Consider the following 88583-nt stretch of genomic DNA (forward strand, 5'->3'; position numbering starts at 1 on the left):
TCCTGGGGCGGCACGTCGGTCCTGATGGCCAAGGAGGGCACGATCAACATGCGCTCCGAGACCGTCGGTCTCGGCGACGCCTACGACAAGATGGTCGACTACTCGATGCGGCTGACCTGGTCGGGCATGTACGCGCACGCGGCGCCCTGGAACGCCGCGTACTTCGGCAACACCAACCACAGCTCCGGCTGCGTCGGCATGAGCACCTCCGACGCCTCCTGGCTGTACGGCCAGGTGCAGGTCGGCGACCCGTTCGAGGTCACGGGCTCGGGCTCCAAGGGCACGCCGGACCCGGGCAACGGCTACGGCGAGTGGAACCTGTCGTGGGCGGACTGGCAGGCCAAGAGCGCGCTGAAGTCGGCCTCTTGAGGTGACGCCCGCGTCAACAATCGTTACCGGGGCGTAACTTACCGACGGGTTACCCCCGGTAAAGAACCGCGGTTACCGTTCGGTCACTTTGCACTTTCAACAAGTGAGGAGTGACCCGTGCGAGACCCCCACCAGTCCCTGCGGTCCACTGCCGCAGGGACCGTCTCCGCCGCTCTGATCGCAGGCGCCGCCTTCGGGCTCGCGCCCGCGGCCCAGGCCGCACCCGCCGAACGCCCCGCCGCGGCGGGGGCGCCGAGCGTGCGGTTCGTCGACATCCCCGGTGACGGCGGCACCGTCCTGAAGGCCAACGTCGTCGCGCCCGCGGGCGCGACGGCGGACAGCTCGTACCCCGCGATCGTGCTGCCCACCAGCTGGGCCATGCCGCAGATCGAATACATCGCGCAGGCCAAGAAGCTCGCCGCCGCCGGGTACGTCGTCGTCAGCTACAACTCCCGCGGCTTCTGGCAGTCCGGCGGCGAGATCGAGGTCGGCGGCCCCGAGGACATCGCCGACGCCTCGAAGGTCATCGACTGGACGCTGAAGAACACCCCCACCGACCCCGGCAAGGTCGGCATGGCGGGCGTCAGTTACGGCGCGGGCATCAGCCTGCTCGCCGCCGCCCACGACAAGCGCGTGAAGGCGGTCGGCGCGCTCAGCGGCTGGGGCGACCTCGTCGAGTCCATCTACAGCGGCCGCACCCAGCACGCCCAGGCGGGCGCCCTGCTCGGCGGCGCGGGCTACCTCACCGGCCGCCCCAGCGCCGAACTGAAGCGCATCCTCAAGGACTTCCTCGGCTCCAACCTCGACTCCGAGGACGAGATGATCGCGTGGGGCACCAAGCGCTCCCCCGCGACCTACCTGGACCGCCTCAACAAGAACGGCGCCGCGATCCTGCTCGCCAACGCCTGGGGCGACACCATCTTCCCGCCCAACCAGTACGCGAGCTTCTACGAGAAGCTGACGGGCCCCAAGCGCCTGGAGTTCCGCCCCGGCGACCACGCGACCGCCGAGGCCACCGGCCTGCTGGGCCTGCCCAACGACACCTGGACGACCACCCAGCGCTGGTTCGACCACTATCTCAAGGGCGAGCAGAACGGCATCGACAAGGAGCAGCCCGTCCAGCTCAAGTCGCGCTCGACGGGCGGCTACGAGGGCTACGCGAACTGGAAGTCGGTCGGCGCGACCAGCAAGAAGATCGACCTCGCGGGCTCCACCACCATCCGCGCGAACGTCGACTCAGGGGCCAACGGCGGCATCGTGATGCTCTCCAACACCCTGGACCAGTTCCTGAAGTTGCCGCCGGTGGCGTCGATGCCGCTGCTTCCGCGCCGGTACGCGGCGGTGTGGCAGTCCGAGCGGGCGGAGCGGGAACAGCGGGTGCGCGGCACCGCGAAGCTGCACACGACGGTGACCAGCACCAAGGAGAGCGGAACCCTCGTCGCGTACCTCTACGACGTGGGCCCGCTCGGCCTCGGCAAGCTGGTCAGCAACGCGCCGTACACCTTCCACGGCAAGACCCCGGGCAAGCCGTTCGCCGTCGACCTGGAGCTGTTCTCCACGGCCTACGACGTCCCGGCGGGGCACCGGCTCGCCCTGGTCGTCGACACGGTCGACCCGCTCTATGTCGAGCACAACCCGTCCGGCGCGCAGCTGACCTTCTCCTCGCCCGGAACCGACCCGTCGTACGTGTCGGTCCCCCTGCGCGAGCAGTGATCTCCGGCTGCTGCCGGGCGGGCCTGGCCCTCCAGCTGCTGCTCCCGTCAGGGGCCGGGGGCCCTGGGGGGACCCCCGCCCGGCAGCAGCGTCCCTGGTTCAGCCGGGGCGACATCCACGGCCTCTGTCTTGGGACTGCGCTGCTGACGCTTGGACACCCAGTAGGCGAACCACGAAAGCAGCATGCACATCCCGATGTAGATCGGTGAGATCACCATGACCACGGGGATGAAAGGCAAATCGTAGTCGAGATTCGACGCGATGAGCTTCCCGGCATGGAGGAACTCCTCATAGGTGATCAGATAGCCGAGTGAGGTGTCCTTCAGGGCCACGACCAGCTGGCTGATGATGGCGGGCAGCATGGCCCGCACCGCCTGCGGCACCAGGACGTACGACATGACCTGGGTCTTTCTCATGCCAAGCGCGTAAGCGGCCTCCCTCTGGCCGCGCTCGACCGAGTTGACGCCGGAGCGGAACACCTCGGCGAGCACGGAACCGTTGTAGAGCGTGAGCCCGGCGACCAGCGCCGGCAGCGGCTGGACCTTCAGCGCCACGAAGACGAAGAAGATCATCACGAGCACGGGCATGGCCCGGAAGAACTCCACCAGGAGCGTGGCCACCCAGCGCACGGGCCGGTGGTCCGAGAGCCGCCCGGTGGCGAGCAGTCCGCCGAGGGCGAGCGAGAGCACGGCGGCGATGGCGAAGGCCTTCAGCGTGTTGCCGAGCCCGCGCAGGAGCAGTTCCTGGATGCCCTTGTACTCGAACGGAGTCCACTTGGTCGCGGTGAACTGGTCGGTGTCGAACAGCAGATACAGGATCCAGCCGACGAGCGCGACGATGACGGCGGTGGAGACGACGCCGTAGACCAGGTGTCGGCGGCGGGTGCGCGGGCCCGGGATGTCGTAGAGCGCGGTGGCTTCGGGAGCGTGGGCGGTGGTGGTCATCGGGCGACTCCCCAGCGCTTCTCGAGGATGTTGAAGACGGCGCTGATGGCGAGGGTGATGATCAGGTAGCCGAGGGCGATCCAGACGAAGGTCCAGATGATGCTGTAGCCGAGTTCGTTGAGGGTCTTGTAGGTGCCGAGCAGTTCGGTGACGCTGAACGCGCCCGCGATGGCGGAGTTCTTGGCGAGGGCGATGAGCGTGGAGCCGACGGGCGAGATCACCGACCGGAAGGCCTGCGGAAGCACCACCCCGGACAGGGTCTGACTGAAGGTCATGCCGAGACTGCGGGCCGCCTCGCCCTGGCCCTTGGGCACGGTGTTGATGCCGGAGCGCAGCGCCTCGCAGACGAACGCCGAGGTGTAGCAGCCGAGCGCGAGCACCGCGAACACCTCGAAGGGCAGCACGAGTCCGAACCTCGGCAGGCCGAGAAGGACCGCGAAGAACAGCAGCGTCAGCGGCGTGTTCCGGAGCACCGCCACCCACACCGCGCCGAACACCCGGAACGAGCCGACGGGCGCCACCCGGAACGAGGCCATCACGAACCCGAGCGCGAGCGCGAGCAGCGAGGCGTACACGGTGAGTTCCACGGTGCCGAGGAAGCCGTCCCCGAACGTGGAGAAGTTGTCTGTCAGTACGTCCACGACGCCTCCTCAGCTCGCCGGGTAGCGGTCGATGGCGGGCGGCTTCGGCGCCGGGACACCGGAGAGCCCGAGGGTCGCGTCGTACGCCTTCTTCCAGTCGCCGTTCTTCTCCCGGGCGGCGAGGGCGTCGTCGATGGCGAGCCGCAGCGTGGTGTCGCCGCGCGGCACACCGATGCCGTAGGGCTCCTTCGAGAACGGCTTGCCGACCAGCTTCAGTTCGTCGGGCACCTTGGCCGCGTACCCGATGAGGATCGCGTCGTCGGTGGTGACGGCGTCGACCTGATAGGTCAGCAGATTGTCGACACACACGGAGTACGTGTCGTACGCGACGAGCGTCGCCTTCGGGTAGTCCTGCTTGATGCGCTGGTACGGCGTGGAGCCCGCGGCGGAGCACACCCGCTTGCCGTCCAGGTCCCGCGGGCCCTTGATGTCGTCCTCGTCGTGCCGCACGAGCAGGCCCTGTCCGGCCATGTAGTACGGCCCGGCGAAGCCGACGAGCTTCTTGCGGAGGTCGTTGATGGTGTAGGTGCCGACGTAGTAGTCGATCTGCCCGTTCTGCAGGGCCGTCTCGCGGTTGGCCGAGGCGATCGTCTTGAAGGAGATCTTCCCGGGGTCCAGGCCCAGGGAGGCCGAGACCATCTTGGCGATCTCGATGTCGAAGCCCGAGTACCTGCCGCTCGCCGGGTCCTTCTCGCCGAGGTAGGGCTGGTCCTCCTTGGCGCCCACGACGAAGCGGCCGCGGCTCTTGGCCTTCCGCCAGGTGCCGGACTTCGTCAGCTCGAAGCCCTCGGCCACCTGGTACTTCGGCAGCTCGCCGGCCGCGGGGCCCTTGGTCGGGGGGCTGCCCTCCTTGCCGCAGGCCGCGGTGGCGAGCGCGGTGAGGACGAGGGCGGCGAACAGACGTGTCGTACGGAGCATGCTCAGCCCCCCGTCAGTGCTTGAGGATCTTGGAGAGGAAGTCCTTGGCGCGCTCGCTCTCCGGGTGGGTGAAGAAGTCCTCGGGGGCCCGGTCCTCGACGATGCGGCCGTCGGCCATGAAGACCACACGGTTGGCCGCCGAGCGGGCGAAGCCCATCTCGTGCGTGACGACGACCATGGTCATGCCGTCCCGGGCGAGCTGCTGCATGACCTCGAGGACCTCACGGGAGCGCCGGTCGGCCTCGTCCTTCTTGCGGCCCCTGACCTTCACCTGGCCCATGGAGACGTTCTGCAGCACGGTCTTGTGCGCGAAGAGATTGAACGACTGGAAGACCATGCCCACTTCGGAGCGGAGCCGCGCGAGCTCCTTGCCCTCCTCGGGCAGCGGCTGTCCGTCCAGCCGGATCCTGCCCGACTGGATGGTCTCAAGACGGTTGATCGTCCGGCAGAGCGTTGATTTGCCCGACCCCGAAGGGCCGATGACCACGACTACCTCCCCCTTGCCGACGGTGAGGTCGATGTCCTGGAGGACATGGAGCTCTCCGTAGTACTTGTTCACGTCACGCAGCTCGATCAACGGATCGACGGCCATGCCCAGACCTGCCCACTTTTCGCCGTGTCGGTCAGCGCAAACTATCCACGCGAAAACGGGACTTATTGGACGACACGCACTTATGGGCATTAACCGTATTTGAGGCTACGTTGCCTGGCGGCTACGTCTCGGACGCCTCCGCGTATACCTGAGACAACTCGGGGGTCCCCTGAACCGCCCAGTCGAGCCCCGCGGCGACCACGTCGATCTCCCGCCCGGACACCAGGCGCACCACCGGTGTGCCGCCCGGCAGGACCTGCCAGACCGCGCCCGGCACGGTCCGCACGATCACCGTGCCCAGGTACAGGCCCGCGTCGTTTCCGAGCCAGGGCAGCGTCTCCGCGTCGTCGCGCCAGCGCGGCGGCAGCTGGTCGAGGGCGGCCAACGACGCCGGGGAGTCGTCGAGTTCCAGGCCGGCCGCGCCCGCCTGCGAACGCAGGAGTTCGCACTCGGACAGCAGTTCGCCCACGCCGACCGGATCGTCCTCGAAGGCGGCCGCGAGCCTCAGGCCCGGCTCGCTCGGGTGCCGCTTGCGCCATTTGTCCAGGAACGGAATGTTCATGACCGGCCTCTCCGTGGGGTGCCCGGGGCGGCCTCCCCGGGCGGGCCGGGGCGGCCGGACGGCGGATCCGCGCTCCAAGGAATGTATCTTGCGGCAGTTGATCTCGGAATGAGCGGAATCAGGCGAATCAACGGCGGGTGAAGGCCAGGATCGTGGCCAGGTTCATCGGGCGGCGGGTGGAGAGGTAGAGGTAGGGCGCGGTGTGGTGCGGGCCCCGCAGTTCGACGCGCAGCGCGGTGGGGACGTAGGCGCGCAGCAGGAGCAGGGCGTAGGCGTTCGCCTTGTACGTGCGCCACTCGAAGGCCTCACCCGCGTCGAGGATCTCCGTCGTTCCGAGGTCGTCGATCGGGATGACCCGGTCGCCCACGACGAGGGTGCCGGGCGTCACGACGATGCGGGCCGAGCCGTAGCGGTGGACCAGCGGCCCGAACACCCCGCCGACGAGGAGCACGCCGAACGCGGCGGCCACGGGCCCGAACGGCAGCAGCAGCCCGCCGAAGAGAAAGCCCGCGAGCACGACGAGGAACCACCACACGGCCGGGACACTCAGGCGCTCATCGTAAAGGTGCATGCCGCCATCCTGGCACTGGCTCCCGGGCCGCGGTGAGGGGGCCGCCCCTGGCCGGGCGCGCGACCTCCACCCCGGGCACGGGGTCACCCTCCGGCCGACGCACGCGGCCTTGGCCGGATCATGTGCCGGTGTCCATGCCGCGTTCATTGACGGGCCTCTGACTGCTCCTTAGTTTCATCACGCACCGTCCGTCGTCCGTTTCCTCACGCACCGCCTGCCGTCCGTTCCCTCACGCACCACCTGTCGTCCGTTCCGCACCGCCTGTCGTCCATCGCCGCATGACGCGCCGTCAGTCAGTCGTGCGGGTCGTGTCTGCCGTGCACCACGTCGTGGGAGGTCCGTCGTGCGAAGACGCATCTGGGGAGCCACCGCCGTACTCGCCCTGCTCACGGGCCTCGCTCCGGTGGCCGCCGCCGAGGCGGCGCCGGGGGCCGAGCGGGCGTCCGCCGCGCAGGGCACCCGGCCGCTCCCCTTGGAGCGGCTGTTCGACAACCGGGCCGTCAGCGACGACGCGCGCCCCGGCGACGCGGACTTCGACGGCGCCGGTGCCTCGCTGTCCGCGCGGGACCTGGCGGCGGCCGGCTGGACGCCCGGCCGGGTGCTCGGCGTCGACGGCGCCCGTGTCACCTGGCCGGACACGGCGGCGGGCGAGCCGGACAACGTACGGGCGGACGGGCAGGCGGTACGGGTGCGCGGGCGCGGTGACGCCCTCGCGTTCCTGGTCGCGGGCACGGGCGGCGCCGCGAGCGGCACGGGCAGCGTGCGCTACCGGGACGGCTCGCGCGGCAACTACCGTCTGACGGCCCCGGACTGGCGCGGCGGCCCCCTCGCCACCAAGTCCGTCGCCCTGCCCCACGTCAACACGCCCGGCGGCCAACTCACCGAGCGCGCCCGCCTCTACGTGGTCACGGTGCCGGTGGCCCGCGGGCGCGAGATCGCCTCCGTGACGCTGCCCCGGGACCCGGGCGCGGGCGCCGACCTGCATGTCTTCGCGCTGTCCGTCCGGGGCGGGACGACGGGGTGGACGGGCAGCTGGGCGGCCTCGACGGCCGGGTACGCCGCGGTGGGGCCCTGGCAGGACCGGACCGTGCGGCTCGTGGTGCACACCAGCGCCGGAGGGCCGCGGGTGCGGATCCGGCTCGACAACACCTTCGCGGGTACGCCGGTACGCATCGGGAGCGCCACGGTCGCCGTGCGCGCGGCGGGCGCCGGGGCCCGGGGGGAGCCGGTGGCGCTGCGGTTCGGGGGCCGGGCGGGCACCGAGATTCCCGCCGGGGCGCAGGCCTTCAGCGATCCGCTGCGGTTCACGGTGCCGTCGGACGCGCATCTCCTCGTCAGCTTCCATCTGCCCGGGCCCGTGGCCGCCGCGCCCCTGCACAGCCAGGCCCTGCAGACCTCGTACGTCAGCGGGCCCGGCGACCACACGGCCGACGGCTCCGGGGCCGCGTACTCCTCGACCCTGCGGACCTGGCCGCTGCTCACCGGCGTCGACGTCGCCGGTGGGCCCGGGTCCGTGGTGCTGCTCGGCGACTCCATCACGGACGGCGTCGGCTCCACGCCCGACACCGACCGGCGCTGGCCCGACGAGCTGGCGCGGCGCCTCCTCGCCCAGGGCCCCGGTTCCGGGGTGCCGCGCTACGGCGTCCTGAACCAGGGCATCTCCGCGAACCGCGTCCTCACCGACCGCTACCCCGGGGACGGCGTGTCCACCGACACCGGTGGGGTCAGCGCCCTGCACCGCCTCGACCGGGACGTCTTCGCCCAGACCTCCACGCGGACGCTCGTCGTCTTCGAGGGCGTCAACGACCTGCGGGCCGGTGCTGGGGCCTCGGACGTCGTCGCGGGGCTGCGGGAGATCGCCCTGCGGGCGCGGGAGCGGGGGGTGCGGGTGGTCGCGGCGACCGTCGTGCCCTGTGAGGGGGAGGCTCGATGCACCGCCGCGGTGGACGCGGAGCGGGTGAAGGTCAACTCCTACCTTCGGGGCGGTGGTGACTTCGATGCCGTTCTCGACTTCGACGCCGTGCTGCGTGATCCCGGGCGTCCCTCGCGGATGCTGCCCGCCTACGACAGCGGGGACCATCTCCATCCGGGGGATGCGGGGCTCGCTGCGCTGGCTCGGTCGGTGCCGTTGGGGGCGCTGGTGCCGTAGCCCTGCCGGGGGCTCCCCAACCCCGCCCCTTCCCGAAACCGGGGCTCCGCCCCGGCCCCCGCATCGGCGCTCCGCGCCTCGTCCTCAAACGCCGGACGGGCTAGAAACTTCACCGAGGCAGGCTGAAGGCTTCACCGAGGCGGGCGGGTGGGAAGAAGCCCGTCCGGCGATTGAGGACGAGCGCGCAGCGCGATACGGGGGCGACCCTCGCAAGGCTGAAGGTGCCGGGCTGTCGGGCAGGCCCGGGACAAGTTCGGGCGGGTGGGTGGGAGAGAGCCCGTCCGGCGTTTGAGGACGAGGCCGCAGGCCGACCGGCGGCGGCCCGTCCCACGGCAACGGGACACACCGCCCCTCCCGGAGGGCAAGCTCACAGGTCGAGGTCCACCACCACGGGCGCGTGGTCCGAGGCCCCCTTGCCCTTGCGTTCCTCGCGGTCGACGTAGGAGTCGGACACCGCCTTGGTGAAGGCCTCGTTGGCGTAGACGAGGTCGATGCGCATGCCGTTGTTCTTGGGGAAGGCGAGCTGGCGGTAGTCCCAGTACGTGTAGGGGCGGTCGTACTTGAGGGGGCGGGGGACGACGTCCGTGAGGCCGGTCTCGCGGAGGGCGGCGAGGGCGCCACGCTCGGCGGGGGTGACGTGGGTGGCGCCTTCGAAGAGGGCGGGGTCCCAGACGTCGTCGTCGGTCGGGGCGACATTGTAGTCACCGAGGACGGCGAAGGGCCGGGCCCCGGCCGCGTCCTCGGTGACGGCGGTCTTGAGGGCGTCGAACCAGGCGAGCTTGTAGGCGTAGTGGGCGTGGTCGATCTCGCGGCCGTTGGGCACGTACACCGACCAGACGCGGGCCGGGCCGCAGGTGGCGGCGATGGCCCGGGGCTCCTGCGCGGCGTCGTAGTCGGGGCCGCCGGGCAGGCCCGTGGTGACGTCGGCGAGGCCTACGCGGGAGATCAGTGCGACGCCGTTCCACCGGCCCGTGGCGTTCACCGCGGACTCGTACCCCAGCTCGCGCAGGGCCTCTGCGGGGAACTGCTCCGCGGTGCACTTGGTCTCCTGGACGCACAGCACGTCCGTGCCGGTCTTCTCCAGCCAGGCCAGGAGCCGGGGCAGACGGGCGGTGATCGAGTTCACGTTCCAGGTCGCGATGCGCATGGGAAACAACCTACCCGCCACCACTGACAGCCCCGGATCGCCCGCCCCCGACACCACCGACCCCGCCCGCCCCGTCACACCTCGGCCGACTCCCCCGGCGTCAGCCGCACGTGGTCCGTGCCGCCGAGCCGCCCGATGTGCCCGCCGTAGATCGGCAGCGCCAGGTCGGTGAGGAGAGCGTCGTGGATGTCGTAGGCGCGCCTCGGCTTGACCTCGCGTACGTAGTCGATGACTTCGGAGATCTTGTTCCAGGGGGCCATCACCGGGACCATCAGCGTGTCCACGGGGTGCTCGGGCACCGTGAAGGCGTCGCCGGGGTGGAAGACGGTGCCGTCGAGCAGGTAGCCGACGTTGGTGACGCGCGGCAGGTCCGGGTGGATCACGGCGTGCAGCTCGCCGTGGACCTGGATGTCGAACCCGGCGGCCGTGAACGTGTCGCCGTGGCCGACGGTGTGCACCCGCCCGGGGAAGGCCGCCGCGAGCTGCTCGGCGACGGACGCGAGGGTCCACAGCTCGGTGGCCGGGTCGGCCTCCAGGGCGGCGCGCAGGTGTCCCTCGTGGAAGTGGTCGGGGTGCTCGTGCGTGACCAGGAGGGCGTCGGCCCCGGTCGCGGCGTCGTCCTCGCTGAAGCCGCCGGGGTCGATGACGAGGAGGCGGCCGTCCTTCTCCAGGCGCACGCAGGCGTGGGACTTCTTGGTGAGCTTGATGGGTGACGTCGTCATGCCCCCATCCTGCTCCTCGGGGCCGACCGGGGCGGCCCCGAGGGATGCGCCGCGCGGCTACTCCTGCGGTGTCGTCTCCTCGCGGATCACCTTCTGCGCGACCCGGAACGCGCTGTTCGCCGCCGGGACCCCGCAGTACACGGCGGCCTGCAGCAGCACTTCCTTGATCTCGGCCGGGGTGAGGCCGTTGCGGAGCGCGGCGCGGGTGTGGAACGCCAGCTCGTCCAGGTGGCCGCCCGCGACGAGGGCGGTGAGGGTGACGCAGCTGCGGGTGCGGCGGTCCAGGCCCTGGCGGTTCCAGATCTCGCCCCAGGCGTAGCGGGTGACGAGGTCCTGGAAGTCCGCGGAGAACTCGTCGGCGGCGTCCATGGCCCGGTCGACGTGGGCGTCGCCGAGGACCTCGCGGCGGACCTTCATGCCCTGGGCGTACGCGTCGGGGCGGGCGTCCGTCGCCACCGGCTGCTCGACCGCGGCGATCTCGGCGACGGGCGCCGCCGGGGGCGGGGCGAGCACGGGCTTGACCGGGGGCGCGGTGATGGCGTGCTGGCCGGTGGCGTGGGTGTCCGGTGCGGCCTGCCAGGCACTGGAGAAGTGGCGTACGAGCAGGTCGGTGACCGCGGCGGGCTGTTCCACGGGGGCCAGGTGGGAGGCGCCGGGCACCACGGCGAGGCGGGCGTCCGGGATGCCCGCGACGAGGGTGCGGGCCTCGCCCTGTCCGGTCACCTGATCCTCGGAGCCGACCAGGACGAGGGTGGGCACTCCTATGCTGGCCAGCTCCGCGCGGATGTCGAAGGCGGCGAGCGCCTCGCAGGCGGCGATGTAGCAGCCGGGGTCGGTGGTGCGCACCATCTGCACGGCCCAGTCGGTGATGGCGGGCTGGGCGGCGGCGAAGCCGGGGGTGAACCAGCGCTCCGGGGAGCTGCGGGCGATGGGGTCGAGGCCGTTGGTGCGGACGATCACTCCGCGCTGGCGGAACTCGTCGGCGGTGCCGAACCGGGGCGAGGTGGCGATGAGCGCGAGCGAGGCGACGCGGTGCGGGTTGCGCAGCGCCAGTTCGGCGCCGATGGCGCCGCCGAGCGCACAGCCCGCGAACCCGAAGCGCTGCACGCCGAGCTCGTCGAGCGTGGCGAGCACGCGGCGGGCGAGTTCACCGACGGAGTCCACGGGGTGGGCGGGGGCACCGCCGTGTCCGGGCATGTCGAAGCGGATGACCCGCCAGTTCTTGCTCAGTTCGGGCACCTGCCGGTCCCACATGTGCCATGTGGTGCCGAGGGAGGGGCCGAGGACCAGGACAGGGGCGTCTTCTGGCCCGTCAAAGCGGTATTGCAGGGCAGCAGTCTTCGTCTCACTCACCCGTTCACGCTCGCACATCTCACAAAATCCCACCGACGGGGGTGGCGGTCTCCACCAAACCACCGCAGGTTTCCGCGGCGGGCGCGCACGCGTGCTCCCGGACCTCGCCCCCGGCCCGGCCCCCGTCGGCCGGGGGGATCAGCGCAGTCCGGCGAAGAGGTCGTTCTCGGGCAGGGCGGTGCCGGTGGCGTCCTGGACGCGTACGAAGGTCTCCATGCCCATCAGCTCGCCGAAGCGCTCCTTGCCCATCTTGAGGAAGAAGATGTTCTCGCCCTGGCTGGCGTGCGCGGCCAGGGCGTCGAACTTCTGGCCGCTGAACGCGGTGGTGTCGACCCACGTGCTGATCTCGTCGTCGGGGAGTCCGATCTCGGCAAGCGCGGCGGCCTCGGCCGGGTCCGGCTCCGGCGCGTTGTCGTCGAGCTCGCGCAGGACCTCCTCGAACCGCCGCATCGTGGAGTGGGGCATCGTCGTCCAGTAGACCTTCGGCGTCAGGTCGGTCATCTCCAGCGCCGCCATCGTGATGCGGTGGGCCTGGATGTGGTCGGGGTGGCCGTAGAAGCCGTTCTCGTCATAGGTGACGACCACATCGGGGCGGTAGTGCCGTATGAGGTCCGCGAGCCGGGCGGCGCCTTCCGCCACGGGCGTCTGCCAGAAGGAGCCGGGGGCGTCGTTGCTCGGCCAGCCCATCATCCCGGAGTCGGCGTAGTCCAGGGTCTCCAGATCGCTGACCTTCAGGACGTCGCAGCTCTCCTGGAGCTCTCGCCTGCGCATCGCGACGACGGCCGCCGGATCGTGCCCGGGATCGCCCGGCTTGGCGCCCCCCGCTCCGTCGCCGCAACCGCCGTCGGTACAGGTCACGAGAACGGTCCGGATGCCCTCCGCCGCGTACCGCGCGAGGATCCCTCCCGTTCCGGTGGCCTCGTCATCGGGGTGGGCGTGCACAGCCATCAGCGTCAAGGGCCGGTCAGTCATGGATCTTTCCTCCCGCGGAAGTACATCGGTCCGGGCGTGCGGCAGTCGTGCCGCACTTCCGGTGCAACAGCGCCGACGGGACCCGCTGTTCCTGGCGTCGTCCGGCACACGGAAAACCCGGCGACGTCGACGGTCGTCCCCGGGACACTGGTCGCCATGGATGCGATCGAAGTCGTCGTCGCCCACTCCGAGCGCGCGACCCTGCGCGTCGGCGACGTGTTCCTGAAGGTGGACGCCGATCAGGCGCGCGTCGGCATCGAGGTCGAGGCCATGGCCCTGACCCCGGTCCCGACGCCGGAGGTCCTGTGGCACAAGCCGCCCGTGCTCGCCCTCGCCGCACTCCCGGGGACGGCCATCGGCCGCCTCGGCGAGCCGTCGACCGCGTCACCGGCGGCCTGGGCCGCGGCGGGCGCCGCCATCCGCACGCTGCACGACGCGCCCCTGCCGTCCCGGTCCGGCCGGGCGGGCCGGAGCGTCGACGAGCTGACGGCGGAGCTCGACGCCGAGTGCGGGTGGCTCGTGGCGAACGACGTCCTGCCCGCCGACCTGGTCACCCGCAGCCGCCGGATCGCCGAGGCCGCGCTCCGCCCCTGGACCCCGGCGTTCACCCACGGCGACCTGCAGGTCGCCCACGTGTTCGTCGACGGCGACGAGGTCACCGGCGTCCTCGACTGGTCCGAGGCGGGCCGGGGCGACGCCCTGTACGACCTCGCCACCGTGACGCTCGGGCATCGGGAACACCTCGGCGACGTCATCGCCGGCTACGGCACCGACGTCGACCTCGACGTGATCCGCGCGTGGTGGGCGTTGCGCAGCCTGCTGGGCGTCCGCTGGCTGATCGAGCACGGCTTCGACCCGTCCACGCCGGGCTGCGAGGTCGACGTGCTCAAGTCCCTGATGTGAGGGTGCCGGGTCGGCTCGCCCCCCCTCTGCCGGGTCGGCTCGCCCCTCAGCCGGGTCGGCTCACCCCTTCAAGGTGTAGAAGTGGATGGGGGTGTTCGGCTCGAACCCGATCCGCGGGTACACGGGAGCCCCGGCCTCGGTCGCGTGCAACGTGGCGCGGGTCAGGCCGGTGGCGCGGGCGCCCTCGTGCAGCGCCTTGCGCGTGACGGCCTCGCCGTAGCCCCGGCGCTGCCAGTCCGGGTCGGTGGCGACGAAGGCGACGAAGAGCCGGCCTTCCGCCTCGACCGTCGCGGCGCACGCCACCGCGACGTCGCCCCGCATGGCCAGGTAGGCGAACATCTCGCTCTTCCAGTACGCGGATCCGGCCATCCCGACGCGGCCTTCCTCCAGGGGGAACCCATAGGCGCGCGACTGGAGGTCCGCGTAGGCCCGCAGGTGCTCGTCGGTGCGCACGCGCACGAACGTCAGGTCGGGGTGGACCGGGTCGGGGACGGGCAGCAGGTCTCCGGCCATGCCCGTGCCGGGGAAGGCGTGCTCGAAGCCGGCCCGCTCGGCCGCCGGGGCCAGCGCGGTGCGGGCCTCCTCGTCGAGCAGGTCCTCGAAGAGCCACAGGAAGCCCGGGTTCTTCTTCGCGCGCATGATGTCCGCCGCCTGGCCCAGGCGTTCCGCGAGGAGTTCGGGTCCCGCGCCCTGGTCGGTCAGCGTGACGCAGTTCCAGAACGAGAACGGGGAGTCGGCCCAGCGGACGGCGATGCCGGGCAGGTCGCGCACGTCCGCGTCCGCGTCGCGGTCGAGCACCATGGCGCGCCAGGCCACCGTGAGCTGCCGTGCCGATTCGATGGACTCCTTGAGACCAGTCACCGTACTCCCCTGGGTCGTTGCGGTCGTCGCAGTCGTGGCGGCCCCCGCACGTGGTGTCGCCGTCATCAGATGATGCCCTCGAACTGCTTGTCCTCGCTGGGGGAACTGGAGCGGGGCACGTGGTAGGAACTGCGTCCGAAGCGTCGCCACACGGCGGCGATGAGGAAGGCCACCACGACGGCGACGGGGGTGTAGTTGAAGGTCGTGGCGGTGACCGGGCTGCTCTGCGGCAGCAGGAAGAGGATCGTGACCGCGCCGGCCCACAGCACCGCCACCCAGCCGATCGGCCGGCTCCAGCGGCCCAGGTTCCAGGGCCCCGGGGTGAACCGGTCGCGGTGGATCAGCCGCAGCAGCACCGGGATGGCGTAGGCCGAGGTGAAGCCCACGGCCGAGATGGCGGTCACCGCCGAGAACGCCGTCGAGGAGTACAGGGACGGCAGCGCGAGCACGAAGGCCACGACGACCGCGAGCCAGACCGCGTTGGCGGGGATGGCGGTGCGGGGGCTGACCTTCTTCCAGTGCCCGGAGCCGGGCAGGGCGCCGTCCCGGGCGAAGGCGTAGATCATCCGGCTGGCGCTCGCGGTCACGGTGTAGCCGCACAGGAACTGGGCCACGATGATCACGAGAAGCAGTGCCTTGGCCGCCGCCTCGCCCAGCGCGTCGAGGAGGATCTGTGCCACCGGTACGCCGGTCGAGCCGCCCAGGGTCGCGGCGTAGTCCTGGATGGCGAAAAGGAGCGTGAGCAGCAGGATGCCGCCGGCGATCCAGGACACCGCCACCGAGCGGAAGATCCCGCGGGCCGCGGCGACGGAGGCGTGGTTGGTCTCCTCGCTCAGGTGGGCCGAGGTGTCGTAGCCGGCCAGGGCGAAGACCGGAAGGAGCATGCCGATCAGGATCACGTAGATCGGGACGCCCCAGCCGGTGTTGTTGGTGAACTCGGTGAAGACGAAGCCGGCGGACTGGTGGTCGGAGGGCACGAACGCCAGGGAGCCGATGATGACGACGGCCCCCGCCAGGTGCCACCACGCGCTCACGGACGTCAGGATGTTCATCAGGCGGGTGCCGAAGAGGTTCAGGACCGCGTGCAGCGCGAGGATGATCCCGTACAGGAGCAGCAGGGATTCCGGTGTCGGCTCGTAGCCGAACTGCAGGTTCATCCACGCGGCGGTGAACGTCGCGATGCCGTAGTCCTGGGCGGCGATGCCGCCGAGCAGGCCGAGGAGGTTGAGCCAGCCGGTGTACCAGCTCCAGCGCTCGCCGCCGAGCTGGCGCGCCATGTAGTACAGGCCGCCGCTGGTGGGGTAGCGGGAGGTTATCTCCGCCAGGGCGGCGGCCAGGCACAGCACCAGCGGGCCGACGGCGAGCCAGCCCCACATGATCACCGCGGGGCCTCCCGAGTTCAGGCCGAACCCGAAGAGGAGCAGGGTCCCGGACATGATCGAGATGACCGAGAGGGAGGCGGAGAAGTTGCCGAAGGCGCCCATGCGACGGTGCAGTTGCTGGGTGTAGCCAAGCGACTGGAGGATGCGTGCGTCCTCCCCGTCGTCATGGACCGGGTTCGGCTGCTGGCGCCGTGCTCTTACCGATGTCATGGGTTCTCCGCACAGGGACTGAAAGAAGGGGTGCAGGCGGGGTGACTGCCGGGCCGCCAGGGGGACGTGGCGGCGGTCACGGGTGTTCTCCCGTGGGCCGGGGATGGGATCTCAGGCAGGCGACGCGGTCCTCCTCGAACGCCTTTCGCCACTGGTCCTCGGGATAGCGGGCGTCGTACTGCCACGGGGCCGGAGTGGCGAAGTCGCCGATGGCGTCGAAGACCTCGGTCGCCCACCGGGCGAAACCGCCCCTTGCCAGGGCGTAGGCGAGGTAGTTCAGATCCAGTTGGGAGCTGGTGGCCGGATCGCACTTCCGGAACCAGCCCTCGAACGCCTGCGTGACGGCCCGGGTGATGTCCTCCCTGGTCCACAGCAGGTTCAGCATGACCTCGGCGCCTCTGTCCCGTCGCTCCCTGTGCTCCTGGACCCGGGCGTGGAGGGGCAGCAGGAGCAGGGGCGAGTCGGGCGGCGCGAAGGAGACCGTCCAGCGGGCGAAGTCCGTCGCGACGGCCTGGCGGCCCGCGGGGCCCGGGCGCGCCTGGAGGGCCTGGGACATGCGGTGCCAGGCCTCGCGGTTGTACTGGTCCCTTCGGTGCGCTTCCCCCAGCAGGCCCCAGGGCCCGCGGGGCAGCAGGTACTCGTGGGGCGGCGGTGCCACGTCGTGCTCCGGGTGGAGTCCCGCCGTGTCCGTCTCGGCCAGGGCCAGACGGCAGATCCAGGGCACCGCGTCGTCGGGGTTGCCCTCGGCCGCGCGGTGGCACGCGTCCCGGGCCCGGGCCACGAGCTTCTCCAGGTCCTGGGCCTTGCGGTAGTCGCGCGCCCAGTTCCTGCGGTGGGCCTGCAGCACCCGTTCGGTGGCGACCCTGGCGTACATCACCCGGGCGGCGAGGCTCTCCGGTTCCTCCTTGAGCCACAGCTCCACGACGTTGGCCTGAGCCGCGACGATCCCGAGGACCTGGGTACGGGACGTCCACTGCGGCCAGTTGCCCGTCCGGGCGAGCACCTGCCGCATCTCCATCCAGTAGCCCGCCTGAATGTCCTGCACCGCCGCGTAGAGGTCTCTGTCACGGCCGGCCGGGTTCGAACTCGCCATCAACGTCCCTCTCGGCCGGCCGGCCACAGGGCGGGCCGGAGGAGGCCGTGGGGCCGCTCGGGGCGTGCTTCGCGGCGGTCCGCCCGCTGGTCGCTGCCGTCAGCACTGGGCCTCGCCGAGTGACGTGAGCACGACACCAGACGGTGTGCGCTGGCGGTCATAGACAGAGGACCCCTCGGACAGTCGGGACGGAGCGGCACGGTGGCGCAGGGACAGCGGCGTGGGCTGACGGGCGGCGCGGAGACGACCGACGGCCCGTCAACTGGGCCGACGCCTTTCGCCCTTCGCAGGTAGCGCGTGCCTGACAGGTACTTAAGTGCCTGAAGAGGCGCATGACCAGAGAATCCCAAGATTCTTCTGTCGCGCAGAAGCTAGTTTCGGCCACCTCGTTTCCGTACGTCGCCATCCGTGACCGAACCCGTCGGCGACACCACTTGGACGGTGCGCGCCACCACGGCTCGAACACTCGCGACCCCGCGCGAACAGGCATGCGAAACAGGACCGCCACCCTGGGCCGAAGCACGACGACCCCTCACTGACCTGGCCGTATTCCGCGCTCGGCGCGGTTCACGACCGCCCGCACACCAGGGAAGCGCGGACCGACTCACACCGCGGACGGACAATTGAACACGAGTCAGCCGTACGGCCCGACGAGGCGGCACGACCGCTCACCGCGACCGCGCACCGCTCGTCACGGATCCGCCGGGGCCGCCCGGACAACGCTTCCTCGCCACCCGTGACGGCCACCCGCCGGGCAGCGAAATCAAGCACAGGCACGGTCACTTCGGCGCGCCGCCGTGACACGATCTTCTTCCTGGGCCCCGGTTCCGCACCGGCATACCGGGGCCACCCACCCGATGAGGGGCACTGTCAAGGCGTATACGGGACAGGCACGCCGCGGGCCGCGACGGCACGACAGGTGCCCGTTGGGGCACCGGGTCCGGGCACGCACGGGATGCAGCGTGACGATCTCCCGACGCGGAGTCATTCGGCCAGTTCGATACGGTCGTCACCGTCCGTGATCACGTGCCGTCATAGGGGTAAGTACGAGGAGATCAGGGCGAAGCAGGCGAACAGCAGGGACCGGGGCGGTTTCACCCGGCGAGGGTGGCCTCGGCCTGCTCCCGCCAGTCCTTCACCCGCCCTGCCAGGACCGCGTCGGCGTACGCCGTCTCGCCGAGGCGGGCGCGGGCCGCCGCGGTGATCCGGTCGACGTCGGGCAGCGAGCGGTCCGGTGTGCCCCGCACGCTCTCGCTCGCCGCGAGCAGCGCCACGGCCCGCTCGTGCCGCCCCTGGCGCAGCGCGAGGTCCGCGACGCCGACCAGCACGTGCGCGAGCAGCGGCAGATGGCCCAGTTTCACTGCCTCGCGGAAGGCCTCGGCCCAGTGGCCGCGGGCCTCATCGACGTCCTCGGCGAGGTAGCCGTACAGGTCCTGGGTGACGACCCGCAGGTATCCCCTGGTCCCGGAGACGCGCAGCGTCCGCGCCGCGTCCAGGTGCGCGTACGCCTCGTCCCGCCGCCCGCGCCAGCGGGCCAGCTGCGCCTTCGCGAGCACGAGCTCCGCCAGCGCGTCCGGCCAGGCGACCCGGTCCGCGCAGGCCTGCGCCTCGGCCATGGCGGCCTCGCAGGCCGCCTCGTCGCCGAGCAGCCAGTACAGCTGGGCCTGGCGCGCCCGCAGGCCGAGCGCGTCCTCGAGCGCGCCCAGCTCGGTCAGGGCCGTGATGCCCTGTTCGTAGTGCGCGCAGGCCTCGGTGAACGCGCCGCGCTGGGCGAGCCGGTCGGCCAGGGACATCAGCGCGAGGGACATCCCCCACCGGTCGCCGAGGGCGCGGAACTCGGCCAGGGCGATCTCCATGTCCCTGTCCGTGTCCGGCTCGACGCGGCCGACGGTGAGCCGCAGCCGGCTGCGGTTGAGCCGGGCCTGGGCGCGCACCCACGAGTCCTCGTCGGTGAGCATGGGCTCGAACACGGCCAGGAACTCCAGCGGCTCCGCCAGCATCCGCTCCATCAGGTCGACCATGACCATCAGCGGGTGGCGGCTCGTGCCGCGCCGGGCGAAGCGGTACGCCTCGTGGATCCAGTCCTGCGCCGCGTACTGGTCGCCCTGGCCCGAGATCAGGAACAGCGTCACGACGGCGTACGCCATGGCGCGCACGTCGTCGGGGACCGGGCCGTCCAAGGACGCGGCGGCGACGCTCAGTTCGGTGCCCTCGGCCTTGCGGCCGCTCAGGAACCAGTACCAGCCCGCGGCTCCGACGAGCCGCATCGCCTCGTGGGCCCAGCCGTCCGCGACGGCGCCGCGCAGGGCGGCGTTGATGTTGTCGTGCTCGGCCTCCAGGACGGCCAGCCACTCCAGTTGCTCGGTCCGGCGCAGGTGCGGCTCGGCCGTCGCGGTGAGCTCCGTGACGTACGCGAGGTGCGCGCGGCGGGCCGACTCGGTCTCCCCGGCCTCGGCCAGGCGGTGGGCCGCGTACTCCCTGATGGTGTCCAGCATCCGGTAGCGCGGCACGGCCGTGTCGTCGGCGAGCAGCAGGGACTTCTCGATCAGCGCGGTGAGCACGTCGAGGACCTGTTCCCCGTCCAGGGCCGCGCCCCCGCAGACCCGCTCGGCCGCGTCCAGCGTCGCCCCGCCGGAGAACACGGAGAGCCGCCCGAGCACGCTCCGCTCGGCCTCGGTGAGCAGGTCCCAGCTCCAGTCCACGACCGCGCGCAGGGTCTTGTGCCGGGGCAGCGCCGTGCGGCTGCCGCTGCTGAGCAGCCGGAAGCGGTCGTCGAGCCGCAGGGCGAGCTGCTCGACGGACATCGTGCGCAGCCGTGCCGCCGCCAGTTCGATGGCCAGCGGAATGCCGTCGAGGGCACGGCAGATCCGGGCCATGGCGGCCAGCGTCGGCTCGTCGAAGACGATGTCCTTGCGCACGGCGCCGGCCCGGTCCCGAAGCAGCAGCACCGCGGGCGACGCCCCGACCGCGTCCGGATCCGCGCCCGCCCCGGGCAGGGCCAGCGGCTCCACCTGCCAGAGCGCCTCGCCGGTGATGCCGAGCGGCTCCCGGCTCGTGGCCAGGACGCGCAGGCCCCGGCACTCCCCGAGGAGCCGGTCCGCGAACGCGGCGGCCGCCTCGATCATGTGCTCGCAGTTGTCGAGGACGAGGAGGTGCGCGCGCTCCCGGACCGCCGCGACGAGCCGGTCCATCGAGTCCCCGCCGGGACCGCCGCCCGCGTCCCCGCCCGCGCCGCCGCCGACCAGCGCCTGGTCGCGCAGGCCGATCGCGGTGAGCACGACCTGGGCCAGCTCCCCGCCCGCCCGCACCGAGGCCAGCTCGACCAGCCAGGCCCCGTCCGGCAGGTCCCCGAGCATCCGCCGCGCGGTCTCCGCGGCGAGGCGCGTCTTGCCGGAGCCGCCGGGCCCGGTGAGGGTGACGAGGCGGTGCTCGGTGATCAGGTCGGCGACCGCGGCGACGTCCTCGTCCTTGCCGACGAAGCTGGTGAGACCGGCGCGCAGGTTCGTGCGGGGCCGCTGCGGCTCCGCGTGGCCGTCGCGGGGGCCGCGTCCGGTCTGCTCGCGGCGCTCGTCCCGGTCGGCGGGGTCGGCGGGGTCGGCGTCGTCCACGGCGTGGGAGGCGGACCCGGTGCGCCAGGTGTGCGGGGTGCGCCGGGTGGGGTCGGTGGTCTCGGCAGGGGAGGCGGCCCCGACGTGCGGGGCGCGGTCCGGGCGGGAGGCGCGGTCGGCACCGGAGGTGCGGTCGGCGCGCTCGCCGTAGGGCCGACGGGCCCCGGCATCCGCCCCGTCCCCCACGTCCCCCACGTCCCCGCGCAGCAACGCGGTGTGCAGCGCGGAGAGTTCGGCCGAGGGTTCCACGCCCAGCGCCTCGACGAGCCGCTCGCGCAGCTTCTGATACGCCATCAGGGCCTCGCTGCCCCGCCCGGCCTCGGCGAGCGCCCGCATCAGCGCGGCGACGAGCCCTTCCCGCAGCGGGTGCGTCGCGACCAGCTCGGTCAGCTCGGAGACGAGACCGGCGCCGCGGCCGAGGCGGATGTCCGCGTCCACCCGGTCCGCGAGCGCGGCGAGACGGAGTTCGTCGAGGCGCGTCGCCGCGGCGACGAAGGCGTCGCTGCCGTGCGGCGCGATGTCCGCGAGGGCCGCGCCGCGCCACAGCTCCAGCGCCGAGCGCAGCAGCTCCGCCCGCCGCGCCAAGTCGTCGGCGGCACGCGCCCGGCCGAGCAGCCGCTCGAACCGGCACACGTCCACGGCGTCGGGCGCCACGGCGAGGCGGTACCCGCCGGACTCCGCCTCGACCGACCCCTCCGGCAGCACCCGGCGGAGCCGGGACACGAGCACCTGCAGGGCGTTCGCCTCGTCGGCGGGCGGCCGCTCCCCCCAGATCCAGTCCACGAGCCTCGTCCGCGTGACGACCCGGCCGGGTTCGAGGGCGAGCGCGGACAACAGGGCGCGCAATCGGGTGCCCGGGACCTCCACCGCCGCCCCGGCGGCGGTCCGGACCTCGAACGGCCCGAGCATCATGATGTGCACCGGGCCATACTGCCGCACGGTTCCGACGCGTGACCAACCACTCCCGCGCAGGTCATGGCCGCCCTTCCCGCGGTCGTACGGGCCCGGCGCGCCCCGGTGTTTCGGTGCGGCGTCCGCGGTGAGGATCACCGAATGACCCCGCACCTCGAATCCCCCGCACCACAGGAACCCCTCCCGCCCCAGCAGGCCCTCCCCCATCTCGACGCCGCCACGATCGACCGGCTCGTCCCGATGGGCGCCGCCGTCGACGCCGTCGAGGACGTGCTCGCGCGCGGCGGGCTCGACCCCGAGGCGGAACCCGCGCGGTCCGTCGTCGGTGTGACGGGCGGTCAGCTGCTGCTGATGCCGTCGTCGACGGCCTCGTACGCGGGCGTGAAGGTGGCGTCCGTGACCCCGGGCAACCCGGAGCGCGGGCTGCCGCGCATCCAGGGCCTCTACCTCCTGCTCGACGGCGCGACGCACCAGCCCCTCGCCCTGCTCGACGGCATCGCCCTCACCTCGCTGCGCACGCCCGCCGTGTCCGGCGCCGCGATCCGGCGCCTGGCCGCGCCGGAGGTCGGGCGGCTGCTCGTGTTCGGGACGGGGCCGCAGGCGTGGGGGCATGTGGCGGCGGTACGGGCGGTGCGTCCGGGGCTCGCGCACGTGGACGTCGTCGGGCGTGACCAGGGGCGGGTGGCCGCGTTCGTGGAGCGGTGCGGGGCGGCGGGGCTCACGGCGGCGGCCGCGGCGCCGAAGGACGTCGCCCACGCCGACGTGGTGTGCTGCTGCACCACGGCGCGCGAGCCGCTGTTCGACAGCTCGCTGCTCGCCCCGCACGCGACCGTCGCCGCGGTCGGCTCGCACGAACCGGACGCCCGCGAGGTCGACGAACGCCTCCTCGGCCGGGCCACGGTCGTCGCCGAGTCCCGGTCCGTGGCGATGCGGGAGTGCGGCGACATCGTGCAGGCGGTCGCCACCGCCGCGTTCGACCTGCGGCGCCTTCGCACCCTGCGCGAGCTGGCCCGCGGCGAGGTGCCCGTGGACGAGGCCCGCCCGCGCCTGTTCAAGTCGGCGGGCATGGCGTGGGAGGACCTGGCCGTGGCGGTGGCGGCGTACGAGGGGTGGCGGGGCGCCGGCGCCTGAGTGCCCGCCCCGCCCTCACGCCACCGTCACGGGATGCCGCACCACCGCGTCGAACAGGTACCCCTGGGTGTTGTGGGCCGTCGTCGTCGGCTGGCTGCGCCCGGTCGTGTCCGTGGCCCGGGCGAGAAGCGTGGCGGGCCCCGGCGTGCGCGGCCGCCAGTCGGTGGACCAGCGCACCCAGGAGCCGCGTCGGGGCACGTCGTGGAGGCGGGCGCGGCGCCAGCTCCCGCCCTGGTCGGTGCTGATGTCGACGCGGGTGACGGCTCCGTCGCCCGACCAGGAGCGGCCCGTGAGGCGGTGCCGGGCACCGGCCCGGAGCGTTGCGTTCCAGGGGAGTTCGAAGGCCGACTTCAGGGTCTGGCGGGTGAGCGGCGGTGAGCCCTCGGCCGGGTGGTGCTCGCCGAACAGACGGTAGAAGTCGGTGTTCCAGGGCGAGTAGAGCGGTGTCGTCGAGACCTCGATGTCGCCGACCCACTTGATGGACGCGATGCCGATCCAGGCGGGCACGACGACGCGCACGGGGTGGCCGTGGTCGGGCGGCAGCGGCTCGCCGTTCATCTCGTACGCGAGGAGGACGTCGTCCAGGGCCTTGGCGAGCGGCAGCGGGCGGCGCACCCGGCCGAGGTCGGTGCCGTCGGCCGTGACGTAGTCGTCGTCGAGGCCCCGGGGCATGACGTCCACGGCCCCGCGCGCGAGGCCCGCCCGGCGCAGGACCTCGGCGAGGCGCACCCCGCGCCAGCGTGCCGTGCCGATGGCGCCGAGGGTCCAGGCCGTGCCCGACACCGCCTGGCCCTGCTGGCTCCCGAACAGGCTCCTGCCGTTGCCCGCGCACTCCACGAACGCCGTGCGCGTCGTCGACGGCAGCCGCCTCAGGTCGGCGAGCGTGAACTCCCGCGCGCCGCCGGTGAGTCCGTCGCCCCACACGGTGAGGCGCCACGCGGCGGCGTCAAGGCGGGGCGTGGTGGTGTGGTTGCGGACGAAGAAGTGGGACGCCGGGGTGAGATGTCCGGTGTCCGCGAGCGCGTCGAAGCGGGTCTCGGCGTTCGTGCCGCGCACCGAGAACACGTCGTCGGGCAGCGGTTTGACGATGCCCGGCGCGGTCGCGGCCCGTGCGCGCGGGGCGGGCAGGGCGATCGGCACGGCCGCCGCGAGGCCCGCGGCGGCGGCGAGCCGCAGCACGTCGCGGCGGGCCACCCCGTCGGCGCGGGCCCCGCCCACGAGCCACTGCCGCAGCCGACGGCGGTCGTACGCGGCTTCGGTGATCGGTTCCATGGGCGTCATGAGGGCAGCCTTCCGCGGCGGGCGTGAGGGTGTTCCGAGTGCGCGAAGTCCCGTACGCCGTCAGGGAAGCGAGCGGCGCACGGGGCGAGGAGCGACGTACCAGGGAGAACGAGCGAGGATCAACAACAGTCGTGCGACGGCAGTGCGCGGACCCGGAGGGCTCCGGTGGCACAGGTGCTGCGGCTGAGGATCATGCCGACATGCTACGAGGCCGTGACGTGTCACGTCACGGCCTCGGCCCGTTCGTACGCGGTGCGGCTACGGCGTCGTCGTCGAGACGACGTACACCATGGGGTGCTTCGGGTCGGAGCGGTTCACGACGATGTCCTGGGTGGGGGTGGGGTTCTTCATCTCGTGGGTGAGGCCCCACCAGGGCCCGGGGTCGGTGAACTCCCAGCCGACGACCTTCCGGTCGCGCTTGCTGATGGTGATGTCGTTCTTCTTCAGCGCGCTGACGCCCTTGCCGGTGCCGGTGGCCCTGAGGAACTTGTCGAGGCCCTCGTTGCTGGTGAGGAACTGGACGTACAGGCGGCTGGTGCGCCAGTTGTTGGTCTCGTAGTAGGCGACCTCTTCGGAGTACGGCGGGATCGGCACGTCGTAGAGGCGGCGCTGCACCTTGGAGGGCCAGCCCGCGGTGAGGCCGGTCGCGGAGTACTTCTTCTCCTTGTCGCGGCCGCTGTCGCGGCTCTGGTTCGCGGAGATGAGCAGGTACACCGCGGGGACGCCGATGAGCAGCACGATGATCGTCGCGGTGAGCCAGCGGCGGCGGAGCATGTGGCGGCGGTCTTCCGGGGGGCGCTGCTCCGTGTCACCCGGTCCGGGCGGGCCCGGCAGGTCCGGGGACGAGGGCTGGCGGGGCACGGTCATCTACTGGGTTCCCTGGGCGGTGCGGTCGTTGGAGCGGCGGGCCTCGGCGTAGCGCTCGTACCGCTCGTAGCGCTCGACGCGGCGGCGGTTGGCGCGGCGGAAGCGGCGGGCGACCAGCCGGGCCAGGTCGGCGGCGCCCACCATGCCCGCCTCGGGGCCGAGCTGGGCGCGGGCGATGCGGGCCTCGGGGCGGTAGCCGCGGCCGGTGAGGTGGCGGCGGAAGGCGTCCCTGGCCGGGCCGATCAGGAGGTCGTCGGCCGCGCTGACGCCGCCGCCGATGACGAAGCAGGACGGGTCGAGCGCGGCGGCGAGGTTGGCGATGCCGACGCCGAGCCACTGGCCGATGTCCTGGAGCAGCTCGACGCACATGGCGTCGCCCTCGCGGGCCAGCTCGGTGATGAGGGGTCCGGTGATGTCGGGGACGTTGCCCTTGACACGCTCGATGATGCCGTACGCGACCGGGGAGTCCGCGGCCGCGAGCTCCCGGGCCTCGCGGACCAGGGCGTTGCCGGAGCTGTACTGCTCCCAGCAGCCGCGGTTGCCGCACGGGCAGCGGTGGCCGCCGGGGACGACCTGCATATGGCCGAATTCCCCGGCCACACCGAACTTGCCGCGCTTGACCTGGCCGTCCTCCAGGATCGCGCCGCCGATGCCGGTGCCGAGCGTGATCATGACCAGGTGATCCTCGCCGCGGGCCGCGCCGAAGCGCCACTCGGCCCACGCGGCGGTGTTCGCGTCGTTGTCGACGAGCACGGGCACCGCGAGGCGTCCTGAGATGCGGTCGCGCAGGGGTTCGTTGCGCCAGGACAGGTGCGGGGCGAACAGGACGCGGTTTCTGTCCGCGTCCACCCAGCCCGCGGCGCCGATGCCGACGGCGTGCACGTCGTGCCGGTCGGACAGGTCAAGGACCAGCTCGACGATGGTGTCCTCGACCACCTTCGGGCTCTTGGACTTGTCCGGCGTCTCGGTGCGCAGCGTCTCCAGGATGTTGCCGTCGGCGTCCACGACGCCCGCCATCACCTTCGTGCCGCCGATGTCGATGCCGACGGTGGGGACGCGGGGCGCCGTCAGATGGGATCGGCGCTCACGCGTGCCCACGGTCCGCAGAACGGTGGCTCGTGCGGAGCCGCGGTGCGTGAGGTCGCGGTAGGTGCTCATCGGGCCGATTCTGCCTCACGCTCGCGGGGGCGCGCACAACGGGCGTCCCCGGGGTGCGGCCACCCCGGGCCCCGGGGGAGGTGGACGTGGTGCCCCGTAAGGGGCGCGGGGAACTGCGCGACCAGCCACGCACAAGCCGCAGACGCATCTGCCGGGCACTCGGCAGACGCGTCTGCGGCTTTTCGCACGCTGAGCGCGCAGTTCCCCGCGCCCCTTACGGGGCGCCGTACCCCGTGCCAGGCTCCGGAGCCCGCTCCAGCTCGTGGCGGAGGTCGTCCAGTTCGGAGCCCCCGGCCATCTGGCGGGTCAGCTCGTCGAGGGTGATCTCGGCGCGCGTGTGGCTGCCGGACATCGCACCCCGCTTGAGGAGGACGAAACGGTTGCCGACCAGGTAGGCGTGGTGCGGGTTGTGGGTGATCAGGACCACACCGAGGCCCGCGTCCCGCGCGGCGGCGACGTACTTGAGGACGACCCCGGACTGCTTCACGCCGAGCGCGGCGGTGGGCTCGTCCAGGACCAGGACCTTCGCGCCGAAGTACACGGCGCGGGCGATCGCCACGCACTGGCGCTCACCGCCGGAGAGCGTGCCGATCGGCTGGTCCACGTCGCGCAGGTCGATGCCCATGCGAAGCAGCTCCGCGTGCGTGGTGCGGCGCATCAGGTCGACGTCTAGGCGCTTGAACGGCCCCGTGCCCTTCGTCGGCTCGGAGCCGAGGAAGAAGTTCCGCCAGACCGGCATCAGCGGGACGACGGCCAGGTCCTGGTAGACGGTCGCGATGCCGCGGTCCAGGGCCTCGCGGGGGCTGGAGAGCTTGGCCTCCGCACCCTCGATGCGCAGGCTGCCCGCGTCGTGCTGGTGCAGCCCCGCGATGATCTTGATGAGGGTGGACTTGCCCGCGCCGTTGTCGCCGAGCACGCAGGAGATCTCCCCGGCGTGCACTTCGAGGGAGACGCCCTCCAGGGCCCGGATGTTGCCGTAGTACTTGCTGACGGCGTCGAGCTCGACCAGCGGCGTACGGTCCGCGGGGGCCGTCTCTTCCTCGGCCACGGCCTCAGTGGTCATTTCGTCGCCTCCGCGCGCTTGCGGACCCAGGCGTTCAGCAGGGTCGCGAGGAGCAGCATCGCTCCGAGGAAGAACTTGAACCAGTCCGGGTTCCACTCGGCGTACACGATGCCCTTGCTGGTCATGCCGAAGATCAGGGCGCCGACGGCGGCGCCGACCGCCGAGCCGTAGCCGCCGGTGATCAGGCAACCGCCGATGACGGCCGCGATGATGTAGATCAGTTCGTTGCCGACGCCCTCGCCGGACTGCACGACGTCGTAGTTGAAGAGCAGGTGCTGGCCGGAGACCCAGGCGCCGAAGGCGACGCCCATGTACAGGCCGATCTTGGTCCGGCCGACCGGGACGCCGACCGCGCGGGCGGCGTGCTCACCGCCGCCGACCGCGAAGATCCAGTTTCCGGCGCGGGTGCGCAGGAGGATCCAGGTGGCGGCCGCGATCATCGCGAGCCACCACACGATGGTGATCTTGAAGTCGACGCCGCCGATGGTGATCGTGGAGGCGAAGACGTCCTTCGCGGACGAGAAGCCCTCCATGTCGGAGATCGACTTGGTGGAGACGGTGTCGCTGATCAGCTTGGTGAAGCCCAGGTTCGCGCCGGTCAGCATCAGGAACGTACCGAGCGTGATGATGAAGCTCGGCGGGTCCGTGCGGATCAGCATCACGCCGTTGAAGACGCCGATGGCGAGGGTGGCGAGCAGGGACACGCCCACGCCGACCCAGACGTTCGCCGTCATCTGGTAGCTGAACATCGACGAGATCAGCGCGGACGTCGTCACCATGACGCCCGCCGACAGGTCGAACTCGCCGCCGATCATCAGGAGCGCCACCGGCACCGCCATGATGCCGATCGTGGAGGCCGCGTACAGGACGGTGGCGAGGCTCGCCGCGCGCAGGAAGCTGTCGGCGACGACCGCGAAGAACAGGAACACCGCGAGGGCGCCCACGACCGAGCCCAGCTCGGGCCGGCCGAGGAACTTCTTCAGCGGCGAGGTCTTCAGGAGCCGCTCGTCGGCCACCGGCTTGCCCGGTGCGGGCGCGGTCGTGCTCATCGGGTCCCCCGCTTCGCGTAATCCTCCAGCTCGGCGGCCTGATCCTTGGTGATGATCTGCGGCCCGGTGAGGACCGGCTTGCCACCGCCGAGCACGTCGGCGTTGTACTTGTACAGCCACAGCAGGTCCACGGCCTCGTAGCCCTGGAGGTAGGGCTGCTGGTCCACGGCGAAGCCGAGGGCGCCGGACTTCAGGCCCGCGGCGACCTTCTCGTTGAGGTCGAAGGTGTCGATCTCCGCCTTGCTGTCCGCGCCCTCCTTGGCCTTCACGGCCGTGTCCGCGAACGGCGCGCCGAGCGTGACGACGGCGTCGATGTCCTTGTCGGCCTGCAGCTTGGCCTCGATGGCGGACTGCACGTCGGGCATGTTGGTGCCCGTCACGTACAGGTTCTGCATCTTGCCCTTGAAGGTGGACTTGGCGCCGTCGCAGCGCTGCTCGTGGCCCACGTTGCCCTGCTCGTGCAGGATGCACAGGGCCTTCTTCTTGCCGCGCTTGGTCAGCTCCTCGCCGACGGCCTCGCCCGCGATGGTCTCGTCCTGGCCGATGTGGGCCAGGGCGCCGAACTCCTTGGACTCCTCCGAGCCCGAGTTCACCGTGATCACCGGGATGCCGGCCTTCTTGGCGCGGGCCACGGCGGCCTTCATCGCGTCCGGCTTGGCCAGCGTGACGATGATGCCGTCGACCTTCTTGTCGATGGCCGCGTCCACGAGCTGGGCCTGCTGCTGCGCCTCGTCGTCGTGCGAGTACAGGAAGTTGATGTTGTCCTTCACCGCGGCCTGCTTGGCGCCGTTCTGGACGATGTCCCAGAACGTGTCGCCGTCGCCCGAGTGCGTGATCATCGCGACGGTCCAGCGCGGCGTGTCCACCGCCGCCCTGCCCTGTGCCTGAGAGGCCTTGCGCGCGTCCTCGGCGCGCTTGCCCCCGGTGCTGCTGCAGCCCACGAGGGACGCCCCGAGCACCGCCGCAAGCACGGCACCCACCGCACGTACTCCAGTCCCAACCCTTGCCACGTCGCCGTGCCCTTCTTGCGTCTCTTGCCTTGCAGTGTTTGCAGTGCTTCTCGCAGTGCTCGCGGTCTCGCCGCCCAAGTATCGGTCACGCGGATCACCCGAGTGGTCATCGGGTACCGCGCGCGGTGTACTTCTCCAGCTTCGGCACATCCTTCTCGGTGACGACGGCGGGGCCGGTCAGGACCGGTTTGCCGCCGCCGAGGACGTTCGCGTTGGTCCGGTACAGCCACAGCTCGTCGATCGCGAGGTAGCCCTGGAGGTAGGGCTGCTGGTCGACGGCGAAGCCGACCTCGCCCGCCTTGAGGCGCTTGACCACCTCGGCGTTCAGGTCGAAGGTGTCGATCTCGGCCTTGCTGTCGGCGTCCTCCTTGGCCTTCACGGAGTACGCCGCGATCGGCGCGCCGAGCGTGACGACGGCGTCGATGTCCTTGGCCGCCTGGAGTTTCGCGCTGATGGACGACTGCGATCCGGGCGCGTTGGTGCCGTCGACGTTCAGGTTCTCGACCGTGCCGTCGAAGGTCTTCTTCACGCCCGCGCAGCGCTGCTCCAGCGAGACGTTGCCCTGTTCGTGGATCACGCACAGGGCCTTCTTCCTGCCCCGCTTCGTCAGCTCGTCGCCGACCGCCTCGCCCGCCACCGACTCGTCCTGTCCGATGTGGCTCAGCGCGCCGAAGGGCGTGGAGAACTCGCCGCCCGAGTTGATCGTGACGACCGGGATGCCCGCCGCCTTCGCCTTGCCGAGCACGGTCTTCATCGCCTCCGGCTTGGCGAGCGTCACCACGATCCCGTCGACCTTCTTGTCGATCGCGGTCTGGACCAGCTCCGCCTGACCCTTGCCCTCCTTGTCGTTGGAGTACAGGAACTCGACGTTGTCCTTCTTGGCGGCCTCCTTGGCGCCGTTCTGGACGATGTCCCAGAAGGTGTCGCCCTCACCGGAGTGCGTCACCATCGCGATCTTCAGGCGCGGGGTGCCGGCCGCCTTCCCGCCGCCACCTCCGTCCCCGTCTTTCGCGTCGCCCTTGCCTCCGGAACTGCTGCACCCGGCCGCGAGCGCGACGACCGCGATGAGGGCTGCTGCCGTGCGGGCTGTGCGCATGGTCCACCTCTTCCCCCGGCCGCCTCGTGCGGCTGGTGGGAGTTTTAGCCGTGCGCCCCGCCAGCGTCAATGACTTTGTCAGAACATTCTTACGGCCGTACGAGGAGCTGGAACTCGAAGGAGTACCGCGAGGCCCGGTAGATGTGCGAGCCGAACTCGACCGCCCGTCCGGTGTCGTCGAAGGTCGTCCGGCGCATCGTGAGCAGCGGCGCGCCCTCCGGCTCGGCGAGCAGGTCGGCCTCCTCGGCCCCGGCGGCGCGGGCGCCGACGGACTGGCGGGCGCTGTGCAGCGTGATGCCCGCGGCCCGCATCAGGCGGTAGAGGCCGGTGGCCTCGAGGCGCTCGGTGTCGAGCGGCAGGAGCCCGGCGGGGATGTGGTTCCGGAGGTACGCCATCGGCTCGCCGTGGGCGAGGCGCAGGCGCTCCACCAGGTGGATCTCGCCGCCCTCGGCCACCCCGAGGGCGGCGGCGGCCTCGGCGTTCGCGGGCTCGACGACGTTGCGCAGGACCCGGGTCTCGGGCCGCTGCCCGGCCGCCTCCAGGTCGTCGTAGAGGCTGCTGAGCTCCAGCGGGCGCTTGACCTGGCTGTGCACGACCTGGGTGCCGACGCCCCGGCGGCGCACCAGGAGGCCCTTGTCGACGAGGGACTGGATGGCCTGGCGGACGGTGGGCCGGGACAGGCCGAGGCGGCCCGCGAGGTCGATCTCGTTGCCGAGGAGGCTGCCGGGCGTCAGGGCGCCGCGCTCGATCGCCGCCTCCAGCTGCTGTGACAGCTGGAAGTACAGCGGGACCGGGCTGCTGCGGTCGACGCCGAGGTGCAGGGCCACCGTGGGGTCCACGGCCGGTTTGGCGGCTTTGGCCGCGGCTGGATCGGTCACGGGGTGAGCGTAGTCCGGGGAGATGATGACGGGAAGTTCGGTAGTTCTGTTGTCAGGACAAACCATTGACAGGAGCGCGGGTGCCTGGCGAAGGTGTGCCCATGCGCATCGGACTGATCGGAACGGGACGTATCGGCACTTTCCACTCGGCGGCCCTGGTCGGCCATCCGGGGGTGGACTCACTCGTCGTGGCGGACGTGGACACCGCACGGGCGGCGGACCTCGCGGCCCGGGTGGGCGCGGAGGCGGCGCCCTCGGTGGACGCGCTCTTCGCGGCGGGGACGGCGGGCTCCGGGGTGGACGCCCTGGTCGTCACGGCGGCGACCTCGGCGCACGCGGAGCTGATCGGCAGGGCGGCGCGGGCCGGTCTGCCGGTGTTCTGCGAGAAGCCGATCGCCCTGGACCTGCCCGGCACCCTCGCCGCGCTCGCGGAGGTCGAGGCGGCGGGCACGGTGCTCCAGCTCGGCTTCCAGCGGCGCTTCGACGCCGGGTACGCGGCGGCCCGCGAGGCGGTGCGGGCCGGACGGCTCGGGCGGCTGCACACGGTGCGGGCCATGACGTCGGACCCGGCACCGCCGCCCGCCGCGTACCTGCCGCTCTCCGGCGGCCTCTACCGCGACTGCCTGGTGCACGACTTCGACATCCTGCGCTGGGTGACGGGCCGTGAGGTGGTGGAGGTGTACGCCGTCGGGTCCGACGCCGGACCCGCGATGTTCCGCGAGGCGGGCGACGTCGACACCGCCGCGGTGCTGCTCACCCTCGACGACGGCACCCTGGCCACGGCCACGGCGACGCGCTGCAACGGTGCGGGCTACGACGTCCGCATGGAACTCGCGGGCGAGGACGACCAGCTGGCGGTCGGCGTCAACGACCGCACCCCGCTGACCTCCGCCGAGCCGGACGGGCCGCCCGCCCCCGAGAAGCCCTGGCCGGGTTTCCTGGAGCGCTTCGCGCCCGCGTACGAGGCGGAGCTGGCCGCGTTCGTGGAGGTCGTGCGCGGTGAGCGGACGAACCCCTGCGACGGCCACGAGGCGCTGCACGCGCTGCGGATCGCGGAGGCGTGCGAGCGGTCGCGGGCCGAGCGGCGGCCGGTGCGGCTCGCGGAGATCGACGGGGGCTGAGGCCGCGGGCCCGGCGGCGCCCGACGGCGGGCCGGGCCCTCGGGGGCGGGCGCTCAGGCCGAGGTGGCGCGGACCGTGCCCTGGGCCAGCGCGCACAGCGACTCGGTGCCGTCGTCGGCCACGGCGAACAGGTCGCAGCGGACGACGGCCTGACGGCGGGTCGCCTCCGCCACCGTCGCGCGGGCCACCAGGCGGGCGCCGGTCGCGGGGCGTACGTACTGGATGGTGAAGCCGGACGTCAGGACCGCGGCGCCGAGCACGGTCCCGGCCGCGAACGTGATGCTGTTGTCGGCCGCGTACGCGAGGACGCCGCCGTGCACGAAGCCGTTCTGCTGGCGGAGTTCGTCGCGTACGGGGATCTCCAGCGTGGCCGCGCCGTCCCCGAACGCGGTGACCTCGGCGCGCACCAGGCGGCTGAAGGGCTGGGCGTCCAGGGTCTTGCGGGCCAGGGGGAGGTCGAGGGCGCCGACGGGGTCGGGGGCTCCGGTGGAGTCGGGGGCTCCGGTGGAGTCGGGGGCTCCGGTGGAGTCGGGGGCTCCGGTGGAGTCGAAGTCTCCTGCGGCGCCGTGCTCTTGGTCGTGTTCCGTCATGAGGGGACTTCTACCATCGGACGCCCAGGTGGCGCCTGCTCCGCATGAGCATTCCCGGCTTCCACTCCCCCGGTGTGCCGTCCAGGGCGAGGTCCGGGCAGCGCTCCAGGAGCGAGCGGAGAGCGACTTTCCCCTCGATGCGGGCGAGCGGGGCGCCCAGGCAGAAGTGGATGCCGTGGCCGAAGGCCATGTGGCCCCGCGGAGCGCGGTGGATGTCGAAGTCGTCGGGGGCGGGGAAGCGGTCCGGGTCGCGGTCGGCCCCGGCGAGGGAGACGATGACGGCCGAGCCCGCCGGGATCACCGTGCCACCGATCTCGAAGGGCTCGGCGGCGAAGCGGTGCGTCGCGTTCGCCACCGGTCCCTCGTGGCGCAGGGCCTCCTCGACGGCGCCGTCCAGGAGGCCCATGTCGGCGCGCAGCTCGGCCAGCTGACCGGGGTGGGTGAGCAGCGCGTGCACGGCGCCGGCGATGAGGCTGACCGTCGTCTCGTGGCCCGCGACGAGCAGCAGGAAAGCCATCGCGCGCAGTTCACCCGCCGAGAGCCGGTCGCCGTCCTCCGCCGTCGTGCGGATCAGGGCGCCGAGCAGGTCCTCGCCCGGGGCGGCCGCGCGCTTGGCCTCGATCAACGCGTCGAGGTAGGCGGCCATGTCCGCCAGGGCGGTGTTCCACACCTCCACGGTGGGCGGGGCGACGACGTCGTTCGACATCCTGCGGAACTCGGCGCGGTCGATGTCGGGAACGCCGAGGAGTTCGCAGATGACCGTCATGGGCAGGGGGAAGGCGAAGGCCTCGACGAGGTCGGCGCGGTCGCCCGCGGCGAGCATCTCGTCCAGGAGCCCTTCGGTGATCTCCTGGATCCGGGGGCGCAGGGCCTCGACGCGGCGGGCGGTGAACTCACGGGCGATGAGCTTGCGCAGCCGTGTGTGCTGGGGCGGGTCCGCCATCAGCAGGTTGGTGCCGAGCGCTTCCTCTTCGGGGAGCAGCACGCCCACGGTGGCCGCGGACTTGGCGAGGCGGGGGTCGGCGAGGGCCGCCCTCGCCTCTTCGTACCCGACGATCAGATAGAGGTCGTCGGCGTCGTCCGGAGGCGGGAAGCGGACGTGGTGGACCGGCCCGCGGGCGCGGAGGTCGGCGTAGACGCTGTAGGGGTCGGTGGTGAATCGGGCGCCGTACGCCGCGAGGTCGACGATGTCCGCCATGCGGGTCCCCTTCGGTTGCCGTACTCCCTCAACGCGCGGGCGGACCGGCCGGGTTCCCCCCTCCCACCCGGCCCGGGAACCGGCTCACTCCTCGTTGAGCAGCCCCGCGTCATGGACGAGCAGCGCGATCTGCACCCGGTTGTTGAGGTCGAGCTTGGTCAGGACGCGGGAGACGTGGGCCTTCACCGTGGCCACGCTCAGGTACAGCTCGGCGGCGATGTCCGCGTTGGACGCCCCCTTGCCCACGGCGACGGCGACCTCACGCTCCCGGTCGCCGAGCACATCGAGCCGGTCGAGGGCGCGCCGCCGCCGGTCGAGTTCGGGCCCGCCCCCGGCCACCTGCGAGATCAGCTGCTGCGTCACGCTGGGCGAGAGCACCGGCTCGCCCGCGGCCACCGCGCGTACCGCCGCCACGATCTCGGCGGGCGCGGTGTCCTTCAGGACGAACCCGGCGGCCCCGGCCCGCAGCGCCCGCAGCACCTGCTCGTCGGCGTGGAAGGTGGTGAGCACGACGACCTCGGGGGCGTCGGGCCGCTTGCGCAGGGCCTCGGTGGCGGCGAGCCCGTCCATCGTCGGCATCCGGATGTCCATCAGGACGACGTCGGGCCTCACCTCCGCGACGAGGGCCGCGACCTCGCTGCCGTCGCCCGCCTCCCCCACGATCTCGATGTCGTCGGCGCCGCCGAGCATGAAGGAAAGACCGGCGCGGACCAGCGGGTCGTCGTCGACGAGCAGCAGCCTGATCGGTGTCATGCGCCTACCGTAACCAGCCTCGCGGGCCCCCTCGGCACGCCCCGGCCCGCTCACGTCGGGAGCCTCAGGCGCAGCGGCCCGCAGCCGATGCGGTCGGCCTCGGCGGCGATGTAGCGCGGCATGAGCCTGCGGATGTCGGCGGCCCGGCCGCCGCCGTCCGAACGGATGAGGAAGGTGACGTCGCCGGTCTGGCAGGAGGCCTGGTACAGCGCCATGTCCTCGCGCAGGAAGCCGCGCCCCCGCACCTGGTCCTTGGTGTCTCCCTCGGCCGTGATCCGGCGGCCGCCCTCGAAGGAGAGCCCCTCGTAGAGCGCGGCGAGCCGGGAGTTCTCGACCGTCATCAGGCGCAGTTTCGGATGCCCGAACAGGACGTCCCGGTCGCAGGTCCGCACGGGTCCGCCGCCGCTGCTCACCATGGGGCGCTCGTAGCTGCTGCTCTCGCGCGAGCCGGGCAGCCTGAGCCCCTTGACGCCGCAGAACGCGTCCGGCTTCTCGTCGAGGAACCGCGCGGGGGCGGCGAGGCGGTCGGTGGGGTCGGGGAGGTCGCTGTCGCAGCCCTGGTCGGCCATGTAGTGGTTGACGAGCTTGACGACGGCGCGGGCGAGCCGGGCGCGTTCGTCGGGGTCGACGGCGTCGCGGTACGTCGTCCAGCCCGCCTCCATGTCGACGACGAGCGGGCCGTCCCGGTCGGGGGTGCGGCCCACGCAGCCCTCCGGTACGGCGAGCCACGCGCGCGTGTCCGACACCATGCCGAGCAGCCCGCCGCCCAGGGGCGTCATCCGCGCGGACAGGTACTCGTCGGCCCACACGTCGCGATCGCCGCCGAACCGGGTGTCGAGCCGGTGCAGCTGGGCGCGGACGCGGTGGCCGCGCGGCGACCGCAGCTCGCACCGCCCCGAAGGACCGTCCGACGCGATGCGGTCGTACCCGATGTCCATCTGGGAGTACTCGATGTCCCGCTTGCCGTGGAACAGGTCCGCCACGTCGTCCTCGTCGAGCGCGCCCCAGCAGGCCTGCTCCCGCTCGAACGGCCCCGCCTCGACCTGCCAGGCCACGAGCGTCCCGCCGAGCAGCGCCCCCGCGACCGCGGCGGCGACGGCCCGCCGACGGTGCCCTCGGCTGAGACGGCGCAGACTGCGCCAGTGCCACCAGGGCGGCGGGGCAGCGGCGATGGCGGCGGCGAGCACGCCGAGGGGCTTGTCCGCGGGGGCGGCGGGGGCGCCGTCGGTGGGCGCGCCGTCGGTGGGCGCGCCCACAGCGCCGTCGCCCTTCGCGGCGTTCACCGTGAGCGCGGCTCCCTCGGCGTCCGTGCCCTCGGCGTCCGTGTCCTCCGCGCCCTTGACGCCCTTGTTCATGGCCCTGTCCATGTCACTCATCGACGGCCCCCCTCCGCGTCGGTGGTCGGCGCGACCGGTGCGCAGCCGAGGCGCCGCGCCACCGCGTTGGTGAACGTGGCGAAGTAGTCGGACGTGGCCCCCGTGGGCGTGCCCAGCAGCAGGAACGCCGTGGGGCGCCCGGCGCACTCGGCGCGCACGAAGCGCCGGTCGGCGGCGAAGTCACCGGTGCCCCGCCAGCCCTTCGCGGGCGCCTCGGTCGTGGCCACGCCGTCCAGGAGGCGCGTGAGCCGGGGCTCACGCACCATCACGGCGTCGAACAGCGGCTGGTCGCTGCGCTCCCCCAGGCGCACGGAGCGGGCGATCCGCGCCGAGCAGGACTGGAGGTCCTCATTGACCGCGCCGACCTGGTACACCAGGCGCATCGCGGTCTCCTTGGTGAGGTCGGCGCGGACGTCGAGGCCGGGGATGCGGCAGACGGGGCCGCGGGAGAAGGTGTCCGCGCGCTCGGGCAGCTCGGGCAGCACCGAGGTGACGCGCAGCGGCTCGGCTCCGGCGCAACCGGCGGCCTTCATCCCCTTGTTGGCGGCGGCGACGAGGAGCTCGGCGACGTCCTGGGAGCCCCCGAGGTCGGGGACGTCGGGCACCCTGTCGTCGTCGGCCGCCTCCTCGTGGGCGTCGAGGGTGACGGCGGTCGGCCGCCCGTCGCGGGCGTCGCAGCGCTCGGGCAGGACGAGGATGCCGTGGTTGCCGTCCGCGGCGCCGGGCAGACCGCCCGGCAGGGGCATCGCGCGGTCGGCGAGATAGCCGCCGAGCCAGCTGACGCGTTGGCCCGCGGACTTGGGCGGCGGGCCGTACCGCACGCGGACGGTGGTGCGCTGCCGGTCCTTGTCGCCGTCGCTGAACGTGTGGCTGGACGCGACCGTGAGCCGGCACTCGCCGCGCGGCGAGCCGGGCGTCGGCGCGGTCCCCGTGGACGTACGGCTGCGGCCGTCGTCGCCTTCGAAGCCCTCGTCGCCGAGGACACCGGGCCCGCTGTCCTGCTCCCAGGCGCCCCAGCAGTACTGGTCCCGGCCGTCGAAGGGCCAGGTGTCCGTGGCCCAGGTGCCGAGGCCGCCCGCGAGCAGCGCGACGGCGAGGCCGGTGGCGACGGCGCCGCGCCGCGTCCGGACGAACCGCCGTACTCGCGCGAGCCGTTGGGCGTCCGCGCCGTGCGTCCGGTCCGCCCCGCTGTCCCCCGGTATGTCCCCCGGCGCACCGCCGGACGACCCCACTGGACTCTCCCCCGTCACGTTCTTCGCCCTCCGAACTCTCCGTGGTGTGGCGGCTGATCGTACAGAAGGTGTGCGGAAGCGAAGTCACCAGGTCGCCAGGTCCACGACAGCCTCGCCATCAGGCGGGCGACAGGGCCGCCGCCCCGGCGAAGGACCGGCCGTCAGGCCCAGGGCAGCCAGGCCTCCACCACGAAGCTCCCGCCGGGACCGCCGCCGTGGGTGAGCCGGCCGCCCGCGAGCGCGGCGCGTTCGGTGAGGCCGATGAGGCCCTGGCCGGAGCCGGGCACCTGCGGCACCTCGCCGGGGGGCGGCGGATTGCGCACGGACAGGGTGAGGCCCTCGCCGGGCGCGCCCGCGACGGCGACGGTGACCTCGGCGCCGGGCGCGTGCTTGCGGGCGTTGGTCAGGCCTTCCTGGGCGATGCGGTACGCGGTGCGGCCGACGGCGGCGGGCACGGTCTCCGGGTCGGGGACGCGCAGGTCGAGGACGACCTTCATGCCGGCTTCCCGGGACTCGGCGACGAGCGTGTCGAGGGCGGCGAGGGTGGGCTGCGGCCGCCCCGAAGCGTCCGCGTCGCCGCCGCGCAGGACGCCGATGACCTGCCGCAGGTCCTGCAGGGCCTCGTGCGCGCTCTCCCGGATGACCCCGGCCGCCCGCGCGACCTCCTCACGGGGCGCGTCGGGCCGGAACTCCAGGGCGCCCGCGTGCACGCTGAGCAGGGTGAGGCGGTGGGCGAGGACGTCGTGCATCTCGCGGGCGATGGCCTCGCGGGCGAGCTGCTGGGCCTTCTCGGCGCGCAGCGCGGCCTCGTTCTCGGCGCGCCGGGCACGGTCGCGCAGGGCGAGCAGGAGCTGGCGCCGGGAGCGGACGAACATGCCCCAGGCGACGGTGGTCGCGGCGAACAGCGAGGTGAGGACGATCGAGAGGACGTAGGGCAGGTCCGGGTCGGGCCGCCACCAGTAGAAGGGCACCATCAGCGCCACGGCGGCGCCGACGAGCCAGGCGGAGTACTTCCAGGGCCGGTGCACGGCGATCGTGAAGTAGGCGACGAGGGCCGCGCCGCCCGCGGTGTTGGACAGCAGGCTGACGGCGACCATCGCGACGGCGAACCCCACCGGCCAGCGCCTGCGCAGCCACACCCCGGCGCAGGCGAGCGCGCCGAGCAGATGGTCGAGCGCGGCCCAGCCGTCGGAGACGGTGGGGTTGTGCTGCACCTCGTCGCTGATGACCAGGCCGAGGAAGACGGCGATCAGGAAGCAGGCGAAGTCGACCATCCAGTCGCGCACGGTCCGCTTGTACCGCCCGGTCCTGCCGGTGGCCCGGTCCGGATCGAGCTCGGCGGCGACCGCCGAGGGCAGGAACCACTGCCTGCGGGCCACGGGCTCCGCCCCGGCCGCGACGTCTGGCGTGCCCGCGGGCTCCGTACGACTCTTCACCCGACAAATCTACGCACCGTACGGCGCCGCACCCGGCCCCCGAACGTGATCATCGACGAAAGTCGGAGCGTCCGAGACTTTGGGCGCACGGGCCGGGCGCCGGTGTGCGCCTTGGGACGGGCGAGGCCGCGCCCCGCGGCCGATGTGCGCGCGGGGCCGCGGGACGAGGCTGTTGTGCCATGAAACAGCTGCTGGAGTTTCTCGGTGTGATCCTGCTGATCCAGGGCGCGGTGGGCCTGTTGAACGAGCTCACCGGCTGGCTCGGCGGGTGGGGCGCGGTACAGCACCTGGCCTTCGTCGACGGCTACGAGCTGTACCTGAGCATCGCGATGATCGTCCTCGCGTGCGCGCTCTTCGCCGCGGCGGAGAGCCGCAGGTTCGGCTGAGCCCGGGCGCGCGCCCCGGCCCGGCCGGGCCCCGCCCCGAACGTGATCAGCAGCCGCGGTCGACGAGGTCGAACGAACGGTAGTGGTCGGCGGTGTAGTAGTCCTCCTGCTGGGACTCACCGGTGACGATGCGGCGCGCGCCCCGGTTCGGGGAGCCCGGCGTCTTGACGGTGTACTCGTGGTAGTAGCCGTTGTTCTGCTGGGGCAGGATGCCTTCCCTGTTCTGGAAGACGGTGCCGTCCTGCGGGTACGGGAACGGGCCGCCCCGCTCGATCAGTTCGAGCGTGTCGTGCGCCTGGGACGGCAGGTCGGAGTAGCAGATCTCGCCTACGGCGGCGGCCGAGAGCCCGGCGGGCGCGACGGCGGCGACCGTGCGGGGGGCCGCGGTGTCCGCGGTGGCGGTGACGGAGCCGCCGACGAGCAGGGCGGCGGCGAGGGCAGTGACACTGAGGATCCGTGGGGGGATTCGCATGCCCCCAGGATGACGCGCGTAGAGGTTGATGTGTCAACGTCAAGTGCATCGAATTTTCCGGAAGTTAACTTCCTCCCCGGAGCCCTCACAGTGCCGCCGCGCGTCAGTAACTGCCGTATTCCGGGCGGCCGTCGCGCTCGTAGCTGTTGATGGCGACACCCCTGGACGTCGTACGCGAGCCCGTGTGCCGGAACGCGGTGGGCAGGGCGCCGTCCGCGAAGAAGCGCTTGCCGGTACCGAGGACCACGGGGAACGTCAGCAGATGGAGCGTGTCGATCAGTTCGTGCTCCAGGAGGGACTGCGCGAGGCCCGCGCTGCCGTGCACTTGGAGCTCGCGGCCCGGCCGCTCCTTGAGCGCGGTGACGTCCTTGACCAGGTCCTCGCGGCCGATGATCTCGGTGCCCTGCCAGTCGGCGCCGGTCAGCGTGGTGCTCGCGACGTACTTCGGCAGGGAGTTCAGGCGGGAGGCGATGGGGTCGGCGGGGTCAGTCATCTTCGGCCAGTACGAGGCGAAGATGTCGTACGTCCCGCGCCCGAGTAGGAAGGCGTCCGCCCGGTCGAAGACCTCCGTGACGAACGCGATGAAGCCCTCGTCCCCGTAGGGGAACGACCAGCCGCCGTGCGTGAAGCCGCCGCTGGTGTCCTCCTCCGGGCCGCCCGGGCCCTGGATGACGCCGTCGAGGGTGAGGAACTGGGTGAGCGTGATCTTCATGGTGTGACCTCTCGGGACGGCCGCGGCGCCCGCGGCGTGGTCTTCCTTGTACTCACCTACTCAGACCGCCACCCGCCCCGAAAGTCATCGGCGCCCCCAGCATCCCCTCCCCCGCACCTCGCCCCCGGCATCCCCGTCCGTTTACCGCCAGCCGCCGCCCGTGCCCGCGGCTTTGATGGAACACGTCGAAGCGGTTGAAGCCGCAAGCACTTTTCCCGAACGCATTCCGCGAACGAATTCCGCGGACGAATTCCGAGAACGAAGAGGTACGGACATGTCTTCTCTGACCGGCAAGACGGCTCTGGTCACCGGCGGCAGCCGCGGCATCGGCGCGGCGACGGCCCTGCGGCTCGCCCAGGAGGGCGCCGACGTGGCCGTCACCTACGTCCAGGGCGAGGACGCCGCCCGCGAGGTCGTCGCCAAGATCGAGTCGATGGGGCGGCGCGGGTTCGCGATCCGCGCCGACGCGGCCGACGCCGGGGACGCCGCGGGCGCCGTGGAGCGGGCCGCCGACGACCTCGGCGGCCTGGACATCCTCGTCAACAACGCCGGCGCGGGGGTGCTCGGGCCCGTCGGGGACCTCGCCCTCGCCGATGTCGACCGGGTGCTCGCCGTGAACGTGCGCGGGGTGTTCCTCGCCTCCCAGGCGGCGGCCGGGCTGATGCGGCGTGGTGGGCGCATCGTGTCCATCGGCTCCTGCATCGTGCAGCACGTGCCCGGGGCCGGCGCCACGCTGTACGCCACCAGCAAGGCCGCGCTCGTCGGGCTCACCAAGGCGTTCGCCCGCGAGCTCGGTGAGCGCGGGATCACCGTGAACCTGGTCCATCCCGGGCCCATCGACACCGACATGAACCCCGCCGACGGGCCCTACGCCGAGGCGCAGGCCGCCGGGACGGCGCTCGGGCGCTATGGCTCCGCCGGGGAGGTGGCTTCCGCGGTGGCGTACTTGGCCGGGGGTGAGGCGGCGTATGTGACGGGGGCGGAGTTTTCGGTGGACGGGGGGCATGCGGCGTAGTCGGTGCCGGAGCCGGACGGGCTGAAGAGGGGCGGGCGGGTGGGATATCCAGCCCCTCCGGCGTTTGAGGAGTGGGGGTCTGGGGGCAGAGCCCCCAGCTTCGGGAAGGGGCGGGATCGGGGAAGGCCCCGTAGGGCTCCGCCTCAGCCTCCCCCAGCTCCCGGTACCGCGCCGTCAGCACCCCCGCACCAACCGCCGTAGGCGAGCCGTACAGCCGCAGCCGGGAAATCCCCCGCCCGGACGGGTCGGCGGCGAGGGGCCCGTGTCTCGGCCGGCCCTCCCCGCGCCGCCGAACCGGGTGTCGAGCTGGTGGACGCGGGCCGTGAGGCGGCGGCCGCGCGGGGACTTCGGGACGCACTCCCCGGAGGGCCCGTCGGCGCCGATGCGGTCCGAAGTCACCGGTGTCTCATCCGAAGTCACCGGTGTCTCAAAGGACTCGATGTCCCGCTTGCCGTCGAAGGGGTCCGCCACGTCGTCCTCGTCGAGCGCGCCACAGGCGGCCCCGGGTGAAGCTGCGCCAGTGCCACCAGGGGCGCCGCGGCTCAGGAGCGGCGGCCCCCGCGCACCGGCCCGTACGACCTGGTGGGCGTAGCCGAAGACGCCGGTGCCGTGCCAGCCGCGCGGGCGCCTCGTGGCCCGTCACGCCGTCGAGGAGCGCGCCGAGCCGTGGTCCGCGGACCATCAGGGCGTCGAGGTGACCTTGACGGTGGTGTGCCGGGTGCTCGTGCCGCCGTCGTAGGCCGTGTCCTTCGACTTCAGCGTGAGCGTGCACTGCCCGGTCGGCCGTTTCGGGGCCGGCGCGGTCCCCTCCGACGTACGGCTGCGGGCGTCGTCGCCCTCGAAGCCCGCGCCGCCCAGGGCGGCACCGCTCCGGGTGCGTGTCCGTCCTCGTGCTCCCGACGGCCGTTCCGTCATGTCCGCATCACTCTCTCCCGTGTGGCGGCCGACCGTGCCCAGCGTCACGGGGGTCCCGTCGAGGAGCCCCGGGGCTACGCGGTTCTGTCTCTAGCTCCTGGTGTCGCGGTTGAAGATCGAGCGGGACCACAGGTAGCCGAGCAGGCTCAGGCCGAGGCACCAGGCGACGGCGATCACGCCGTCGTTGCCGATCTCGGTGCCCATCAGGAGTCCGCGCAGCGTCTCGTTGATGGGGGTGAAGGGCTGGTACTCGGCGAACCAGCGCAGTCCGGCCGGCATGGAGTCGGTGGGGACGACGGCGCTGCTGAGGAAGGGGAGGAACGTCAGCGGCATGGGAGCGTTGCTCGCGGCCTCGACGGTCTGGGACCCCAGGCCGATCGCCGCCGAGATCCAGCTGAAGGCGATGGCGAGCAGGCTGATGACGCCGATGGCGGCGAGCCACTCGACGGGGGTGGCATCGGGCCGGAAGCCCACCGCCAGCGCGACGCCGATGACCAGGACCAGGCTGATCAGGGTCTGGATGACGTTGCCCCCCACATGGCCCGTCAGCACGGAGGCGCGGGAGATGGCCATGGTGCGGAAGCGGTTGATGATGCCCTTGGTCATGTCGGAGCACACGGACACGGCGGTCGCGATGGAACTGGTGGCCACCGCCATGAGGACGAAGCCCGGGGTGACGTAGTTGGTGTAGTCGTCACGGGCGCTCCCGCCGCTCGCTCCCGGCAGGTCGACGCCGTTGCCGAGCGCGCTGCCGAAGACGTACACGAACATCAGCAGCATCACGATCGGCATGGCGACGACGGAGACCGTCATCTGGGGATTGCGCTGCGCGTGCTTGAGGTTGCGGCGCAGCATCGCCTTCGAGTCACGCAACGCGAACGAGGAGGTACTCATCGCACGTTCTCCTTCTGCGCGTCGGCCTGGCCGGTCAGGGCGAGAAAGACGTCGTCGAGGTCGGGACTGTGCACGGTGAGCGTCTCCACCTGGACCCCGGCGTCGTCGAGGACGTCGAGGACGGCCCGCAGGGTCGGGATGCCGCCGTCGCTGGGGACCTGAAGGGTGAGCTCCTCGGTGTTGCGGCCCACGGAGCCGAGGAGCCCGGCCGCCGATTCCAGTCCGCTCTCGTCGGAGAACCGGAGGCTGATGTGGCCACCGGGGATGCGGTTCTTGAGATCCTCGGCGGTCCCCTCGGCGACCAGCTTGCCGTGGTCCAGGACCGCGATGCGGTCGGCGAGCTGGTCCGCCTCCTCCAGGTACTGCGTGGTGAGGAAGATGGTGACGCCGTCGGCGACCAGGTTGCGGATGAGCTCCCACATGGTACGGCGGCTGCGCGGGTCGAGGCCGGTGGTCGGCTCGTCGAGGAAGATGACGCTCGGCTCGGCGACCAGGGTCATCGCGAGGTCCAGCTTGCGCCGCATGCCGCCCGAGAAGGTGGAGACAAGTTTGTCGGCGTCGTCCGTGAGGTCGAAGCGGCGCAGGAGTCGGGCGGCGCGCTCCTTGCCCACACTCCGGTCGAGGTGGCTCAGCTCCGCCATCAGGAGGATGTTCTCCTCGGCGGTCAGTAACTCGTCCACCGCCGCGAACTGCCCGGTGACTCCGATGGCGGCACGGATCTCGTCCGGTTCCTGGTCCAGGTCGTGCCCGGCGACCCGCGCCTGGCCGCCGTCGGCGGAGATGAGCGTGGACAGGATCTGGACGGTGGTGGTCTTCCCGGCCCCGTTGGGACCGAGCAGCGCGAAGATCGTCCCCTCGGGGATGTGCAGGCTGACTCCTTCGAGTACGGACTTCTCTCCGTACGACTTGCGCAGTCCGTGAGCGGTGATCCCCCTGTCCGGGGTGATCGGTTCGGCGGTGGCTTTCATCAGGCCTCGTCCCTGTCGTTGATGTGGGGGGCCCGGATCTGTTCGGGCCATGAACCCTGCGCGCGGCGGATCGTGATGTCACCGATGCCGGTGGCGGCGTGCACCTCGACGGTCTCCGTGCTCTCGCCGGGCCCGTCGGCGGCGCCCAACGTGTTGTAGACCCTGCCGGACCGGGACTTGAGGTCCAGCCAGGTGGCGCTGCCCTCGCCGATGCCGATCTCGAGGTCACCGAACTTCCCCTGGAGGTCGACGGTGCCGCGGGTCACTTCCTCGATCCGCGTGCTGCCGTTGGCGGACTTCGAGAAGACGGAGGCGTGCGCGCGGCCGACGGAGACGTTCCCGTTGGCGACCTTCAGCCGCAGTTCGCCGGTGATCTCGTCGATCCAGGTGTTGCCGTTGGCGTTCTTGACCTCGGCGGCGCCGTCGACCTCCCGGACGCGCACCTCGCCGGAGCCCGTCGTGAACTCACAGGCGCCCGCTGCGCGGTCCACGGTGATGTTCCCGTGCTGGGTGCGCAGTTGGACCGCGCCCACCTGGTCGAGCCGGATGTCCCCGGCGCTGGTCCGGACGTCGCACGCCCCCATGGAGCCCTCACAGCTGAGGTCTCCCATCTCCAGGTGGCCGATCAGCCGCGAACCGTGCGGCAGGGCGACCGCCACGTCCACCGAACCCGGCAGGCCCATCTTCAGGGCCGACCCCTTCGGGGTCTTCACCAGCAGCTTGCCGGCGGCGTACTCGACCTGGGTCTGCTCTGCGGCCCGTACGTCGGCCTTGTTGTCGTCGCATGTCGGGCGGACCTCGACGATGGTGTCGGAGCGGTCGGCGGCCGTGATCCGGGCGCAGCCGTACTCGACGTGGATGGTGGCGGTGATGGGTTCTGGCGTGTCGAAGGCAGGCATCGCTGTCCCCTCCTTGCTGGTCTGGTGAGCGCCCCCGCTGGCCGGGCGCGTGGCGTACGCTGACGGCGCCGGCTAGCGCGCCCAGCCGGTGAAGGTCCTCGCGGTCTGGCCCCCGGGCGACGCCGGCTCGTCCTCGCGGTGCCCCTGGACGCCCTGCTCCAGGGCGGTCGAGATCGCCCGGCCGATCCAGACGTTGAGCGAGAATCCCGACCGCTCGGCGGCTTGCTCGGCCCGCAGTTTCAGGTGGCCCGGGAGGCGGACGTTGATACGCGCGCCGCTGCTGCCCTCCTCCCTGTTGGACCCGTTGGACCCGTTGGACCCGTTGGACCCGTTGGACCCGTGCGCCGCGATCGGCTGGGCCGGCGCGGCCGCCCCCGCCCCGGCACCGTCCCGGTGGTCCCGGTCCGGCCGCTCGCCGTAGAAGGGCGACGTGACGACGAACTCGGGGTCGTATCCCCGCAGTCGCACCTCGACCGAACCCGGCGCGAGGTCGAGGGTGACCTCGGCCATGGCATCCGACAGGGCCTTCAGCAGCGCGAGCTTGGCCGCCGGCTCCAGCAATGCGTTGAGGCGCTCGGCGAGTTCCTGAGCGTCCTCCCCGCCCGCGCCGGCGGCGACCGCGAGCTGGTGCCGGAGATCGGTGACATACGGCGTGAGGTCCATGGCATCCAGCATGGCACACGCTTGGTGCCAATGCGAGCCAACTGGTGCCACTTTTCATTTATGCTGGTCAGCGCGGTGAAATCTCGCTCACCTAGCTCACCTCGCTCATCTCGCTCATCTCGTCCATGAGGTCGAGGATTTCCGGCGTGATGAACTCGTCGACCGGACAGGCACCCGACAGCGTCGAGAAGTACCGGTCGGCGAGTTCTCTGCTCGTGGCGACCGCGCGCAGCAGCTCCAAGTGGTGCGCGGGCGGGTTCAGTTCGGCGGTCCGCAGAGTGCTCTTGTAGTCCGGCAGGAGCATCTCGGTCCGCCGGGCGGCGAACTCCTCCAGCGACCTCCGCAGCCGGTCCGGGTCCCGCAGGCCGTCCCCTATGCGGTCGGCGAGCAGCTGGGCCTGGAGGAAGGCGTCGGTGATGCCACGCGCCGTGATGGAGTCCTTGTGGTGGCCCGCGTCGCCGATGAGGGCCCAGCCGGGGCCTGCGGCCCTGCGGAAGAAGTTCAACTGGCTGCCGGTGCCGAAGAGCCGCTCCACCTGGCTGCCGTCGTCCATCTCCGCGCGCACCTCGGGTGCCGTCCGCGCCACGCACGCGAGCAGCGCCTTGAGACCGTCGCCCTTGATGTCCGCAAACCGCTCCTGCGGGAAGTACGCCGCGACCAGCGCCGCGCCGTCGTTCGTCGGCACCGTGCCCACCCAATTCCCGGGGGTCTGGTAGAGCCGGAACTCGGCGGGCAGGCCGGACCAGTAGCTGTAGTAGCAGCAGCTGAGGGTCCGCGCCTCGATCTCGTACGGAGCCCCGACCTTCGCCGCCACCGTGGAGCGCATGCCGTCGGCGCCGACGACCAGGCGGGCGCGCTCGACCACCTCGGCCCCGCCGCCCGCGTTCAGCCGTACGCCCACGACCCGGTCGCCGTCGAAGACGAGGTCGGTGACCGAGCAGTTCTCGCGGAACTCCACGCCCGCGTCGACCGCTGCCCGCGCCAGGATCGAGTCGAGCAGGAAGCGCCGCGGCGCGTAAGACGTCCGCCGGCCGCCGACCGGCCAGGACGTGCCCTCCACCCGCATCCCGCCGTGGGTGTAGCTGACCTTGTCCAGAGGCGGGCAGCCGGTGGCCACCACGTCCGCCAGGACGCCCCACTGGTCGAGGAGCGCGATGCCGGGCTGGTGGATGTACAGGGTCGACAGCGTGTCCTTGGGGAACGTGCCGCGCTCGACCATGAGCACCCGGTATCCGGCGCCCGCGAGCAGCATCGCGGCCGGTGACCCGGCGACCCGCGCCCCGGCCACAATCACGTCGTACATGAAAGGTCCCTCGTCCCTCAGGCTCCGCGCCGCGCGGCCATCTGCCGGCGCAGGCTCTTCGGGCGCAGATCGGTCCAGTGCTCCCCGACGTGGTCGAGGCACTTCTGGCGCTCGTCCGCGCCGAAGACGATCCGCCGGCCGTCGGGGACGTCGCCGAACGGGTTCGTGCTCATGCTCGGGCTCCTCACGCTTCGAGATGGTGGTTGATGACCTTGCAGATCTCGCTCGCGTGCTTCGGCTCGGTCATGCCGAAGTGCGTGGCTTCGATGTCGTACGTACGCACATCGCCCTCCACGTACGGCTCCCAGTGCGCCGCGGCGGCCTCCGGGCTGAGCGTCGCGTTGAAGAACAGGACGTCACCCCGGTAGGTCGGCTGGCTGAACTCCCGCGCCATCCGGACGTGTTCGACCATGAGGGCGGAGCCGTTGGCGATGAGGGCCCGGCGTTCGGGGTCGTCCGCGCCGCCCGGCAGATAGCCCTCGAGGAAGTCCCGCGCCTCGGACAGGTCGAGGACCACGTCCTGCCGGGCGAAGATGTTGCTCGGGGCCGCGTCCAGGATGCCGACCAACGGCACTTCGTGGCCCCGGCCCTGGAGTTCGGCGGCGATGGCGTGCGCGAGGGTGCCGCCCATGGAGTGGCCGATGAGGTGGAAGGGGCCCTCGGACTGCACGGTGAGGATCTCTGCCACGTAGTCCAGGACCATCGCCGCGAAGGTTTCCGGCAGCGGAGAACCGTCGAAGCCGCGGGCCTGGACGGCATGCACCGGCCGGTCCCCGAGCTGGACGGCCATGCCCAGGTACGACCAGGACAGGCCGATGCCGGGGTGAACGAACCAGACCGGGGCCTTGCCGCCACCGCTCTTCAGCGGCAGGACCACGCCGTACGGGTCGGTGTGCCCGCGGGACTCGGCCCCCGTGTCCAGCTGCGCGGCCAGTTCTGCCACGGTGGGCGACTGGAAGACGGTCCGCATCGGTACGTCGACCATCAGGACCGTGCGGATCCGGTGGACCAGGCGGGTGGCGCGCAGGGAGTGGCCGCCCCGGTCGAAGAAGTTGTCGTCGACGCCGACCTCGGCCACGCCGAGGACATCGGCGAACAGGCCGGCCAGGACTTCTTCGTGCGGGGTGCGCGGGGCACGGTAGGCGGCCGTGCCGGTCAGGTCCGGTGCGGGCAGGGCCCTGTGATCGAGCTTGCCGTTCGGCGACAGCGGCAGGCGCTCCAGGGTGACGAAGGCGGCCGGGACCATGAACTCCGGCAGCCGCCCGGCCACGAAGTCACGCAGCTCGGCGCCGGTCGGCCCGCCATCGGTGGCGGCGGGGACGACATAGGCGATCAGCTGCTTGCCGCCCGCGTCGGCGCGCGCCACCACGGCAGTCCGGGCGACCCGGGGGTGGGCGGCCAGGACGGCCTCGACCTCGCCGGGATCGATGCGGAAGCCGCGGATCTTGACCTGGGTGTCGGCGCGCCCCGCGTACTCCAGCTCGCCGTCGGCGGTCCAGCGGGCCAGGTCGCCGGTGCGGTACATCCGCTCCCCCGCCGGACCGAACGGGTCGGCGACGAACCGTTCGGCGGTCAGCGCGGGCTGTCGGTGATAGCCGCGGCCCACGCCCGCTCCCGCCATGTACAGCTCGCCGACCGCGCCCGGGGCCACCGGGGTCAGGGCCGGGCCGAGGACGTAGGCGCGCAGGTTGCCCAGCGGGCGGCCGACGGGCACCCCCGACGCGTAGCCGCGGTCCGTCTCCAGGGCGTGGGCGGTGACGTAGAACGTCTCGCTGGGCCCGTAGCCGTTGACGATCCGCGCCTGCGGCCAGTTCGCCCGGACCTGCTCCACCAGGGCCGGGGTGAGCGCCTCGCCGGCGAACACCAGCGCCGTGGGGCTGAGGCGGTCGCCGAGCCGGTCGACGATCTCGGCGAAGGCCGAGGGCACCGAGCTGACCACGTCGATGTCCCAGCTGTCGCGCTCGGCCAACGCCAGTACGTCCCGGACCAGTTCGACGCTGCCGCCGGTGGTGAGGGTGGAGAACAGCTCGAAGGCGGCCACGTCGAAGCCGATCGAGGTGCTGGCCAGCATCCGCCAGCCCGGCCGGGCCCCCACCTGCCGCACCAGCCCGTCCAGGGCGTTGACCAGGTTGCGGTGGGTGATGCCCACGCCCTTGGGCAGGCCCGTCGAACCGGACGTGTACACCTGGTAGAGCAGGTCGTCGGGCAGCAGCGGGCGGGCGCGCTCCGCGTCGGTGAGGTCCCCGGCCGGCTGCGCGGACACGTCCGTCTCGTCCAGCCACAGCCGCTCGGCGGCGCCTTGCCGGGGCAGCGCCGCGGCCACCGAGGCGTCGGTGACGATCAGGTGCGGGGCGGCGGTGGCCAGGATGTGCTCCAGGCGGGCGCCGGAGTGGCCGGGGTCCACGGGCACATAGGCGGCGCCGGTCTTGAGGACCGCCAGGATCGCCACCACCAGGTCGGGGGTGCGCGGCAGGACCACGGCGGCCAGGGCCCCGGACCCGAGCCCGAGCCCGGTCAGGTGCCGGGCGAGCCGGTTGGCCCGCGCGTTCACTTCCCCGTAGGTCAGCTGCCCGCCCTCGTGGACCACTGCGGGCGCGTCCGGAGTGCGGGCGGCCTGCTCCTCGAACAGCCCGGTCACGGTCTGCTCGAGCACCCGTACGCCCGTGTCGTTGAACCGGCCGAGCACCAGCTCGCGTTCGTCCTGTTCCAGCACGTCCAGGCGGGCGACGGGGGTGAGCGGGTCGGCGGCGAGGCGGGTCAGCACCCGGCCCAGGCGGGCGGCGATCCGCTCGACCTCGGCGTGCTCGAAGCGGCCGCGCTGATACTGCAGGCCCATGCGCAGGTCCGGGTCGGCCGCCACGATGAGCGGGTAGTGGGTGCCGGAGAGCACCCGCATCCCGGTCACGCCCACCCCTGCCGCCGAGTGCGCCTCGATCATGCCCTCCCGGTCGATCGGGAACGACTCGAAGATGACCATCGTGTCGAAGAGGGTGCCGACGCCCACGGCCTCGTGGATGTCGCTCAGGCCGTGGTTCTGGTGGTCCATCAGCACCGCTTGGCGCTCGCGCAGCGCGGTCAGGACGTCGGCCAGCGTGTCCCGCCAGGTGAATTCCACGCGTACCGGAAGGCCGTTGATGAACAGGCCCACCATCCGGTCCACGCCCGGCACCTGCGGCGGACGGCCGGAGACCGTGGCGCCGAACACCACGTCCTGACGTCCCGTCAAGTGCCCGAGGAGCACACCCCACGCGCCCTGCAGCAGGATGTTGAGGGTGACGCCCAGTTCGCTCGCACGGCGCTGGAGCGCACGGGTGGTCTCCGGCGCCAGCGGCAGCGCGACATGACCGAAGCCCTCCTCGTCCGCATCGGTCGGCTCGGCTCCGGCGGCGGCCGGAGCCAGCATCGTCGGCCCCTCCACACCCGCCAGCTCCCGCGCCCAGACGCGGGCCGAGGCCTCGTGGTCCTGCCGTGCGAGCCAGGACAGGAAGTCCCGGTAGGAACGCACCCGGGGCAGCCCGGCGGGGTCGCCCGCACTGCCGTACAGCCGGATCAGGTCCTGGAGCAGCAGCGGGAAGGACCAGCCGTCGAACAGCGCATGGTGGGCGGTGTACACCAACTCCGAGCGGTCATCCGTCAGTTGGACCAGCGTCATCCGCAGCATCGGCGCCACCGCGGGCTCGAAGTGCGCCGCCTGGTCCGCGCGCAGCAGCTGCTCGAACCGCTCGCTGCGCTCGCTCTCGGGCCACTCCCGCAAGTCCACGACCTGCCACGGGAGTCGAACGCCGTCGACGATGAGCTGGACCTGCCGGCCTGCGGCACCGGCCACGAACGCGGCGCGCAGGTTGGCGTACCGGTCGAGCAGTGCCTGGCCCGCGGCGCGCATCCGCGCGGCGTCGACGCCGCCGGACAGGTGCAGGACGAACTGCACGTGGTACGCGTCGAACTCGGCGTCCGCCAGCATGCTCTGGAACAGCAGACCTGACTGCTCCGACGTCACCGGCCATACGTCCACGAGCCCCGGGTAGCGCTCCTCCCACGCCTCCAGGTCACGCTGGCGCACCGTCACGAGCGGAACGTCGGACGGCGTCAGGCCGCCCGCTCCGGGTTCGGCGGCATGCCGGGCCACGCCTTCGAGGGCCGTGCGCCACAGGTCGGCGAGGCGCTGTACGTCGGCCTCGCCGAGCAGCCCGGCCGGGAAGCCGATCTCGGCCCGCAGCCGCGGCCCCCGCTCGGTGTCCAGGACGTAGGAGTTGACCTCCAGCGGCGCCAGCGCGGGCATGTCCGCGTCCAGCTCGGCGTGGACACCGTCCACATCCGCGGCCAGCTCCCAGTCCTGGGCACGGTGCTTCCGCGGCGGCCCCTCGGCGCCGAAGCGGCCGAGGTAGTTGAACATCACCTGTCCGGTTCCGTGCGCACCGAGGACCTCGGCCGTGGCCGGGTTGAGGTGCCGCAGCAGGCCATAGCCGATGCCCTGGTCCGGGATCGCGTTGAGCTGCTCCTTGACGGCCTTGACCGCGCCGCCCGCGGAGCGGCCGCCCGCGAGGGCGTCGTCGAGGTCGAAGCCGTCCACGTCCAGGCGGACGGGGAACAGAGTGGTGAACCAGCCCACGGTGCGCGACATATCGACGCCCGGGACGGCCGACTCCGCCCGGCCGTGCCCCTCCAGGCTCAGCAGGAGCGCCGACTCGTCCACGCCACGCTCCCGGCGCCAGGTGGCGACCGCGAGGGCGAGCGCGGTGAGCAGGCCGTCGTCGACGCCGCCGTGGAAGGCGGCGGGCAGCGTCGTCAGGAGCGACTCGGTGGCCCGCGCGGGCAGTTCGACCTCGATCGTCCGCACCGTGGAGCGCACGTCGACGGCCGGGTCGAAGGCGCGCGGGCCGACGGCCGGGTCCGGGCCCTCGACCACGGACCGCCACAGCCCCAGCTCCGCCACCCGCTCCGGACGAGCCGCCTCCGCGGTCAGGGCGTGGGCCCAGTACCGCATCGACGTCGGCACCGGCGCGAGCACCGGGGTCCTGCCCTGCCGCACGTCCCCCCAGGCCCGGGCCAGGTCCGACGCGAGGATCCGCCAGGAGACACCGTCCACCACCAGGTGGTGCAGGACGGCGATCAGGCGGCCGGAGGTCTCCGCTCCCGCGTCGAACCACACGAACCGCGCCATCTCCCCGTTCGACGGGGCCAGTTCGCCGACTGCGGCGTTCAATTCCGCCGTCGCACGGCGCCGCCAGGCGGCGTCCTCCCAGTCACCGGCACACGGGACACGGCGGATGAGCGGGGCCACGTCCACCGTGCCCGCCTCGGCCACCTCCAGGCCCGGCTCCGCGCCCGCTCCGGAGGTGACCAGGCGCGAGCGCAGCACGTCGTGGTGGTCCACAACCGCCGCCAGCGTGGCGGCCAGTCCCGCCTCGTCGATCCCGACGGGCAGGGTGAGCGCCGTCGACATCGCGAACCGGTCGTGCCCGCCGCCGAGTCCGGTCACATGGCGGGCGACGGGCAGCAGCGGCACGAAGCCCACGCCGCCGCCCACCGGCTCCTCGTGGACCGGGCCGGCCGGCGCGGAACCCACCGCCTCGGCGAGCCGGGCCACCGTGCGGCACTCGAAGATCTGCCGCGGAGTGACCTCGACGCCGTGCGCACGGGCCCGCGAGACCACCTGGATCGAGCGGATGCTGTCACCGCCGACGGCGAAGAAGTCGTCGTCGCCGCCGACGCGCTCCACCCCCAGGACCTCCGCGTAGACAGCGGCCAGGACCCGCTCGGTCTCGGTGCCGGGGGCGCGGTAGTCGGCCCCAGCGAAGTCCGGTGCGGGCAGGGCGGCCCGGTCCAGCTTGCCGTTGGGGCCCAACGGCAGCTCGTCCAGGAGGGTGAACGAGGAGGGAACCATGAACTCCGGCAGGCGTGCGGCGGCGAAGCGGCGCAGCTCCCTGACCGAGACGCCGGCGGTGATGTCGAAGTCCTCGTCGTCCGCCGCCTGGGCGCCGGTGGGCACGACATAGCCCGCCAGCTGCGCGGCCCCGCGGTTCTCGCGCACCACCACGACCGCCCGGGCGACTCCGTGGTGCCCGGCCAGCACAGCTTCGATCTCGCCCGGCTCGATGCGCAGACCGCGCACCTTCACCTGGTCGTCGCTGCGCCCCAGGTACGTCAACTGCCCGTCCGCGCCCCGGTGCACCACGTCACCGGTGCGGTACATGCGCGCCCCGGCAAGGCCGTAGGGGTCGGCCACGAACCGCTCGGCGGAAAGCGCGGGCCGGTTCAGATAGCCGCGCGCCAGGCTGGGCCCGGCGATGTACAGCTCGCCCGGCGTGCCCGGGGGTACCGGGGCGAGGCGGTCGTCGAGGACCCGCACCCGGTTGTCGGCCACGGCCGTGCCGATCGGGGTGCGAGCGGAGGTGAGCGGGGCGCTGATGGCACCGCACACCGTGGTCTCGGCGGGGCCGTAGGCGTTGACGAAGCGCCGCCCCGGTGCCCATGTCCCGGCGAGCCCCGGCGGGCACGCCTCACCGCCCACGGTCAGCACCCGCAGCCCGGTCAGGGTGTGCGCCGCCTCCTCCGGCAGCGCCGCCACCACACTCGGCGGCAGCATCACATGGGTGATCCGCCGCTCCGCAAGCGTCCGGTACAGGTCGTCGCCCACCAGCCTGCGCAGCCGCGGCACCACCAGCGTGGCCCCCACCGTCAGGCTCTGCACCAGCTCCCAGAACGCCGCGTCGAAGCTCGGCGAGGCCACTTGGAGGACCCGGGAGTCCGAGGCCAGCGCCAGCCGTTCACGCGTGTCGGCACTGAGTGCCGCCAGCCCCGCATGGGTCACGGTCACGCCCTTGGGGCGGCCCGTCGAACCCGACGTGTAGATGACGTACATCGGGTGCGCCAGGGTCAGGGCGGTGGCGGGATCGCTGTCCGGGCTCTGCGCCCAGGCCTGCCGGACGTCGACCGCGTCCACCGCGACGACATCTGTTGCCAGGCCCTCGGGCAGCTCGCCCGCCGACTCCCCGGTGGTCAGGACCGCCGCCGGGCGAGCGTCGCCGACCATGTACGTGATCCGGTCGGCCGGGTACTCCAGGTCCACCGGCAGATACGCCGCGCCCGCCTTCAGGATGCCCAGCACAATCGCCACCTGCTCCGCGCCGCGCTCCATCGCCACGCCCACCAGCCGCTCCGGTCCGACGCCCCGGGCGATCAGCCAGTGCGCGATCCGGTTCGCCCGCGCGTTCAGCTCCGCGTACGACAGGGCCACGTCCTGCGACTCCACCGCCACGGCCTGCGGGGTCCGGCGTACCCGGGCCGCGAACAGCGCCGGGAACGTGGCCGGTTCGACCTCCCGGGGGGTCGGGGACCGCTCGGCGGCGAGGAGCTCGCCGCGCTCCCGCTCGGTGAGCAGATCGGCGTAACTGACGCGGTGCGAGGGGTTGGTGACCGCGGTGGTCAGCAGCCGCTCCCAGCGGGCGATCAGCGTCTCGACGGTGGCGGCGTCGAACAGCTCGGTGGAGTACTCGACCGCGATCTGGACGCCCGCGGGCCGCGTACGGTCCTCGAAGGTCTCATGGAGGCTGAAGAGCATGTCGTAGCGGGCAGTGCCGGTGCCGCTGCCGTCCGCCACGACCCGGAGACCGGGCAGCTCGAAGTGCGCCTCCTCGTTGTTCTGCAGCGCCAGGGCGATCTGGAAGAGCGGGTGGTGGGAGGTGGACCGCTCCGGGTTGATCCGCTCCACCACGGCCTCGAAGGGGACGTCCTGGTGCGTGTACGCGGCCAGGCTCGACCTGCGCACCTGGCCGACCAAGTCCGCGAAGGTGGGGTCGCCGGAGGTGTCGGTGCGCAGCACGAGCATGTTCACGAACAGGCCGACGAGGTCCTTGAGGCTCTCGTCGGCACGGCCCGCGATGCCGCTGCCGATGGCGATGTCCGTGCCCGCGCCGAGCCGGGTCAGCAGGGCCGCCATCGTGGCCTGGAACACCATGAACGGCGTGGCGCCCGAGGCCCGGGCCAACTCGGCCACGCCCCGGTGCAGTTCGGGCCCGAAGGTGAACTGGAGCAGGTCGCCGCTGTGGTCGAGCGCGGCCGGACGCGGCCGGTCGCTGGGGATGGTGACCGTCTCGGGCAGCCCGGCGAGCCGGTCGGTCCAGTACGCGAGCTGCTCGCTGTACACGCTGTCCGGGTCACCGGACTCGCCGAGCAGGCCCCGCTGCCACAGCGTGTAGTCGGCGTACTGCACCGGCAGCGGTGTCCACCGCGGTGCGCCGCCCTCGGTGCGGGCGGTGTACGCGGCGGTCAGGTCCCGGGCCAGCGGCGCCAGGGACCAGCCGTCGGCCGCGATGTGATGGATCACCAGGACGAGTACCGACTCCCGCGGCGCCGTGGTGAACAGCCAGGCGCGGACCGGGATCTCGGCGGCCAGGTCGAAGGTGTGCCGGGCGGCCCCGGTCAGGGCCGCGGCGAGCGCTTCCCCGGCCCGCACGGACCGCGGGGTCAGGGTGATCCGGGCCCGCTCCGGTTCCCGGATGTCCTGGTACGGCTTGCCGTCGACCTCCGGGAACGCGGTGCGCAGGGTCTCGTGGCGGGCCAGCAGGTCATTGACCGCCCCCTCCAGGGCGGGCACGTCCAGGTCGCCGCTCAGCCGCAGGATGAACGGCATGTTGTACGTCGCCGACCGTCCTTCGAGCCGGTGCAGGAACCACAGGCGCTGCTGGGCGAAGGAGAGCGGCAGCCGGGCGGGCCGCTCGGCGGACCGGGTCAGCGGGGCCCGGGCAGGGGCGCCGCCGTCCAGGTGCGGGGCGAGCTCGGCCACGCTCGGGTGCGTGAAGAACGTGCGCAGGTCGACCTCGGCGCTCAGGGCGGTGCGGATGCGGCTGATCAGCTTCGTCGCCAGCAGCGAGTGGCCGCCCCGGTCGAAGAAGTCGTCGTCGACACCGATCCGTTCGACATCGAGGACTTCGGCGAACAGGTCGCACAGCACCTCCTCCTGGAGCGTGCGCGGGGCGCGGCTCGTGGCCTGGAGGCTGAGGTCGGGGGCGGGCAGGGCCCGGCGGTCGAGCTTGCCGTTGGCGGTCAGCGGGACCGAGGCGATGGCCACGACCGAGGCGGGCACCAGATGGGCCGGAAGGAGGCCTTGGAGGTAGCCGCGCATCGAGCCGACCAGGGCGCCGATCCGGGTGGCCGCGGCCGGGTCGGTGGCCAGCTTCTTGTCGGCGCGGCCGGAGGGCAGATGAACCCCCGTCAGCGGCCGCGCGGTCATCGTGGCGTCGGTGCAGACCAGCGCGTCGAAGCACTCCCCGGCCTGCGACCAGGTCAGCAGGGCGCTCCAGCCGCGGGCGTCGGCCCACCGCCACACCTGCTGCGGGTCAAGGGCGGGCCCGCCCGCGGCGGGTGCCTCCATCAGCCGGGCCTCGACCGCCAGGGCCACCTCGTCGCTCAGCCGCGCGTTGGGTATGCCCCTCACCCGCAGCACCGCTCCCGCCCGGTCGGGCAGCAGCTCCGCCACCGCGCTCAGGTCGGACACCTGACGGCCCCACACCACCTCAGGAGCGCCGGAGACATCCTCGATCCCGGCGGCCGGCTGGTGCAGGACGACCTCGTAGCGGTGCCGGGTCAGCTCGTTGTGCGCCGCACCGGGCTTGAGCCGGATGTCCGCCCCACCCGCCCCGTGCCGCTCGGCCCACCGCACGAACCACTCCGGGTCGAGTGCCAGTTCCGGCTCGGTCAGCATCGCCCGCGCGATCGCCGCCCGTGCCGCCGACGGCGCCGTCTGCGGGTACTGGCTGCTGCGCACCCCGGAGGCGAACAGGTGCAGCGTGCCCGCGTTGCGCACGTCCCCGACCAGGATCCGGCCGCCCGGCGCGAGCAGCTCCCACGCCTGTGCCAGGACCCGGTCCAGGTAGGCGGCGTGCGGAAAGTACTGGACGACCGAGTTGAGGACCACCATGTCGAAGTGGCCCGCCGGCAGCCCCGACACGTCGTCGGCGTGCTGGTGGCGCAGCGTGACCTTGCCGGCGTGCCCGGCCTGCTCCACTTCCCCGGTCAGCCGCGCGATCACCGTCGAGGACAGGTCCGTGGCCCAGTACTCCTCGACATGGTCCAGGAGGTGCGCCATGAGCAGGCCCGAGCCCACCCCCAGCTCCAGGATGCGGCGCGGCCGCCAGGAGGTGATCCGGGCCACCGCCGCGTCCCGCCACTCCCGCATCTCGCCCAGGTCGATCGGCTCACCGGTGTAACTGGAGTTCCAGCCGGTGAAGTCCTCGCCCCACCGGGTGCCGGTGGCGGAGTAGACCTCGTCGTAGATCTGCTCCCACTCGTCGACCTGCCGCCCGGGCCCCTCGGCCTGCTGCGCCCCGTCCAGATCCGGCACCACGTACGCGACCAGCTGCTTGTCGACGCCCGCACCCGGACCGTCCCGCGTGACCACCACGGCCTGTGCCACACCCGGGTGGGTGCTCAGGGCCGCCTCGACCTCGGCGGGCTCGACCCGCACACCGCGGATCTTGACCTGGTCGTCGGCGCGACCCGCGTACTCCAACTGCCCGTCCGCGTTCCAGCGGGCCAGGTCGCCGGTGCGGTACATGCGCGCCCCGGCAGGGCCGTAGGGGTCGGCCACGAACCGCTCGGCGGTCAGCGCGGCGCGGCTCAGGTAGCCGCGCGCGATGTCGCCCGCCACGTACAACTCGCCCGCCGTGCCCGGCGGTACCGGGGTGAGGCCCGCGCCGAGGACGTAGGTGCGCATGTTGCCGATCGGTGTGCCGATGGGGGCGCTGCCGGTGCCGCCGGCGCCGTCGCCGGCCGTGTAGGTGGTGGTGTAGAAGGACTCGGTCTGGCCGTAGGCGTTGATGACGCGGACGCCCGGCAGCGTCTGCCGGACCCGGTCCACCAGTGCCGACGGCAGCGCCTCACCGGCGAGGACGACCGTCTGCAGACCGGTGATCGTGCCCATGTGGTCGCCGAGTTCGGCGAAGACCGACGGCACGGTGCTGATGACGTCGGCGGCGAGGGTGTCGCGCCGGGCCAGGACGAGAGCGTCGCGGACCACCTCGACGCTGCCGCCCCGCGTCAGCGTGGTGACGATCTCGAAGACGGAGACGTCGAAGTTGACCGACGTGCCCGCCAGCACCCGCGTCCCGGCGCCGATGCCGACGCGCTCGGCAAGCCGCGTGATGCCGTTGACCACGTTGTGGTGGCTGATCACGACGCCCTTGGGGGTGCCCGTCGACCCCGAGGTGTACATCACGTACGCCGCGCTGTCCGGGCGCAGCACGCCCCCGCGGTCGGCGTCGCCGCGGACGGCGCCGGCGGCGGGGTCGTCGAGGGCGACGTCGTCCAGGTGCAGAACGGGGGCGCCGGTCCGCGGCAGCGTGCCGGCGGTGGCCGCGTCCGTGAGGATGAGGGCCGGTCCCGCGTGCTCCAGGATGTGGTCCAGGCGCGCACTCGGGTACTCGGGGTCGATCGGCAGATACGCCGCGCCGGACTTGAGGATGCCGAGCAGGCCGGTGACCAGGTCGGCGCAGCGGGGCAGGGCGAGACCGACGAGGACCTCGGGGCCCGCTCCCCGGTCGATGAGGTGACGGGCCAGGCGGCCCGCGCGGGCGTCCAACTCGGCGTAGGTGTACGAGACGTGGCTGCCGCCCTCGGCGCACTCGACCGCGATCTCGTCCGGGACGGCGGCGGCCCGCTGCTCGAACAGCGCCGGGACCGTCTCGTACGGGGTGGGTGCGGCGGTGTCGTTGACCTCGGTGAGGAACCGGCCGCGTTCGGCGGGCTCCAGCAGGTCGACGGCGCCCAGGCGCACCTTCGGGTCCGCGGCGAGCTGGGCCAGGACGCGGCCGAAGCGGGTGGCGATGTCGGCGGCCCGGGCGCGGTCGACGAGGTGGTGCTGGTGCTGGAGGCTCACCTTCAGGTGCGGCTCGGCGACGGCCATCACCACCAGCGGGTAGTGGGTGGCGCTGAGCGGGCTGATCCCGGTCACCGAGATCCCGGCGGCCGAGTAGGCCTCGCCCAGACCGGCGCTGTCGATCGGGTACGACTCCAGGACCACCATCGTGTCGAAGAGCGTGCGCAGTCCGGTGTGCCGGTGCATGTCCAGGAGGCCGTGGTGCTGGTGGTCGAGCAGCGCGCCCTGTCGTTCCTGGAGCCCGGCGAGGAGGGCGTCGAGCGAGTGGCCGGGGGCGCAGTTCACCCGTACCGGCAGCGTGTTGACGAACATGCCGACCATGTCGTCCGCGCCCGCGACCTGGGGCGGGCGCCCGGAGACGATGGCGCCGAACACCACGTCCTGACGCCCGGTCAGGCCCGCGAGGAGGATGGCCCAGGCGCCCTGCAGCAACACGTTGAGGGTCAGGCCTAATTCGGCTGCGCGTCGGGTGAGTTCACGGGACTGCTCCGGGGTGAGGGGCACGTCGACCTGGCCGACCCCGGTCGGTTCGCCCGCCAGGGCGGAGTCCTCGGGCAGGAGCAGTGTGGGCTCGTCGAGGCCGTCCAGCTCCTGGGCCCAGGCGCGGGCCGACGCCTCGTGGTCCTGCCGCGAGAGCCAGGCCAGGAAGTCGCGGTAGCCGCGCACCTTGCCCAGGTCCGTGGCATCGCCGGCCGAGCCGTACAGGCGCAGCAGGTCCTGCATGAGCAGGGGGACCGACCAGCCGTCGAACAGGACGTGGTGGGTGGTGAGGACCAGGTCCCAGGTGTCGGCGGCCAGCCTGATCAGCGACATGCGCAGCAGCGGTGCGGCGGCCAGGTCGAAGTGGGTGGCGTGGTCCGCGTCCAGGAAGCGCTCGAGCCGCCCGGCGCGCTCCTCCTCGGCGAGCGCGCTGAAGTCCTCCTCGTGCCAGGGGAGTTCGACGCCGTCCCGGATGATCTGGACCCGCTCGCCCGCGCTGTCGGTGACGAAGCCGGCCCGCAGGTTGGGGTGGCGGTCGAGCACCGCCTGCGCGGCCGCCCGCAGCCGCCGCGGCTCGACCTCTCCGGCAAGGTGCAGGACCAGCTGCATCTGGTAGGCGTCGAAGGTGGCACCGGCCAGCTCTGCGTGGAAGAGCAGGCCTTCCTGCATCGCGGTCAGCGGCCATACGTCGGTCAGGCCCGGGTAGCGCCGCCGCCAGCCGTCCAGTTCGCTCTGTCCCGCCGTCACCAGCGGTATGTCCGAGGGCGTGAGACCGCCCGCGTCCGGCTCGGCGGCGTGTCGCGCGAGGCCTTCGAGGGCGGTGCGCCACAGACCGGCGAGCTCGTCCACCTCGGCCCGCGTGAACAGGCCGGAGGGGAAGTCGAGGCGGGTGGCGAGACGCGGGCCGTGCTCGGTGTCAGTCACGTACGCGCTGATGTTCAGCGCCACGAGGGCGGGCATGTCCCCGGCCAGGCCCACCTGCAGTTCGGTGGTGCCGTCGACCTGGGAGAAGCCGAGGTCGTGCGCCCCTTCCGGGGTGTTCGCCGACCCGGCGTACCAGCCCAGGTAGTTGAAGGAGATCTGTCCGGTCGCGTACCGCTCGAGGATCTCGCCGGTCCGCGGGTTCAGATGACGCAGCAGGCCGTAGCCGATGCCCTTGCCGGGCACGGCGAGCAGCTGTTCCTTGACCGCCTTGACCGCGGCCCCCGCCGCGCTGCCGCCGTCGAGGGCGTCGTCGAGGTCCACGCCCGCCACGTCGAGACGGACCGGGAACATGCTGGTGAACCAGCCCACTGTGCGGGACAGTTCGGCCCCCGGGGCGGCGGCCTCCTCACGGCCGTGGCCCTCGAGGCGCAGGAGCAGCGAGGACTCGGCCACCCCGCGCCGCCCCCGCCACTTGGCCACCGCGAGAGCGAGCGCGGCCAGCAGGCCGTCGTTGACACCGCCGCGGTAGGCGGCGGGCAGCGTGGTCAGCAGGGCCCGGGTGGCCGCCACCGGCAGGTCCATGCGCACATGCTCGACCGTGGCCATGGTGTCGACAGCCGGGTCGAACGCGCGGCTGCCGAGGACCGGGTCCGGTCCGGCGACGATCGAGCGCCACAGGTCCAGCTCCTCGGCCCGCTGCTCGGACGTGGCCTCCGCCGCCAGGGCGTGCGCCCAGCGCCGTGCCGAGGTGCCCACGGGTTCGAGCCGCGGGGTGCGGCCGTCGCGGACCTGCTTCCACGCCTCGGCCAGGTCCGGCAGCAGGATGCGCCAGGAGACGCCGTCGACGACGAAGTGATGCAGGGCGATGATCAGGCGCCCGGCGCGCTCGGCGCCCGCGTCGAACCACACGAACCGCGCCATGACACCACCGGCGGCGTCCAACTGCCCGGCGGCGGCGTCGAGTTCGGCGGCGGCCCGCTCCCGCCAGCCGGCGCCCCACTCGGCCCGCGACGCGACGCGGTGGATCAGGCAAGCGACGTCGACCGTGCCCGGCGCGGCCACCTCGAGCCCCGGTTGACCCCCCGTGACCAGGCGGGAGCGGAGGATGTCGTGGTGATCGAGGACCGCCGCCAGGGTGGCGGTCAGCCCGGCCTCGTCGATGCCGACGGGTAGCTGGACCGTCATCGACATGGTGAACCGGTCCAGACCGGCACCCAGGCCGAGGAGGTAGTGGCCGATCGGCAGCAGGGGCATGAACCCCGTGCCGCCGCCCTCGAGTTCGTCGAGCACCGGGCCGCACTGGCCGCCGCTGACGGCGGTCTCGGCGAGCTCGGCGACGGTGCGGGCGTCGAAGATCTGCCGGGGGGTGATCTCCACGCCCTGCGTGCGGGCCCGCGAGACCACCTGGATGGAGCGGATGCTGTCGCCGCCGACGGCGAAGAAGTCGTCGTCCACGCCGACCCGGTCGAGGCCGAGCACCTCGGCGAACACCCCGGCGAGCACCTCCTCCACCGGGGTGCGCGGGGCGCGGTAGGTGCCGCCCGTGAACTCCGGCTCCGGCAGGGCCGCGTGGTCCAGCTTGCCGTTGGGGGCCAGCGGCAGCCGGTCGAGCGTCACGAAGACCGAGGGCACCATGAACTCCGGCAGCCTGCCGGCGACGAACGTGCGCAGCTCCCGCTGGGAGACGGCGGCCGTCAGATCGAGGTCCAGATCGCGCAGGCTGTCCACCGCGGCGGACCCCGGCCCGAACGCGTCCACGGGAACGACGTAGCCGACGAGTCGGGTGCCGCCGCGGCCGTGGTGCGTGACCACGACGGCCTGCGCGACTCCCGGGTGGGCGGTCAGCGCGGCCTCCACCTCGCCGGGCTCGATGCGGAAGCCGCGCACCTTGAGCTGTGCGTCGTCGCGGCCGACGTACTCCAGCTGCCCGTCGGCGTTCCAGCGGGCCAGGTCACCGGTGCGGTACATGCGCGCGCCGGGTGGGCCGTAGGGGTCGGCGACGAAACGCTCGGCGGTCAGCCGGGCGTTCCCGAAGTAGCCGCGCGCCACCTGGCCCGCCACGTACAGCTCGCCCGCCACTCCCGGTGCGACGGGCTTGAGTCCGGCGCCGAGGACATAGGCGCGCATGTTGCCCAGCGGGACGCCGATGGGCGCGCTCGCCGTGCCGGTCCAGGCGCTGTCGACGGTGCAGGTGGTGGCGTAGAACGACTCGGTCTGTCCGTAGGCGTTGATGACGCGGGCGCCCGGCAGGAGTTCGCGGACCCGCGCCACCAGGGCCGCGGGCAGCGCCTCGCCGGCCAAGACCACCGCGTCCGCCCGGATTTCGCCGCCCACCTGGTCGAGGAGTTCGGCGAAGACGGACGGCACGGCGCTGACGACCCCGCCGCTCCAGCCGCCGCGCTCGCCGATGACGAGGACGTCGCGGACGACCTCGAGGGTGCCGCCGACGGCCAAGGTGGTGACCGTCTCGAAGACGGAGACGTCGAAGTTGACGGAGGTACCCGCCAGGGTGCGCGTACCCGCGTCGATGCCGACGGTGTCGGCGAGGCGGAGCACGCCGTTGACCACATCGCGGTGGGTGATCGTCACCCCCTTCGGCACCCCGGTGGAACCGGAGGTGTACATCACGTACGCGGCGTTCGCGGGCCGCGGCGCGACCAGCGGCACCCGCGGCCCGGCCACCGCGAAGTCGATGTCCTCGACGCACAGGGCCGGCACGTCCGTCGTGGGCAGCACCCCCGCGGTGTCCGCGCCGGTGAGGATCAGCTGCGGACGGGCGTCCGCGAAGATGTGCCCCAGGCGCGCACTCGGGTACCTGGGGTCGACCGGCAGATAGGCGCCGCCCGCCTTGAGGATGCCGAGCATGCCCACGATCAGGTCCGCCGAGCGCGGCAGGGCCAGGCCGACGACGGACTCCGGTCCCACCCCACGGGCGGCCAGCTCACGGGCGAGCCGCTCCGCCCGGGCGTCCAGCTCCGCGTAGGTCAGCTCCAGGTCTTCGTGGACGACGGCGGTCGCGTCCGGTGCGGCCGCCACCTGACGTGCGATCAGCTCCGGCACGCTCAGCTCGGGCGTCCGCACCTCCGTGTCGTTGTACGTGCTCAGGACCAGCTCCCGCTCGTCCGGTGCGAGCGGGTCCGCCAGGGCCACGGCCTGGTGCGGCTCGGCGGCAAACTGCCCGACGAGGCGCACGAAGCGGGCCACGACCGTCTCCGCCGTGGACCGGTCGAACAGGTCGGTCGCGTACTCCAGGTAGATCGACAGACCCGGTTCGTCCGGGTCGTCGAAGAAGTTGAACTCCAGGTCGAACTTGGCCGTCGGCGTCGGCAGCGGCCCGAGGCGCGCCCTGAGGCCACCCGGCAGGTCGAACTGGAACCAGCCGCGCTTCTCCCAGGTGAACATGGTCTGGAACAGCGGGTGATAGGCGCTTGAGCGCTCCGGATTGAGGCTCTCCACCAGAAGCTCGAACGGCGCGTCCTGGTTGTCGTACGCCGTCAGCACCTTGTGCCGCACCTGCGCGAGGACCTCCGCGAAGGTCGGGGTGCCCGACAGGTCGGTGCGCAGCACCCAGGTGTTGACGAAGAAGCCCACCAGATCGGCGAGTTCGTCGTCGGTGCGGCCCATGATGGTCGAGCCCATCGCGACGTCGTCGCCCGCGCCGAGCTGGTGCAGGAAGATCGCGAGGGCGGCCTGGAGCACCATCGGCGTGGAGGCGCCGGCGCTCTTGGCCAGTTCCTCGACCCGCGCGAGCAGATCCGCGTCGAGCTCGGCCCCGACGCCGTCGCCCCGGTGGCTGGCCACCGGCGGCCGCGGCCGGTCGGTGGCGAGGCGCATGGGCTGCGGAACGCCCGCGAGCTCCTTCTTCCAGTAGCCGAGCTGGGTCGCGAGGACGCTGTCGCCGTCGCCCTCGTCGCCGAGCACCTCGCGCTGCCACATCGTGAAGTCGACGTACTGTACGGGCAGTTCGGGCCAGTCGGGGGCCGCGCCGGTGACGCGGGCGGTGTAGGCGGCGGCCAGGTCGCGGGCGAGCGGCCCGATGGACTCGCCGTCGGCGGCGATGTGGTGGACGAGGAGCAGCAGCTGGTGCTCCTCGGGGCCCGCGCGGAACAGGGTGGCGCGGACCGGGATCTCCTCGGCCAGCGTGAAGACGTGGTTGGCGGCCCGCCGTACCTCCTCGTCGAGCTCCCGCGGGTCCACCTCGACCAGCGGGACGTCCAGGCGGGCCTCCTCGGCCGGGAGCACCCGTTGGGCGGGCACGCCCTCGGCGTTCTCCACGATCAGGGTGCGCAGACTCTCGTGCCGCGTCACGATGTCGCGGACCGCCCCGGTGAGCGCCGCGACGTCCGGCGCGCCCGTGAGCCGGACGAGGAAGGGCACGTTGTACGTCGCGGACGGCCCCTCGAACCTGTCGATGAACCACAGGCGTCGCTGCGCGAAGGACAACGGGATCATCACTGGGCGCTCCTGTCGGTCTTGCTCAGCCGGGGTCTGCTGGCCGCCGCGGCGTTCTTCACGGTGCGTGCCAGTTGGGCGATGTCGTCGGCCTCGAACACCGCCCGGATGGGCACGCTGACCCCGAGCGTCTTGCCGATGCGGCTGGTGAGGCGGGTCGCGAGCACGGAGTCACCGCCCAGTTCGAAGAAGTCGTCGCTCATGCCGACCCGTTCGACGCGCAGCAGTTGTGCGACCAGGTCGCACAATTGCCGCTCCTGCGGGGTGGCGGGAGGCACGTGGGCGCGGCCCGCGGACTCCGGTTCGGGCAGCGCGGCCTTGTCCACCTTGCCATTGGCGTTCCTGGGCAGGTCGGCCATGACCGTGAACACCGCCGGGACCAGGTACGCGGGCAGGGACCGCGACGTGAACGTGCGCAGGTCCTCGGCAGACGGACCGGCGCCGCCCTCCGCCCCGTCGCCCCCGGCCACGACGACGTACGCCACCAGCTGTTCGTCCTGCTCGGCGGCGCCCCGGTGCGGCACGACCACGGCCTGCGACACGGCCGGGTGGCTGGCCAGGACGGCCTCGATTTCGCCCGGCTCGACGCGGAATCCGCGGATCTTGACCTGATCGTCGGCGCGGCCCTGGAACCGCAGCTCGCCGGCCTCGGTCCACGCCACCACGTCGCCCGTGCGGTACATGCGCTCGCCCGGCTCGCCGAACGGGCAGGCCACGAACCGCTCGGCGGTCAGGGCGTGCCGGTGCAGATAGCCGCGGGCCAGGCCCGAGCCGGTCACGTACAGCTCGCCGGGGACGCCGATCGCCACGGGGCCCAGCTCGTCGTCGAGGACGTGGCCGTCCATGGTGTCCATGGGCCGGCCGATCGGGATCGGATCGGTGACGTCCGCGGCACCGCTCATCGGGCGGCACGTGGCGAACGTCGTGGTCTCGGTGGGTCCGTACCCGTCGTGCACGGTGATGCCCGGGCAGGCGCGCAGCACGCTGCGGACCGCCGTCGGGGAGACCACCTCGCCGCCGGTCCAGACCGACCGCAGGCCCTTGAAGGCCTCCGGCTGCTCCTCCGCGATCGCCCGGAACAGCGACGAGGTGACCCAGGCCGTCGTGATGCCGTACTCGCCGATGGCCTTGGCCAGCGCGGGGGCGTCCACGGATCCGGGCGGGGCGACCACGACGGTGCCGCCGTTGAGGAGCGGCACCCACAGTTCGAGGATCGAGGCGTCGAAGGCGAGCGGCGCCTGCTGGAGGACCCGCGCGAACGCGTCCCCCTGGAAGCGGCGGTCCGCGGCGAACGAGGTCACGCCGTGGTGCGTGATGCCGACGCCCTTGGGGGTGCCGGTGGAGCCGGACGTATAGGGCACGTAGGCGAGTTGCCCGGGACGGCCGCCCGGCGGCGTCAGGGGTTCGGCCGGGGCCGCCGCGAACGCGGCGACCGTGGCGGACTCGTCGAGGTCGAGCAGGGGGCAGTCGGTCCGTGGCAGCCGCGCGCCGGTCGCCGCGTCGGTGACCAGCGCCGTCGGCTCGGCGTCGCGGAGGATGAACCGCAGGCGCTCGGCCGGGTATGAGGTGTCGACCGGCAGATAGGCCCCGCCCGCCTTGAGGATCGCGAGGATCGTCACCACGTAGTCGACGGAGCGCGTCAGCGCCACGCCGACGAGGCGGTCATCGGTCACGCCGCGCTCGCGCAGCACGTGCGCCAGGCGGTTGGCCCGGTCGTCGAGCTGTCGGTACGTCACCTGGGTGTCGCCCGCGACGACCGCGACGGCGTCCGGGGTCCGGGCCGCCTGTCGCGCGAAGCGCTCCCCGATGGTGTCGTCGGGGACGTACGGAACGGGCTCCCCCGCGCGGCCCGCCTCCGGCTGTCCCCGCGCGGCGCGGTCCTCGGTCTTCGCCACGTCGCTCAGCCGTGCCCCCGGGCCCGCAGCGGTCTCCTCCAGCACCCGGCCGTACAGGGCGGCGATCGCCTCGGCGCGCTCGCGGGTGAACAGGTGGCGCTGGTACTGCAGACTCAGCCGCAGGTGGGCGCCGTCCGGGTAGACGAAGACGGCCACCGGGAAGTGGCTCGCGGTGAACGAGCGGATGCCGGTGACGGTGATCCCGGCGGCCGTGCTCGCCTCCGCGATGCCCTCGCGGTCCAGCGGGAACGACTCGAAGCCGATGATGCTGTCGAACAGGGTCGGGAGCCCGGCGGCCCGCTGGATCTCGGCGAGGCCGTGGTGATGGTGGTCGAGCAGGGCGCTCTGGCGCTCCTGAAGGCTCGTCAGCATCTGGGCGAGGGTGTCGCCGGGCGCGTACGGGACGCGCACCGGAAGGGTGTTGAGGAACATCCCGACGATGGAGTCGATGCCGGGCAGCGCCGCCGGGCGTCCGGCCACGGTGGCGCCGAGCACCACGTCCTGCCGGTCGCTCAGGCGGCTGAGGACGACGCCCCAGGCGCCCTGCACGAGGGTGTTGAGGGTGACGCCCGCCTCGGCGGCGCAGCGCGGCAGTCCGCGGGCGGCCTCGGCGGGCAGGGGGACGTCGACCTGGCCGATGCCCGCGCCGTCGGCGCCGGAGTCGGGGGCGGGGGCGGCGTCCGGGGCGACCAGCGTCGGTTCCGTGAGGCCCGCCAGCTCCTCGGCCCACACGCGGGCCGACTCCTTCGGGTCCTGCCGAGCCAGCCAGGCCAGGTAGTCGCGGTAGCTGCGGGCCCGCGGCAGCGCCGACGCGTCGCCGTCGGTGGCGTACAGGCGCAGCAGGTCCCGGATGAGCAGGGGCAGGGACCAGCCGTCGAAGTGGGTGTGATGGGACGTCAGGACCAGCTCGTGGCGGTCCGCGGCCAGCGTGAGCAGAGACATGCGCAGCATCGGCGGCACGGCCGGGTCGAAGTACGCCGTGAGGTCGCTCGACAGGAACTGCTCGTACGCCGATGTCCGCATGCCCTCGTTGAGACCGCTGAGGTCGAGGTACTGCCAGGGCACCTCGACGCCGTCGACGACGAGCTGGACCAGTTCGCCGTCGGGACCCGGCACGTACGCGGTACGCAGCGCGGGGTGCCGGTCGAGCACGGCCTGGGCGGCGACCCGCAGCCGGGCCGGGTCCACGGCTCCGGACAGCCGCAGCACGTACTGGACGATGTACGCGTCGAACTCGGCGCCGTTCTCGCGGGCCATCATCGAGTGCACAAGGAGCCCCTGTTGGATCGGGGCGACCGGCCAGATGTCGGAGAGCCCCGGGTACTGCTCCTGCCAGCCGTCGATGTCGTCCTGGCCGACGCCGATCAGGGGCACGTCCGAGGGGGTGAGGCCGCCGGCGCCTGGCCGGGCGGCGTGCCGGGCGAGCCCTTCGAGGGCCCGGCACCACAGGTCGGCGAGCTCGGCCACATCGGCCTGCGGGAGCACACCCTCCGGTGCCGTGAACAGGGCGCCCAGGCAGGGGCCAGCGGGGGTGTCGGTGACGGTCGCGTTGATGTCGAGCTCGGCGTGCGCGGGCATCCGCGGGTCGTGGCCCGCGTCCAGCTCCGCGAGTTCGGGCACGCCGTGGGCCCGGGTGAACCCGAGGCCGCTCAGGTCGGCGGGCAGGTCGGCGGCGGAGGCGAAGCGGCCCAGGTAGTTGAAGGAGACCTGCCCGCTGCCGTACCGCTCCAGGACGGCGGCCGTCTGGGGGTTGAGGTGGCGCAGCAGGCCGTAGCCGATCCCCTTGTCGGGCAGCGCGAGCAGCTGCTCCTTGACGGCCTTGACGACGGTGCCCGCGGCCGGTCCGCCCGCGAACGCCTCGTCGACGTCGGCCCCCGCGAGGTCGAGGCGGACCGGGAAGACGCTGGTGAACCAGCCGACCGTACGGGACAGGTCGGCACCCGGCGCCGCGGCCTCCTCACGGCCGTGGCCCTCCATGCGCAGCAGCGTGGACGGCTCGGCCACGCCCCGCCCGGCACGCCACTTGGCGACGGCCAGCGCGAGGGCGGCCACCAGGCCGTCGTTCACACTGCCGTGGAAGGCGGCGGGGAGGGTGGTCAGCAGGGTCTCGGTGACGGCGACCGGGAGCTGGACGCGGGTGGCGGACAGGGTGGAGACCACGTCCGCCTCCGGGTCCAGGCGGCGGGCGCCGAGGACGGGGTCGGGCCCGTCGACGACGGAGCGCCACAGGTCGAGCTCGTCAACGCGCCCGGGGCGACGGGCCTCCGCGGCCAGGGCGTGGGCCCAGCGGCGCGCCGAGGTGGCCACGGGGGCGAGCTCGGGCGCCCTGCCGTCGCGGACGTGGCTCCAGGCGGTGGCAAGGTCGGGCAGGAGAACGCGCCAGGAGACACCGTCGACGACAAGGTGATGCAGAACCACAAGCAGCCGTCCGGGCTGCGCGGTACCAGGGTCGAACCAGACGAACTGCGCGATCGTGCCCGCCGCCGGGGCGAGTCGGCCCGCGGCGGCGTCGAGTTCGTCCAGGAGCAGCGTGCGCGCGGCCGCGGAGAGCTCGGTGTGGCCGTCCTGCGCCTGCGTCTCCCACGGCTCGGCGCAGGCGATCCGGCGTATCAGTCCGTCGGCGTCCACCGATCCCGGTGGCGCGACGAGGAGCCCGCCGCCGTCCGTGTCCACGAGGCGGGCGCGCAGCAGGTCGTGCCGGTCGAGCACGGCCCCCAGCGTGGCGGCGAGAGCGGCCCGGTCGATGCCTTCGGGCAGATCGAGGAGCATGGCCTGCGAGAACCGTTCGAAGCCGGGGCCACGGTCCTGGAGGAACCGCGTCACCGGCAGGTGCGGCAGGAAGCCCACGCCGCCGCCGTCCAGTTCCCCGAGCACCGGGGTGCCGTCGATCCCCGCCGTGCCGGCCGCATCGGCCGCCTCGACCGCCTCGGCCAGTGCGGCCACCGTGCGGTGCTCGAAGACCTGCCGGGAGGCGACCTCCACGCCGTGCGCGCGGGCCCGCGAGACCACCAGGAGGGACTGGATGCTGTCGCCGCCGAGCGCGAAGAAGTCGTCGTCCACGCCGACCGGGCCCGTCGCGAGGACCTCGGCGAAGGCGTCGGCGAGCACCTCCTCGACCCGAGAGCCTGGCGCCCGGTAGGGGGCACCGCGGAACTCCGGCTCGGGCAGTGCCTTCTTGTCGACCTTGCCGTTCGCCGTCAGCGGCAGCTCGTCGACGACCATGACGACACCGGGCACCATGAAGGCCGGCAGCCGCCCCGCCGCGAACGCACGCAGCTCCGCCGCGCCGAATCCGGGGTCGAGCGCCATGTGCCCCGTGCCGGCGCCGCGTCCGGCCTCGTGCGACGCGTCGTCGGCGACCGGCACCACATAGCCCACCAGTTGCTTGCCCCGGCCGGCCGTCTCACGGACCGTCACCACCGCCTGGCGGACCCACGGGTGCTCCGCGAGGACTGCCGCCACCTCGCCGGTCTCGATCCGCAGCCCGCGCACCTTGACCTGGTCGTCGCTGCGGCCCAGATACTCCAACTGCCCTCCGTCCCCGGCCCGCACCACGTCTCCGGTGCGGTACATCCGCCCGCCCGCACCGTGCCGCGGATCCGCCACGAACCGCGTGCCGGTCAGCGCCGGGCGCCCCAGGTAGCCGCGGGCCACACCGGGACCGGCCACGTACAGCTCGCCGGCCTGCCCGTCCGCGACCGGCGCGAGCCGTTCGTCGAGTACGTACAGCCGGGTGTCGGTGATCGCCGTGCCGATCGGGGCGTGGCCCGAGGTCAGCGGGGCGCTCATGGCTGCGCACACCGTCGTCTCGGTGGGACCGTAGGCGTTGATGACACGGCGGCCCCGCGCCCAGCGCTCGGCCAGCGGCGGCGGGCAGGCCTCGCCCGCGACCGTGAGGACGCGCAGGCCGCCCAGGGTCTCGTGGGCGTCGGCGGGCAGGGTGGCGAGCACACCGGGCGGGAGCGTGACATGGGTGACCTCACGCTCGGCCAGCTCACGGCATAACTCCTCACCGACCAGGCGCTGTTCACCGGGGATGAGCAGGGTGGCCCCGCCGGTGAGGGTGACCAGGAGCTCCGACACGGACGCGTCGAAGCTGGGCGAGGCGAACTGCAGCACCCGTGCGCCCGCGGTCACTTCGAAGCGCTCCACCTGACCGGCGCTCAGCGCGGCGAGACCGGTGTGCGTGACGGCCACACCCTTGGGGCGGCCCGTCGAGCCCGAGGTGTAGATGACGTACGCGAGGTGGGTCACGGCGAGCGGCATGGTGCGGTCGGCGTCGGTGGGATCCGTGACGGCGGACCGCTCCTCGTCGGCCAGGGCCTCGGCCGTGTCGACGGTGACGAGCAGCGGGGCGAGCTCCCGCGGCAGGGCGGGGGCGACGTCCGTGGTCGTGAGGATCAGAGCGGGACGGGCGTCGGCGGCCATGAACGCGATGCGCTCACCCGGGTAGTCGGGGGCCATGGGCAGAAAGGCGGCACCCGCCTTGACGATGCCCAGGGCGACTGCGATCTGTTCGCCGCCGCGCGGCATCGCCACGCCGACCAACTGCTCGGGCCCGATGCCTCGGCGGATGAGCCGGCGCGCGACGCGATTGGCCCGCTCGTTCAACTCCCCGTAGGTCCAGGTGTGCTCGGCCGTCTCCACGGCCGGTGCCGCCGGCGCCGTCGCCACGCGCGCCTCGAACAGGGCGGGGAAATTGGCGAGCGGGGCGGAATACGACTCCCTAGCAAAGATCTTGGCAGCAGTCTCAGGAATATCCATCACAACAACTCCAGGAGCTCAAGAATCCGCGCTAAGCGGAATCCAAAATTCACCGGCGACGCCGAGAACTGGAGGGAGACAAACGACGGGAGACGATCGTCGTGAGCCATTAGGTAAGCACGCCGACCCGGCCGCATGTCAATGCTCGGCGAAGCCCGATGAGTTGTCCCGGCAACGGGACGTCCGAACCGGCCGCGGCCGGTTCACCGGGGGCCGATCTGAGGTATGTTCGGGCCAGTTCACATGATACCGCCATGGCTTTGTTCCATCCGCTGAATGCCTCACGATCTTCCGGAAAAGCCGCTCTCATGGATTCCGGGCCGCACTGCCGCCCGACCGGAAGAACGTCTGCCAAGAAACGGGAGTTCACAGCATGCGATACGAAATTCTGAGGCCGCTCCGTGTCATCGACGGGGAACGGACGAAGACCATCCAGGCGCAGAAGGTGGAGACCCTGCTGACCGCTCTGATCATCCGCTCCGATCAGGTCGTCAGCACCGAACAGCTCTTCAGCGAGATATGGGGGGACGAGCCGCCGCGCAGTGCGACGGCGAGCCTTTATGTGTATGTCTCCCAGGTCCGCAAATTACTCCGGCGCCCGGACACGGAGGTGAGCCCGGTCCTGACCAGACCCCCGGGATACATGTTGACCCTGGGGAGCGACGGACTTGACCTCCACGATTTCACGCGCCTCATGAAGAAGGGCCGGGACCATCTCAGGAGCAGCGGCCACGAAGCCGCGATGCACAGCTTCGAGGAGGCGCTCGCCCTGTGCCAGGGGCCACTCCTCGCCGACACGGCCCGCGGGTCGATCCTGCGGGGGTTCTGGACGTGGCTCAACGAGGCCCGGCTGGAGTGCATGGAAGGCCTGATGGACGCCCGCATGGCTCTCGGGCACCACCGCGAACTCGTCAGCGACCTGTACCTCCTCAGCACCGAGCACCCGCTGCGGGAGGCCTTTCACCGGCAGCTCATGCTGGCGCTGCACCGCAGCGAGTCCCGGGGCGACGCCCTGCTCGTGTACCAGCGCGCCCGCCGCACTCTCCGGGAGGAGCTGGGCATCGAGCCCGGGCCGGCGCTCCAGGACATCCAAAGGGCGATCCTGACGGCGGACACGGGACGCTGAGCGGTCAGGGGCGCAGTCCGGTGTGCCGCGCTTCCCGGCCGCGCCACGGGGCGCTCAGCGGGAGCGGTGGAGTTCCACGAGCCGCTCGAGCTCCGGCACCGCGTCGTTGGGTGTCGGCTGGGCCAGTGCTTCCTCGCGCAGCCGTCCGGCGGCCGCCAGGAACTCGGGTTCGTCGAGGACCCGTACCAGGGATTCCCGTATCCACGCCCCGACCGCCTCCGGCGCGGCCCCGCCCATCTTCTCCATCAGGTGGCCGTCGCCCTCCGCGTCCACCGGGTACCACAGTCCGGCCCCGGCCCGCTCGAGCCGCGGACCGCGTTCGGAGATGTCCGGGACGACGCGGCTGACCATGACCTGGGGCACCCCGTGGGCCATCGCGTCCAGCCATACGGGGATTCCCCCGTGGTGGATCACGGCCGCGCACGACGGAAGGATGACGTGCACCGGCACGAACGGCACGATCTTCGTGTTGTCGGGGACACGATCGAGTTCCCGCTCAAGCTGCTCCGGCAGGGTCAGCACCAGCTCGATGTCGAGGTCGGCGAGCGAATCCAGCATCGCCTGCAACTGCTCGCCGGAGAGGGCCTGTTGCTTCGCCGTCTGTTCCAGGCTCAGGCCGAAGGTGGCGAGGACGCGCCGCTTCTCCGGGTCACGGCGGGTCCACTCCGCCGCGACGGAGGGCCCGTTGTACGCGGTGTAGCGGTTGTCGACATGGGGCACCTTCTGTTCCACCCGCATCGAACCCAGCACCTGGTCGACGCTGAAGTGCCCGGTCACCATCTCCTCGGAGAACGGCTTGCCGTACTTCTTCGCCCAGCCCGCCAGCCACTCCCCCACGGGGTCCTCGCGCTCCGTCTCGGGCTGCTGGGCCCGCAGCCGCAGGTAGTGCCGCCGCATCCGGCCCTCCACGTCGAGACCGATCGGCATGCGCGCGTTGGCCGCGCCCACCGCGGTGGCCGCGATCGGACCCGCGTAGCTCATCCAGTCCCAGACCACCAGGTCCGGCTGCCACCAGCGGCTGTACTCCACCAGGTCCTCGACCATCGAGTCGTTCATGGTCCGCAGGGTCTCGCTGAAGAACCGGTACAGCCAGCGCAGGCGCTCCCAGGTGAGCTCCTCCTCGCGGTTCTCGGCGAAGTCGACCAGGAGGTCTCCCCGTTCCGCGAGGTCCTCGGCGCGCTTGCGGTGCTCGGAGTCCGTCAGCCCTTCCAGCTTCGTCAGCACGGACTCCACGGGGCCGACGGGGACCGCCGTGAGACCCGAGCCGGTGATGACGTCGGTCAGCTCCGGGGTGCTGGCGACCCGCACCTCGTGCCCCGCCGTGTTCAAGGACCAGGCCAGCGGCACGACGGCGTGGAAGTGAGTCCGCCAAGGGAATGTGACAAACAGGACACGCATGACGATCAACCCCTCCATAGGCGCCACGACATCGAGGACCCTCGCAGCCGCTCCTTGGGCAGGACTAGGCCCGTTCTAGACCCGTCCGGCACCCCGGACGCGCGTAAGACCGGGCCTAGATCGGCTCTAGCTCCGCAGGTCACACTCGCCACCGGTTCGCGTGGCACACCCAAGAAGCGGGAGAATCGGATGGCAGGGACCTTTCGGGCCAGTCGGCAGTGGGAGCGCATCAGCGAGAACTGGGTCACCGAGGACGGGGCCGACAACCTGACAGACTTCAAGTCCGATTCCCGGAACTACCACCTCGCCCTGTGGGATCCGCGGAGGAACGGCATCCGATATCTGCGGGCGCTGGTCTATGAACTGGCCACACGCCTGGGGCCCGAGGACTGGCAGAAGATCCGGAACACCAAGAACCGCGAGGTCGGCAATCCCGTCGAGGTACGCCTGGACGGTACGTCGGTGTGTCTCGACTATCTGCAGGCGGCGCTCGAGCTGGGATTCATCGAGAAGGAGCTCGATCTGCGGGGCGGCCGCGTCCTGGAGATCGGCGCCGGATACGGGCGCCTCGCCCATGCGATGCTGTCCAACTATGACCTCGACTCGTACTGTGTCATCGACCTGAAGAACACCCTCTCCCTCAGCCGGAGTTATCTCCGCGAGGTCCTGAGCGAGAAGCAGTTCGCGAAGATGCGGTTCGTCCAGGTCGACGACGTCACCGCCTCGCTCGACACCGCGCAGTTCGACCTGTGCGTCAACATCCATTCCATGACGGAAATGATCCCGGAAACCGTCGAGGAATACCTCCGGCTGATCGACAGGACGTGCACGGCGTTCTTCGTGAAGAACCCGGTCGGAAAGTACATCGACCCGAGCCTCGACGGCTATTACAAGGGCGACGAAGCCGTGCAGGAGGCGCTCGCGAGCGGCCCGCTGCGCCAACAGCTCGACATTCACGACAGCGAGGCCGTGCAAGCGGCGGCACCCGACTTCCTCGATGCGTACCGCCCGGGCACCGCCTGGTCCCCCGCGGCACACGGGCGCGGGGTCCCCTGGAGCTACTTCTGGCAGGCCCTCTACACGAAGGACAGCACCCGCCCGTGAACCGGGCGCCGACCGGTCGACCGGTCCTGGTACTGGGCGGATCGGGCTATCTGGGCCGGCACATCTGCGCGGCGTTCGCCACGGCGGGCGCGCGGGTGACCCGGGTCCGCCGGGACGCGCGGGACGGTGGGGAACACGGGGACGACGGGGACTACGGGGCCGACGCGGTCGAGACCGTACGCCTCGACCTCGCCGCCGCGGACTCAGCCGAACTCGCCCGCCTGTGCGCCGGCGTCGGGGCGCAGGTCGTGGTGAATGCCGTGGGCGCGGTCTGGAACAGCACCGAGCACCAGATGACCGAGCTCAACGACCGCCTGGTGACCCGGCTGACGGACGCCGTCGCCGCCGTGCCGCGACGGCCCCGGCTCATCCAGCTCGGCAGCGCCCACGAGTACGGTCCGGCCGGCCCCGGCGACCTCATCGACGAGGACTGGCCGCCCGCCCCCACGACCGCCTACGGCCGCACCAAGCTGGCGGGCACCCGCACCGTCGTCCGCGCCGTCCGCGAGCGGGACGTCGACGGGGTGGTGCTGCGCGTCTCCCTCGCCTGCGGACCGGGCGCCCCCGAGGCCGGCCTACCCGGTGCCGTGGCCGCCCGTCTGGCCGCGGGCCACGACGAGTTGCGGCTCGCGCCGCTGCGCGCCCACCGCGACCTGGTGGACGTGCGGGACGTCGCCGAGGCCGTCCTCGCGGCAGCCCGGGTTCCCGCTCCCGCACTCGCCGAGGCGGGCGCCGTCGTCAACATCGGCCAGGGCGAGGCCGTGCCGGTGCGCGAGCTCGTCGAGCTGATGATCGCATGCGGCGGCCGCCCCGTCCGCGTACGGGAAGAACAGCCGCCGCCCCAGGCGAACCCGCGCTCGGACGGCCTGTGGCAGCGCCTGGACGTCTCGCGTGCGCGGCGGCTGCTCGGCTGGGCACCACACCGCACCCTGACGGACTCGGTGCGCGATCTGCTGTCGGCCGCCGGGGTGCCCGGCCCCGGCACGGCTGATGTTCTCAACTCCCGGACGGTCAAAGGAAGGACAGCACATGAGTGATCGGGCCGATCACATACTCGACGAAGTCCGCAAGTACCACCAGGACCGCCAGGACGACCGGGGCTTCGTCCCCGGTGTCACCGAGATCTGGCCGTCCGGCGCCGTACTCGACGAGGAGGACCGGGCGGCTCTCGTGGAAGCCGCCCTGAACCTGCGGATCGCGGCGGGCACGTCGTCCCGCACGTTCGAGTCGGCCTTCGCCCGCGTGATGAAGCGGCGCAAGGCACATCTGACCAACTCCGGCTCGTCGGCGAACCTCCTCGCCCTGTCCGCGCTCACCTCCCCCGCGCTCGGGGACCGCAGGCTCAGGCCCGGCGACGAGGTGATCACGGTCGCGGCGGGCTTCCCCACGACCGTCAACCCCATCCTCCAGAACGGCCTCGTCCCGGTCTTCGTCGACATCGAGCTGCGCACGTACAACACCACCGTCGAGCGCGTCGAGAAGGCCATCGGTCCGCGCACCCGGGCGATCATGATGGCGCACACCCTCGGCAACCCGTTCGACGCTGCGGAAGTGGCCCGACTCGCCGAGGACCGCGAGCTGTTGCTGGTCGAGGACACCTGTGACGCCGTGGGCTCCACCCACCGCGGCAGGCTCGCCGGGACCTTCGGCGACTTCGCCACCGTCAGCTTCTATCCGGCGCACCACCTCACCATGGGCGAGGGCGGCTGCGTCCTCACCTCGAACCTCGCCCTGGCCCGGATCGTGGAGTCGATGCGTGACTGGGGCCGAGACTGCTGGTGCGAGCCGGGCGAGAGCAACACCTGCCGCAAGCGCTTCGGGTACCAGATGGGGACACTGCCGGACGGCTACGACCACAAGTACATCTTCTCCCACGTGGGTTACAACCTGAAGTCCACCGATCTGCAGGCGGCGCTCGGCCTGAGCCAGCTCGGCAAGCTCGACGAGTTCAGCGCGGTGCGGCGCCGGAACTGGCGACGGCTGCGCGAGGGGCTCGCGGACGTGCCGTGGCTGGTGCTGCCGGAGGCCACGCCGGACAGCGACCCGAGCTGGTTCGGCTTCGTCATCACCGTCGACCCCGGGGCGCCCTTCCGGCGCGCGGAGCTCGTGGACTTCCTGGAGTCCCGCAAGATCGGCACGCGCAGGCTGTTCGCCGGGAACCTGGTGCGTCATCCCGCCTACGCCGAGCGCGAGTTCCGGGTCTCCGGCGACCTGACCAACAGCGACATCGTCACCGAGCACACCTTCTGGGTCGGCGTCTACCCGGCCCTCACCGAGGAGATGATCGACTACGTCATCTCCTCCGTCACCGAGTTCGTGGGGAGCCACCGATGACCGAAGTCGGGAGCGAGCGGGTGCGGACACCGCTCCGGCCCCGCGCGGACGCCTCCCTGTCCGACCGGATCGCCCGCTCGGCGAGCGCGTCGGCGGACGCGTCCTGCGACGAGATCCACGCCTGGCTCCAACGGCGGCGCGAGGAGGTCGAGTTCACGGTCGACCGCATCCCCTTCGATGCTCTCGACGGCTGGTCCTTCGCCCCGGGGACCGGGAATCTCGTGCACCGCAGCGGCCGCTTCTTCACCGTGGAGGGGCTGCACGCCAGCGTCGGCGAGCAGCCCTCTCCCGTGGAGTGGCACCAGCCCGTCATCGTCCAGCGGGAGACCGGCATTCTGGGCATCCTGGCCCAGGAGTTCGACGGGGTCCTGCACTTCCTGATGCAGGCCAAGATGGAGCCGGGCAACCCCGGGCTGCTGCAGCTCTCCCCCACCGTGCAGGCCACTTACAGCAACTACACCAAGGTCCACAAGGGCGGGTCCGTCCGCTATGTGGAGTACTTCACCGACCCGTCCCGGGCCCGCGTCCTGTCGGACGTGCTGCAGTCCGAGCACGGCTCCTGGTTCTACCGCAAGCGCAACCGCAACATGGTCGTCGAGGCGATCGGTCCGGTGCCGGAGCACGAGGACTTCCGCTGGCTCACCCTGGGCCAGATCCATCAACTCCTGCGCCACGACCACACGGTGAACATGGACGCGCGCTCCGCTCTCGCCGGACTGTCCAGGTCCGGCGTGCCGGGCGCCCCGCACTCAGGTGCCGCTCTGCACTCCGACACGGAGCTCCTCTCCTGGCTCGCGGGCCGGCGCGCCGCGAGCCCCATCCGCCCCGAGCGCGTCCCGCTCGCCGGCGTACCGGGCTGGAAGCACGGCCCGTCCTCCGTCGACCACGAGAACGACCGCTACTTCCGCGTCGTGGCCGTGTCGGTGCGGGCGGGCAACAGGGAGGTCGGCCACTGGACCCAGCCCCTGTTCGAGCCACTCGGCCAGGGCGTCGTCGCCTTCCTGTCCCGCACCGTCGGGGGGGTACCGCACGTGCTGGTACACGCTCGCGCGGAGGGCGGCTTCCTCGACGCCGAGCTGGGCCCGACCGTCCAGTGCGCGCCGGCCAACCACGCCCATCTGCCCGCCGCGGACCGGCCGCCCTTCCTCGACCTGGTGACGACGGCCGACCCGTCGAGGATCCGCTACTCCGCGCTGCACTCGGAGGAGGGGGGCCGCTTCCTGGACGCGGTGAGCCGGTACCTCGTCGTGGAGGCCGACGAGAGCCAGGCACCACTCGACGCGCCGCCCGGCTTCCACTGGGTCTCGCACGACCAGCTCGCCGCGCTCGCCCGGCACAGCCACTACGTCAACGTCCAGGCACGGACGCTCCTGATGTGCCTGGACTCGCTGGGGAGCTAGGGAGCCAGGGGGCGTTTCGAGGCCAGGGGCATGCCGAGGCTAGACCTCGATCCGTACGGCCTTACGCTCGGCCTCCGCCACCAGCCGGGCCTGGCACAGACTCATCTCCCGCGCCTCCCGCGCCGCCGCGGCGTCGCCGCCCGCGCCGCTCGCCCGCACCGCTTCCGCGAAGCACCGTACGACATTGGCGAATTGGTCGTCCGTCCGGAGCACGGTCTCCTCGCGATGGTCCTGCCGCTCGATGCGCAGCACCGGCTGGTACGTCGCCGGCGGCGTGAACGCGCGGTCGAGCATCAACCGCCCGCTGCCGCCCGCGAACTCACAGCTCGTGCGGTAGGAGTGCTCCATCCCGAAGCAGAGGTCGGCCGTCACCCCGCCCGGCGTGCACGCCAGAATCCGCCCGGACACGACCGCGCCGGTGCGGGCCCGCACGCGCAGCACCGCGTGGACGACCGCCAAGTCGGCCCCCAGGTAGTACAGGGCCGCGCGGATCGGGTAGATGCCCATGTCCAGAAGGGCGCCACCGCCCACGTCGGGCCGATGGCGGATGTCGTCCTCGGGGAGCGGCGGGATGGTGAACACGCTGGTGAAGTCGCGTACGTCGGCGATGACGCCGTCGGCGAGCAGCTTGCGCACGTGTGCGTGCTGCGCGTGGTGCGGGAAGGCGACGTTCTCCAGGAGCACGAGTCCCAGCGACTCGGCGAGCCGCAGCAGCCGTCCGGTGCTGTCCGCGTCCCCGGTCAGGGGCTTCTCGGCCAGCACGTGCTTGCCCGCGCGCAGGGCCTTCTCGACCCACTCGGCGTGCAGCATCGCGGGCAGCGGCACATAGACGGCGTCGATGTCGGGGGACGCGAGCAGCGCGTCGTACCCCCGTACCGGCGCGCAGCCGAACGCGGCGGCGAACCGGGCCGCCTTCGCCCCGTCGCGGCTGGCGACGGCGGCCACCTCGACACCGGGCGCACCGGCCAGGGCCGGCAGGGTACGGCGCCACGCGATGTCCGCGCAGCCCAGAACCCCGCAACGCAGCGGGCGTGTCGGTGCTGCCACATCTCCTCCTCATGCACTGACGCCGCGGGTGCGCGGCTCCCACCAGGAGCGGTTGCTCCGGTACCAGGCGACCGTCTCGGCGAGCCCGGACTCGAAGTCGCGCAGGGGCCGGTAGCCGAGCTCGGCCCGGGCCCTGTCGTCGCGGATCGAGTAGCGCCGGTCGTGGCCCTTGCGGTCCGGTACGTGGCGTACCTGACTCCAGTCGCCGCCGCAGGCCGCGAGCAGGCGCTCGGTCAGCTCGTGGTTGCTCAACTCGGTGCCGCCGCCGATGTTGTAGACGACGCCGGGCCGCCCGCCGGTGCGCACCAGGTCGACACCGCGGCAGTGGTCCTCCACGTGCAGCCAGTCGCGAACGTTCCCGCCGTCTCCGTACAGCGGCACCGCGCCGCCGTCGAGCAGCCGCGTGACGAACAGCGGGATGACCTTCTCGGGGAACTGCCGCGGGCCGTAGTTGTTGGAGCAGCGGGTGACCCGGACGTCCAGGCCGTGGGTGCGGTGGTAGGAGAGGGCGATGAGATCGGAGGCCGCCTTGGACGCCGCATAGGGCGAGTTGGGGCCGAGGGGGTCGTCCTCGGTGAAGGAGCCGGTCTCGATGGACCCGTAGACCTCGTCGGTGGACACGTGCACGAAGCGGCCGACGGCGTGGCGCAGCGCCGCGTCGAGGAGTGTCTGGGTGCCGGATACGTTGGCACGGACGAAGGCGTCCGCGGCGGCGATGGAGCGGTCGACGTGGGACTCCGCTGCGAAGTGCACCACCTGGTCGGCCCGGGCCATGAGCCGGTCGACGGTTTCGGCGTCGCAGATGTCGCCCTGGACGAAGGTCAGCCGGGGGTGGGTGAGGTCGAGGTTGTCGAGCCTGCCGGCGTAGGTGAGCTTGTCGAGGACAGTGACGTGGGAGACCTCGGCCGCCGTCTCGCCGAGGCCGGAGCCGGATCCGGAGCCGAGCAGCATGCGCACGTATGCGGAGCCGATGAAGCCGGCGGCGCCGGTGACCAGGAGACGCATCACTCCTCCATGAAGTTGGCGAGCGAAGGGGCCAGACGGTACTCGCGGGCGCTCTCCATGACGTACTGGCCGTAGGGCGAACTGCCCATCCCGGCGCCGAGCTCATGGCAGGCCTCCGGAGTGATGAAGCCCATGTACATGGCAACCTCCTCGACACAGCCGATCCGCGTGCCCTGGCGATGCTGTGCGTCCCGGACGAACCGGCCCGCGTCGAGCAGGGATTCGTGGGTCCCGGCGTCCAGCCAGGTGACTCCCCTGCCGAGCCACACCAGGTCGGCACGCCCCTCCTCCATGTACGCACGCAGGACGTCGGTGATCTCCAACTCGCCCCGGGCGGAGGGCCGCAGGCCCTGAGCGACGTCCGACACGGTGTGGTCGAAGAAGTACAGGCCCGGGATCGCGAGATTGGACCGCGGGTGCTTCGGCTTCTCCTCGATGGAGACGAGCTGGCCCTTCGTGTCGATCTCGGCGACGCCGAAGTGCTCCGGCTCGGCGACCTGGTGGCCGAAGAGAACACAGCCACGCAGCGTTCGCGCGCTCCCGCGCAGCAGGGCGGGGAGCTTGGCGCCATGGAAGAGGTTGTCGCCCAGGATCAGGGCGCAGCTCTCGCCCTCGATGTGGCCCGCCCCGACGCGAAAGGCGTCGGCGATCCCCCGTGGCTCCTCCTGCGCCGCGTAGTCGATGCGCATGCCGAGCCTGCTGCCGTCCCCGAACAGCCTGCGAAACGATTCGATCTCCGCGGGCCGGGCGATGATGAGGACGTCGTCGATGCCCGCGAGCATGAGCACGGACAGCGGGTAGTAGACCATGGGCTTGTCGTAGACCGGAGCGAGCTGTTTGGAGCTCACGAGGGTGACGGGCTGCAGTCGGCTCCCGTTCCCGCCCGCCAGGACGATGCCCTTCACCGGACCGATACCTTTCGGTGGACCACGTCTCCTCCATTTTCTCGGACCATTTTCGGACGACTGTCGGATCGTTCTCGGACCATCCACGATCCGTCGCATTCTCGACCGCCCGCCCAAAGCCGGTCTTGGGTCATTCAAAACCGGGGCGTGAGCGGCGGTCGCGGCCGGACTTGAATTGACCTTCTCGCACCCGGAGTTCGACATTCCAGGCCCTTTCTCTTGTACTGTCGCCAGTACAAGAGAAACCATTTGAAGCGAAAGCAGCGGCCCGAATGACGGAGGCGCACACGTGTCGGTTTCGGAGCATGTCCCCAGTCTCAGTTCGGAGTTCGTCAGCACACCGAGCGGCTATCGGGCCCTGCGGGCGCAAGCCCCGCTGGTGCAGGTGACGCTCGCCGACGTGGACACCCCCATGTGGCTCGTCACGCGTTACGAGGTCCTGAAGGCGATCCTCGTCGATCCCCGTTTCGTACGCGACGCCACCAAGCTCTCCGGCCAGGAGGGACCCAGCATCGCGGACCAGATGGTCGCGGCGTACGGGCTGCCGCCGGAGTACCGCGGCTACATCGGCACCCTCGTGCTGTCCGACGGCCCGGACCACACACGCATGCGCGGCCTCATCACGCGCGCGTTCACCGCCCGTCGTGTCGAGGCGCTGCGCCCCGTGCTGCGCCGCGTCACCCGGGAGCTGCTCGAACCCCTGTCCGCCAAGGGCGAGGCCGAACTGCTCGAAGAGTTCAGCTACCCGCTGGCGAGCACCGCGGTCTGTGAGCTCCTCGGCATCGCGGAGGTCGACCAGCCGCGGGTGAAGGCGGGGATCATGGACGCCATCTCGGGTGACCCCGAGCGGCTCGTCCCGGCGTTCAAGGGCATGGTCGAGCACTGCAAGTCACTGATCGAGTCGCGCCGCCGAAGCCCTCAGGACGACCTGGTCTCCGCGCTGTTACGGGTCAGCGAGGAGGAGAGCGACTTCGGCGAGACGCAGATCATCGCGATCGTCGCGCTGCTCATCAACACCGGGATCATGCCGCCCGCGCACTTCATCGCGGACGCGGCCCTCGCCCTGCTCGACCACCCCGGTCAACTGGCGCGGCTGCGCGGGGAACCGGGGCTCCTCGGCACCCGGGCCGTGCCCGAGCTGCTGCGCTTCACCTCGTCCGTGCCGGTCGGCGCCCCGATGTACGCGACCGAGGACGTGGAGCTAGCGGGCGTGCGGATCACGCGCGGCGAGGTCGTCGTCCCCGGTCTCCTGGCCGCCAACCACGACCCGGGCGAGTACTCCGACGACGCCCCGCGGCTCGACGTGGGCCGTGAACTCCTCGGCAGCGGCGTGGGCCACATGGCCTTTGGACACGGCCCGCACTACTGCATCGGCGCCGCACTCGGGCGCATTCAGGCCGAGGTCGTGCTCGACGAGTTGTTCCTCCAGGGCCGTGACCCGAAGCTCGCCGTGCACCGCGACGCATTGGAGTTCGTGGCGCGGCCCGGAGACGGCATGCATCTGAAGGCTCTTCCCGTGCGCTTCTGAATTCGAAGGTCGCAGGGCCCGCCTCCGCCCCGTCCGGAGTGCGCGCCCTGCGGCCTTGCTCTCACCCCTTCCTCCAGGACCTGTTCGGCCGTGTTGTCCAGGGTGGCCAGAGCCCACTGCGCAAGTTCGACCCCGGACTGCTCAGCCCCCTTCGGAACAGCACAGAATTCGCTTCACCGGATGTCGACATGTCCAGATGTCTAAATTCCCCCCGACCAGTTCCGCCCCATTTCTGCAAGTGCACTGTTTCCGATGCATCACACAACACGAGGGGAGCCAGGGGGCAAGGAAAAAGGTACCGAACGTTCGGACTTGTTCAAGTCCGTCGCCGTGACGGTCGTCGCGTTCCTACTGCTGCCCGGGGTCTGGCGGCAGACCGCTGTGCTCATCGGCATGGCCGCGGGCACCGGCATCGCCGCGGTCACCGGGCTCGCACCACCCTGGCCGAGATCACCGGCCAGACAGTCCTCAACAGCGAGGCCGTGGGGCGCCCCGCGGGCCCGGGCCGCGACGTCCCCGCGGGCGCCCTGCTGATCCTCGTGGGTCTGGTGTCCCCGCGGTCGTGCTGCACGCCCTCGTGCGGCCCTCCGCCCCGCCACCGGCAGGGCGGGCAGGATCACGCCGAAGCGCAGGATCAGGACGGCGATGACGGTGTGCGCCGTGGTGATGCCCTTGGCCGCGAGATGGCTGCCGCCCCAGGCTACTGCGACCAGGAGCACCGGATAGATCGGTGAGCCAGCCGCGGCGGGCCGGGACCCCGGGCGCCCCGGGCGCCACCTCAGCCGTCGAGCCCGGAACTCATCGCGATCTCGGCGTCCGATTCCCGCCAGCACCGCTGTCGCCCCACCGCTGTACGTGAACTCGCAACGACAGCAGGGCAACAGGACAGAGCAACCCAGCGGAGCAACTCAGGGAGAGAAAGTGAACGGCAAGGTCGCACTCGTCACCGGTGGCAGCCGCGGCATGGGCAGCCTGACGCTCTCCGATGTGGACAAGTCGGCGCTCACCGGCATGACCAAGGCCCTGGCACAGGAGCTCGGCGGGCGCCGTATCACCGTGAACCTCGTTCACCCGGGCGCGGTCGACACCGACCTGAACCCGGCCGACGAGGAGGCCGGGTACATCACGGGCGCGGAGCTGGTGGCCGACGGCGGCCGCTCCGCGTAACCCACCTGCCCGTAACGGAAAATGGGGCGCACCGGGGCTGTCCTCCCGGTGCGCCCCATGGGCGGGCGTCGTCAGCCGCCCAGCTCCTGGTGGCGGGCCGCCAGCCTGGCCGCGCCGTCCTCGGTCAGCGAGCCGAAGAGGCGCAGGCGGGAGAAGCCCCCGTCCGGGAAGATGTCGATCCGCACGAGGCTGCCGACCGCCGGGGTGTCGAGGACGAACCGGTGGTTGGTGTCGGGCTGCAGGCGGGTGCGGGGCAGGAACTCCTGCCACTCCCCTCCTTCAGGGCCGTCGCTCGACTTGACGGAGAGCGAGGCCCAGCCGGCCGAGTTGCCCTTCAGGTACGCCGTGTCGATCTCGATCGCGCGGATCGAGGACTCGGCGACGAGCTGGTAGTTGATCCAGTCGTTGCCGCTGTCACGGCGGCGCGCGGTCTCCCAGCCGTCGTCCATCTTGCGGGAGCGGCCCGGGTTGATGGTGTTGACCGGCGAGGAGTAGAAATGGTTGGAGGCGTCGAGGACCTGGCCGCCGTTCTCCAGGGCGACCACGTCGAACGAGCCGAGCGCGGCGAGCCACTTGGGGTCGGGGGCGACCTCGCCGTGCACGCGAAGCCGTGCGATGCCGCCGTCGGGGTGCTGGTTGACGCGCAGGTGCGTGAAGCGCTGCTCGGCCGTCACCTCGAAGCCGTTGGCGGCGTGGCCGCCTACAGGCGTACGGGGAACGATGGTCGTCCACTTCACGTCGCCGGAGAGGAGTTCCTCCGGCGACGGAGCGCCCTCGACGCTCGTCGCCTCGACGGAGACGGCCTGCGGCATGTTGCCGCGGAAGTGGGCGGTGTCGACGACGACGCCGCGGATGACGCCGGGGGCGCCGAGGCGGACGAGCGCCCAGTCGTGGTCCTCGGCGGTCGGCCAGGGCTGCTCGGCGGAGACGCCGCGGCGGCGGCGGGTCTCCCAGCCGTCCATGACCTTGCCCTTGTGACCGAAGTGCTCGGGGTCGAACTCGGCGGGCTCGGGCACGAGGAGGTTCTCGCGCTGGGCGAAGAACTCGTCGTTGGCGGCGATGACGCCCGCGCCGAGCCGGCGGTCGGCGAGGTTCGCGTACTGGGTGAAGGGGAAGTCGGCGGTGCGGTAGTCCGCGTACGGCTCGGTGCCCGGGGTGTACGGGTTCGCGTTGCCGGTGAACGAAGGTGTGGACCCGGTCACGGTGTCAGTTCTTCCTTTCGAGAAGGCGGCCGGTGGGCTCGGTGAGCTCGCCGTTGTGCTGGATGCGGCGGCCGCGCAGCCACGTGGACTTCACGACGCCGTGCAAGGTCTTGCCCGCGTACGCCGTGACCTTGTTGCGGTGCTGCAGCTCGGCCGCGTCGACGGTGAAGGTCTCTTCGGGCGCGAGGACCGCGATGTCGGCGTCGCGGCCCGGGGCGATGGCGCCCTTCTGATCGAGGCCGACGAGGGCGGCGGTGCGCGCGGACATCCAACGGGCCACGTCCTCGAGGGAGTAGCCGCGCTTGCGGGCCTCGGTCCACACGGCCGAGAGGCTGAGCTGGAGCCCGGAGATGCCGCCCCACGCGGTGGCGAAATCGGCGGTCTTGAGGTCGGCGGTGGACGGCGAGTGGTCGGTCACGACGCAGTCGATGGTGCCGTCGGCGAGCGCCTGCCACAACAGGTCCTGGTTGGCGGCCTCGCGGATCGGCGGGCAGCACTTGAACTCGCTGGCCCCGTCGGGGACTTCCTCGGCCGTCAGGGTGAGGTAGTGCGGGCAGGTCTCGACGGTGAGGCGGACGCCCTCGCGTTTGGCGGCGGCGATCAGCGGCAGCGCGTCGGAGGACGACAGGTGCAGGATGTGGACGCGGGCGCCGATGCGCTTGGCGACGGCGATGAGGCCCTCGATCGCGGTGTCCTCGCTGACGCGCGGGCGGGAGTCGAGGAAGTCCGCATACCGGGGCCCGCTCCTGGCGGGGGCCGCGGCCAGCTCGTGCGGGTCCTCGGCGTGCACGATGAGCAGGCCGCCGAACCCGGCGATCTCTCCCATGGACGCGGCGAGTTGATCCTGGGTCAGCTCGGGAAACTCATCCACGCCGGAGGGCGAGAGGAAGCACTTGAAGCCGAAGACGCCCGCGTCGTGCAGGGGCCGCAGGTCCTTGACGTTGTCGGGCAGCGCGCCGCCCCAGAAACCGACGTCGATGTGCGCCTTGGCGGCCGCCACGTCCTTCTTCGTACGGAGGTTCGCGACCGTGGTCGTCGGCGGCAGCGAGTTCAGCGGCATGTCGACGAGGGTGGTGATGCCGCCGGCGGCCGCGGCGCGCGTGGCCGTCCAGAAGCCCTCCCACTCGGTGCGGCCCGGGTCGTTGACGTGGACGTGGGTGTCGACGAGGCCGGGCAGCAGCGCATCGTCGCCGAAGTCCTCCACGCGTGCGTGCGTCGACACGGCGGCGTCATGTGCGCGCACCGCCACGATCGTGCCGTCCGAGACGACGACGGACGCGGCCCGCGTCCCTTCCGGGGTGATGACGCGCGTCGAGCGCAGCACCAGTTCCTCGCCGGACACCGCGGCCCCTCTCTGTTCGTCTGAGCGCCTGTGCGCCTCCACCGGCCTTCCGGCCAGCGGAATTCAACGTTCTGTTGAAGAAGTCTTCGCCTCGCGCCCTGATCCGTCAAGGGCCTATACGTTTCCACAAAGTGGAATTAGAATTCCGCAGGCCAGAACGTAGCTATCTACAACGCGGACCGTCAAGGGAGGTCCCCGCCCGCCTCGAAGACCGGACAAACGCCCACTGACCGGCACTGACGTGACGTCCGCACCGGGGCTGTCCGGGAAAGCGCCCGGTAGGCTGCTGCCTTGCCTGCCCTCCCGTAAGGCCCCGAAAGGAACGCGCCGTGCCGACGTCTAGCGCCAGCACCACCGACGCCGCGAAGTCCCCCGCGAGCGGAGGCGTGCAGTCCCTCGAGCGCGCCTTCGACCTGCTCGAGCGCATGGCGGACGCGGGGGGCGAGGTCGGCCTGAGCGAGCTGTCCGCCAGCAGCGGGCTGCCCCTGCCGACCATCCACCGACTGATGCGCACCCTCGTCGCCTGCGGCTACGTACGCCAGCAGCCCAACCGGCGCTACGCCCTCGGGCCGCGCCTCATCCGCCTCGGCGAGTCCGCCTCCCGGCTGCTCGGGACCTGGGCCCGGCCCTATCTCGCCCGCCTCGTCGAGGAGACCGGCGAGACCGCGAACATGGCGCTGCTCGACGGGGACGAGATCGTGTACGTCGCCCAAGTGCCCTCCAAGCACTCCATGCGCATGTTCACGGAGGTGGGGCGGCGGGTCCTTCCCCACTCCACCGGTGTCGGCAAGGCGCTGCTCGCGCACACTCCGGCGGAGGAGGTGCGGGCGCTGCTCGCCCGCACCGGCATGCCTGCCGCCACGGAGAAGACCATCACCACGCCCGACGGATTCCTCGACGCCCTCGAAGAAGTCCGTCGTGCCGGGTACGCCGTCGACGACAACGAACAGGAGATCGGCGTGCGCTGCCTCGCCGTGCCCGTGCCCGACTCCCCCACGGCGGCGGCCATCTCCATCTCCGGCCCCGCGGGCAGGGTGACGGAAGCGGCCACAGAGAAGATCGTCCCCGTCCTGCAGCAGGTGGCGGCCGAACTCTCCGAGGCCCTCGCCACCTCGACGCCCCCGTCCTGACCCTCGCGGGACGCCCCAGTCCCGCCCCTTCTCCGAAACCGGGGCTCCGCCCCTGGACCCCGGGGCCGGGTGTCCCGTGGCGGCTGGGACAGCCCTCCCCCGAACCGGCGCTCCGCGCCTCGTCCTCAAACGCCGGACGGGCTGAAACGGACTTCGCCGAGGCGGACGGAAACTCCTGGCCGGGACGGGGGAAAACTCCGCGCCGAGGTGAAGGGCACGGGTCCGCCCCCCGGATCGCGCTGCGCGCTCGTCCTCAAACGCCGGACGGGCTTTTCCCCACCCGCCCGCCCCCGCCAGGGCTTCGGCCCGGGTGGGACGCACCGCCTGCCCGGGGTCGCTCAGCTCGCCTCGGCGAGGAGTTGCCTGGGCGGGCTGAGGGTGCCGGGCTTTCGGGCAAGCCCGGGACAAGTCCGGGCG

Annotated in this window: 61 protein-coding genes and 2 pseudogenes (1 of these 63 only partly in view); 17 read left to right on the forward strand and 46 right to left on the reverse strand. The window is 72.2% G+C overall.

Features of this window, described 5'->3' with window-relative positions:
- On the forward strand, nt 1-369 hold the 3' portion of the coding sequence (locus tag OO63_RS17835) for a L,D-transpeptidase (RefSeq protein WP_030361849.1). 843 nt of this gene lie to the left of the window's left edge; the window shows 369 of its 1212 coding nt (coding positions 844-1212); its start codon lies off the left edge, out of view; the stop codon is at nt 367-369.
- A 117-nt stretch (nt 370-486) separates the two neighbouring features.
- Nucleotides 487-2082 (forward strand): CocE/NonD family hydrolase, encoded by a 1596-nt coding sequence (locus OO63_RS17840; RefSeq protein ID WP_030361850.1) that lies wholly within the window; start codon nt 487-489, stop codon nt 2080-2082.
- 47 nt (nt 2083-2129) lie between these two features.
- Here the strand turns inward: OO63_RS17840 and OO63_RS17845 are convergent, their stop codons facing one another.
- From OO63_RS17845 to OO63_RS17870, 6 genes are all read right to left on the reverse strand, one after another.
- On the reverse strand, nt 2130-3026 hold the full coding sequence (locus OO63_RS17845) for an amino acid ABC transporter permease (RefSeq protein ID WP_030361851.1): 897 nt from the start codon (nt 3024-3026) through the stop codon (nt 2130-2132).
- Nucleotides 3023-3667, reverse strand: a complete 645-nt coding sequence (locus OO63_RS17850) for an amino acid ABC transporter permease (protein ID WP_030361852.1) — start codon at nt 3665-3667, stop codon at nt 3023-3025. The genes OO63_RS17845 and OO63_RS17850 overlap by 4 nt, the downstream gene beginning before the upstream one ends.
- A 9-nt stretch (nt 3668-3676) precedes the next feature.
- Nucleotides 3677-4585, reverse strand: coding sequence for a glutamate ABC transporter substrate-binding protein (locus tag OO63_RS17855; RefSeq protein WP_030361853.1), 909 nt, complete (start codon nt 4583-4585; stop codon nt 3677-3679).
- A gap of 13 nt (nt 4586-4598) precedes the next feature.
- Nucleotides 4599-5177, reverse strand: a complete 579-nt coding sequence (locus OO63_RS17860) for an amino acid ABC transporter ATP-binding protein (RefSeq protein ID WP_033264213.1) — start codon at nt 5175-5177, stop codon at nt 4599-4601.
- 121 nt (nt 5178-5298) lie between these two features.
- Nucleotides 5299-5739, reverse strand: a complete 441-nt coding sequence (locus OO63_RS17865; RefSeq protein WP_030361855.1) for a DUF6278 family protein — start codon at nt 5737-5739, stop codon at nt 5299-5301.
- A 127-nt stretch (nt 5740-5866) separates the two neighbouring features.
- Entirely contained in the window at nt 5867-6310 is a 444-nt protein-coding gene (locus tag OO63_RS17870; protein WP_030361856.1) for a DUF3093 domain-containing protein, read from the reverse strand.
- Nucleotides 6311-6653: 343 nt separating this feature from the next.
- On the opposite strand from OO63_RS17870, the gene OO63_RS17875 reads away from it, so the two are divergent.
- Entirely contained in the window at nt 6654-8459 is a 1806-nt protein-coding gene (locus OO63_RS17875) for an SGNH/GDSL hydrolase family protein (RefSeq protein ID WP_030361857.1), read from the forward strand.
- Nucleotides 8460-8826: 367 nt separating this feature from the next.
- Here OO63_RS17875 and OO63_RS17880 read toward each other — a convergent pair whose 3' ends face one another.
- The 4 genes from OO63_RS17880 to OO63_RS17895 form a co-directional block, all read right to left on the reverse strand.
- On the reverse strand, nt 8827-9606 hold the full coding sequence (locus OO63_RS17880) for an exodeoxyribonuclease III (protein ID WP_030361858.1): 780 nt from the start codon (nt 9604-9606) through the stop codon (nt 8827-8829).
- Nucleotides 9607-9680: 74 nt separating this feature from the next.
- Nucleotides 9681-10313 carry an MBL fold metallo-hydrolase gene (locus OO63_RS17885; protein ID WP_030361859.1) on the reverse strand — a complete coding sequence of 211 codons (633 nt, stop codon included), beginning with the start codon at nt 10311-10313 and terminating at the stop codon, nt 9681-9683.
- A gap of 72 nt (nt 10314-10385) precedes the next feature.
- Nucleotides 10386-11681, reverse strand: a complete 1296-nt coding sequence (gene pcaDC / locus OO63_RS17890) for a bifunctional 3-oxoadipate enol-lactonase/4-carboxymuconolactone decarboxylase PcaDC (RefSeq protein ID WP_030361860.1) — start codon at nt 11679-11681, stop codon at nt 10386-10388.
- 138 nt (nt 11682-11819) lie between these two features.
- On the reverse strand, nt 11820-12653 hold the full coding sequence (locus tag OO63_RS17895; protein ID WP_030361861.1) for a PIG-L family deacetylase: 834 nt from the start codon (nt 12651-12653) through the stop codon (nt 11820-11822).
- 156 nt (nt 12654-12809) lie between these two features.
- On the opposite strand from OO63_RS17895, the gene OO63_RS17900 reads away from it, so the two are divergent.
- On the forward strand, nt 12810-13556 hold the full coding sequence (locus OO63_RS17900; RefSeq protein WP_030361862.1) for a phosphotransferase family protein: 747 nt from the start codon (nt 12810-12812) through the stop codon (nt 13554-13556).
- A gap of 60 nt (nt 13557-13616) precedes the next feature.
- Here the strand turns inward: OO63_RS17900 and OO63_RS17905 are convergent, their stop codons facing one another.
- The 4 genes from OO63_RS17905 to OO63_RS41480 form a co-directional block, all read right to left on the reverse strand.
- Nucleotides 13617-14417, reverse strand: a complete 801-nt coding sequence (locus OO63_RS17905; RefSeq protein WP_030361863.1) for a GNAT family N-acetyltransferase — start codon at nt 14415-14417, stop codon at nt 13617-13619.
- A 65-nt stretch (nt 14418-14482) separates the two neighbouring features.
- Nucleotides 14483-16009: an amino acid permease gene (locus OO63_RS17910; RefSeq protein ID WP_030361864.1), complete on the reverse strand. Its 1527-nt coding sequence runs from the start codon at nt 16007-16009 to the stop codon at nt 14483-14485.
- Nucleotides 16010-16085: 76 nt separating this feature from the next.
- Entirely contained in the window at nt 16086-17102 is a 1017-nt protein-coding gene (locus OO63_RS17915) for a hypothetical protein (RefSeq protein WP_030361865.1), read from the reverse strand.
- A gap of 1094 nt (nt 17103-18196) precedes the next feature.
- Nucleotides 18197-21622, reverse strand: coding sequence for an AfsR/SARP family transcriptional regulator (locus OO63_RS41480; protein ID WP_106983477.1), 3426 nt, complete (start codon nt 21620-21622; stop codon nt 18197-18199).
- 141 nt (nt 21623-21763) lie between these two features.
- Here OO63_RS41480 and OO63_RS17925 point away from each other — a divergent pair, with 141 nt between their 5' ends.
- Nucleotides 21764-22753, forward strand: coding sequence for an ornithine cyclodeaminase family protein (locus tag OO63_RS17925; protein ID WP_030361867.1), 990 nt, complete (start codon nt 21764-21766; stop codon nt 22751-22753).
- A gap of 15 nt (nt 22754-22768) precedes the next feature.
- Here the strand turns inward: OO63_RS17925 and OO63_RS17930 are convergent, their stop codons facing one another.
- The 8 genes from OO63_RS17930 to OO63_RS17965 form a co-directional block, all read right to left on the reverse strand.
- On the reverse strand, nt 22769-24034 hold the full coding sequence (locus OO63_RS17930; RefSeq protein WP_030361868.1) for a sulfite oxidase: 1266 nt from the start codon (nt 24032-24034) through the stop codon (nt 22769-22771).
- 258 nt (nt 24035-24292) lie between these two features.
- Nucleotides 24293-24901 carry a hypothetical protein gene (locus tag OO63_RS17935; protein WP_030361869.1) on the reverse strand — a complete coding sequence of 203 codons (609 nt, stop codon included), beginning with the start codon at nt 24899-24901 and terminating at the stop codon, nt 24293-24295.
- The gene (locus tag OO63_RS17940) at nt 24902-26059 is read right to left on the reverse strand and encodes an ROK family glucokinase (protein WP_030361870.1); all 1158 of its coding nucleotides are present in this window, start codon (nt 26057-26059) and stop codon (nt 24902-24904) included.
- 214 nt (nt 26060-26273) lie between these two features.
- Entirely contained in the window at nt 26274-27122 is an 849-nt protein-coding gene (locus tag OO63_RS17945) for an ATP-binding cassette domain-containing protein (RefSeq protein ID WP_030361871.1), read from the reverse strand.
- Nucleotides 27119-28171 carry an ABC transporter permease gene (locus tag OO63_RS17950; RefSeq protein WP_030361872.1) on the reverse strand — a complete coding sequence of 351 codons (1053 nt, stop codon included), beginning with the start codon at nt 28169-28171 and terminating at the stop codon, nt 27119-27121. The genes OO63_RS17945 and OO63_RS17950 overlap by 4 nt, the downstream gene beginning before the upstream one ends.
- Entirely contained in the window at nt 28168-29181 is a 1014-nt protein-coding gene (locus OO63_RS17955) for a sugar ABC transporter substrate-binding protein (RefSeq protein ID WP_030361873.1), read from the reverse strand. The genes OO63_RS17950 and OO63_RS17955 overlap by 4 nt, the downstream gene beginning before the upstream one ends.
- A gap of 106 nt (nt 29182-29287) precedes the next feature.
- Nucleotides 29288-30277 carry a sugar ABC transporter substrate-binding protein gene (locus OO63_RS17960; RefSeq protein WP_030361874.1) on the reverse strand — a complete coding sequence of 330 codons (990 nt, stop codon included), beginning with the start codon at nt 30275-30277 and terminating at the stop codon, nt 29288-29290.
- An 89-nt stretch (nt 30278-30366) separates the two neighbouring features.
- Nucleotides 30367-31116 carry a GntR family transcriptional regulator gene (locus OO63_RS17965; RefSeq protein WP_078619207.1) on the reverse strand — a complete coding sequence of 250 codons (750 nt, stop codon included), beginning with the start codon at nt 31114-31116 and terminating at the stop codon, nt 30367-30369.
- Between the two features lie 140 nt (nt 31117-31256).
- Between OO63_RS17965 and OO63_RS17970 the strand changes: the two genes are divergently transcribed.
- Nucleotides 31257-32276 (forward strand): Gfo/Idh/MocA family protein, encoded by a 1020-nt coding sequence (locus OO63_RS17970; protein ID WP_030361876.1) that lies wholly within the window; start codon nt 31257-31259, stop codon nt 32274-32276.
- Between the two features lie 53 nt (nt 32277-32329).
- On the opposite strand, the gene OO63_RS17975 is transcribed toward OO63_RS17970, so the two are convergent.
- The 6 genes from OO63_RS17975 to OO63_RS18000 all read right to left on the reverse strand — a co-directional run bounded on the left by OO63_RS17975 (nt 32330) and on the right by OO63_RS18000 (nt 38861).
- On the reverse strand, nt 32330-32725 hold the full coding sequence (locus OO63_RS17975) for a PaaI family thioesterase (protein WP_030361877.1): 396 nt from the start codon (nt 32723-32725) through the stop codon (nt 32330-32332).
- A 151-nt stretch (nt 32726-32876) separates the two neighbouring features.
- Nucleotides 32877-34064: a cytochrome P450 family protein gene (locus OO63_RS17980; RefSeq protein WP_030361878.1), complete on the reverse strand. Its 1188-nt coding sequence runs from the start codon at nt 34062-34064 to the stop codon at nt 32877-32879.
- Between the two features lie 84 nt (nt 34065-34148).
- Nucleotides 34149-34817, reverse strand: coding sequence for a response regulator (locus OO63_RS17985; protein WP_030361879.1), 669 nt, complete (start codon nt 34815-34817; stop codon nt 34149-34151).
- Between the two features lie 50 nt (nt 34818-34867).
- The gene (locus tag OO63_RS17990; RefSeq protein ID WP_234311366.1) at nt 34868-36193 is read right to left on the reverse strand and encodes a hypothetical protein; all 1326 of its coding nucleotides are present in this window, start codon (nt 36191-36193) and stop codon (nt 34868-34870) included.
- Nucleotides 36190-37425 (reverse strand): hypothetical protein, encoded by a 1236-nt coding sequence (locus tag OO63_RS17995; protein WP_234311367.1) that lies wholly within the window; start codon nt 37423-37425, stop codon nt 36190-36192. Before OO63_RS17995 ends, OO63_RS17990 begins: the two co-directional genes overlap by 4 nt.
- Nucleotides 37426-37586: 161 nt before the next feature.
- Complete coding sequence (locus tag OO63_RS18000) at nt 37587-38861, reverse strand: sensor histidine kinase (protein ID WP_397622162.1); 1275 nt, start codon at nt 38859-38861, stop codon at nt 37587-37589.
- A 179-nt stretch (nt 38862-39040) separates the two neighbouring features.
- Here OO63_RS18000 and OO63_RS18005 point away from each other — a divergent pair, with 179 nt between their 5' ends.
- Nucleotides 39041-39247, forward strand: a complete 207-nt coding sequence (locus tag OO63_RS18005) for a hypothetical protein (protein WP_030361883.1) — start codon at nt 39041-39043, stop codon at nt 39245-39247.
- A gap of 46 nt (nt 39248-39293) precedes the next feature.
- Here the strand turns inward: OO63_RS18005 and OO63_RS18010 are convergent, their stop codons facing one another.
- Together OO63_RS18010 and OO63_RS18015 are read right to left on the reverse strand one after the other, a co-directional pair.
- A complete protein-coding gene (locus OO63_RS18010; RefSeq protein WP_030361884.1) occupies nt 39294-39719 on the reverse strand; it encodes a guanyl-specific ribonuclease in 426 nt (141 codons plus the stop codon).
- 103 nt (nt 39720-39822) lie between these two features.
- Nucleotides 39823-40431 carry a dihydrofolate reductase family protein gene (locus tag OO63_RS18015; RefSeq protein ID WP_030361885.1) on the reverse strand — a complete coding sequence of 203 codons (609 nt, stop codon included), beginning with the start codon at nt 40429-40431 and terminating at the stop codon, nt 39823-39825.
- A 274-nt stretch (nt 40432-40705) separates the two neighbouring features.
- Between OO63_RS18015 and OO63_RS18020 the strand changes: the two genes are divergently transcribed.
- The gene (locus OO63_RS18020; protein ID WP_030361886.1) at nt 40706-41446 is read left to right on the forward strand and encodes an SDR family oxidoreductase; all 741 of its coding nucleotides are present in this window, start codon (nt 40706-40708) and stop codon (nt 41444-41446) included.
- Nucleotides 41447-42127: 681 nt separating this feature from the next.
- Here the strand turns inward: OO63_RS18020 and OO63_RS18030 are convergent.
- The 9 genes from OO63_RS18030 to OO63_RS18065 all read right to left on the reverse strand — a co-directional run bounded on the left by OO63_RS18030 (nt 42128) and on the right by OO63_RS18065 (nt 71478).
- Nucleotides 42128-42361 carry a hypothetical protein gene (locus tag OO63_RS18030; protein ID WP_030361888.1) on the reverse strand — a complete coding sequence of 78 codons (234 nt, stop codon included), beginning with the start codon at nt 42359-42361 and terminating at the stop codon, nt 42128-42130.
- Between the two features lie 90 nt (nt 42362-42451).
- Nucleotides 42452-43255, reverse strand: a complete 804-nt coding sequence (locus OO63_RS18035) for an ABC transporter permease (protein WP_030361889.1) — start codon at nt 43253-43255, stop codon at nt 42452-42454.
- Nucleotides 43252-44223, reverse strand: a complete 972-nt coding sequence (locus OO63_RS18040; protein WP_051810962.1) for an ATP-binding cassette domain-containing protein — start codon at nt 44221-44223, stop codon at nt 43252-43254. The genes OO63_RS18035 and OO63_RS18040 overlap by 4 nt, the downstream gene beginning before the upstream one ends.
- The gene (locus tag OO63_RS18045) at nt 44223-45122 is read right to left on the reverse strand and encodes a DUF4097 family beta strand repeat-containing protein (protein ID WP_051810963.1); all 900 of its coding nucleotides are present in this window, start codon (nt 45120-45122) and stop codon (nt 44223-44225) included. Before OO63_RS18045 ends, OO63_RS18040 begins: the two co-directional genes overlap by 1 nt.
- Before the next feature lie 72 nt (nt 45123-45194).
- Complete coding sequence (locus OO63_RS44735) at nt 45195-45785, reverse strand: toxin-antitoxin system HicB family antitoxin (RefSeq protein ID WP_030361892.1); 591 nt, start codon at nt 45783-45785, stop codon at nt 45195-45197.
- A gap of 91 nt (nt 45786-45876) precedes the next feature.
- A complete protein-coding gene (locus OO63_RS18055; protein WP_030361893.1) occupies nt 45877-47088 on the reverse strand; it encodes an NAD(P)/FAD-dependent oxidoreductase in 1212 nt (403 codons plus the stop codon).
- A 17-nt stretch (nt 47089-47105) separates the two neighbouring features.
- Complete coding sequence (locus OO63_RS45440; protein ID WP_157854013.1) at nt 47106-47261, reverse strand: MbtH family NRPS accessory protein; 156 nt, start codon at nt 47259-47261, stop codon at nt 47106-47108.
- Between the two features lie 11 nt (nt 47262-47272).
- Entirely contained in the window at nt 47273-64819 is a 17547-nt protein-coding gene (locus OO63_RS18060; protein ID WP_033264215.1) for a non-ribosomal peptide synthetase, read from the reverse strand.
- A complete protein-coding gene (locus OO63_RS18065; RefSeq protein WP_078619201.1) occupies nt 64819-71478 on the reverse strand; it encodes a non-ribosomal peptide synthetase in 6660 nt (2219 codons plus the stop codon). Before OO63_RS18065 ends, OO63_RS18060 begins: the two co-directional genes overlap by 1 nt.
- Before the next feature lie 373 nt (nt 71479-71851).
- Here OO63_RS18065 and OO63_RS18070 point away from each other — a divergent pair, with 373 nt between their 5' ends.
- Nucleotides 71852-72604, forward strand: a complete 753-nt coding sequence (locus tag OO63_RS18070; protein WP_030361896.1) for an AfsR/SARP family transcriptional regulator — start codon at nt 71852-71854, stop codon at nt 72602-72604.
- A gap of 54 nt (nt 72605-72658) precedes the next feature.
- Here OO63_RS18070 and OO63_RS18075 read toward each other — a convergent pair whose 3' ends face one another.
- Nucleotides 72659-74020, reverse strand: a complete 1362-nt coding sequence (locus OO63_RS18075; RefSeq protein ID WP_078619202.1) for an activator-dependent family glycosyltransferase — start codon at nt 74018-74020, stop codon at nt 72659-72661.
- 171 nt (nt 74021-74191) lie between these two features.
- On the opposite strand from OO63_RS18075, the gene OO63_RS18080 reads away from it, so the two are divergent.
- The 4 genes from OO63_RS18080 to OO63_RS18095 are packed head-to-tail and all read left to right on the forward strand — an operon-like array spanning nt 74192 to nt 78840.
- Complete coding sequence (locus tag OO63_RS18080) at nt 74192-75106, forward strand: putative sugar O-methyltransferase (RefSeq protein WP_030361898.1); 915 nt, start codon at nt 74192-74194, stop codon at nt 75104-75106.
- Entirely contained in the window at nt 75103-76143 is a 1041-nt protein-coding gene (locus OO63_RS18085; RefSeq protein WP_051810965.1) for an NAD-dependent epimerase/dehydratase family protein, read from the forward strand. Before OO63_RS18080 ends, OO63_RS18085 begins: the two co-directional genes overlap by 4 nt.
- A complete protein-coding gene (gene rfbH, locus OO63_RS18090; RefSeq protein ID WP_030361900.1) occupies nt 76136-77440 on the forward strand; it encodes a lipopolysaccharide biosynthesis protein RfbH in 1305 nt (434 codons plus the stop codon). The genes OO63_RS18085 and rfbH overlap by 8 nt, the downstream gene beginning before the upstream one ends.
- Nucleotides 77437-78840: an NDP-hexose 2,3-dehydratase family protein gene (locus tag OO63_RS18095; RefSeq protein WP_030361901.1), complete on the forward strand. Its 1404-nt coding sequence runs from the start codon at nt 77437-77439 to the stop codon at nt 78838-78840. The genes rfbH and OO63_RS18095 overlap by 4 nt, the downstream gene beginning before the upstream one ends.
- Nucleotides 78841-78879: 39 nt before the next feature.
- Here the strand turns inward: OO63_RS18095 and OO63_RS18100 are convergent, their stop codons facing one another.
- From OO63_RS18100 to rfbA, 3 genes are read right to left on the reverse strand one after another with little or no spacing between them, the layout of a single operon-like run.
- Entirely contained in the window at nt 78880-79887 is a 1008-nt protein-coding gene (locus OO63_RS18100) for a Gfo/Idh/MocA family protein (RefSeq protein WP_063750420.1), read from the reverse strand.
- 9 nt (nt 79888-79896) lie between these two features.
- Nucleotides 79897-80892 carry a dTDP-glucose 4,6-dehydratase gene (gene rfbB, locus OO63_RS18105; RefSeq protein ID WP_030361903.1) on the reverse strand — a complete coding sequence of 332 codons (996 nt, stop codon included), beginning with the start codon at nt 80890-80892 and terminating at the stop codon, nt 79897-79899.
- A complete protein-coding gene (rfbA, locus tag OO63_RS18110) occupies nt 80892-81797 on the reverse strand; it encodes a glucose-1-phosphate thymidylyltransferase RfbA (RefSeq protein ID WP_030361904.1) in 906 nt (301 codons plus the stop codon). Before rfbA ends, rfbB begins: the two co-directional genes overlap by 1 nt.
- A gap of 289 nt (nt 81798-82086) precedes the next feature.
- Between rfbA and OO63_RS18115 the strand changes: the two genes are divergently transcribed.
- Together OO63_RS18115 and OO63_RS45995 are read left to right on the forward strand one after the other, a co-directional pair.
- Complete coding sequence (locus OO63_RS18115) at nt 82087-83325, forward strand: cytochrome P450 (RefSeq protein WP_030361905.1); 1239 nt, start codon at nt 82087-82089, stop codon at nt 83323-83325.
- A 312-nt stretch (nt 83326-83637) separates the two neighbouring features.
- On the forward strand, nt 83638-83859 hold the full coding sequence (locus OO63_RS45995) for a hypothetical protein (protein ID WP_169786622.1): 222 nt from the start codon (nt 83638-83640) through the stop codon (nt 83857-83859).
- Between the two features lie 29 nt (nt 83860-83888).
- On the opposite strand, the pseudogene OO63_RS46825 reads toward OO63_RS45995, so the two are convergent.
- A pseudogene (locus OO63_RS46825) lies at nt 83889-84102 on the reverse strand (EamA family transporter); the annotation flags it as partial.
- Nucleotides 84103-84285: 183 nt separating this feature from the next.
- Here OO63_RS46825 and OO63_RS18125 point away from each other — a divergent pair.
- Nucleotides 84286-84492 (forward strand): annotated as a pseudogene (locus tag OO63_RS18125) (SDR family oxidoreductase); the annotation flags it as partial.
- 71 nt (nt 84493-84563) lie between these two features.
- Here OO63_RS18125 and alc read toward each other — a convergent pair.
- Together alc and allB are read right to left on the reverse strand one after the other, a co-directional pair.
- Entirely contained in the window at nt 84564-85694 is a 1131-nt protein-coding gene (alc, locus tag OO63_RS18130; protein WP_030361908.1) for an allantoicase, read from the reverse strand.
- A 4-nt stretch (nt 85695-85698) separates the two neighbouring features.
- On the reverse strand, nt 85699-87036 hold the full coding sequence (gene allB / locus OO63_RS18135) for an allantoinase AllB (protein ID WP_030361909.1): 1338 nt from the start codon (nt 87034-87036) through the stop codon (nt 85699-85701).
- 329 nt (nt 87037-87365) lie between these two features.
- Between allB and OO63_RS18140 the strand changes: the two genes are divergently transcribed.
- Nucleotides 87366-88166, forward strand: coding sequence for an IclR family transcriptional regulator (locus OO63_RS18140; RefSeq protein WP_030361910.1), 801 nt, complete (start codon nt 87366-87368; stop codon nt 88164-88166).
- Nucleotides 88167-88583: the final 417 nt, after the last annotated feature.

This window comes from Streptomyces alboflavus, assembly GCF_000716675.1.
Lineage (GTDB): Bacteria > Actinomycetota > Actinomycetes > Streptomycetales > Streptomycetaceae > Streptomyces > Streptomyces alboflavus.

Excerpts from the sequence above, each read along its gene's own strand:
- OO63_RS17990 (WP_234311366.1), bottom strand. The coding sequence starts at position 36,193 with ATGAGTGACATGGACAGGGCCATGAACAAGGGCGTCAAGGGCGCGGAG.
- OO63_RS18055 (WP_030361893.1), bottom strand. The coding sequence starts at position 47,088 with ATGTACGACGTGATTGTGGCCGGGGCGCGGGTCGCCGGGTCACCGGCC.
- OO63_RS45440 (WP_157854013.1), bottom strand. The coding sequence starts at position 47,261 with ATGAGCACGAACCCGTTCGGCGACGTCCCCGACGGCCGGCGGATCGTC.
- OO63_RS17845 (WP_030361851.1), bottom strand. The coding sequence starts at position 3,026 with ATGACCACCACCGCCCACGCTCCCGAAGCCACCGCGCTCTACGACATC.
- OO63_RS17980 (WP_030361878.1), bottom strand. The coding sequence starts at position 34,064 with ATGGCGGACATCGTCGACCTCGCGGCGTACGGCGCCCGATTCACCACC.
- OO63_RS17930 (WP_030361868.1), bottom strand. The coding sequence starts at position 24,034 with ATGACGCCCATGGAACCGATCACCGAAGCCGCGTACGACCGCCGTCGG.
- OO63_RS18035 (WP_030361889.1), bottom strand. The coding sequence starts at position 43,255 with ATGAGTACCTCCTCGTTCGCGTTGCGTGACTCGAAGGCGATGCTGCGC.
- OO63_RS17860 (WP_033264213.1), bottom strand. The coding sequence starts at position 5,177 with ATGGCCGTCGATCCGTTGATCGAGCTGCGTGACGTGAACAAGTACTAC.
- OO63_RS17940 (WP_030361870.1), bottom strand. The coding sequence starts at position 26,059 with ATGAGCACCTACCGCGACCTCACGCACCGCGGCTCCGCACGAGCCACC.
- OO63_RS17985 (WP_030361879.1), bottom strand. The coding sequence starts at position 34,817 with ATGACACCGATCAGGCTGCTGCTCGTCGACGACGACCCGCTGGTCCGC.
- OO63_RS17935 (WP_030361869.1), bottom strand. The coding sequence starts at position 24,901 with ATGACCGTGCCCCGCCAGCCCTCGTCCCCGGACCTGCCGGGCCCGCCC.
- rfbH (WP_030361900.1), top strand. The coding sequence starts at position 76,136 with ATGAGTGATCGGGCCGATCACATACTCGACGAAGTCCGCAAGTACCAC.
- OO63_RS18045 (WP_051810963.1), bottom strand. The coding sequence starts at position 45,122 with ATGCCTGCCTTCGACACGCCAGAACCCATCACCGCCACCATCCACGTC.
- OO63_RS17880 (WP_030361858.1), bottom strand. The coding sequence starts at position 9,606 with ATGCGCATCGCGACCTGGAACGTGAACTCGATCACCGCCCGTCTGCCC.
- OO63_RS41480 (WP_106983477.1), bottom strand. The coding sequence starts at position 21,622 with ATGATGCTCGGGCCGTTCGAGGTCCGGACCGCCGCCGGGGCGGCGGTG.
- OO63_RS17970 (WP_030361876.1), top strand. The coding sequence starts at position 31,257 with ATGCGCATCGGACTGATCGGAACGGGACGTATCGGCACTTTCCACTCG.
- OO63_RS18080 (WP_030361898.1), top strand. The coding sequence starts at position 74,192 with ATGGCAGGGACCTTTCGGGCCAGTCGGCAGTGGGAGCGCATCAGCGAG.
- OO63_RS17950 (WP_030361872.1), bottom strand. The coding sequence starts at position 28,171 with ATGAGCACGACCGCGCCCGCACCGGGCAAGCCGGTGGCCGACGAGCGG.
- OO63_RS17910 (WP_030361864.1), bottom strand. The coding sequence starts at position 16,009 with ATGACATCGGTAAGAGCACGGCGCCAGCAGCCGAACCCGGTCCATGAC.
- OO63_RS18015 (WP_030361885.1), bottom strand. The coding sequence starts at position 40,431 with ATGAAGATCACGCTCACCCAGTTCCTCACCCTCGACGGCGTCATCCAG.
- OO63_RS18005 (WP_030361883.1), top strand. The coding sequence starts at position 39,041 with ATGAAACAGCTGCTGGAGTTTCTCGGTGTGATCCTGCTGATCCAGGGC.
- OO63_RS18095 (WP_030361901.1), top strand. The coding sequence starts at position 77,437 with ATGACCGAAGTCGGGAGCGAGCGGGTGCGGACACCGCTCCGGCCCCGC.
- OO63_RS17945 (WP_030361871.1), bottom strand. The coding sequence starts at position 27,122 with ATGACCACTGAGGCCGTGGCCGAGGAAGAGACGGCCCCCGCGGACCGT.
- OO63_RS18075 (WP_078619202.1), bottom strand. The coding sequence starts at position 74,020 with ATGGAGGGGTTGATCGTCATGCGTGTCCTGTTTGTCACATTCCCTTGG.
- OO63_RS17855 (WP_030361853.1), bottom strand. The coding sequence starts at position 4,585 with ATGCTCCGTACGACACGTCTGTTCGCCGCCCTCGTCCTCACCGCGCTC.
- OO63_RS17960 (WP_030361874.1), bottom strand. The coding sequence starts at position 30,277 with ATGCGCACAGCCCGCACGGCAGCAGCCCTCATCGCGGTCGTCGCGCTC.
- OO63_RS17925 (WP_030361867.1), top strand. The coding sequence starts at position 21,764 with ATGACCCCGCACCTCGAATCCCCCGCACCACAGGAACCCCTCCCGCCC.
- OO63_RS17870 (WP_030361856.1), bottom strand. The coding sequence starts at position 6,310 with ATGCACCTTTACGATGAGCGCCTGAGTGTCCCGGCCGTGTGGTGGTTC.
- OO63_RS18065 (WP_078619201.1), bottom strand. The coding sequence starts at position 71,478 with ATGGATATTCCTGAGACTGCTGCCAAGATCTTTGCTAGGGAGTCGTAT.
- OO63_RS18070 (WP_030361896.1), top strand. The coding sequence starts at position 71,852 with ATGCGATACGAAATTCTGAGGCCGCTCCGTGTCATCGACGGGGAACGG.
- OO63_RS18060 (WP_033264215.1), bottom strand. The coding sequence starts at position 64,819 with ATGATCCCGTTGTCCTTCGCGCAGCGACGCCTGTGGTTCATCGACAGG.
- OO63_RS44735 (WP_030361892.1), bottom strand. The coding sequence starts at position 45,785 with ATGGACCTCACGCCGTATGTCACCGATCTCCGGCACCAGCTCGCGGTC.
- OO63_RS17915 (WP_030361865.1), bottom strand. The coding sequence starts at position 17,102 with ATGGCGAGTTCGAACCCGGCCGGCCGTGACAGAGACCTCTACGCGGCG.
- OO63_RS17900 (WP_030361862.1), top strand. The coding sequence starts at position 12,810 with ATGGATGCGATCGAAGTCGTCGTCGCCCACTCCGAGCGCGCGACCCTG.
- OO63_RS18030 (WP_030361888.1), bottom strand. The coding sequence starts at position 42,361 with ATGACGGAACGGCCGTCGGGAGCACGAGGACGGACACGCACCCGGAGC.
- OO63_RS18010 (WP_030361884.1), bottom strand. The coding sequence starts at position 39,719 with ATGCGAATCCCCCCACGGATCCTCAGTGTCACTGCCCTCGCCGCCGCC.
- OO63_RS17895 (WP_030361861.1), bottom strand. The coding sequence starts at position 12,653 with ATGACTGACCGGCCCTTGACGCTGATGGCTGTGCACGCCCACCCCGAT.
- OO63_RS18020 (WP_030361886.1), top strand. The coding sequence starts at position 40,706 with ATGTCTTCTCTGACCGGCAAGACGGCTCTGGTCACCGGCGGCAGCCGC.
- rfbB (WP_030361903.1), bottom strand. The coding sequence starts at position 80,892 with ATGCGTCTCCTGGTCACCGGCGCCGCCGGCTTCATCGGCTCCGCATAC.
- OO63_RS18040 (WP_051810962.1), bottom strand. The coding sequence starts at position 44,223 with ATGAAAGCCACCGCCGAACCGATCACCCCGGACAGGGGGATCACCGCT.
- OO63_RS17865 (WP_030361855.1), bottom strand. The coding sequence starts at position 5,739 with ATGAACATTCCGTTCCTGGACAAATGGCGCAAGCGGCACCCGAGCGAG.